General features: G+C 68.9%; 104 protein-coding genes (2 of these 104 running past the window's edge). 45 read left to right on the top strand and 59 right to left on the bottom strand.

Features of this window, described 5'->3' with window-relative positions:
- The 12 genes from CLV49_RS12500 to CLV49_RS12450 all read right to left on the bottom strand — a co-directional run.
- Positions 1-178, bottom strand: the beginning of a protein-coding gene (locus tag CLV49_RS12500; protein WP_106563829.1) for an Ig-like domain-containing protein. 3,731 nt of this gene lie to the left of the window's left edge; the window shows 178 of its 3,909 coding nt (coding positions 1-178); the start codon lies at positions 176-178; its stop codon lies beyond the left edge, outside the window.
- A 188-nt stretch (positions 179-366) separates the two neighbouring features.
- Positions 367-657 carry a hypothetical protein gene (locus CLV49_RS12495; RefSeq protein WP_106563828.1) on the bottom strand — a complete coding sequence of 97 codons (291 nt, stop codon included), beginning with the start codon at positions 655-657 and terminating at the stop codon, positions 367-369.
- A 78-nt stretch (positions 658-735) separates the two neighbouring features.
- On the bottom strand, positions 736-1,929 hold the full coding sequence (locus CLV49_RS12490; protein ID WP_127054278.1) for a hypothetical protein: 1,194 nt from the start codon (positions 1,927-1,929) through the stop codon (positions 736-738).
- 11 nt (positions 1,930-1,940) lie between these two features.
- On the bottom strand, positions 1,941-3,551 hold the full coding sequence (locus CLV49_RS12485) for an SEL1-like repeat protein (protein WP_127054280.1): 1,611 nt from the start codon (positions 3,549-3,551) through the stop codon (positions 1,941-1,943).
- Complete coding sequence (locus tag CLV49_RS12480; RefSeq protein WP_106563825.1) at positions 3,544-5,175, bottom strand: tetratricopeptide repeat protein; 1,632 nt, start codon at positions 5,173-5,175, stop codon at positions 3,544-3,546. The genes CLV49_RS12485 and CLV49_RS12480 overlap by 8 nt, the downstream gene beginning before the upstream one ends.
- A gap of 157 nt (positions 5,176-5,332) precedes the next feature.
- On the bottom strand, positions 5,333-5,782 hold the full coding sequence (locus CLV49_RS12475; RefSeq protein ID WP_106563824.1) for a hypothetical protein: 450 nt from the start codon (positions 5,780-5,782) through the stop codon (positions 5,333-5,335).
- Positions 5,779-6,327 (bottom strand): hypothetical protein, encoded by a 549-nt coding sequence (locus CLV49_RS12470; RefSeq protein WP_127054282.1) that lies wholly within the window; start codon positions 6,325-6,327, stop codon positions 5,779-5,781. Before CLV49_RS12470 ends, CLV49_RS12475 begins: the two co-directional genes overlap by 4 nt.
- A 267-nt stretch (positions 6,328-6,594) precedes the next feature.
- Complete coding sequence (locus CLV49_RS12465; protein ID WP_106563822.1) at positions 6,595-7,017, bottom strand: hypothetical protein; 423 nt, start codon at positions 7,015-7,017, stop codon at positions 6,595-6,597.
- A 2-nt stretch (positions 7,018-7,019) separates the two neighbouring features.
- Positions 7,020-8,063, bottom strand: coding sequence for an RHS repeat-associated core domain-containing protein (locus tag CLV49_RS12460; RefSeq protein WP_127054284.1), 1,044 nt, complete (start codon positions 8,061-8,063; stop codon positions 7,020-7,022).
- A 54-nt stretch (positions 8,064-8,117) separates the two neighbouring features.
- A complete protein-coding gene (locus tag CLV49_RS12455) occupies positions 8,118-8,624 on the bottom strand; it encodes a hypothetical protein (protein WP_127054286.1) in 507 nt (168 codons plus the stop codon).
- On the bottom strand, positions 8,621-9,052 hold the full coding sequence (locus CLV49_RS18195; RefSeq protein WP_127054288.1) for a hypothetical protein: 432 nt from the start codon (positions 9,050-9,052) through the stop codon (positions 8,621-8,623). Before CLV49_RS18195 ends, CLV49_RS12455 begins: the two co-directional genes overlap by 4 nt.
- Before the next feature lie 45 nt (positions 9,053-9,097).
- Entirely contained in the window at positions 9,098-9,571 is a 474-nt protein-coding gene (locus tag CLV49_RS12450; protein WP_106563819.1) for an RHS repeat-associated core domain-containing protein, read from the bottom strand.
- Positions 9,572-9,723: 152 nt separating this feature from the next.
- Here CLV49_RS12450 and CLV49_RS12440 point away from each other — a divergent pair, with 152 nt between their 5' ends.
- Positions 9,724-10,269, top strand: a complete 546-nt coding sequence (locus CLV49_RS12440) for a DEAD/DEAH box helicase family protein (protein ID WP_106563817.1) — start codon at positions 9,724-9,726, stop codon at positions 10,267-10,269.
- 11 nt (positions 10,270-10,280) lie between these two features.
- Here the strand turns inward: CLV49_RS12440 and CLV49_RS12435 are convergent, their stop codons facing one another.
- The 7 genes from CLV49_RS12435 to CLV49_RS12405 form a co-directional block, all read right to left on the bottom strand.
- Complete coding sequence (locus CLV49_RS12435) at positions 10,281-10,559, bottom strand: TraR/DksA family transcriptional regulator (protein ID WP_244906354.1); 279 nt, start codon at positions 10,557-10,559, stop codon at positions 10,281-10,283.
- A gap of 77 nt (positions 10,560-10,636) precedes the next feature.
- Positions 10,637-12,070, bottom strand: a complete 1,434-nt coding sequence (locus CLV49_RS12430) for an amidase (RefSeq protein ID WP_106563815.1) — start codon at positions 12,068-12,070, stop codon at positions 10,637-10,639.
- A gap of 68 nt (positions 12,071-12,138) precedes the next feature.
- Positions 12,139-12,717 carry a GNAT family N-acetyltransferase gene (locus CLV49_RS12425; protein ID WP_106563814.1) on the bottom strand — a complete coding sequence of 193 codons (579 nt, stop codon included), beginning with the start codon at positions 12,715-12,717 and terminating at the stop codon, positions 12,139-12,141.
- A 9-nt stretch (positions 12,718-12,726) separates the two neighbouring features.
- Entirely contained in the window at positions 12,727-13,425 is a 699-nt protein-coding gene (locus CLV49_RS12420) for a uracil-DNA glycosylase (protein ID WP_208019783.1), read from the bottom strand.
- Positions 13,422-14,138, bottom strand: coding sequence for a Type 1 glutamine amidotransferase-like domain-containing protein (locus CLV49_RS12415; RefSeq protein ID WP_106563812.1), 717 nt, complete (start codon positions 14,136-14,138; stop codon positions 13,422-13,424). The genes CLV49_RS12420 and CLV49_RS12415 overlap by 4 nt, the downstream gene beginning before the upstream one ends.
- Positions 14,135-14,713: a phosphoribosyltransferase gene (locus CLV49_RS12410; protein ID WP_106563811.1), complete on the bottom strand. Its 579-nt coding sequence runs from the start codon at positions 14,711-14,713 to the stop codon at positions 14,135-14,137. Before CLV49_RS12410 ends, CLV49_RS12415 begins: the two co-directional genes overlap by 4 nt.
- Positions 14,710-15,486, bottom strand: a complete 777-nt coding sequence (locus CLV49_RS12405) for an SDR family oxidoreductase (RefSeq protein WP_106563810.1) — start codon at positions 15,484-15,486, stop codon at positions 14,710-14,712. Before CLV49_RS12405 ends, CLV49_RS12410 begins: the two co-directional genes overlap by 4 nt.
- A gap of 203 nt (positions 15,487-15,689) precedes the next feature.
- Here CLV49_RS12405 and CLV49_RS12400 point away from each other — a divergent pair, with 203 nt between their 5' ends.
- The 5 genes from CLV49_RS12400 (at position 15,690) to CLV49_RS12380 (ending at position 21,598) form a co-directional block, all read left to right on the top strand.
- A complete protein-coding gene (locus CLV49_RS12400) occupies positions 15,690-17,015 on the top strand; it encodes a bifunctional o-acetylhomoserine/o-acetylserine sulfhydrylase (RefSeq protein ID WP_106563809.1) in 1,326 nt (441 codons plus the stop codon).
- 145 nt (positions 17,016-17,160) lie between these two features.
- A complete protein-coding gene (gene metX, locus CLV49_RS12395) occupies positions 17,161-18,366 on the top strand; it encodes a homoserine O-acetyltransferase MetX (protein WP_106563808.1) in 1,206 nt (401 codons plus the stop codon).
- Between the two features lie 102 nt (positions 18,367-18,468).
- Entirely contained in the window at positions 18,469-19,695 is a 1,227-nt protein-coding gene (locus CLV49_RS12390; RefSeq protein WP_106563807.1) for a sensor histidine kinase, read from the top strand.
- Positions 19,692-20,915, top strand: coding sequence for a hypothetical protein (locus tag CLV49_RS12385; RefSeq protein ID WP_106563806.1), 1,224 nt, complete (start codon positions 19,692-19,694; stop codon positions 20,913-20,915). The genes CLV49_RS12390 and CLV49_RS12385 overlap by 4 nt, the downstream gene beginning before the upstream one ends.
- 35 nt (positions 20,916-20,950) lie before the next feature.
- Positions 20,951-21,598: a response regulator gene (locus tag CLV49_RS12380; RefSeq protein ID WP_106563805.1), complete on the top strand. Its 648-nt coding sequence runs from the start codon at positions 20,951-20,953 to the stop codon at positions 21,596-21,598.
- Here CLV49_RS12380 and CLV49_RS12375 read toward each other — a convergent pair.
- From CLV49_RS12375 to CLV49_RS12365, 3 genes are all read right to left on the bottom strand, one after another.
- The gene (locus CLV49_RS12375) at positions 21,588-22,829 is read right to left on the bottom strand and encodes an MFS transporter (RefSeq protein WP_106563804.1); all 1,242 of its coding nucleotides are present in this window, start codon (positions 22,827-22,829) and stop codon (positions 21,588-21,590) included. The genes CLV49_RS12380 and CLV49_RS12375 overlap by 11 nt on opposite strands.
- Positions 22,830-22,896: 67 nt before the next feature.
- The gene (locus CLV49_RS12370; RefSeq protein ID WP_106563803.1) at positions 22,897-23,202 is read right to left on the bottom strand and encodes a thiamine-binding protein; all 306 of its coding nucleotides are present in this window, start codon (positions 23,200-23,202) and stop codon (positions 22,897-22,899) included.
- A 25-nt stretch (positions 23,203-23,227) separates the two neighbouring features.
- Positions 23,228-24,469, bottom strand: coding sequence for a glycosyltransferase 87 family protein (locus CLV49_RS12365; RefSeq protein WP_127054290.1), 1,242 nt, complete (start codon positions 24,467-24,469; stop codon positions 23,228-23,230).
- Between the two features lie 156 nt (positions 24,470-24,625).
- On the opposite strand from CLV49_RS12365, the gene CLV49_RS12360 reads away from it, so the two are divergent.
- From CLV49_RS12360 to CLV49_RS12350, 3 genes are read left to right on the top strand one after another with little or no spacing between them, the layout of a single operon-like run.
- Positions 24,626-25,465, top strand: coding sequence for an ABC transporter substrate-binding protein (locus CLV49_RS12360; RefSeq protein WP_106563801.1), 840 nt, complete (start codon positions 24,626-24,628; stop codon positions 25,463-25,465).
- A gap of 37 nt (positions 25,466-25,502) precedes the next feature.
- Complete coding sequence (locus tag CLV49_RS12355) at positions 25,503-26,393, top strand: amino acid ABC transporter permease (protein WP_424978741.1); 891 nt, start codon at positions 25,503-25,505, stop codon at positions 26,391-26,393.
- Positions 26,390-27,163: an amino acid ABC transporter ATP-binding protein gene (locus CLV49_RS12350; protein ID WP_106563800.1), complete on the top strand. Its 774-nt coding sequence runs from the start codon at positions 26,390-26,392 to the stop codon at positions 27,161-27,163. The genes CLV49_RS12355 and CLV49_RS12350 overlap by 4 nt, the downstream gene beginning before the upstream one ends.
- Before the next feature lie 54 nt (positions 27,164-27,217).
- Here CLV49_RS12350 and CLV49_RS12345 read toward each other — a convergent pair whose 3' ends face one another.
- The 4 genes from CLV49_RS12345 to CLV49_RS12330 all read right to left on the bottom strand — a co-directional run bounded on the left by CLV49_RS12345 (position 27,218) and on the right by CLV49_RS12330 (position 31,031).
- Positions 27,218-28,723 carry a ferredoxin--NADP reductase gene (locus CLV49_RS12345; RefSeq protein WP_243696588.1) on the bottom strand — a complete coding sequence of 502 codons (1,506 nt, stop codon included), beginning with the start codon at positions 28,721-28,723 and terminating at the stop codon, positions 27,218-27,220.
- The gene (locus tag CLV49_RS12340) at positions 28,720-29,622 is read right to left on the bottom strand and encodes an FAD:protein FMN transferase (RefSeq protein ID WP_243696589.1); all 903 of its coding nucleotides are present in this window, start codon (positions 29,620-29,622) and stop codon (positions 28,720-28,722) included. The genes CLV49_RS12345 and CLV49_RS12340 overlap by 4 nt, the downstream gene beginning before the upstream one ends.
- Positions 29,609-30,079: a hypothetical protein gene (locus tag CLV49_RS12335; protein ID WP_106565080.1), complete on the bottom strand. Its 471-nt coding sequence runs from the start codon at positions 30,077-30,079 to the stop codon at positions 29,609-29,611. The genes CLV49_RS12340 and CLV49_RS12335 overlap by 14 nt, the downstream gene beginning before the upstream one ends.
- A gap of 118 nt (positions 30,080-30,197) precedes the next feature.
- Positions 30,198-31,031 (bottom strand): ADP-dependent NAD(P)H-hydrate dehydratase, encoded by an 834-nt coding sequence (locus CLV49_RS12330; RefSeq protein WP_106563799.1) that lies wholly within the window; start codon positions 31,029-31,031, stop codon positions 30,198-30,200.
- A gap of 82 nt (positions 31,032-31,113) precedes the next feature.
- Here CLV49_RS12330 and CLV49_RS12325 point away from each other — a divergent pair, with 82 nt between their 5' ends.
- Positions 31,114-32,184 (top strand): NADH:flavin oxidoreductase/NADH oxidase, encoded by a 1,071-nt coding sequence (locus CLV49_RS12325; protein ID WP_106563798.1) that lies wholly within the window; start codon positions 31,114-31,116, stop codon positions 32,182-32,184.
- A gap of 60 nt (positions 32,185-32,244) precedes the next feature.
- Here CLV49_RS12325 and CLV49_RS12320 read toward each other — a convergent pair whose 3' ends face one another.
- The 3 genes from CLV49_RS12320 to guaB1 form a co-directional block, all read right to left on the bottom strand.
- On the bottom strand, positions 32,245-33,294 hold the full coding sequence (locus CLV49_RS12320; RefSeq protein WP_106563797.1) for a hemolysin family protein: 1,050 nt from the start codon (positions 33,292-33,294) through the stop codon (positions 32,245-32,247).
- Positions 33,287-34,600: a hemolysin family protein gene (locus tag CLV49_RS12315; protein WP_106563796.1), complete on the bottom strand. Its 1,314-nt coding sequence runs from the start codon at positions 34,598-34,600 to the stop codon at positions 33,287-33,289. Before CLV49_RS12315 ends, CLV49_RS12320 begins: the two co-directional genes overlap by 8 nt.
- 264 nt (positions 34,601-34,864) lie before the next feature.
- A complete protein-coding gene (gene guaB1 / locus CLV49_RS12310) occupies positions 34,865-36,307 on the bottom strand; it encodes a GMP reductase (RefSeq protein ID WP_106563795.1) in 1,443 nt (480 codons plus the stop codon).
- A gap of 134 nt (positions 36,308-36,441) precedes the next feature.
- Between guaB1 and CLV49_RS12305 the strand changes: the two genes are divergently transcribed.
- Entirely contained in the window at positions 36,442-40,188 is a 3,747-nt protein-coding gene (locus tag CLV49_RS12305) for a multifunctional oxoglutarate decarboxylase/oxoglutarate dehydrogenase thiamine pyrophosphate-binding subunit/dihydrolipoyllysine-residue succinyltransferase subunit (protein ID WP_208019784.1), read from the top strand.
- A gap of 169 nt (positions 40,189-40,357) precedes the next feature.
- On the opposite strand, the gene CLV49_RS12300 is transcribed toward CLV49_RS12305, so the two are convergent.
- Positions 40,358-40,624 carry a zf-HC2 domain-containing protein gene (locus CLV49_RS12300; RefSeq protein WP_106563793.1) on the bottom strand — a complete coding sequence of 89 codons (267 nt, stop codon included), beginning with the start codon at positions 40,622-40,624 and terminating at the stop codon, positions 40,358-40,360.
- Entirely contained in the window at positions 40,621-41,340 is a 720-nt protein-coding gene (locus CLV49_RS12295) for a sigma-70 family RNA polymerase sigma factor (protein ID WP_424978743.1), read from the bottom strand. The genes CLV49_RS12300 and CLV49_RS12295 overlap by 4 nt, the downstream gene beginning before the upstream one ends.
- Positions 41,341-41,495: 155 nt before the next feature.
- On the opposite strand from CLV49_RS12295, the gene aroA reads away from it, so the two are divergent.
- From aroA to bcp, 3 genes are read left to right on the top strand one after another with little or no spacing between them, the layout of a single operon-like run.
- Positions 41,496-42,857 carry a 3-phosphoshikimate 1-carboxyvinyltransferase gene (gene aroA / locus CLV49_RS12290; RefSeq protein WP_106563792.1) on the top strand — a complete coding sequence of 454 codons (1,362 nt, stop codon included), beginning with the start codon at positions 41,496-41,498 and terminating at the stop codon, positions 42,855-42,857.
- Positions 42,854-43,921 (top strand): ribosome small subunit-dependent GTPase A, encoded by a 1,068-nt coding sequence (gene rsgA, locus CLV49_RS12285; RefSeq protein ID WP_106563791.1) that lies wholly within the window; start codon positions 42,854-42,856, stop codon positions 43,919-43,921. Before aroA ends, rsgA begins: the two co-directional genes overlap by 4 nt.
- Positions 43,918-44,394, top strand: coding sequence for a thioredoxin-dependent thiol peroxidase (gene bcp / locus CLV49_RS12280; protein WP_106563790.1), 477 nt, complete (start codon positions 43,918-43,920; stop codon positions 44,392-44,394). The genes rsgA and bcp overlap by 4 nt, the downstream gene beginning before the upstream one ends.
- A 36-nt stretch (positions 44,395-44,430) precedes the next feature.
- Here bcp and CLV49_RS12275 read toward each other — a convergent pair whose 3' ends face one another.
- Positions 44,431-44,868: a hypothetical protein gene (locus CLV49_RS12275; RefSeq protein ID WP_127054292.1), complete on the bottom strand. Its 438-nt coding sequence runs from the start codon at positions 44,866-44,868 to the stop codon at positions 44,431-44,433.
- Positions 44,869-45,310: 442 nt separating this feature from the next.
- On the opposite strand from CLV49_RS12275, the gene CLV49_RS12270 reads away from it, so the two are divergent.
- The gene (locus CLV49_RS12270) at positions 45,311-45,559 is read left to right on the top strand and encodes a WhiB family transcriptional regulator (RefSeq protein ID WP_090711166.1); all 249 of its coding nucleotides are present in this window, start codon (positions 45,311-45,313) and stop codon (positions 45,557-45,559) included.
- A gap of 245 nt (positions 45,560-45,804) precedes the next feature.
- Here the strand turns inward: CLV49_RS12270 and CLV49_RS12265 are convergent, their stop codons facing one another.
- Genes CLV49_RS12265 through CLV49_RS12255 form a run of 3 tightly spaced genes read right to left on the bottom strand, consistent with a single transcriptional unit; the run spans position 45,805 to position 49,205 of the window.
- On the bottom strand, positions 45,805-47,298 hold the full coding sequence (locus tag CLV49_RS12265; RefSeq protein WP_106563788.1) for a sensor histidine kinase: 1,494 nt from the start codon (positions 47,296-47,298) through the stop codon (positions 45,805-45,807).
- A 9-nt stretch (positions 47,299-47,307) separates the two neighbouring features.
- Positions 47,308-48,570, bottom strand: coding sequence for a CpaE/TadZ family protein (locus CLV49_RS12260; protein ID WP_106563787.1), 1,263 nt, complete (start codon positions 48,568-48,570; stop codon positions 47,308-47,310).
- Positions 48,570-49,205, bottom strand: coding sequence for a hypothetical protein (locus CLV49_RS12255; protein WP_106563786.1), 636 nt, complete (start codon positions 49,203-49,205; stop codon positions 48,570-48,572). The genes CLV49_RS12260 and CLV49_RS12255 overlap by 1 nt, the downstream gene beginning before the upstream one ends.
- Before the next feature lie 124 nt (positions 49,206-49,329).
- On the opposite strand from CLV49_RS12255, the gene CLV49_RS12250 reads away from it, so the two are divergent.
- Positions 49,330-49,620, top strand: a complete 291-nt coding sequence (locus tag CLV49_RS12250; RefSeq protein WP_106563785.1) for a helix-turn-helix domain-containing protein — start codon at positions 49,330-49,332, stop codon at positions 49,618-49,620.
- Positions 49,621-49,674: 54 nt separating this feature from the next.
- Here CLV49_RS12250 and CLV49_RS12245 read toward each other — a convergent pair whose 3' ends face one another.
- Entirely contained in the window at positions 49,675-50,271 is a 597-nt protein-coding gene (locus CLV49_RS12245) for a hypothetical protein (protein WP_106563784.1), read from the bottom strand.
- Between the two features lie 580 nt (positions 50,272-50,851).
- Between CLV49_RS12245 and CLV49_RS12240 the strand changes: the two genes are divergently transcribed.
- Positions 50,852-51,334 carry an Rv3235 family protein gene (locus CLV49_RS12240; protein WP_243696590.1) on the top strand — a complete coding sequence of 161 codons (483 nt, stop codon included), beginning with the start codon at positions 50,852-50,854 and terminating at the stop codon, positions 51,332-51,334.
- Positions 51,335-51,534: 200 nt separating this feature from the next.
- Here the strand turns inward: CLV49_RS12240 and secA are convergent, their stop codons facing one another.
- Together secA and CLV49_RS12230 are read right to left on the bottom strand one after the other, a co-directional pair.
- Positions 51,535-54,408, bottom strand: coding sequence for a preprotein translocase subunit SecA (gene secA / locus CLV49_RS12235; RefSeq protein WP_106565077.1), 2,874 nt, complete (start codon positions 54,406-54,408; stop codon positions 51,535-51,537).
- A 155-nt stretch (positions 54,409-54,563) separates the two neighbouring features.
- The gene (locus CLV49_RS12230) at positions 54,564-56,093 is read right to left on the bottom strand and encodes an amino acid permease (protein ID WP_106563783.1); all 1,530 of its coding nucleotides are present in this window, start codon (positions 56,091-56,093) and stop codon (positions 54,564-54,566) included.
- A gap of 191 nt (positions 56,094-56,284) precedes the next feature.
- On the opposite strand from CLV49_RS12230, the gene CLV49_RS12225 reads away from it, so the two are divergent.
- From CLV49_RS12225 to CLV49_RS12200, 6 genes are all read left to right on the top strand, one after another.
- Positions 56,285-57,649: a glutamine synthetase family protein gene (locus CLV49_RS12225; RefSeq protein ID WP_106563782.1), complete on the top strand. Its 1,365-nt coding sequence runs from the start codon at positions 56,285-56,287 to the stop codon at positions 57,647-57,649.
- Entirely contained in the window at positions 57,630-58,373 is a 744-nt protein-coding gene (locus CLV49_RS12220; RefSeq protein ID WP_106563781.1) for a gamma-glutamyl-gamma-aminobutyrate hydrolase family protein, read from the top strand. Before CLV49_RS12225 ends, CLV49_RS12220 begins: the two co-directional genes overlap by 20 nt.
- Positions 58,370-59,797 (top strand): aldehyde dehydrogenase family protein, encoded by a 1,428-nt coding sequence (locus tag CLV49_RS12215; RefSeq protein ID WP_106563780.1) that lies wholly within the window; start codon positions 58,370-58,372, stop codon positions 59,795-59,797. Before CLV49_RS12220 ends, CLV49_RS12215 begins: the two co-directional genes overlap by 4 nt.
- On the top strand, positions 59,794-60,582 hold the full coding sequence (locus tag CLV49_RS12210; RefSeq protein ID WP_106563779.1) for a 3-oxoacyl-ACP reductase: 789 nt from the start codon (positions 59,794-59,796) through the stop codon (positions 60,580-60,582). The genes CLV49_RS12215 and CLV49_RS12210 overlap by 4 nt, the downstream gene beginning before the upstream one ends.
- On the top strand, positions 60,579-61,331 hold the full coding sequence (locus CLV49_RS12205; RefSeq protein ID WP_243696591.1) for a FadR/GntR family transcriptional regulator: 753 nt from the start codon (positions 60,579-60,581) through the stop codon (positions 61,329-61,331). Before CLV49_RS12210 ends, CLV49_RS12205 begins: the two co-directional genes overlap by 4 nt.
- 114 nt (positions 61,332-61,445) lie before the next feature.
- Complete coding sequence (locus CLV49_RS12200) at positions 61,446-62,036, top strand: PadR family transcriptional regulator (protein WP_106563778.1); 591 nt, start codon at positions 61,446-61,448, stop codon at positions 62,034-62,036.
- Positions 62,037-62,108: 72 nt separating this feature from the next.
- On the opposite strand, the gene hpf is transcribed toward CLV49_RS12200, so the two are convergent.
- The 5 genes from hpf to mtrA form a co-directional block, all read right to left on the bottom strand.
- Positions 62,109-62,774, bottom strand: a complete 666-nt coding sequence (gene hpf / locus CLV49_RS12195) for a ribosome hibernation-promoting factor, HPF/YfiA family (RefSeq protein WP_106563777.1) — start codon at positions 62,772-62,774, stop codon at positions 62,109-62,111.
- A 92-nt stretch (positions 62,775-62,866) separates the two neighbouring features.
- Entirely contained in the window at positions 62,867-63,607 is a 741-nt protein-coding gene (locus tag CLV49_RS12190) for a ComF family protein (protein WP_106563776.1), read from the bottom strand.
- A gap of 123 nt (positions 63,608-63,730) precedes the next feature.
- Positions 63,731-65,407: an LpqB family beta-propeller domain-containing protein gene (locus CLV49_RS12185; RefSeq protein ID WP_106563775.1), complete on the bottom strand. Its 1,677-nt coding sequence runs from the start codon at positions 65,405-65,407 to the stop codon at positions 63,731-63,733.
- On the bottom strand, positions 65,404-67,056 hold the full coding sequence (gene mtrB, locus CLV49_RS12180) for an MtrAB system histidine kinase MtrB (protein WP_424978363.1): 1,653 nt from the start codon (positions 67,054-67,056) through the stop codon (positions 65,404-65,406). Before mtrB ends, CLV49_RS12185 begins: the two co-directional genes overlap by 4 nt.
- Positions 67,057-67,060: 4 nt before the next feature.
- Complete coding sequence (mtrA, locus tag CLV49_RS12175; protein ID WP_106563774.1) at positions 67,061-67,747, bottom strand: MtrAB system response regulator MtrA; 687 nt, start codon at positions 67,745-67,747, stop codon at positions 67,061-67,063.
- Positions 67,748-67,925: 178 nt separating this feature from the next.
- On the opposite strand from mtrA, the gene CLV49_RS12165 reads away from it, so the two are divergent.
- From CLV49_RS12165 to CLV49_RS12140, 6 genes are all read left to right on the top strand, one after another.
- Entirely contained in the window at positions 67,926-69,371 is a 1,446-nt protein-coding gene (locus tag CLV49_RS12165) for a glycerophosphoryl diester phosphodiesterase membrane domain-containing protein (protein WP_158261972.1), read from the top strand.
- Between the two features lie 4 nt (positions 69,372-69,375).
- Entirely contained in the window at positions 69,376-70,032 is a 657-nt protein-coding gene (locus CLV49_RS12160; protein ID WP_106563771.1) for a DUF4129 domain-containing protein, read from the top strand.
- Complete coding sequence (locus tag CLV49_RS12155; protein WP_158261971.1) at positions 70,029-71,234, top strand: DUF4350 domain-containing protein; 1,206 nt, start codon at positions 70,029-70,031, stop codon at positions 71,232-71,234. Before CLV49_RS12160 ends, CLV49_RS12155 begins: the two co-directional genes overlap by 4 nt.
- A complete protein-coding gene (locus CLV49_RS12150; RefSeq protein ID WP_106563769.1) occupies positions 71,231-72,241 on the top strand; it encodes an AAA family ATPase in 1,011 nt (336 codons plus the stop codon). The genes CLV49_RS12155 and CLV49_RS12150 overlap by 4 nt, the downstream gene beginning before the upstream one ends.
- A complete protein-coding gene (locus CLV49_RS12145; protein ID WP_106563768.1) occupies positions 72,242-73,549 on the top strand; it encodes a DUF58 domain-containing protein in 1,308 nt (435 codons plus the stop codon). It abuts the gene before it with no gap.
- Positions 73,550-73,627: 78 nt separating this feature from the next.
- Positions 73,628-74,413 carry an MIP/aquaporin family protein gene (locus CLV49_RS12140; RefSeq protein ID WP_106563767.1) on the top strand — a complete coding sequence of 262 codons (786 nt, stop codon included), beginning with the start codon at positions 73,628-73,630 and terminating at the stop codon, positions 74,411-74,413.
- Positions 74,414-74,427: 14 nt separating this feature from the next.
- Here the strand turns inward: CLV49_RS12140 and CLV49_RS12135 are convergent, their stop codons facing one another.
- Positions 74,428-75,681 carry an MFS transporter gene (locus tag CLV49_RS12135; RefSeq protein ID WP_106563766.1) on the bottom strand — a complete coding sequence of 418 codons (1,254 nt, stop codon included), beginning with the start codon at positions 75,679-75,681 and terminating at the stop codon, positions 74,428-74,430.
- 69 nt (positions 75,682-75,750) lie between these two features.
- On the opposite strand from CLV49_RS12135, the gene CLV49_RS12130 reads away from it, so the two are divergent.
- Positions 75,751-76,290 carry a helix-turn-helix domain-containing protein gene (locus CLV49_RS12130; protein WP_106563765.1) on the top strand — a complete coding sequence of 180 codons (540 nt, stop codon included), beginning with the start codon at positions 75,751-75,753 and terminating at the stop codon, positions 76,288-76,290.
- A 21-nt stretch (positions 76,291-76,311) separates the two neighbouring features.
- On the opposite strand, the gene CLV49_RS12125 is transcribed toward CLV49_RS12130, so the two are convergent.
- Positions 76,312-77,307 (bottom strand): stage II sporulation protein M, encoded by a 996-nt coding sequence (locus CLV49_RS12125; RefSeq protein ID WP_106563764.1) that lies wholly within the window; start codon positions 77,305-77,307, stop codon positions 76,312-76,314.
- 18 nt (positions 77,308-77,325) lie between these two features.
- Here CLV49_RS12125 and CLV49_RS12120 point away from each other — a divergent pair, with 18 nt between their 5' ends.
- Positions 77,326-78,165 (top strand): RDD family protein, encoded by an 840-nt coding sequence (locus CLV49_RS12120; RefSeq protein ID WP_106563763.1) that lies wholly within the window; start codon positions 77,326-77,328, stop codon positions 78,163-78,165.
- A gap of 81 nt (positions 78,166-78,246) precedes the next feature.
- On the opposite strand, the gene ahcY is transcribed toward CLV49_RS12120, so the two are convergent.
- The 3 genes from ahcY to CLV49_RS12105 all read right to left on the bottom strand — a co-directional run bounded on the left by ahcY (position 78,247) and on the right by CLV49_RS12105 (position 81,459).
- Positions 78,247-79,734: an adenosylhomocysteinase gene (gene ahcY, locus CLV49_RS12115; RefSeq protein ID WP_106563762.1), complete on the bottom strand. Its 1,488-nt coding sequence runs from the start codon at positions 79,732-79,734 to the stop codon at positions 78,247-78,249.
- 76 nt (positions 79,735-79,810) lie between these two features.
- Positions 79,811-81,241, bottom strand: a complete 1,431-nt coding sequence (locus tag CLV49_RS12110; protein ID WP_106565074.1) for a phosphomannomutase/phosphoglucomutase — start codon at positions 81,239-81,241, stop codon at positions 79,811-79,813.
- A gap of 5 nt (positions 81,242-81,246) precedes the next feature.
- Entirely contained in the window at positions 81,247-81,459 is a 213-nt protein-coding gene (locus CLV49_RS12105) for a DUF3499 family protein (protein ID WP_106563761.1), read from the bottom strand.
- Positions 81,460-81,547: 88 nt separating this feature from the next.
- On the opposite strand from CLV49_RS12105, the gene CLV49_RS12100 reads away from it, so the two are divergent.
- On the top strand, positions 81,548-81,997 hold the full coding sequence (locus CLV49_RS12100; RefSeq protein ID WP_106563760.1) for a metallopeptidase family protein: 450 nt from the start codon (positions 81,548-81,550) through the stop codon (positions 81,995-81,997).
- 15 nt (positions 81,998-82,012) lie between these two features.
- Here the strand turns inward: CLV49_RS12100 and CLV49_RS12095 are convergent, their stop codons facing one another.
- From CLV49_RS12095 to CLV49_RS18625, 4 genes are all read right to left on the bottom strand, one after another.
- Entirely contained in the window at positions 82,013-83,422 is a 1,410-nt protein-coding gene (locus CLV49_RS12095) for a DUF5719 family protein (RefSeq protein ID WP_127054294.1), read from the bottom strand.
- Positions 83,419-86,607, bottom strand: coding sequence for a glycosyltransferase family 2 protein (locus CLV49_RS12090; protein ID WP_106563758.1), 3,189 nt, complete (start codon positions 86,605-86,607; stop codon positions 83,419-83,421). The genes CLV49_RS12095 and CLV49_RS12090 overlap by 4 nt, the downstream gene beginning before the upstream one ends.
- Positions 86,608-86,692: 85 nt before the next feature.
- Positions 86,693-87,016: a WhiB family transcriptional regulator gene (locus CLV49_RS12085; RefSeq protein ID WP_106563757.1), complete on the bottom strand. Its 324-nt coding sequence runs from the start codon at positions 87,014-87,016 to the stop codon at positions 86,693-86,695.
- A gap of 488 nt (positions 87,017-87,504) precedes the next feature.
- A complete protein-coding gene (locus CLV49_RS18625; RefSeq protein ID WP_279432395.1) occupies positions 87,505-87,639 on the bottom strand; it encodes a hypothetical protein in 135 nt (44 codons plus the stop codon).
- 91 nt (positions 87,640-87,730) lie between these two features.
- On the opposite strand from CLV49_RS18625, the gene CLV49_RS12080 reads away from it, so the two are divergent.
- Positions 87,731-88,705, top strand: a complete 975-nt coding sequence (locus CLV49_RS12080; RefSeq protein WP_106563756.1) for a GlxA family transcriptional regulator — start codon at positions 87,731-87,733, stop codon at positions 88,703-88,705.
- 18 nt (positions 88,706-88,723) lie between these two features.
- Here CLV49_RS12080 and manA read toward each other — a convergent pair whose 3' ends face one another.
- Positions 88,724-89,929 (bottom strand): mannose-6-phosphate isomerase, class I, encoded by a 1,206-nt coding sequence (manA, locus tag CLV49_RS12075; protein ID WP_106563755.1) that lies wholly within the window; start codon positions 89,927-89,929, stop codon positions 88,724-88,726.
- A 166-nt stretch (positions 89,930-90,095) separates the two neighbouring features.
- On the opposite strand from manA, the gene CLV49_RS12070 reads away from it, so the two are divergent.
- From CLV49_RS12070 to CLV49_RS12055, 4 genes are all read left to right on the top strand, one after another.
- Positions 90,096-91,274 carry an acyl-CoA dehydrogenase family protein gene (locus CLV49_RS12070; RefSeq protein WP_106563754.1) on the top strand — a complete coding sequence of 393 codons (1,179 nt, stop codon included), beginning with the start codon at positions 90,096-90,098 and terminating at the stop codon, positions 91,272-91,274.
- Positions 91,275-91,332: 58 nt separating this feature from the next.
- On the top strand, positions 91,333-92,667 hold the full coding sequence (locus CLV49_RS12065) for an O-antigen ligase family protein (RefSeq protein ID WP_106563753.1): 1,335 nt from the start codon (positions 91,333-91,335) through the stop codon (positions 92,665-92,667).
- Entirely contained in the window at positions 92,664-93,935 is a 1,272-nt protein-coding gene (locus tag CLV49_RS12060; RefSeq protein ID WP_243696592.1) for an O-antigen ligase family protein, read from the top strand. Before CLV49_RS12065 ends, CLV49_RS12060 begins: the two co-directional genes overlap by 4 nt.
- Before the next feature lie 92 nt (positions 93,936-94,027).
- Positions 94,028-96,004, top strand: a complete 1,977-nt coding sequence (locus tag CLV49_RS12055) for a cell wall-binding repeat-containing protein (protein WP_158261970.1) — start codon at positions 94,028-94,030, stop codon at positions 96,002-96,004.
- Between the two features lie 73 nt (positions 96,005-96,077).
- On the opposite strand, the gene CLV49_RS12050 is transcribed toward CLV49_RS12055, so the two are convergent.
- The 3 genes from CLV49_RS12050 to CLV49_RS12040 are packed head-to-tail and all read right to left on the bottom strand — an operon-like array spanning position 96,078 to position 100,928.
- Positions 96,078-97,376 (bottom strand): UDP-glucose dehydrogenase family protein, encoded by a 1,299-nt coding sequence (locus CLV49_RS12050; RefSeq protein WP_106563751.1) that lies wholly within the window; start codon positions 97,374-97,376, stop codon positions 96,078-96,080.
- A 44-nt stretch (positions 97,377-97,420) separates the two neighbouring features.
- Positions 97,421-98,407: a glycosyltransferase family 2 protein gene (locus tag CLV49_RS12045; protein ID WP_106563750.1), complete on the bottom strand. Its 987-nt coding sequence runs from the start codon at positions 98,405-98,407 to the stop codon at positions 97,421-97,423.
- 7 nt (positions 98,408-98,414) lie between these two features.
- The gene (locus tag CLV49_RS12040) at positions 98,415-100,928 is read right to left on the bottom strand and encodes a glycosyltransferase (RefSeq protein WP_243696593.1); all 2,514 of its coding nucleotides are present in this window, start codon (positions 100,926-100,928) and stop codon (positions 98,415-98,417) included.
- A gap of 134 nt (positions 100,929-101,062) precedes the next feature.
- Between CLV49_RS12040 and CLV49_RS12035 the strand changes: the two genes are divergently transcribed.
- The 3 genes from CLV49_RS12035 to CLV49_RS12025 are packed head-to-tail and all read left to right on the top strand — an operon-like array spanning position 101,063 to position 104,218.
- On the top strand, positions 101,063-101,362 hold the full coding sequence (locus CLV49_RS12035; RefSeq protein WP_106563749.1) for a hypothetical protein: 300 nt from the start codon (positions 101,063-101,065) through the stop codon (positions 101,360-101,362).
- Positions 101,363-101,391: 29 nt separating this feature from the next.
- Positions 101,392-102,210 (top strand): rhamnan synthesis F family protein, encoded by an 819-nt coding sequence (locus CLV49_RS12030; RefSeq protein ID WP_158261969.1) that lies wholly within the window; start codon positions 101,392-101,394, stop codon positions 102,208-102,210.
- Positions 102,203-104,218 carry a glycoside hydrolase family 99-like domain-containing protein gene (locus CLV49_RS12025; RefSeq protein WP_106563747.1) on the top strand — a complete coding sequence of 672 codons (2,016 nt, stop codon included), beginning with the start codon at positions 102,203-102,205 and terminating at the stop codon, positions 104,216-104,218. The genes CLV49_RS12030 and CLV49_RS12025 overlap by 8 nt, the downstream gene beginning before the upstream one ends.
- A 55-nt stretch (positions 104,219-104,273) precedes the next feature.
- Here the strand turns inward: CLV49_RS12025 and CLV49_RS12020 are convergent, their stop codons facing one another.
- Positions 104,274-106,550: a hypothetical protein gene (locus CLV49_RS12020; protein ID WP_208019786.1), complete on the bottom strand. Its 2,277-nt coding sequence runs from the start codon at positions 106,548-106,550 to the stop codon at positions 104,274-104,276.
- A gap of 249 nt (positions 106,551-106,799) precedes the next feature.
- On the opposite strand from CLV49_RS12020, the gene CLV49_RS12015 reads away from it, so the two are divergent.
- From CLV49_RS12015 to CLV49_RS12000, 4 genes are all read left to right on the top strand, one after another.
- Positions 106,800-107,957 carry a glycosyltransferase family 2 protein gene (locus tag CLV49_RS12015; protein ID WP_243696594.1) on the top strand — a complete coding sequence of 386 codons (1,158 nt, stop codon included), beginning with the start codon at positions 106,800-106,802 and terminating at the stop codon, positions 107,955-107,957.
- A gap of 68 nt (positions 107,958-108,025) precedes the next feature.
- Complete coding sequence (locus tag CLV49_RS12010) at positions 108,026-108,928, top strand: ABC transporter permease (RefSeq protein WP_106563746.1); 903 nt, start codon at positions 108,026-108,028, stop codon at positions 108,926-108,928.
- A gap of 52 nt (positions 108,929-108,980) precedes the next feature.
- On the top strand, positions 108,981-110,192 hold the full coding sequence (locus tag CLV49_RS12005; protein ID WP_106563745.1) for an ABC transporter ATP-binding protein: 1,212 nt from the start codon (positions 108,981-108,983) through the stop codon (positions 110,190-110,192).
- A gap of 2 nt (positions 110,193-110,194) precedes the next feature.
- The gene (locus tag CLV49_RS12000; protein WP_208019787.1) at positions 110,195-111,073 is read left to right on the top strand and encodes a glycosyltransferase family 2 protein; all 879 of its coding nucleotides are present in this window, start codon (positions 110,195-110,197) and stop codon (positions 111,071-111,073) included.
- Between the two features lie 72 nt (positions 111,074-111,145).
- Here CLV49_RS12000 and CLV49_RS11995 read toward each other — a convergent pair whose 3' ends face one another.
- Positions 111,146-112,714, bottom strand: a complete 1,569-nt coding sequence (locus CLV49_RS11995; protein ID WP_158261968.1) for a hypothetical protein — start codon at positions 112,712-112,714, stop codon at positions 111,146-111,148.
- A gap of 118 nt (positions 112,715-112,832) precedes the next feature.
- On the opposite strand from CLV49_RS11995, the gene CLV49_RS11990 reads away from it, so the two are divergent.
- Entirely contained in the window at positions 112,833-114,332 is a 1,500-nt protein-coding gene (locus CLV49_RS11990; RefSeq protein WP_158261967.1) for a DUF2142 domain-containing protein, read from the top strand.
- A 31-nt stretch (positions 114,333-114,363) separates the two neighbouring features.
- Here the strand turns inward: CLV49_RS11990 and CLV49_RS11985 are convergent, their stop codons facing one another.
- A protein-coding gene (locus CLV49_RS11985; protein ID WP_106563742.1) for a lysylphosphatidylglycerol synthase domain-containing protein crosses the window boundary here: on the bottom strand, positions 114,364-115,343 show its 3' portion. 19 nt of this gene lie beyond the right edge of the window; the window shows 980 of its 999 coding nt (coding positions 20-999); its start codon lies off the right edge, out of view; it ends in the stop codon at positions 114,364-114,366.

Genomic DNA, 115,343 nt, shown 5'->3' with positions numbered 1-115,343 from the left:
AGCCGTCGAAGGTGTCTCCGGCATACCAGGGGTTCGGGGTGATGGTGGTTCCCGCGTCGGCGGGAGCCGCCGTGGCCGGGAGCGCTGTGAGGGATGTGGCCGCCAGGGCGCCGGCTGCGAGGGCAGTCGCGGCAGCGCCGGCGACGAGTCGTCGAGTCGTCGTTGTTCGCATCGTCATCGATGCAGTCCTTTCAACGGTGAATGGAACGGCATGCCTCATCGGCGAGACATGCTCATGTTTGCGCAAACATCATCAGCCAGATGTTTACGCAAACATCGAGTTCAAGGGTAGTCGACGAACGCAGGAGGGGACAAGGGCCGACAACGACCGTTACGGCGCGGCGGCGCGCCGTGGCGCGAGAGCCCCTACGCCTCGGGGTCGATCTGCTCGATGAGCGGGGAGGACGACACCTCGTGGAGGTCGGCGAAGACCGCGCTCACGATCGTGCGAGCATCCGCGTCCCTTTCCGCACCCTCACCGGGGAGAACGGTGCTCAACCACTCGGTGAGCTCGAGCTGGGACACCGCTGCCTGCACCCGATCGGCGAGCTCTCCCGCGACGTCCGCATAGGCCTCGGCCGGGCGCCCGGACCCGCCGGGGTCGACGGCGTGGATGGTCTCGGCGGCGATGTCGGCGAGCGCGTCGCGGTCGATCATGGGGCTCCCTCAAAGTGTCGGTGTCGTTCGAGACTGCCAGACACCGTCCGTCCGGGTGCGGGGTTGACCGGCTCGGCGTCAGGCTAAGAGTGCGGACCCGCGGCCGCCGGGGGGAATGTGTTCGGCAGCGAGGGCAGCTATCTCCGCCGACAGGTCAGCCTCCAGGTGCTGGCGGAGCCACGCGTGCCGTCGCAATCGAAAGAGCCGGTCGCTTCGGTGGATGGTCTCGGTGAATGCGGTCGAGTCGCCCCAGGCCCTATCCATGGACCCCGCAAAATACGTGTCGAAGCTCGGCGACTCCCACGCGAGCAGGAGGGCGTGGAAAGTGACCGCGATCCAGAAGCGCTCGCAGTTCCCCCGCAACGCGGGCGCGATGTCCCATTCATCGAGCCAGCGTTCGACATCGAGCGCCTCCTCCGACAGCGCGAACGCGATCCTCTCCTCGACCGGCGTCAATGAGATCCCGTTCTCGTAGCGCCACAGCGACCCGGACACGGCTGTCGCGGCGGGAAGCAACCCGAGCCGCCGTCCGTACGCCATCACATCCATCGTGAACGCGGGAAGGAGCGCGTCCGGAATGTCGACGTGGAGGAGGTACAGTCCTCCGAGCTCGTCACGGATCCGCTGTCCCAGCCGCCCGAGGTCGACGCGTGGCGCCGTGATGAGGGGGAATGCGCGGAGCAGTTCAGAGGTGATGTCATCGATCACGTCGACGAGATCGTGATCGATCTCGAGTTCGCGATACGACGTCTCGCTCGTCACGACCGTAATGATGCCCCCGTTCACGACCGTGACGACCACGGGGCGGTGGTGGCGGTCGAGAGGGAACACCTCGAGTTGCTCGACCGAGCCGCGCGGGTCTGTCGGTGTGAGGCGGCGAACCTCGAAACGCTCCACTCGATCCGGGCGTGCGCGGACGGTCCATGATCCGAGCTCCCCCAGGTGACCGAGACCGAGGGGGACGGAGTCTCTGTCGGTCGCCGCTGCCGCGATCACCGCCGGCCGCCGCCGATACAGCTCGACGGCCGCTCCGGCCGCTCGCGCGGTCTCCTCCGGATGATCCAGGCCCCAGTCCTGACGGAATTCACGCACGATCTCTCGCTCGATCGCCTCAAGATCCTCCCCGTCGGCCGCTCTTCGAGCAGCGGCGTCCGCGATCTCGTGATACTCGTTCCACGTGAACTCGGCGTCGAAGGCGACGCCGACGGGATCGAGACGCCAGAACGTGTCACGCAGGAGCGCCTGCACGTCCTCGATCCGTGGGGGTGGCACGTCTGGGGTCGTCACCGCTTCCCCCGCATCCGCGCCGCTTGCAGGGCCGCGTCGAGGCGGTCCTCGTCGCAGAAGGCCGCCCACGCCGCCTCCGCCACGGCGACGGCAGCCTCGCGTCCGCGGAAGATCAGGTGGATCGCCTCCGCCTCAGAGTCCCGCTCGATCCCACGCGACCACAGCCCCTCCAGCTTCGCGATCGAGACGACGAGCTTCTCCATCTGGTAGCCGCTGGAGGCGAGGATCCGATCGGCGAACGGCTCGGCGATCCCCTCCCAGCCGGCGGAGCTCGTCGACAGATCGAACCGACCGTCTTCCTCCTCGCCGTACTCCGACAAGATGAACGGGCCAATGACCAGCTCCTGGTCGCTCTCCCCCCGGAGGCGACTCTGAACGGTCCCGACCACGGCGGCATCGTCGAGGTTACGGCAGCGATACATCTCCAGTTCTCGAAGCTTCGGGAGGTCGGCGAGCACCGCCGTGCTGACTATCCCGTTGCACCACAACATCTCGATCTTCGTCAGGTTGGGGAAGCGCCGCAGCACATCGAGGTCGAGGTCGCGTGCTTTGAAGAGGGTCAGCGACTCCAGCAGATGCGGGTGGGCGACCCGTTCGAGCACCGCACCCGCGTGCTTCGCCGTCATGGACAGCGTCCGAATCGGCGCCTCGATCGTGGGAAGCAGCGACGCCCGCGGCAGATCGAGTCCAAGCCATTCGAGTTGCGGATGCCGGCAGACCGAGAGGAAGTTGACGCCCGTCACCGACGCGTGGCGGAGCGCCGGGAGCGTGCTGAGGTCAACGGGTTCGTCGCCCTTGATCTGGAGATTGAGATCCACGAGCGAACCTGCGTCGAGCAATGCGGAGAGGCCGGTGACGCGTGCACCGTCGGCGATCCTGAGGTTCCTGAGATCTGGGATGGCTGCGGACAGCGAGAATAGGTCGAGCTCGTTCTTCGTCACCAGGAGTTGGATCTGAAGGTCGGACAGAGCCGCGCGAGCCAACTGGCCAGCCGTTGGAAACGGCCTGTCGTCACTCACGAGGAAATGAGGTTCGAACGCCGGGTCAGGATCGGGGCTGGCGACGATCCACGGAACGAGGTCCGCCGGATAGCACTCCTCGACCCAGCGATACGGACCGTCCTCAGATTCTTCCTCCCACTCCGCCATGCCGCGGGACGCGAGGTCGGCACGCGCGAGAGAACTTCCCGCCTCCCCTGCCCGGCGGAGCCACTCGACCGCCTCGGCTTGTCCGTCCTGCTCCTCCGCCACGAGGTACGCGAGGTTGTACGCGCCTGACGCGTCACCACGCTCGAACGCCGCGCGGTAGGCCGTCTTGGCTCCCTCGAGATCGCCGACATCGAACTGCAACAGAATGCCGAGCCGGAATGGCACACGGTCGTTCACATCGACGTGAGCCTCGAGGAGCTCTCTCGCACGATCAATCTCGCCGCGTCGTCGGAGCACGGACGCGGCGAGGACGACAGCCAGGTCGACGTGCCCGATAGCGAGGGAGGCGAGTTCGAGGACCTCGTCGTCTGTACGGTTCTCCATGTCTACGGCGAACCGCGCGCGGCGATAAGCCTCTTCTGGCGATAGAGACCCTCCCCGCTCCTCGGATTCAGTCATCGGCGGGCTGCTCTCCAGCTCGTTCCAGTCGTGCCACGAATCCAGCGACGAAAGCGACGTCCTCGACATCGCGGCAGTCGTCCACATGGAGGGAGTCGAGCCGTGGGATCCGTTCGAGCATTCGCGTGTTCGTCACGCCCGTACACGCCCTCAGCTCGACGTCCCGCAGCGACGGGAAGCGCAGCAGTGACGCGCAATCCAGACCGACAGCCCCGATGACCACGAGTTGGACCAACGATTCCGGCTGGACGATCGACGCGATCGCCTCACCCGCCGCATTCCCGCTCACCCCGAAGAACTCGATTGGCGCCTGGACGTCGGGCGCTGGCTGCCCGTCGAGCAGCGTCATCGACAGAGCCCGAACGGCAGGGTTGCCCGCGGCCGAGAAGGCGTTCCGTCCCCGCACGGACGCATCGACCAGTCGGGGAAGCACGCTCAGGTCCACCGGCTCGTTCGGCTCGGAGCCGTCCATCTCCAGCTCTTCGAGCGACCGCGCGTCGGAGAGCACGCTCCACCCGCGGATTCCCGCCGCGTCCGCGATCGTCAGGTCGCGGATCGCCGTGATCGCCGTTCCCAGCGCAGCGAGGTCGAATCCTCGCGCGTGCGGTTCGATCACGATCGGCCAACCGAGGCGTGCGGCGTGAGCGATCTGCCCCGGCGCCGGCGTGGAAACGATGTCGTTGATGCGGAAGATCGTCGGGTAGTCGCCCGGGAGCGCGGCGCCCTGGAGGTGCGGAAGGAGGTCGCCTCGGTAGAGGGCGCGCATCCAGGCCGGATCCCCGGCCTCGTCGTGGTCCGCCCAACCCTCGTCACCCCGGCTCGTGAGGTCGGCGCGGGCCGCCGCGTCCCCACCACGGGCGGCCTTCCGCATCCACTCGAGTGCCTCTTCCGGGTGGTCGAGGTCTTCCAGCATGACCGCGAGGTTGAACGCGGAGTTGGCGTCGCCTCCCTTGTACCCCGCTTCATAGGCCGCGCGAGCTCCCTCGACGTCGTCGAACTCGTCGCGCAGCAGGTTGCCGAGAGGGAGGGCCACCAGGTCGTTGTCGGGGTGCGCCTCTTCGAGGATCCGCCTCGCCGCATCGATGTCGCCTCGTCGCCGATACAACCACCCGAGGACGACGACGGCCTCCTTCGCGGCGGTCATCCCCGCCTCGAGGAGCGCGATCACGTCGTCGCCGACCTGGTCGTCCACCTCGAAGGCATGCTCGCCGAGGCGGTAGGCGGCGCGCTCCCACCAGTGAGCCTTCGCGTCCAGCGCCAGCCGGAACCACCGTTCGGCCGATGGCCAGTCGCCGAGGTACACGTAGAGCTCGCCGATGTTCGCCGCACAGTCCTGACCGAGCGCCTGGGCGCGCTCGAGCACGACGACGGCGTCCGCATCATGCTCGATGCTCCACAGGACGCAGCCGATGGCGCTGAGCGCCTCACCCCTGTCATCCGCGTCGGCCCAGTCGTGCCAATACTCCGCGCTGTCCTCGCCGCCGGTCGCCGCGGCGAGCGACTCCGCATCGTCGTCGTCGAAGGTCTCGGCGCCGGGAAGATCCGCGAGCGCGTCCCATTCCCCCGCCTCGAACAGCGCTATCGCACGCTCGATGCGTGCCGGATGCTCGCTCGTGTTCGTCATGTCGCGATACCCGTCCGTGTGGCCCCGATCGACGGGCGTTCGTCCAGCGCGCCCGCCACCACGGACGCGATCTTCTGCGGATCACACTATCGGCGGGCGCGAATTCGGAGAACGTCCCCGTGTGAGGGAGGCTCGGCGCCGCAACTCAACGCAGACGTCACGACAGCGTCGCCTCCACAAACGGTCGGAACTCTCCCACGATCCGGCCTTCACTCGTTGACAGCACCGCCCGTCGTTCTGCGTCCGATCTGAAGATATGAAGTTGGTTGAGGGAGACGGGCAGGAATCGAGAGGTGCGTACACGTGCAGCCCCGAAACGCGCAAGATCACAAACCAACGCGACCGCCCACTCGCCACGATCGATTTCCTCATCGAGATCTTCTGATTTCTCGTCGACCGTCGACTCATCGGTGATGTGAACCTCCCCAGCTGCGACGTGGGCGCAGAGAAACGAATCTTGCCCTGTCACCGGTGACACAGAGACGTAGTCGCGTCCGTCCACGTCTTGCCGGACATCGAGAGCCACGTCATCACCAAGGTGGCTGCGGATCCCGTAGACGATGGCGCGCACGAGCATCGTGTCCTGTTGGTCGAGCTCCGAGGTCACAGTGTCTCTCGCTTCTCAGCGAGCAGCGCGTCGAGGCGATCCAGTCTGCCGAGCGTCCGGCCATCCGATTCGGTTCGCGCTGGCTCCCACGCACGGAGGGCGACGTACTCCGGCAGATCTCCCCATGCGAAGGCGATGAGATCCAGTTCGCCCCAGGGGTCGGACAGTCGAGGCCAAATCGATCTCAAGGCCGCCGCCGTCGCGAACATCCAAACCTCTCGTGCCCGCGGGCTCGGCACGTCGCCCGGCGCTGACTCCGCGAGAAGCGGACCGATCCGATCGAATTCATCGGAAAGCAAAAGCGCGATCGTCTCCTCCGGCTTCGAGAGACAACCAGAGTCGTAACGAGCGAGGAAGTTCGCGACGAGATCCTCAGCGGTGATGAGTCCCCGTTCGAAGCCAGCGCGGAGGACATCGGGATATCCCACCGCTCGCGGCGCATGTTCACGAAGTGTGGCGAGGTCGATCTTCACAACGAGCGATGGGTAATCGTCCATCAGCGTTTCCTCCTCGATCCGGCGGTTGCTCTCCAGGCCCTCAAACATTTGCTCGGATAGGCTCCGCTACCCGCCCTAAAGAGCGTTCTGTTCTACCTCGGGTGAAACGGTGCTACTTAGAGAAGTAGCGACCCCAGACTAGATCCGCGAGGTCGCGCGATCTGAGGTAGCGCAGGCCCCAGTCACGCTCACGCTGGTCGAACTCAGAAGCCTTCACTACTTCCTCCTGCCCGACGCCGTGTCCAAGTGCCGCGGAAACTGCCCGCTCGGCCTTCCCAATCCGTCGTCGCGCCACACGCATGCCTGCACCCTCACCTAGGAGGGTCGCAACGACCGGACCATCCATCTGAGCTTCGTCCGGACATGACGCCACCACGACTCGGCTGCCTCGTCAAAGACGCTTTCCAGAAAGTACACGCCGTCCTGCTGCCAACGCGCTGGCAGCTCCGACACGGCCTCTTTGATGGACGCTGGCGAGTATTCGACCCGCTGATCGAGGAACTCGAGGTACTCATCGGGGACCCATTTCGCTTCCCAATTCGCCTCATCCTCGGAGTACGCCAGTTCCTTATTCACCTGGTCATCAATCTCTACGAACAAGCGCTCGATCTGGTCCCGGCACTTCTCGAGAGAATCCGCGTCGAGACGGCGGGCCCGGAGGATCATCTTCCGCCCCTCCGCGACCATCCAGGGGTCGAAGGCAGCACTGTGCGTCCGTCCATCCTCAGTAATCCACATGATTAGACCGCCCTCCGTCCGTTCGCCGACATGCTCCTCCAGTAGTAGTGGTGTGGCTTCTGTGCCCGACCGTTAGGAATCTGGTCGACATGTACGTGGTCCCCCGCGGCACATGGGCCGCGATAGCAACGCGTATTCGGCCTCTTATTTGCATAGTCTCTCGCATTCCGGATCGCTTCCGCCTTGGTGTTGAACCACCTTCCGGTCTTTCCGTTGCCGACCTGGCCGCGTGGAACGGTTGTCCCCTTCAAGCTCGCGGCCTTCGCCTTCGCCTTCTTGCTCCGCTCCATGACATCGGCGGCGCGAGCCTTATTTACCTCTTGAGTGATGAGGATTGCGGCACCGACGACAACAACGGCGGCCAAGATCACCCAACCCACGGGGTTCCAGGCGTTTGCCCCTCCCTCGACAGCGAATCCTCCAAGAAGAGCGAACGCGAACTCGCCTGTCAGATCGACCTGGTTGATCGGGTCCTGCGGATACACATACGCGTTCTCCACCCCACCCTCGACCGGATCGACCTCGAGGAACCGCCCCAGCGCGGGCACGTACTGTCGTGCCCCCATCTCGATCGTCGCCACGGACCCCTGGTGCTCATACAGCTTCTGATGCTGCCCCAACCACCCGTAATCCGCATCCGCACCCGACACGTTCTCCGGCACCGCATCATCCGCCACTGCCGTTCCGACGGTTCCGGTGGCGGGATCGACAGGCTGGCCGAACGGGTCATACACCGCCCGGCCCCCCTGACGGACACCCTCCCCGTCCGTCGTCACCACAACGTCACCGTGCAGATTCGGGAACGACCACGTCTCCGACCCATCCGGACGGAACGACGCCAACACCCCACCCGGCAGGCTCAGGGTCTGCTCGGTGATGTTGTTGTCCGCGTCGAGCGTGAGGTCCGGGCTGTCCCCGGCTCCGCCGAAGCCGAACAGCGTCACCACGTCCGGCGTATTCGCCTTACTGACTTTGGGTTCCACGATCCGATCCGACGCATCCCGCGTGTACCGGATCGTCGTCCCATCCGTCAGACGCGTCTCCACGTGACGATCCGCCACGTCATACACCAACGTCTGATCCGCCAGCGCCGTGGGATCTCAGAAGTCCTGGACGCGCTCGATGGGCTTATCAAGATGTTTTCCCAACCATTGGGTGACTTCGTCGCATCGATGATTGGTCATGATGGTCACGGGCCACAGCTTTTCTCTGCCCGACGTCAGCCGGACACCAATCATCTTTGTTCGAGTGCTGAGGAGGTTGGCTCCACCGCCCCCGTTCGTGAAGAGGCCCGCATAGGACTGATAGGTGATTGCGGCGATCGCATTGCGCGGATATCTGCGCGTGTAGTACCAGGAGACGATCTTGAGCTGATTCGCGTCGATCACCACACCACAGAACAGGCTCCGCACCATGAACGCGAGCCCCAGCGCCACGCTCAGATAGAACCAAAAGGAAAGGTCGTTGACGGAGTCACTTTCCCAGACTCGCGTGCCGATAACGTTCGCCCCGATCCAGATCGGACCCAGCACGAACGCCGATAGACGAGCTCCAGTCCCCGTGCCGGATACCCGCATGCGACGGGGATGAGGGCGATTCCTTCTCATGTGAACCTCATCCTGCCACCCCCGCCTCCGCCCCGCCGAACAGGTGTGCTCTTCTTCTTGTCGTCATATATGGCATTGGGGAGCATGCCGAACAGGTTGCCAGCGGTGACCGCAGACTGGGCTGTAATCCGCCGTGTTCGATTGGTCTTGACACGTAGCCCCGACATCGGAACAGTTCTGCTGATCTTCATGTCAGCCGCTGAAGCCTTGAGCATGGGCTTCAGGGCGGCCTTGACTCCCGCAGTCAACGCAATACCACCGATCATTCCCACACCCGCAAGGATCGCCTCCTCGGTCCTCCCTTGGACCGCATATGCGATGGCATTCACCGCCCCGCAAGCCATTCCGACAGCGCCGGGGACGAATCCACAAGCAAAGGAGAGCATCTTGCCCGCCGGTGATTCAGTCACCCACTTGGCGGCTGACATCCACCATTCCTCGGTCCCACTCGTGTCCGCCTTGTTGATCGGGTCCTACGGATACACATAGCTGTTCTCCACCCCGCCCTCGACCGGGTCGACCTCCAAGAAGCGCCCGAGCGCGGGCACGTACTGACGCGCCCCCATCTCGATCGTCGCGACCGACCCTTGGTGCTCATACAGCTTCTGGTGCTGCCCCAACCACCCATAGTCCGCGTCCGCACCCGGCACGGTGTCCGGCACCGCATCATCCGCTGTTGTCGTGCCCACAGTCCCGGTCACTGGGTCCACGGGCTGGCCGAACGGGTCATACACCGCCCGCGCACCCTGACGAACACCCTCCCCATCCGTCGTCACCACCACATCCCTAGGGAGATTCGGGAACGACCACGTCTCCGTGCCATCCGGACGGAACGACGCCAACACCCCACCCGGCAGCGACATCGTCTGCTCCACGACGTTGCTGTCCGCGTCCAACGTCAGGTCCGGGCTATCCCCGGCCCCGGCGAACCCGAACCGCGTCACCACATCCGGCGTATTCGCCTTCTACACCCGACGCTCCACGATCCGATCAGACGCATCCCGCACATACCGGATCGTCGTCCCATCCGTCAGACGCGTCTCCACATGACGATCCGCCACGTCATACGCTGGCACGAGGGAGCGGTATCGTCGACGCCGTGCGAATCGTCGTGTCCGGGACCCACGCTAGCGGCAAGAGCACGCTCATCTCGGATTTCGTCCTCCGCCACCCGGAGTTCACGGCACTGCCCGACCCGTTCGAACTCGTCGACGAAGACGACGCACTGGGCGCACGGATCTTCGCGTCACAGCTACGCATCGCAGCGGTCCGACTCACCGACGAACCGGGCCGTACACACGTCATCGCGGAACGAGGGCCACTCGATTTCCTGGCCTACCTCATCGCACTGGCAGACCTGGATGGCACCGAGCTCGACGAACAGTTCCGCGAGCGCGCGATGGCCCACACGGCAGAGGCACTCCGCACCGTAGATCTGCTCGTCGTCCTCCCGTTGACGGCCCGCGACCCGATCCACGTCGGAGCCGACGAACACCCGGGGCTGCGCGCCGCCATGAACGACGTGCTGCTCGAACTCGTCGACGACTCGGACCTCATCGACGACACCCTGACGGTGGCCGAGCTCACCGGAACTCCCCTCGAGCGGGTCATGAAGCTTGAGACACTCATCGACCTCACGGTGTAGATCGGATCACTTCAGCGCCGAGCCTCCACAATTCTCGCGCAGTCGATGCACAGCTCGGCCGTCGGCCGCGCCGCGAGCCGCTCGGCCCCGATGGGGCGACCACAGCGCACACACACGCCATACGTACCGTCGGCCACGCGGGCGAGGGCGCGGTCCACCTCCGCGAGCTCGTCCGCGAGCCCGGCGCGGAGGCCCTCGGCCTGCGACCACTGAGCGGACAGCGTCTCGCCCTCCGGGTCGTGCTCGTCGTCGTCGGAGCCGCCGGCTCGGATCGTGCGGATGTCGCTCAACCGGGACTCCGCAACGCCCGCCTCGCGGAGAAGCTGTTCCCGTCGAGTGATGAGCAAGTCGGCCGGATCGACGTCGTTCATGAGAGCGGCGGGCGGCGGTGCTGCCAGCGGATCCGACGCTCCAGCTGGGCGCCGATCGACAGGAGCACGTCCTCGCGACCGGGGCGGCCGATGAGCTGCACACCCATCGGCAACCCCTCCTCGGTCTGGTGCACGGGCAGGGTGATGGCGGGAAGCCCCGCGACGTTCACGAACGACGTGAACGGCGAGTACTGCACCTGCTGGGCGAAGTTCCGATCCGGGTCGGCGATATCGTGCCAGCCGATGCGCCGCGGTGTGAGCGCGAGCGTCGGGGTGATGACGGCGTCGAAGCGATCGAACTGGGCGATCACGCGCCGCTCGAACGCGGCGAGCGTCGAGAGCGTGTTCGCGAGGGTGCGGGCGGAGACGGCACGCCCGCGCACCACGAGCTCCTGGGTCACCGGTTCGAGCAGCCCAATCGTGTCGGCGTCCACGGGCAGCGTCGCGGCGGACACCTGCCAGATCGTCCGGAACGCGTCCGGGTAGACACCGCCGTGGTCGAGGGTGGTCTCCTCGATGCCGTGGCCGATCGCGGTGAGGTGCTCAACGGCGAGCGCCACGGCGTCCTGCGCCTCAGGCGACACGGTGATCTCGGTGTCGTCGTCCCACGGGCTGTTCGCGAGCACGCCGAGCGTGAAGCGACCCTCTCCGCGCGTGGCGACGCCGAGGTAGTCGCCGTCGTCGAACTCGGGCGCCCCCACACTGAACGGGTGCGGGATGCGGCCGTTGCGACGATCGAGCATCGCGTCGAAGAGCAGCGCGGCGTCCTGCACGGTACGCGCGATGGGTCCCTTCACGGACAGGCCCGCAAGGGAGTCGAGGGCGGACCCCGACGGCACACGCCCGCGCGACGGCTTCAGTCCGACAAGACCGCATGCCGCTGCGGGAATACGGATCGAACCACCGCCGTCGCTTGCGGGAGCGAATGGGAGGATCCGGGCGGCGACGGCCGCCGCCGCTCCCCCGCTCGACCCGCCGGCGCCAAGCGTCGGGTCCCAGGGGTTCCGAGCGGGCGCGCGCCCGAACGGTTCCGTGTAGCCGTAGAGACCGAACTCGGGGGTCGCCGTCTTCCCGATGCTGATCGCGCCGGCCGCGTCGAGGACGTCCACGATCGCGTCGCTGCGGTCGGAGACGGTGCCGGGGAAGGCGCGTGAGCCCCACGCGATGGGGGTGCCGGCGCGAGCCGTGAGGTCCTTGTCGGCGAGCGGGAGGCCCCAGAGCCGGTCGGTCTTCGGCTGGTGGTCCTGAACGTGCCGCGCGCGGGCGCGGGCCACGTCGGGCGCGAGGTGGGCGAAGGCTCCGAGGTCGGGATCGAGGCGCTCGGCGCGGGCGATCACCACGTCGGTGAGTTCGACGGGTGAGATGTCGCCGCGTTGCAGACGCACCCAGAGCTCGAGCGCGGACAGCCGTTCCCAGTCGACGTCGGTCATGCGCTCAGCCTACGTCCGGCAGCGGGGTGCTCACCGTCCGATGAGCGCGAGGATCGGGTGAGACGGCGCTACTTCAGCGAGAGCTGGAGCATGACGGTGCCGAGCCAGCGATCGAACTTGAAGCCCACGCGGCCCATCCGGCCGATCTCCTTGAAGCCGAACTGCGCATGCAGCGCGAGAGACGCCTCTGCACCCTTGTCGCTGATCACCGCGAGGATCTCCTTGAGACCCGCCTTCTTCGACCGCTCGATGAGCGCCCCGAGGAGCGCACGCCCGAGCCCCTTGCCCGTGGCCGCGGCGCCCAGGTAGATGCTGTTCTCCACGGTGAAGCGGTACGCCCGCTTCTCCTTCCACGGCTGCACGAGCGCGTAGCCGAGCACGTGGCCGTTCGGCGACACTGCCACGATGAACGGCATGCCCTGCTTCTGCAGGTGCGCGAACTTCGACTTCCACTTCGCGAGGCTCCAGCGGTCCTCGTCGAAGGTGACCGAGCTGTTCGTCACGTAGTAGTTGTAGATCTCGCGGATGTCGGGCAGATCGGTCAGCTCGACGTCGCGGATGGTGTACTCGAAGGGCGCCTCAGGCGCGGGCTTCTTCCGCAGATGGGTGGGCAGCTTCCGCGGTTGCAGGTATTCCTCTTCCAGCACGGGATCAGCCTAACCGCCGAGGGACCAGTCGACAGGGGTGGCGCCCGCGGCGACGAGGTGGTCGTTGACCCGCGAGAACGGCTTGGACCCGAAGAACCCGCGCGACGCGGAGAGCGGGCTCGGGTGCGCCGACGCGATGATCGGGGTGTCGCCGAGCAGCGGAGTGAGGCTCTGCGCGTCCTTCCCCCACAGGATCGCGACGAGCGGAGTGCCCCGGCCCACGAGAGTGCGGATCGCGTGGTCCGTCACCGCCTCCCATCCCTTGCCGCGGTGCGACGCCGGCTCCCCTGGTCGCACGGAGAGCACGCGGTTGAGCAGCATCACACCGTTCTCCGCCCATGGCGTGAGATCACCGGTCGGCGCCGGGGCGATGCCGAGGTCGTCCTGGAGCTCCTTGTAAATGTTGCTCAGGCTGCGTGGCAGCGGGCGGACGTGCGCGTCGACGGCGAAGGAGAGGCCGATCGGATGCCCCGGCGTGGGATACGGGTCCTGACCCACGATGAGCACGCGCACCGCATCGAGCGGGTACGAGAACGCCCGCAGGACGTTCTCCCCGGCCGGAAGCGTCTGGTGGCCCTGAGCGTGCTCGGCGCGGAGGAAGTCGCCCATCTCGGAGATGCGATCGGCGACGGGCTCGAGAGCCTCTGCCCACCCGGGATCGACGAGGCCGGCGGACGCGAGTTCCGCCAGGGACCGTCCGCCGCTCACGACGCCGCGACCGTCGAGACCCGCACGCCGGCGTCGTCCGTGGTGACCTGCCACACGCTGCCGGTCCCCGCGACGCTGAGACCGTTCTCGGACACGACGAGCGCCGTGTTCTCGTCGATCGCGACACCGCCCGAGACGAGCCCGGCCTCGGTCGCGGCCACGAGCCGACCGAGCGTGCCCCACTGGGCCGCGTGCACGTCGACGGCGATGTCGATGAGGCCGATGCCCGGCTGCACGGTGACCTCGTCGAGGTCCTCGGCGGTCTCCTCGGGAGCCACGGCGACGCCGCCGATCCTCCACCCGCCGACCACGGCCTGCTCGGCCGCGAGTGCCGCACCCGCCGAGAACCCGAGGTAGGGCATCCCGTCGGCGACGAGCCGCCGGATCTCCACCACGAGGGGGTCGAGCGCCGTCGCGTACGCGGGCGTGAGTCCGCCGCCCACGTACAGGGCGTCGAGATCCGCGAGATCGGAGAGCGCGAACGCCCCGCCCTCGACCCGGAGGCGCGAGACGACCTCGCACGCGCCGGCGAGCGTGAGCTCCGCCTCGACGCGTGCCGCGTACTCGACGCCCGAGTCCTCGGTCACGAGGAAGACGCCGATGCGCGGGAGCGTGCCCACCTCGGCGCGGTCAGCGGCCTCGGCCACGAAGGCCGAGAGGATGCTCGTGTCGTGCGCGAACCTCTGTCCGCCGCCCACCAGATGGATGCTCATGCCTTCGTCCCCTCGTTGCTCGCCACGGCGTCGTCGCCGCGGTCGTCAGTCCGTGTGTCATCGGCGCGCGTGTCGTCGCCGTCGTCATCGAGCCCGTCCGCGCCCACGGGAGGCAGCGCCGACCAGGGGAACGTGATCCACTTGTCCGTCTTGCGCCAGTCGTAGTGCGGCTCGTGCACGGTGCGCGGCTTCGTGTACAGCGTCACGCTGCGCACCTCCGCTCCGTATCCCGTGAGCAGATCGACGACGAGGGCGAGGGTGCGGCCGGAGTCGGAGACGTCGTCGGCGAGGAGCACCCGCTTGCCGGCGAGCGCCGGGGCGTCGAGCATCGGCGGCAGCAGGATCGGCTCGGGCAACGTCTCGTGCACGTCCGTGTAGAACTCGACGTTGATCGAGCCGCACATCTTGGTGCCGAGCGCGTAGGAGATGGCGCCGGCGAGCGGGAGGCCGCCGCGCGCGATCGCCACCACGAGGTCGGGGTCGAATCCGCTGCGTCGCACCGTGCGGGCGAGCTCACGGGAGGCTCGACCGAATTCGTCCCAGGTGAGGACCTCGCGGTCCGCCGGCGCGCTCACACCTTGGCCTTCAACTCGCCGCGCGCCACCTTGTGGGGAGCGGCCTGCGCCACGGGCTTCACGGTGATGGAGTCGAGGTCCACGTGGGGAGGCAACTCGGACGCGTGCACGATCACCTCGGCGATGTCCTCGGCCACGAGCGGCGCCGGCACGTTGTCATACACCGCGTCTGCGCGGTCCTTGTCCCCGCCGAAGCGGTTGAGAGAGAACTCCTCGGTGCGCACCATGCCGGGAGCCACCTCGATCACGCGGATGGGCTCGCCGCTGAGCTCGAGGCGCAGCACCTCGAGCACGGCGCGCTGGGCGAACTTCGTGGCGTTGTATCCGCCGCCGCCCTCGTAGGCGCGGTGTGCGGCGATCGATGTGACTCCCACGATCGACGCGGTCCCGCCCTCCGTCGTGGATGCGCGCAGGGACGGGAGCAGGGCGGCGATCATGCGCTGCGTCCCGATCACGTTGACGTCGAACATGCGACGCCAGTCGTCGGGGGACGAGGTCTCCACGGAGTCGAGGCCGATCGCGCCGCCGGCGTTGCAGACGAGCACGCTCGCGCCCCCGAGGGACTCGACGGCTTCGCGCACGCGCTCGACGTCCTCGGCCACCGTCACGTCGGCCACGACCGTGTCGGCGCCGGTCTCCGCGGCGAGTTCAGCGAGCCGGTCGGCGCGGCGTGCGACGCCGAGCACCTCCCAGCCGTGCTGCCGGAACAGGGCGGCCGTGGCCCTCCCGATCCCCGAACTCGCTCCCGTGACCACCGCGCGTCTCACCGTCATGACTCCAGCGTATTGCCCGGGAGCGCACTCCCCCGTCGGCCCGGCCGGGTCCTCCCCACCCGGACGGACGGGCGCGCGCGGCACGGATGCGGTTACGTCGTGTTGCGGTCGCCGTTGTCGCATCGGGCAGCCCTGCCTACTCTCGTCGTACGCCGTCCGGCGACCAGACCACCCAGCACGTTCACACTTCGAGGGAGAACCCCATGAGCGACGCCACGCCGAACTGGCAGTTCGAGACCAAGCAGATCCACTCGGGTGCTCAGCCCGACCCCGTGACCAACGCCCGCGCGACGCCGATCTACCAGACCACGAGCTACGTCTTCAACGATGCAGACCACGCGAAGAACCTGTTCGCTCTCGCGGAGTTCGGCAACATCTACACGCGCATCCAGAACCCCACGCAGGACGTCGTCGAGCAGCGGCTCGCCGCGCTCGAGGGGGGCACCGGCGCCCTCCTCTTCGCGTCGGGTCAGGCCGCGGAGACGGCCGCGATCCTCAACATCGCGCAGGCCGGCGACCACATCGTGTCGAGCTCGTCGATCTACGGCGGCACGTACAACCTCTTCAAGTACACGCTCGCGAAGCTCGGCATCGAGACCACCTTCGTGGAGAACCAGGACGACGCCGACGAGTGGGCGCGCGCTGTCCGCCCCAACACGAAGCTCTTCTTCGGCGAGACCGTGGGCAACCCGAAGATCAACATCCTCGACATCCGCCTCGTCGCCGATGTCGCGCACGAGGCCGGTGTGCCGCTCATCGTCGACAACACGATCGCGACCCCGTACCTCATCCGTCCGTTCGAGCACGGCGCGGACATCATCGTCCACTCCGCCACGAAGTTCCTCGGCGGACACGGCACCGTCATCGGCGGCGCGATCGTGGACGGCGGCTCGTTCGAGTGGTCGAAGAACGTGGATAAGTTCCCCGGACTCACCGAGCCGGACCCCTCGTACCACGGCGCGAGCTACACGACGGCTGTCGGCGACGGTCTCGCCTACATCATCAAGGCGCGCGTTCAGGTGCTGCGCGACCTCGGTGCGGCCATCTCGCCGAACAGCGCGTGGCTGCTCATCCAGGGCATCGAGACGCTCAGCCTGCGCATCGAGCGCCACGTGCAGAACGCCCAGGAAATCGCCGAGTGGCTCGACGGCCACCCGGACGTCGCCTCGGTCAACTACTCGGGACTCCCGTCGAGCCCCTGGTACGCGGCGGCCAACCGCTACGCCCCGAAGGGTGTCGGCGCGGTGCTCTCGTTCGAGCTCAAGGGCGGAGTGGACGCCGGCCGCACCCTCGTCAACAGCCTCACGCTGTTCTCGCACCTCGCGAACATCGGCGACGTCCGCTCGCTCGTCATCCACCCGGCCTCAACGACGCACTCGCAGCTCACCCCGGAACAGCAGCTGACCGCCGGCGTCACGCCGGGCCTCGTCCGACTCTCCGTGGGTCTCGAGAACATCGACGACCTGAAGGCCGACCTGGACCAGGCGTTCGCCGCCGCTCGTGCGGTCGTGGAGGCAGCCCGCGTCTGACGCGCTGCCGCGTCACCCGCCTTCCGTGAGGTGTCGCCTGCGGTCGCTCGACCTGCCCGTCGAGCAACCCGGGTGACACCTCACGCGCATCACGGGGGCGTGTAACACAGGCGAGAGGTGTCGGTTCTTCGGGGAGGATGGGGACATGGACTGGCAGACACCCGAGGACACCGTCCCGTCGCGCATCGTGACGGACGCCGAGGTGCGCAGCCTCCTCGGACGTCCGCCGGCCACCGGCGCATGGCGCGACGGCGATCCCGTGGCGAACCGCCGCTTCGCGGACCTCGGGCCGCTCGACCTCGAGTTCGGCGGGCACCTCCCGCACGTGCGCCTCGCCTACGAGACATGGGGCGAGCTCTCCCCGTCCCGCGACAACGCCGTGCTCATCACCCACGCGCTCACGGGCGACTCCCATGCACGCGGCGACGCGGGTCCGGGACAGCCGACGGCCGGGTGGTGGGACCAGATCGTCGGTCCTGGACTCGCGGTCGACACCGATCGGTGGTTCGTCGTGGTCCCCAACATGCTCGGCGGCTGCCAGGGGTCGACGGGACCGGCCTCGTTCGCACCGGACGGCCGCGAGTGGGGCGCGCGCTTCCCCTCCGTCAGCGTGCGTGATCAGGTGACGGCGCAGGCCCTCCTCGCCGACTCGTTCGGCGTCGACCGCTGGGCAGCCGTCATCGGCGGTTCCATGGGCGGGATGCACGCCCTCGAATGGGCCGTCGGTCTGCCGGAACGGCTCGATCGCGTGGCGATCCTCGCCTCGCCTCCCGTGACCACGGCCGACCAGATCGCGCTCAACTCGGTGCAGCTCGAAGCCATCCGGATGGACCCGGCCTGGCACGGCGGCAGCTACTACGACGCGGCCGACGGCGGCGGACCCCACCGCGGTCTCGCCCTCGCCCGCCGCATGGCGCTCCTCCAGTACCGCAGCTCCACCGAGCTCAACGACCGCTTCGGTCGACGCTGGCAGTCGGACATCGACCCCCTCGCGGATTCCGGGCGCTTCGCGATCTCGTCATACCTCGACTTCCACGGCAACAAGTTCACGCGCCGCTTCGATGCGAACAGCTACATCACGCTCGTCGATGCGATGAACTCGCACGACATCGGGCGGGGACGCGGCTCCGTCGAGGAGGCCCTCTCCCGGGTCACAGCCCGCACGCTCGTGGTCGGCATCGACTCCGACCGCCTTTTCCCCCTCGACGGGCAGCGGCGGATCGCCGCGGGAATCACCACGAACATCGACGGGGACGACGCTGCCGTGATCGTCTCCGACTTCGGTCATGACGGCTTCCTCATCGAGTTCGACGCCGTCTCGGACCACCTCGCGCGCATCTTCGCGAGCTGACTCCTCCGGCAGGTACCGCTGTCGCGTGTCGCGCCGGTCCGAGTCGCGCGCTCGCGGCCTATGCTGGTGCGCACGACGCGGGGCACGACAGAAGGGGCCGGCATGAGCGTGTGGCGCGGCACCGAGGCTTCCGATCCCATCCGTCGACAGTTCGAATCGATCGACCGCTTCTCGATCCAGCAGAGTCGGCTCGCGTACCGGATGGCCCGGAGCTTCGGCTTCACGGGCGTGTCCGGAGCCGCTATCGCCCTCGCCATCCCCGGAGCGGTGGACGGATCGGCGATCGTCTGGTGCTACGCGACGATCGTTCTCCTGGCCGCCACCCACATCGTGCTCGCGCGGTATCCTCACGGCCTGTCGATCGTGGGCGTGTACGCGGCCGGCATCCTGTGCCTCGCCACGGTGGGGATCGCCGCGGGACCCGAACCGGAGCCGTCGGCGGCCGCCGCCCTCGTCATGATCGCCGGGTGGGGCATCGGCTGCATCGGCACGGTCCTGTCCTCCACCTGGGCTCAGGTCATCCTGCTCGTGTACGGCATCGCGACCACCGTCACGATCGCGACGCTCCTCGAGGCGGACATCGGCGACGAAGCCGCACTGTCCGCTCCCGTCCTCGTGATCCTCGGGTGGGCGGTGACGACGATCTTCGGCCTGTGGCTCACGCGAGCGAACCCCCGCGTCATGCGACGCATCTCGAGCATCGGCTACACGTACCTGATCGAGCGGAGGGCGAGCGAGGCAGAGGCCCAGCGCCACCGCGACGCGCGCCTCCTCCACGACACCGCGCTCGCCACCCTGACGCTCCTCGCCCACGCGGGTCGCGGGGTGGATGCGGCCGCGATGCGCGAGCAGGCCGCCTCCGACCGCGACCTGCTGCGGCGGCTGCGCGAGGGCGAGAGTCCCACACCGCGCTCGTCCGGCGCCTACACGCTCACGCACACGGCCGAGCTCCAGCTCAACGGCACCTTGGAGACCGTGAAGGCGCGCTTCGCGGGTTCCGGGCTCGACGTGGCCTGGCATGGTTCCGGCCAGCTCGGTCTCGAGCAGGCGCGGCTCGAGGCCTTCATCCTCGCGCTCACCGAGTGCATCGAGAACGTGCGACGGCACGCGGGCGTCGATGAGGCCCACGTCACTCTGAGCGACGACGGCATGGTCGTGCGGGGCGTTGTCACGGACGCCGGCGCCGGATTCGACCCCGCGACGATCGGTCGGTCGAGCCTCGGCTTCCAGCAGTCGGTGATCGCTCGCACCGAGGACATCGGCGGCACGGTGCGCGTCTTCTCCTCCCCCGGCGCCGGCACCACCGTGGTCCTCGAGGTGCCGAAGTGAGCGCCCCGTCCGGCGGCATCGATCCGTCCCTGGGTCTCGAGTGGCAGACGGACCGCGTCCGCCGTGCCGGGCTGCGCGAGACGTCGCTCCTCACCCTCAACACCTCGCAGCTCGGCGTGGGTCTCGGCCTCGCTGGAGGCCTCCTCTTCCTCCACGCGTTCTGGCGCTTCCTCGACCACCTGAACGAATTCCCCCGCCTGCCGCTCAACCTCGCCTCGTGGGCGATCCTCTTCGTGACCGTCGCCCTCGTCACGGTGGCGCTCCGTGCCGCCGGCTTCATCTTCTCGACGCGGCTGTTCTGGGGGATGGTGTTGAGCCTGACGGCAGCAGCCGTGCTCGACTTCGCCGCGATCTGGCAGCACGTGACCGATGGCCTCTACCCCACCTCGGCCATCGCGGTGGGCGCTGTCCTGCTCGGCGCGTCGTCGCTGCGGCCTGCGCGCGAGATCGTGATCGCGTCGGCCATCCTGGGGGGCGGTCTCACGCTCGGAGTGCTCGTACCGGGGCCCGCCGAGGAGCAATTGGGCCCACTTCTGCTCTTCCTCGTCCTCGCGATGGTGCCCCCGGTCATCGCCGCGTCGATCCTCGGGTCGTACCGCCGCCACATCCTGCTCGCCCTCGACCGCGTGCTCACGCAGAGCGCGATCTCCGCACCCGTCGTCCTCACGGCCGGCGTCCTCGGCAGCGCGGAACTCGCCGAGCTCGACCACGAGGTGGAGGAGCTCTTCGACGACGTCGCGACAGGGCGCGAGCCCCTTCCCCTCAGCCCCGAGCGCGCCGACCAGGCGAGTGCGCTCGCGACGGAATTGCGACGCCACCTCGTCGCCGGCCACCACAACACGTGGCTGTCCCACGCGGTCAGCGAGTCGGAGTTCCTGAGCGACCACGTGACGATCGACGATGCGAAGGGCCTCTCGGCGCGGCTCGACCAGCTCCAGCGGGACGGGCTGTTGTCGGGACTCTGGATGCTCATGTCGAGCGCCGCACGCATGCAGGCGACCGCGCGGGTGAGCCTCATCGAGCGCAAGGAGCAGCCTCGATCGGACGTGCGTCGCATCCTCATCGCGATCGATGTGGACGGCATCAGCCGCTCGCGCGTCGAGGCGATCACGTGGGCGTCGCTGCGCCGCGTCGGCCGGTACACCGACACGACGACACCGCTCGGCCTGCGGGTCGACATCGAGACGGAGGTCCCGCCTCCCTCGGATCAGCAGCGGTGAACACTAGAATTCTGTCAAGAGTTCAGGGAGAACGAATGAGCATTCGCACGGACAACATCCGTCTGGCCATCGTCGACGACCACAAGATGCTGCTGGGTGCACTCACCGAGTGGATCCGTGGTGCGGCGGACGACATCAGCATGGTCGCTGCTGTCGCCACGTGGCCGGAGCTGCTCACGCACCCCGAGTTCCCGGTCGACGTCGTGCTCCTCGACCTCGACCTCAAGGACAACATCCCCGTCGTCCTCAAGATCTCCACCCTCAAGACCACGGGCGTGAAGACGGTGCTCATGAGCACATACTCCGACCCGAAGTTCGTGCGCGAGGCGCTCGCGGCCGGCGCCCACGGCTACCTCGTGAAGAGCGAGGACGCGTCCATGATCGTCCAGGCCATCCGCGCCGCACACCGCGGACAGATGTTCGTGTCGGACGAGCTCGACGTCGCCCTCAACTCGGAGCCGAACGAGGCGCCCAAGCTCAGCGCGCAGGAGCGTCGGGTGATGGCGCTCTATGCGGCCGGCGAGCCCGTGAAGTCGGTGGCCTACGAGCTCAGCATCTCCGAGGAGACCGCGAAGTCCTACCTCAAGCGCATCCGCGAGAAGTACCGCTCGAGCGGCTTCGACGTGGGCACGAAGGTGGCGCTGCGCAAGCGCGCCATCCTCGACGGCATCATCATCGAGTAGGTCGAGGACCGAGGATCCCGCGGCGTTCGAGCACATAGCCGAGCGCCGCGATCGCGATGCCCACCACCGTCAGTCCCATGCCCACGACGGCCGGTGAGGCGTAGCCGAGCTTCGCCGCGATCGCGACACCGCCGAAGTAGGCGCCGAGGGCGTTGCCCACGTTGAGTGCCGAGTGGATGAGCCCGGCGGCGATGGTCTGACTGTCCCCGGCCACGTCCATGAGCCGCGTCTGGATGGTCGGCCCGAGCCCCTGCGTCGCGAACCCGACGGCGAAGGTGAAGAGGAAGAGCGTGACGGGCCACTGCGCCGTGAGCGCGAAGCCGAAGAGCGACAGCAGCATGAGGAACGCGAAGCCGAAGAGACTCTTCATGACGCTCCAGTCGGCCACCCGTCCGCCCACCAGGTTGCCGATGGTCATCCCGAGTCCGACGGTCGCGAGCACCCACGGCACCGCGCCCTCCGGCAGCCCCGCGAGCTCCGTCGTGATGGGCGAGAGGTATGTGTACACCGCGAAGAGGCCGCCCAGGATGATGCATCCGGTGAGCAGCGCGAACCACACCCGACCGTTGCGGAACACGGTCAGTTCCCGCCGCATGGTCTGCTCCGGCGAGCCGTCCATCCGGGGCACGGCGAACCAGATCGCCACCGTCGAGACGGCGAAGATCGCCGCGACGAGCACGAAGGCGACACGCCAGCCGAAGGCCTGGCCGATGAGCGTGGCGAGAGGCACGCCGATCACGTTCGCCACCGTGAGCCCGGCCATCGCGAAGGCCACGCCCTGCGCCCGCCGCCCCGGCCCCATGAGTTTCGCGGCGACGAGGGCGGCGAGTCCGAAGTAGGCGCCATGCGGGATGCCGGCGAGGAAACGGAACACGAGGATGAGTTCGAACGTGGGCGCGAGGGCGGCCGCGAGGTTCATGAGAGTGAAGGCGACGGCGAGGATCACGAGCACCCGATCGCGACGGAACCGCGCGACCAGGGAGTTGATCGTCGGTGCCCCGACCACGACGCCGAGTGCGTAGGCGGTGATCACGAGTCCGGCCTGCGCGTTCGCCTGCTCAGGGTCGGCCGTCGAGAGCGCAGGGAACAGATCGGTGGCGATCTGCGGCAGCAGCCCCATGGCAGCAAACTCGGTGGTGCCGATGCCGAACCCGCCGACGGCGAGCGCGAGCAGGGCAAGACGAACGCGGGCCGAGGACAACGTCGTCGGCCCGCTGGTGACGGGGAGCATGCGCCCAGTCTAGATCCGCGGACCGCCGCTCATCGAATCGATTCGAGAATGCGGAGCCTACGACGTCTCAGCTCTCGTCGATCGCCTTCTCCAAGCGGTCGAGCTTGCCCGTGAGCTCACCGGTGTAGCCGGGACGGATGTCGGCCTTGAGCACGAGGGAGACGCGCGAGCCGAACGCGCCGACGGCCTCGGTGGCACGCTTCACGACGTCGAACACCTCGTCCCACTCCCCCTCGATCGTCGTGAACATCGCGTCGGTGCGGTTCGGCAGGCCTGACTCGCGGACGACCTTCACGGCCGCGGCAACGGCGTCGTGCACGGAGTCGGTTCCGTCCGGGCCGCCCGACGGGGCGACGGAGAATGCGACGAGCATGGTGGGTCCTTTCGACAGATGCGGATCAGGAAGGGAGCGGCAGAGCGTCGGCCTCGCTCGTCGAGCGGTCGCGCCGCGCGGCCTGAACGTCGCGGCGCGCACGCAGGAGCTCCACGATGCACCAGCCGAGGAGGACGAGGTAGCCCGCGTTGCGGATGGTCAGCACGGCCACCATGGGTGGCCAGGCGTTGAGGAGCAGCCAGTACAGATACGGGTAGACGATGTGGGTGAGAGCGGCGAGGCCGAGCGCGAGCGCGGCGGGGACCGTGAATCTCCGCCCCTGCCACGCGATGCCGAGCACGACGGGGGCGATGAGCCACGTGAGGTACTGAGGCGAGCCCACCTTGTTGACGGCGATCAGCACGAGGATGAGCGCGAGCGACAGTGAGGGCAGCACCCGGATCACCGGCGCCCCGCCGCGGACCGCGAAGACGCCGAGAAGGGCGACGGCCGCGAATGCCACCACGAGCAGCGGCGTCATGAGGGCGATCGCCACGTCTACGTTCGCGCCGGCGACCTGGTAGGTCAGGATCGCGGGGTCGTAGTAGAGGAACGCACCCTCGACGCCGGCCGCCGCCTGCCACACGTAGATGAGACTGACCGGCGCCTCGATCTGCAAGCCACGGCCCGATTGCTCCGTGAGGAAGCTGAAGACGTGACCGACGCCGCCGAGGGCGAAGCCCACGAACACGACCGCGACCGACAGCACCGCTCCGGCGAACACGATCCGCCACCGCGTGGACAGCGCGACGACCGCCGCCGCGATCATGGCAGCCGGCCACACCTTCATCCATGTTGCGGTGGCGAGAAGGAGGGATGCCGCCATCGGTCGGCGCATCACGATGAGAACGGCGACCACCGCGAGGGGCACGGTCACCGAGTCGATGCGCCCGAGCGAGATCGGGCCGAGGAGCGCGATGTACCCGACCCACCACCAGGCGGCTGCGCGACGACGGCGGCTCGACCCGTCACCGATCAGGATCGCGAACGCCACCGCGTCGAGCACGGTCATGAGGACGAGCCACGTGACGCCGTAGTTCGCCTCTCCGGCGACGAGGGCGAGCTGCATCGGGAGGTGCGCCAGGAGCGGGTAGACCCAGTCGACGTCGATCCCCGCGATGGAGGCGCCGCTCGCGACCTGCATGGACCATGGACGGTAGACGAGCGTCACATCGCCGAGGGGCAGACCGGGAGCGTAGAGGCAGAGCCACGAGAGTCCGGCGTGGACCAACAGGAACACGGCCCACAGCAGTCCTCGAACCCTCACGGCTTCATCCTAGGCGGCGGGCCTGTCCGCCATCCGATACCCCTCCGCCACGCCTGTGCAGAGAGCACATGTCACAGTTCGACCCCGACGTACCCATGCGCCCACCTCATCTGGGAAACTTGAGCTCCCCCACCTTCTCACCCGATGGAGAACGCCATGATCCGTGCCCGCCGGAGCACCATCCCCCTCGCCGTCGCCACCGTCGGCATCCTCCTCCTCTCGGGCTGCGCCGGTGGATCGGACGAGGCGCCGGCCGAGGAGAGCCCGTACATCACCGAGGGCAAGCTCACCGTCGCCACGGGCGAGCCCGCGTACTACCCGTGGGTCATCGACGACGCGCCCGAGTCGGGCGAGGGGTTCGAGGCCGCCGTCGCCTATGCGGTCGCCGAAGAGCTCGGCTTCGACACGGACGACGTCGTGTGGGTGCGCAGTTCGTTCGAGGCCTCGATCGCACCCGGTCCGAAGGACTTCGACATCAACCTCCAGCAGTTCTCCATCACGGACGAGCGCAAGCAGGCCGTCGACTTCTCGTCCCCGTACTACGAGACCACTCAGACGGTCATCACGACGGGCGATTCGGCTGCGGCCGACGCGTCGAGCATCGCGGACCTGCAGGGCCTCATCGTCGGCGCTCAGACCGGCACGACGAGCTTCACGGCGGCGGAGGACATCATCGCGCCCACGAACGGGGTGAGCGCCTTCAACACCAACGAAGACGCGAAGGCCGCCCTCGAGTCCGGCCAGATCGACGCCCTCGTCGTCGACCTCCCCACGGCGTTCTACATGACGGGCGCCGAGCTCGACGACGGCGTCATCGTCGGGCAGCTGCCCCGCACGGCCGGAGAGGGTGACTCCTTCGGCATCGTCCTCCCGAAGGACAGCGAGCTCACCGCGGACGTCTCGGACGCGGTCGACGCGCTGCGCGAGGACGGAACGCTCGAGGACCTCGCCGCCGAGTGGCTGGGCGGCGACGACACCGCGCCCGTGCTCGACTGACCGGCCGCGTGCGTATGTGCTCACCCGGCGAGCGGCCGTGACGCCGCCCCCACCCCTGCCACCGCCTGCGCCTGCGCCTGCGCCCGAGTGGAGTCCGAGCGACCTCGAGCTCGAGCGCCGGGCATTCCGGGCCAGGGCGTCTCGTCGTTCGGTCCTTCTCGCCCTGCTCTCCACGGTGGTGTTCGCGGCACTCGTCGCGGCATTCGTCATCGGCACGCCGGGGTGGCGCAGCGTCCAGCAGACGTTCTTCGACCCCGAGGTGCTCGTCTCCGCCTGGCCTCGGGTGATCGAGGGTCTCTGGCTGAACATCCGCGTGCTCGTGGTCGCGAGCATCGGCGTCGCGGTCGTCGGAACGCTTCTGGCGTCCGTCCGCACCCTGCGCGGCCCGCTGTTCTTCCCGCTGCGCTTCCTCGCCGCCGCATACACCGACGTGTTCCGCGGCATGCCGCTGCTCATCGTGCTGTACCTCGTGGGCTTCGGCATCCCGGGACTCGACCTGTTCCCCCGCATGCCCATGGAGTTCTGGGGAACGGTCGCGCTCGTCCTCACCTACTCGGCCTATGTGTCCGAGGTGCTGCGCGCCGGCATCGAGGCCGTGCACCCCTCGCAGCGCCTCGCGGCCCGCGGCCTCGGGCTCGGCTACGTCGCGTCGCTGCGCCTCGTGATCCTGCCGCAGGCCCTCCGCAAGGTCACGCCGGCCCTCATGAACGACTTCGTCTCGATGCAGAAGGACGTCGGCCTCATCTCGGTCCTCGGAGCCGTCGACGCCGTGCGTGCCGCGCAGATCGAGACCTCCGCGAGCTACAACTTCACCCCTTACGTGCTGGCCGGCCTCCTCTTCGTCGCCCTCGCCTTCCCCACCATCCGCCTCACGGACTGGGTCACGGCGCGGCAGCGACGCCGCGAGCAGCAGGGAAGCGTCGTATGAGCGCGCTGGGCACCCCCGCCGAGGCGGACGAGCAGCGCGTTCTCCGGCTCGAGGGCGTCCGCAAATCCTTCGGTGACCGACCAGTGCTCTCGGGCATCGACCTCACGGTCGACGCCCACGAGGTCATCGCGCTCATCGGCGCGTCCGGTTCCGGCAAGTCCACGCTCCTGCGAACCATCAATCTCCTCGAGCAGGTCGACGACGGCCGCATCCTGCTCACGGGAACGGACATCACCGATCCGCGCGTCGATGCAGACGCCGTGCGCGCGCGCATCGGCATCGTCTTCCAGCACTACAACCTGTTCCCTCACTTGAGCGTGCTCGACAACGTCACGCTCGCCCTCCGCCACGTGCACCGCACGAAGAAGGCCGACGCCGACCGGCGAGGTCTCGACCTCCTCGCGCAAGTGGGCCTCGCGGACTTCGCCCGCTCCTACCCCGACCGCCTCTCGGGCGGTCAGCAGCAACGCGCCGCGATCGTGCGGGCCCTCGCGAGCGATCCGGAGGTGCTGCTGCTCGACGAGATCACGTCGGCTCTCGACCCGGAACTCGTCGGCGAAGTGCTCGAACTCGTCCGCGAGCTCGGAGCGTCGGGCACCACCATCCTCATGGCCACCCACGAGATGGCCTTCGCGCGCGACGTCGCCACCCACGTGGTGTTCCTCGACGCGGGGGTCATCCGCGAGCAGGGCACGCCCGAGCAGATCTTCGGCTCACCGCGGGACCCCCGCACGCGCGCGTTCCTCGACAGAGTCACGCGCGAGAGCTGACGGATCGACGCCGACGCGCGGGCCGCGCACCCACGGGCCGCGCGCGACGATCGATCAGTACCCGGAGAATACGTCGGTGCGAACACGGCGGGCCGCACCGCGCAGGCGACTGCGGAGGTCGGCGACGAGCGCCGGAGGGCCGGACACGAACACGTCCCGCTCGGCGAGGTCCGGAACGGCCGCATGCACGATGTCCGCATCGACCCGCTCGGGACCGATCCACGTCCATCCCTGCGGGAGGGAACCGGGCTCGGCCCTGCTGGACACCAGCACCCTGACCCCCGCCCCCTGGAGCTCGTCGGCGTACACGATCTCGCTCGGGTCCGACACCGCGTAGACGAGCACGATGTCGCGATCGTCGCCGCGCGCCCTCGACTCACGGAGATGACTGACGAAGGGTGTCACACCGATGCCGGCAGCCACGAGGGCGAGCTTCCGGGACGGATCGGCGGGCAGCGTGAAGTCGCCCGCGACGAGCGTGGCGCGCACGCCGTCACCCGGTGCGAGCGCGAGGAGCGTGCGCTTCGCCGAGCTCAGCGGTTCCGGCACTCGGAACGCCACGCGCACCTCTCGACCGTCGCTCGGAGCCGACACGATGCTGAAGGTGCGACGGAAACCCTTGCGGTCGCCCTTCGCGTGGGGCACATGCAGCTCGAGGTACTGACCGGCCCGGAAGCGCAGGGGGGCGGCGGCATCGAAGACGATCTCGTGCACGTCCCCCGCCAACCGGCGCGAGTCCCTCACGGTCAGTGCCACACCGCGGCGCTGCCCCACGAGGAACGCGAGCACGTTGCCCACCAGCAGCGCGAGCTCCGGTGACGAGTAGACGGGACCGACGTGGTACGGCAGGGCGAAGAGTGCGCCCGTGATCACGGCGATGACGAGCTGCTGCCAGCGCAGCGGTGCCATCGTGAGCGGCTCCGTGAGCATGAAGACAGCGAAGAACACCGCGGCGGTCGAGAGGAACGGCGTCGTGAGCGCCGAGCCCGCATCCATCCCGTTCGAGATGAGCATCGGAACCATCACAGCGGCGACCGCCACCACGAACAGAACGGCCATCACGAGCTTCCGGAGCCGCCACACGAGGAGGAAACCGACGACGAGGACGGCCCAGAAGAGCGACTCGCTGCCGACCCACCAGTAACTCACGCCGACGCCGGTGAGCGTGGCGACAAAGGCTCCGATCGCGGCCGGGTTGAGGATGTGGCGCCCACGCACGGCTAGGACGTACTTCGACACCGCGCCCACCGCCGCCGCGATCGCGACCGCCGCGAGGTCGCCGGGCACGAGCCCCGGCTTCATGATGAAGAACAGGAGCAGGCCGGTGATGATCGCCGACTCGTCGTGCGGCTTCACTCGGAACAACGGGGCGACCGCTCGGTTGACGAGCCACGAGACGGCCACCGCGATCCCGCCCGTCGCGAGCAGTTCGAGCGGAGTGAAGAAGAGGATCCCGACCGCGGACAGGACGAACGACACGGCCGCGAGGACGACGAGCAGCAGCAGGACGAGCCGATACATCGGCACGCGTCCCAGCAGGGTGTCGAGCGACTTCCTCACGAGAACAGCTCCCCGGAGAAGTCACGATGACGCTCGCTGCGGCCGTCGCTGAACATCCGCACGCCGATGGCTCCCGTGGCGGCGTAGACCTCCGCGGGCGAGGAGAAGAAGAGGGCAGTGGCCGCACCGTCGGCGACCATGGCGGTGGGGGCGAGCGCCCACGTCGCGACGACGTTCTCGACGGGCCGTCCGGTGAGGCCGTCGATCATGTGATGGAGGCCGTCCCCCCAGACCCGGCGGTTGGTCGCGGAAGCGCACAACGCACCGTCCGAGACCTCGACGACGCCGATCGCGCGACGCGGGTCGAACGGATGCTCGAGCGCCACGCGCTCGCTGCGCGCGCCGGCGACGCGGAGATCACCGGACGCGTCGACCGTCACGTCGATGAGGTCGTGCGCTCCGAGCATGTCGACGACGAGGTCGACGAGCAGCCCCTTTCCGGCCGCTCCGACGTCGATGAGCGTCGCGTCGGTCGTGCGGAGGACGTCGCCGTCGACCGAGGCGAGTCCCTCCCACTCGGTGACACGGCCGACCGGTGTCGTGGCGTCCACCGCAGGCGTCGACGGGCCGTAGCCGAGCCGTGCGATCGCACCGCCGACGAAGGGCGACACCCGACCACCGGTCAGGTCGTAGAGCCGCCGGTAGAGCGCGAACAGACGTTTGCCCTCGGGCGGGAGCGCCCATTCACCCGGTCCGGCCGCGATCTCCGCCACGAGGGAGTCGTCGCGGAACCGCGACCAGTCGCGGTCGAACCGGTCGATCCGGTCGAGCACATGTCTCCGCGCCTGCTCCGAGAGGGCGCCGTCCACGTCGATCTGCCACGATGTGCCGATCGCGTCGAAACGCATCGTGTCGGTCTCGAGCAGCGCGGTCGGGTGGGGCGAATCAGCTCGCGGCATCGGACTTGATCGTCTCGATCGCGGCGTTGAAGCCTTCGCTCGTGAGGGATGAGCCGGCGACCTTCGACACCGCGAGGTCGTCGATGTCCTTGCCCACGACCTCGTCCTGGATGTTGTCGATGAACTCGCCCTGGTAGCGCTGGGTGTTCGGGCTTCCGCCGCTCCCCTCGACCTCGAGCGAGGTGACGATGTCACCCTCGAGCATCACGGTCACCGTGACGGACTCCTGACCGCCCGGCGTCGTGTAGTCGCCCTCGGCGGTGTACTCGCCGTCGGTGTAGCTGGCGGCGCTGCTGGAGCCCGAGTCGCTCGAGCTCCCCGAGTCCTGCGTGGCGCTCGAGTCGGTCGTGGCCTCTTCGGTCGCGTCTGAGGCGTCCGAGCTGCAGGCGGCCAACCCGCCGATGACGGCGATCCCCGCGAGGGCTGCTCCCGTGTTCCGTCGTGTCCGTGCGCGCATGATGGCTCCTGTCGTCGATGTGCGGTGCGTCACAGTCGACGCTAGGCATCATCGGTAGCGAAGTCCTATCCCAGCGCTGTGAAGAAGCTGTGAGCCATCCGTCGAGTCTCCACGAACGTCAGCCGAGCAGATCGGCCATCACGCGCGGAACGGCTTCCGCCACGTCGAGCGCTGCGATCGGTCCGCCACCCGACGCACGCTCGGCGGCGAGCGCGTGCACGAGCGAGGCCGTCGCCGCCACCCGGGCGAGGGCGTCGTGCGAGTCGATGCGAGGGGCGGCGGCCGCGACGAGGGAGCCAAGGACGCCCGCGAGGACATCGCCCGTCCCGGCGGTGGAGAGCCACGGCGTCGCCTCCGGGAGCCGGATCAGGGATCCGTCCGGCGCGGCCACGATCGTCCGGGAACCCTTGAGGAGCACGACGGCGCCGGCGGCCTCGGCGGCTCGGCGGGCCCACCGTTCGCGGTCGCTGGCGATCTCCTCACGCCCGACGTCCTCCCCCACCGATTCCAGGAGGCGCTGAAGCTCGCCTGCGTGCGGAGTCAGGACAGCGAGCCCCTCGAGGCCGTCGGCGGCGACTCCGAGCGCCCCGGCGTCCACGACGACGGGGACGCCGTCGTCGAGGGCGTGGCGGAAATCGCTGACGCGGCCCTCGCCCGGTTCCTGGGCGTCGATCCCCGAACCGATGAGCCACGCCTGCACGCGTCCGACTCCGCACACCACCTCGGGACGCCGTTGCAGGACGAGGCTCGCGACCGCGTCGGGGCCGACGTATCGCACCATGCCGGCGCCCGCCCGCACGGCCGCTTCGACACCCAGCACGGCCGCACCGGGGTAGCGCTCCGATCCGGTGGCGACGCCGAGGACGCCTCGCGAGTACTTGTCGTCGTCGGCGGTCGCCCTGTGGAGCCAGTGGACTGCACCGTCCGTTGTCCACCTCGCATCGTCACTCATGCGTTCACGATAAGTTGAAAAGCCGCCCGCGAGCACCCCTTGAGGTCGCTCGCGCGCACTCGCCCCACCATCAGAGGACCGCATGCCCGCCATCTTCGAGCCCCTTACGCTCCGTTCGCTCACCATTCGCAACCGCCTGTGGGTCGCACCGATGTGCCAGTACTCCGTCGAGGATCGTGACGGCGTGCCCACCGATTGGCATCTCGTGCACCTCGGTCAGTTCGCCGCGGGTGGAGCCGGACTCGTCGTCACGGAGGCGACCGCCGTGAGCCCGGCCGGACGGATCTCGCCGCAGGACACGGGCATCTGGAACGACGAGCAGGCCGCCGTCTGGGCGCGGATCGTGCGCTTCCTCCACTCTCAGGGCGCGGCGGCGGGTGTCCAGCTCGCGCATGCAGGCCGGAAGGCCTCGACGTTCCGACCCTGGAGCGAGGAGCGAGGCACCGTACCGGCGGAGGACGGCGGATGGGAGCCCGTGGCTCCGTCGGCCACCCCGTTCCCGGGCTACGCGACGCCGCGGGCCCTCGACACCGAGGAGATCGCCGGGATCGTCGCCGACTTCGCCGCGGCCGCGCGTCGTGCCGTGGAGGCGGGGTTCGACGTCCTCGAGATCCACGCTGCACACGGCTACCTGCTCCACGAGTTCCTCTCGCCACTCTCCAACGAGCGCACGGACGGATACGGCGGAAGCCTCGAGAACCGGGCACGGCTGCTCCTCGAGGTCGTACGCGCGGTCCGCGCCGCAGCCGGCGACGCCGTCGTCTTCGTCCGCTTCTCCGCCACCGACTGGACGGACGGCGGATGGAACGAGGACGACACCGCGACGGTCGCCGGTTGGGCTGCGGCGGCGGGGGCCAACCTCTTCGACGTCTCCACGGGCGGCAACGTGCCCGCGACGATCCCCACCGAGCCCGCCTATCAGGTGCGTTTCGCGACGCTCGTGCGCGACACCGTCGACGCCCCCGTGTGCGCCGTCGGCCTCATCACCGACCCGGAGGAGGCCGAGGAGATCGTCCGCTTCGGCCGGGCCGACGCGATCATGATGGGTCGCGAGCTGCTGCGCGATCCGCACCTGCCGCTCCGTGCGGCTTCCGTTCTCGGCGCCACGATCGATTACACGCCGCCGCAGTACCTCCGGGCGCCCTTCGCCTGATCACCGACGCGCGTCGTTCGCCGCATCCGCCCGAAGGCGGTGCGGCGAACGACGGGATCCTCAGCGTCGCTGGGTCGCGTCCTGGACCTCGCCCACGAGCACCTCGATGATGTCCTCGAGGAAGAGCACGCCGGTGGTCTGCCCCTCGCGGTCGAACGCGCGGGCCAAGTGGGCGCCGGACCGACGCATGATCGTGAGCGCGTCCTCGAGGTCCGTCTCCTCGAAGATCGAGACCAACTGACGGATGCGCTTCGGCGGCACCGGCTGGTCCTCGTCACCAGGCTCCGCCGTGGCCTCGAACCGCAGCACGTCCTTGAGGTGCAGGTACCCCATCGGCTGACCCTGGTCGTCGACGATCACGTAGCGCGAGAACCCGTTCTTCGCGACGGCCCGTTCGAGCTCCGCCGCTGTCACGGTCTCCGGAAGCGTCACGATCCCGTCGAGCGGGAGGGCGACGTCCCCGACCTTCTTGCTCGTGAACTCGAACGCCGCGACGAGGGCTCCCGACGAGTCGTCCAGCACGCCCTCGCGGGTGGATTGCGAGACGATCGTCGCCACCTCCTCGAGCGTGTACGACGACGTGGCCTCGTCCTTCGGCTCCACGTGGAACAGTCGCAGGACGGCGTTCGCCGTGGCGTTGAGCGTCCAGATGATCGGCTTGAAGATCGTCGCCACCATCACGAGCGGCGGCGCCAGGATGAGCACGGCCTTGTCGGGGATCGAGAAGGACAGGTTCTTCGGCACCATCTCGCCGAACACGACGTGCAGGTATGAGACGAGCAGGAGCGCGATGATGAACGCGACCGTGCCGATGACCTCCTCGGACCATCCCGTGAGGGCGAGTGGATACTCGAGCAGGTGGTGGATCGCCGGTTCCGACACGTTCAGGATGAGGAGCGAGCACACGGTGATGCCGAGCTGGCTCGTCGCGAGCATGAGCGTCGCGTGCTCCATCGCCCAGAGCGCCGTCTTGGCGCTGCGCTTGCCCTGGTCGGCGAGCGGCTCGATCTGGGAGCGTCGGGCCGAGATCACGGCGAACTCCGCTCCGACGAAGAAGGCGTTCGCGATGAGGAGCACCACGAGCCACGCGATTCCGGCCCAGTCACTCATCGTCGTCCCCCTGCTCCGGGCTGGCCGTGAAGCGCACCCGATCGATACGACGTCCGTCGAGTCGCTCGACGCGGAGCGTGCCCGCCTCGATCCCGACTTCGTCGCCCGCAGCCGGCAGTCGGCCGAGTTCGCTCATGATGAAGCCTCCGACGGTCTCGAAAGGCCCCTCGTCCGGCACCTTGACGCCTGTGCGCTCGAGGAGCTCGTCGGGGCGCAGGCTTCCGGGGAAGACGGTGCTGTCCCGGCCGCGGACCACTCCGGCGCGGGAACGGTCGTGCTCATCGGACACCTCGCCGACGATCTCTTCCACGAGGTCCTCGAGCGTCGCCACCCCGGCGGTGCCGCCGTATTCGTCGACGACGACCGCCATCTGGTAGCCGCGGCCGCGCAGCTCGACGAGGAGCGTGTCGAGGTGCATCGTCTCAGGCACGCGGAGGATGTCGAACTGGAGCGCGGAGACGGGCACGTCGGAGCGCCTGTCCCGCGGCACGGCGACGGCCTGCTTCACGTGGACGAGGCCGACGATGTCGTCGATGTCCTCGTCCATCACCGGGAAGCGCGAGTAGCCCGTGCTGCGCGCGAGCTCGACGACGAGCGAGGCGGGGTCCGTGCGGCGCACGGTCTCGAGTCGCGGTCTCGGCGTCATCACGTCGGACGCGGTGTGCGAGGAGAACTGGAGGGTGCGGTTGAGGAGCGTCGCGGTGTCCTGCTCGAGCGTGCCGGCTCCGGCGGAGCGACGCACGAGGCTCGAGAGCTCCTCGGCCGTCCGCGCGCCCGACAGCTCCTCCTTGGGCTCAATGCCGATGGATCGGAGGATGCTGTTCGCGCTGCCGTTGAGCACGACGATCGCCGGCTTGAAGACCGTCGTGAAGAGGGTCTGGAACGGGATGACGAGCTTCGCCGTGTGCAGCGGCAGCGCGAGGGCGAAGTTCTTGGGCACGAGTTCGCCGATGATCATCGACAGGAGGGTCGCGATCAGCACGGCCAGAACGGTCGCGATGGGGCCGGCCACCGCGTCGGGGATACCGATCGACGCGAACGGGTCGGCGAGCAGCGACGACAGCGCCGGCTCCATCGTGTAACCCGTGAGGAGCGTCGTGAGGGTGATGCCCAGCTGCGCGCTCGAGAGGTGCGTCGATGTGATCTTGAGGGCGGCGATCGTCATCCCGAGCCGGGATTCGCCGCGATCGCGTCGCGCCTCGAGATCGGATCGATCGAGGTTGACGAGCGCGAACTCGCTCGCCACGAAGAAGCCGGTCCCGACCGTCAGGACCAGCCCGACGCCGAGCATGATCCACTCATACATGAGATGCCTCCGTCACACGGAGGCAGGGACTGTGGTCCTCCTGGGAGGACTCGGACTCGCCGTCGTCCGTTGCGACCGCTGCGGAGCGGGAACGGGAGTCGACGGAATGCGCAGAAGGGGGTTCGTCCATTGTCCCCCCACTATATCGGCCCATCCCCCGCCGTTCCTGAGCAGTCACCGCTCCCGTCATCGTTCCCCTCGGCACGCCTCTGGGCGGCGCCGGGGCGGACGCCGCGGCCGGGGTGAGGCGGCAAGGGGCTCGCATCACCAGGAGACGGGGAGCGCCTTGCCCTCCTCGTAGCCGGCGGCCGACTGGAGACCGACGAGGGCGCGGTCGTGGAACTCCGGGATCGAGCGCGCCCCCGCGTAGGTGAAGGACGAGCGCACGCCCGACGTGATCATGTCGAGCAGATCCTCCACGGACGGCCGCAGCGGATCGAGGTAGATCTTGGAGGAGCTGATGCCCTCGGCGAAGAGCGTCTTGCGGGCGAGCTCGTACGGGTCGAGTCGGCCGAAGCGCTCGAGCACCGCCTTCGTGGAGGCCATCCCCCAGCTCTCCTTGTAGAGACGTCCAGACGGGTCGGCGTGGATCGTGCCGGGCGCCTCGATCGTGCCGGCGAACCAGGACCCGATCATCACGGACGACGCCCCCGCGGCGAGCGCGAGAGCCACGTCACGGGGGTACCGCACGCCGCCGTCGGCCCACACCGCTGCGCCGTGCGCCTTCGCGGCCTCGGCGGTCTCGAGCACGGCGGAGAACTGCGGTCGACCGACCGCGGTCATCATCCGCGTCGTGCACATCGCGCCGGGGCCGACACCCACCTTCAGGATGTTGGCACCCGCCTCCACGAGGTCGGCCACGCCGTCGGACGTCACGATGTTGCCGGCGACGATCGGGATGCCGAGACCGAGCGCTGACACCACGCGAATCGCGGCGATCATCGACTCCTGGTGCCCGTGCGCTGTGTCGATCACGAGGACGTCGACACCGGCGGCGGCGAGAGCCTTGGCCTTCGCGGCGACGTCACCGTTGACGCCGATGGCGGCGGCGACCGACAACCGGCCGGACGCGTCGAGGGCCGGCGCGTAGAGGGTGGAGCGCAACGCGCTCGTCCGGCTGAGCGTCCCGACCAGGTGCCCGTGCTGGACGACGGGGGCGAACTCGAGGTCGGCCTGGACCATGAGGTCGAAGGCCGCGCGCGCCGAGGTGACGTCGTCGGCGTCGATCGACGCGACGCCGCCGTGGATGAGGTCGCCGAGCCGGGCGTCCGGGAGCGCTCGTCCCAACCGTTCGGCATCGAGACACCCCGCGAGCTCACCGTCGGAACCGACGACGACGATCCCGTGTCCGCCCGGAACCGCCGGCACGCTCAACAGCGCGTCGGCCACGGTCGTGTCGGGCGAGAACGAGACGGGAGAGTCGAACGCCACCGATTGCGCCTTCACCCAGCGGATGGCCGCGTCGAGGTCCTGCAGGGGCATGTCCTGGGGCAGCACGCCGAGACCGCCGCGGCGCGCGAGCGTCGCAGCGAGTCGCGGTCCCGTGACCGAGTTCATGTTGGCCGACACGATCGGGATGGTCTGGCTCGTGCCGTCCTGCGGGGCGAGCGAGACGTCGAGTCGACTCGACACGCCGGACCGGGACGGGACGAGGAAGACGTCGGAGTAGGTCAGATCGTGCTGGGGTTCGTCGCCGTAGAACTGCATGCGACCACGCTAGCCGCCCTCGGGGTGACGTGGAGAGGGGCAGCAGGGTTTAGGCTTGTTTTCCGGAGTGTGCGACGCCATCGAGCCCTCGGTGGCGGTCCGAAATGGCGAGTGACGAAAGTGGTGGTCCGACCGTGTCAGGCCCAGTGACCGGAGCAGGAACCGACGAGAATTCCGCAGCGGAGTTCGGTGCGAACGAGTGGCTCGTCGACGAGCTCTACTCGCAGTACACAGTCGATAAGAACTCGGTGGACTCGTCGTGGTGGCCCACGCTCGAGGCCTACCACCAGCACAAGACGGGCGGTACCGCTCCGCGGTCCCCCGAGCCGACGGCGAGCGCGGCGGCCCCGTCCTCGGCCGCCCCGTCGCCGGCGCCCGCGCAGAGCGAGCAGAAGGCATCGACACCGGCGTCGAGCGCGAGTGCGGCAGAGGCTCCCCCGGCGAACGACTCCGGTCGACCGGTCGCTCGCACCACGAGCCAGCAGCCGAAGGCCGCTCCCATTCCGGCTGACGCCCCCGCACCGACGCCGCAGTCGTCGTCCGAGGAGCCGGAGGACGTCATCTCGCCCCTGCGCGGCATGGCCAAGTCGCTCGCCACGAACATGGACGCGAGCCTCACCGTTCCCACCGCGACGAGTGTTCGCACGGTCCCGGCGAAGCTCATGATCGACAACCGCATCGTGATCAACAATCACCTGAAGCGGTCTCGCGGCGGCAAGGTCAGCTTCACCCACCTCATCGGGTGGGCGCTCATCCAGGCGCTCAAGGAGTTCCCGAGCCAGAACGTCTTCTACGACGAGGTCGACGGCAAGCCGAGCGTCGTCGCCCCCGCCCATGTGGGCCTCGGCATCGCGATCGACATCCCGAAGCCCGACGGATCCCGCGCGCTCCTCGTCCCTGCGATCAAGCGCGCCGACACCCTCTCGTTCACGGACTACCTCGCCGCGTACGAGGACCTCGTGCGTCGCGCCCGCGGCAACAAGCTCACAGCCGACGACTTCAAGGGTGCGTCGATCTCGCTCACGAACCCCGGCGGCATCGGCACCGTCCACTCGGTGCCGCGTCTGATGAAGGGCCAGGGGTGCATCATCGGCGCCGGCGCCCTCGACTACCCGGCTGAGTTCCAGGGCGCGTCGGAGCACACGCTCGTCGAGCTCGGCATCGGCAAGACGATCACACTCACGTCCACGTACGACCACCGCGTCATCCAGGGCGCGGGCTCCGGAGAGTACCTCAAGAAGGTCCACGAGCTCCTCATCGGGCAGCGCGGCTTCTACGAGGGCATCTTCGCGGCTCTCCGCATCCCCTACGAGCCGATCCAGTGGGCCACCGACATCAGCGTCGACCTCGCCGACATGATCAACAAGACCGCGCGCGTGCACGAGCTCATCAACGCATTCCGCGTGCGCGGTCACCTCATGGCCGACATCGACCCGCTCGAGTACGTGCAGCGCACGCACCCCGACCTGGACATCGCGAGCCACGGACTCACCTTCTGGGACCTCGACCGCGAGTTCGTCACGGGAGAGTTCGGCGACGCGCGTCAGTCGAAGCTCCGCGACATCCTCGGCGTGCTCCGTGACTCGTACTGCCGCACCATCGGCCTCGAGTACATGCACATCCAGGACCCGGCCCAGCGCAAGTGGATCCAGGGCAAGGTCGAGCGGACGTACGCGAAGCCGACCCACGACGAGCAGCTCCGCATCCTCGGCAAGCTCAACGAGGCCGAGGCCTTCGAGACCTTCCTGCAGACGAAGTACGTCGGTCAGAAGCGCTTCAGCCTCGAGGGCGGCGAGTCGACGATCGCGTGCCTCGACGCGATCCTCCAAGGTGCCGCCGCCGCAGGCCTCGACGGGGCAGCGATCGGCATGGCCCACCGCGGCCGTCTGAACGTTCTCACGAACATCGCCGGCAAGACCTACGGCCAGATCTTCCAGGAGTTCGAGGGCACCCAGGACAAGAAGTCCCAGGGTTCCGGTGACGTCAAGTACCACCTCGGCACCGAGGGCACCTTCCGCGCGGCCGACGGCACGGAACTGCCGGTCTACCTCGCGGCGAACCCGTCGCACCTCGAGGCCGTCGACGGCGTGCTCGAGGGCATCGTCCGCGCCAAGCAGGATCGCAAGCCGATCGGCACCTTCTCGACGCTCCCGATCCTCGTCCACGGCGACGCGGCGATGGCCGGCCAGGGCATAGTCCTCGAGACCATGCAGCTCTCGCAGACGCGCGGCTACAAGACCGGCGGCACCATCCACATCGTGGTCAACAACCAGGTCGGATTCACCACGCCGCAGATGGACGGCCGGAGCTCGATCTACGCCACGGACGTCGCGAAGACCGTCCAGGCTCCCATCTGGCACGTGAACGGCGACGACCCCGAGGCGGTCGTGCGCGTCTCGGAGCTCGCGTTCCAGTTCCGCCAGGAGTTCAAGAAGGACGTCGTCATCGACCTCGTCTGCTACCGCCGCCGCGGGCACAACGAGGGCGACGACCCCTCGATGACCCAGCCGCTCATGTACAGCCTCATCGAGCACAAGCGCTCGGTCCGCAAGCTCTACACGGAGGCGCTCGTCGGACGCGGCGACATCAGCGAGGAGGAGTACGAGGCCGCTCACCGCGACTTCCAGGACCGCCTCGAGCGCGCTTTCATGGAGACGCACGCCGCGCAGACCGCGTCGACGCCGATCATCTCGCCGACGGTGGACGACGAAGGCTACTCCGGTGAGCCCGAGTCGACCGCGGTCTCTTCGGCGGTCATCGAGCTCGTCGGCAACGCGTTCGACAACAAGCCCGAGGGCTTCACGGTCCACCCGAAGCTCGACCAGCTGCTCCAGAAGCGCAAGGAGATGAGCCGGAGGGGCGGCATCGACTGGGCGTTCGGAGAGTTGCTCGCCCTCGGTTCCCTCCTCGTCGAGGGCACCCCCGTGCGCATGAGCGGTCAGGACTCGCGCCGCGGCACGTTCGTGCAGCGTCACGCCGTCTTGCACGACCGGGTCAACGGGCAGGAGTGGCTCCCGCTGCTCAATCTGCACGAGAACCAGGCGCGCTTCTGGATCTACGATTCGATCCTGTCCGAGTACGCCGTCATGGGCTTCGAGTACGGCTATTCGGTGGAACGTCCCGATGCTCTCGTTCTCTGGGAGGCCCAGTTCGGCGACTTCGTCAACGGCGCCCAGACGATCGTCGACGAGTTCATCTCGAGCGCCGAGCAGAAGTGGGGACAGCGATCGAGCGTCGTGCTGCTGCTGCCCCACGGCTTCGAGGGCCAGGGTCCTGACCACTCATCCGCTCGCATCGAGCGCTTCCTACAGCTCTGTGCCGAGAACAACATGACCGTGGCGCGCCCGTCGACCCCGGCGTCGTACTTCCACCTGCTCCGCCGTCAGGCGTACGCGCTGCCGCGTCGGCCGCTCGTGGTGTTCACCCCGAAGGCCATGCTGCGCCTGCGCGGGGCGACGAGCGACGTCGCGGACTTCACCTCTGGACGCTTCCAGCCGGTGCTGGACGATCCCCGAGCCGTCGACAAGAACGCGGTCACCCGTGTGCTGCTGCACTCGGGCAAGATCCACTGGGATCTGCGCGCAGAACTCGAGAAGAACCCGGACGACTCCGTCGCCCTCGTGCGCCTCGAGCAGTACTACCCGTTCCCCGGCGACGACCTCGGCGCCGTGCTCGAGGAGTACCCGAACGCCGAGTTCGTGTGGGTGCAGGACGAGCCCGAGAACCAGGGCGCCTGGCCGTTCATCGCGCACGAGTTCGCGGCGACCGGCCGCGACATCGTCGGCGTCACCCGGGCGGCGTCCGCGTCACCGGCGACCGGATCGGCGAAGCGTCACGCGGCCGAGCAGAGCGACCTCATCCGCCGCGCGCTCACGCACTAGTCGCCGCGCACACGAGAATCCCCCGCCGCTCCCGGTCGACCGGGTGCGGCGGGGGATTCTTCTGTCTCGAACCACAACGCCTCGGGTCTCAGCATCCGACGGTCTGACGCCAAGGCGCCGGATACCAGGGTGCCGGATATCAGGGTGCCGGATACCAGAGCCCCGGATATCAGAGAGCCGGAGCGGACTTCGCCTCGTGGCCCGCTTTGATGTCGCGGAGACGGGCGAGGACGTGGTCCTTGAGGTCGGCCGGTGCCGTCTCCTTGCACGCACGCTGCACGGCTTCCGTGAGGGTCACGGACAGCGCGGCCTCGCTCCGGCAAGACTCGCAGTGCTCGAGATGGGCGCGGATGTCCGCAGCCTCGGTCCGACAGACCTCGTTCCGGAGGAACTCCTCGAGGTCCCTTTTCGCCTTGTCGCAGCCACAGTCGCTCATCGTGCGCTCCTCACGCGTGTCGTTTCGATCCCGCGCTCCCGCGCGTAATCGGCCAACAGATCCCGCAGCAGCCGACGGCCGCGGTGCAGCCGGCTCATCACGGTTCCGATGGGGGTCTTCATGATGTCGGCGATCTCCTGGTACGCGAAGCCCTCCACGTCCGCCAGGTACACCGCGAGTCGGAAGTCTTCGGGGATCGCCTGCAGCGCGTCCTTGACGGCGCTGTCCGGCATGCGGTCGATCGCCTCCGCCTCGGCCGAGCGGCTCGATGTGGCCGTGGTCGACTCCGCGCCGCCGAGCTGCCAGTCCTCGAGATCGTCGATCGTGCCCTGGTAGGGCTCGCGCTGCTTCTTCCGATACTGGTTGATGTACGTGTTCGTGAGAATCCGGTAGAGCCACGCCTTCAGGTTCGTGCCCTGCTGGAACTGTCCGAAGGCAGCGTACGCCTTCACGAAGGTCTCCTGCACGAGGTCCTGCGCGTCCGACGGGTTCTTCGTCATCCGCATGGCCGCACCGTAGAGCTGGTCGATGAACGGGAGAGCCTGTTCTTCGAAGAGCGGACGCGGATCGTCGGTCGCACCCACCGTGGTCGCGTCGGGGGCGCCCTCGATGTCGGCCAGGGCCACGGCCCGGACATCGGTCATCTCGTCGGAGACCTCCGGAGCGGCAGCGCCGGCAGCCGGACCGGGAACGGGGGCGTCATCGATCGGTATCATCGCCGCCCAGTCTAGTTCGAGCGGCTGCGAGCGTTCGGGGAGAGTCAGTGCCCGCGCACGCGAGATCACGCGGTCGAGCGAGGGTCGTTCGAGCACGTTCTGCATCACAGGCCCTCCTCTCGTCGCGACCGATTGGCCGATACCCTAGGACAACGATGTTCGAAGCCAAATATTCCGCGCCAGAGGTCGATCTGTTCGGCATGCGCGAGACGCCAGCCACCGATGACGACTGGGCTGCTCCCTTCGCGGGCGGTCCAGTGACCGCCCGGCTGACCCTCCCCGGGTCGAAATCGATCACGAATCGCGAGCTCGTCCTCTCTGCGCTGGCCGACGCTCCGTCCCGTCTGCGCGCTCCGCTCCACTCGCAGGACAGCGGCAACATGGTCGAGGCGCTCCGGTCCCTCGGCACGTCGATCGAGCCCGCTCCTGGGAGCGGAGACTACGGTGACGACTGGGTGGTGACGCCGGCGGAGGAACTCACCGGCTCGACCACGATCGAGTGCGGTCTCGCGGGCACCGTCATGCGGTTCGTGCCCCCCGTCGCCGCTCTCGCCCTCGGACCCACCGTCTTCGACGCCGACGATGCGGCCCGCGGACGCCCGATGGGCGGTCTCATCGCCGGACTCACGGCGCTCGGGGTCGACGTCGACGCGAACAGCGCTGACTCCCTCCCCTTCACGGTCCACGGCACCGGCTCGGTCGGTGGCGGCTCCCTCGAGATCGATGCCTCGCAATCGAGCCAGTTCGTCTCCGGTCTCCTGCTCTCCGCCCCTCGCTTCGACGACGGCATCGAATTGCGTCACCGGGGAGAGCGTCTCCCGAGCGTCCCCCACATCGAGATGACGATCGACGCGCTGAGGCAGCGCGGTGTGGACGCATCCTCAGACGGCGTCGGCGCTTGGAGCGTCGCACCCGGTCCGATCTCTGGACGCGACGTGCGGATCGAGTCCGACCTGTCGAACGCCGCGCCGTTCCTCGCCGCCGCCGTGGCGACGGGTGGCCGCGTCACGATCGACGGCTGGCCGGACGAGACGACGCAGGTGGGTGCGGATCTCGTTCACCTCCTCCCCCTGTTCGGCGCACAGGTCGAGGTCGGCGACGGCCGCATCACCGTCACCGGCCCGAGCGAGATCTCGGGCGTCGATCTCGATCTGACCACCGGGGGCGAGCTCGCGCCCGCACTCGCGGCTCTCGCGGCGCTCGCGATCACGCCGTCGACGCTCCGGGGCATCGGACACATCCGTCACCACGAGACCGACCGTCTCGCCGCACTGGTCACCGAGATCAACCGGCTCGGCGGGGAGGCCGAGGAGCTGCCGGACGGCCTCCGCATCACTCCGCGTCCCCTCACCGCCGGGCGCTGGATGAGCTACCACGACCACCGGATGGCGACCGCCGGCGCCATCATCGGCCTGGTCGTCGAGGGCGTCCGCATCGAGAACATCGCAACGACAGGCAAGACCCTGCCGGAGTTCCCGTCGCTCTGGCGGCGCATGGTGGAGGCGCACGGCGCGTGAGCTGGTGGGAGACGCCCGAGACCACGAGCGACGACGAGTACGACGAGTACGACGAGGCCTCGTTCCGTGCCCGTCCGAACCCCAAGGGCTCGCGTCCGCGCACGAAGCAGCGCCCCGAGCACAAGGATGCGCAGACCGCGCGTGTCCTCTCGGTGGACCGCGGCCGCTATCTCGTGCTCCTCGACGAGGACACCCCGGAGGAGCGTGAGCTCACCGCAACCCGCGCTTCCCAGTTGCGACGGAAGGCCGTCGTGACGGGCGACCACGTCGATCTGGTGGGCGACACGTCCGGTGATCCCGGCACGCTCGCTCGCATCGTCCGTGTCGGCGAACGTTCGACGCTCCTCCGACGCAGCGCCGACGACACCGACCAGGTCGAGCGCGTCATCGTCGCGAACGCCGACCAGATGGTCGTCGTCGTGGCCGCCGCCAATCCCGAGCCGCGGGCGCGACTCGTGGACCGCTACCTCGTCGCCGCGCTCGACGCGAAGATCCGGCCGATCCTCTGCATCACCAAGACGGACCTCGCCGACCCCACGGAGTTCCTGGAGAACTTCGCGGGCCTCGATCTGGACGTCGTCACGTCGGGGTCGGGCAGCATCCCCGTCGACGAGATCGTCGAACGGCTCATCGGCCACTCCTCGGTGTTCGTGGGGCACTCCGGCGTGGGGAAGTCGACACTCGTCAACGCCATCGTGCCGGACGCGCAGCGCGCCATCGGACGCGTGAACGAGGTGACGGGGCGTGGACGCCACACCTCGTCGTCGACGGAGTCCTACCGCGTGCGGACCGCGAACGGGAGCGGCTGGGTCATCGACACCCCCGGCGTGCGCTCGTTCGGGCTCGGCCACGTCGACCCGGCCAACATCCTGGGCGCGTACACCGACCTCGCCGAGATCGCCGAGCGGTGCCCGCGTGGGTGCACCCACCTCCCGGACGCGCCCGACTGCGCCATCGCCGAGGCGGTCGCCGACGGCGAGCTCGGCGAGGGCGGAGCGGCTCGTCTCGACTCGTTCCATCGCCTCCTGCAGAGCGTCGCCTCCTCACCTAAGCTCGGAGAGTGACCACTTCTCAGCGCCTCGAAGCGGGCCAGCCCGCTCCCACGTTCTCCCTCCCGAACCAGGACGGCAAGACCGTCTCCCTCTCCGATCTGGCGGGTCGCCGCGTCATCCTGTTCTTCTACCCGGAGGCGATGACTCCCGGGTGCACCACCCAGGCCTGCGACTTCCGTGACAACGAGGCGTCGCTTCTCGCCGCCGGATTCACCGTCATCGGGATCTCGCGAGACGCCCCGTCGAAGCAGACGGCGTTCCGCGAACGCGACTCCCTTCCCTTCGATCTCCTGTCGGACGAGGACAAGGCCGTGCACCTCGCATACGGCGCGTGGGGAGAGAAGAACAGCTACGGGAAGACGGTCACGGGCGTGCTGCGCTCGACGTTCGTCATCGCGCCGGACGGCACCCTGGAGCAGGCCCTCTACAACGTGAAGGCGACCGGCCACGTCGCGATGCTGCGCAAGAAGCTCGGTCTCGACTAGACCGCGCTCAGAGCGAGGTCCGCGCTCAAAGCGAGGTCAGGGCTCGGGGTCTGGCCGCTTCGTGTGGAGCATGACCGAGCGGGTGCACATGAGCACGAGCACGAGGATCGACGGGGCGGCGATCGCCGCCCCGATGAGCGGTTGCGCGAACGAGCCCTGAATCGCACCGAGCGCGACAGCGAGCTGGACGAGCTGCCAGAAGACGGCTCCGCCCCGCGCCCACGGCGCCCCACGACGAAGTGACACGGCGATCCAGGAAACCCACGCGGCCGCCACGGCCGTGAGGACGATGAGGGCGATCGCGCTCGCGAGCGAGGACGGCGTGAGCGTGACGACGTCGACGAGCAGCACGACCACAGCGATGCCGAGGGCGAGAGCCTCCATCGCGACGAGGACGACGGCGAGCCACACGGCTCTCGATGGCCGCGCGCCCGGTCCAACGGAGGTGCCCGCCCCCTCGTCCGGTCGGTCCATCGAGGCAGCGTTCACAGGCCAATCCCATACAGAGCTATTGATTCGGTACTACCAGTATGCGACCATATTGGAGGCCGAAACGACGCTCTCAGGGTTGCGAGCACGTCCGTACGATGGACCTCCCCTGGAGACCGCGAACCCCTGTTGGAACTCTCGGTGCGGATCGAATCGGGTGCATCTCAGCACTCGTCTGATCCGCATCTGTGATGTTCCGTGCTGGAGTGACCAACCGCCACAACCTCATCAGCCGAGCGCGACGCTCGACGAATGAGTCCGATAGGCGGAACTCGAGAGGCTGAGCCCGACGCACCAGGAGGACGTGCCCGACACGATGGACCGATAGCGCATGCTCGACGCCCCGCGTCGAGCGTCGAGGTTCCGGCCACGAGACCCTACTGCGACCCCCGTGGTCGATTCCCCCCGCAATTGAAGGAGTACCCGCATGGACTGGCGCGACAAAGCCGCTTGCCTGACCGCTGACCCGGAGCTGTTCTTCCCCGTCGGCAACACGGGACCGGCCGTCGACCAGATCGACAAGGCGAAGGCGGTCTGCGGCCGTTGCACCGTCACGGAGATCTGCCTTCAGTACGCGCTCGAGACCGGGCAGGACTCCGGCGTCTGGGGCGGACTCTCCGAGGACGAGCGCCGCGCTCTCAAGCGCCGCGCCGCGCGCGCACGCCGCGCGTCCTGACGCTCAGGGCAACCGAACACCCTCAGGACTGCCGAACACCCTCAGGACCGCCGAACACCCTCAGGACTGCCGAACACCGTCGAGGCCGCGCACACCCGGGCCATTCAGCACTCGGCGTCGTCGGGAACTCAGGATCGTCGGGAACTCAGGATCGTCGGGAACTCAGGATCGTCGGGAACTGGATCGTCGAGAACTCAGGATCGACGGGAACTCAGAATCGTCGACAACCCGGCGTCACCTGGATGTCAACGACTCCGCATCCACCGGAACGGCATCTCGATCGTCACCTCTGTGCCGTTGCCCACCACGGTATGCCAATCGATCGTCCCGCCGAGTTCTCCTTGGATGAGAGTGCGCACGATCTGAGTACCGAGGCCGGATCCGACCTTCCCTTCGGGGAGGCCTGCTCCGTTGTCACGGACCACGACCGTGAGCCTCTCATCGCTTCGCTGCGCCTCGATCTCGACGCTGCCCTCGAGGCCGTTCAGGCCGTGCTCCACGGCGTTCGTCACGAGTTCGGTGAGGGCGAGGGCCAGCGGGGTCGCATACTCGCTCGGCAGCACGCCGAACGTTCCCGTCTTGCGGGGATGCGCCGTCGTGTTGTGCGCTGAGGCCACCTCGGCCACGAGCATGAGCACGCGATCGAACACCTCGTCGAAGTTCACGTCCTGGCTGAGCCCCTCCGACAGCGTGTCGTGGACGACGGCGATCGCGGCCACGCGACGCATGGCCTGCCCGAGCGCGTTGCGGGCCTCCTCCGTGTGGGAGCGGCGGGACTGGATGCGCAGGAGCGACGCCACCGTCTGCAGGTTGTTCTTCACCCGGTGATGGATCTCACGGATGGTGGCGTCCTTCGTCAGCAGCTCCCTCTCCTGATGGCGCTGCTCCGACACGTCGCGGCACAGCACGATCGCACCGGTGCGTGCGCCCTGGCGACGCAGCGGGATGGCGCGCAGAGTGACCGTGACGCCACGTGCCTCGATGTCCGTGCGCCACGGCGCACGGCCGGTCACGACGAGGGGCAGAGACTCGTCGGTGAGATCCTCTGACGGCAGGATGCGAGTGGTCACCTCCGCGAGCGATTCGCCCTCGAGCTCCTCGATGAACCCCATCCGGTTGAAGGCCGAGAGCGCGTTCGGGCTCGCGAAGGTCGTCACGCCTTCGACGTCGAGACGGATGAGCCCGTCGGAGGCGCGCGGTGCGCCTCGACGCGGACCCGCCGGAGCCGAGAGGTCGGGGAAGTCTCCGGCAGCGATCATCGTGAACAGCTCGCTCGCGGTGTCGTTGAACGTCAGCTCCTGACGGCTCGGCGTCCGCGCCTCGCCGAGGTTCGTGTGACGCGTGAGCACGGCGATGGGCGCTTCGGTCGTCTCCGGGTGCGACGAGCGCAGGCGGCGCAGCACGGGGACGGCTCGCACGCGCGTCGGCGTCTCCTCGTACCAATCGGGCGCCGACGAGTCCACGATGACCCCGGTCTCGAAGGCCTCCGTGACCTGACTGCGCCACTGCTGCTTGATGCGCTGACCCACGAAGTCGCGGTAGAACAGGGTCGCTGCGCTCGAGGGCCGGTAATGCGCGACCGCCACGAAGCTGCCGTCGTTCGTGGGGACCCAGAGGACGATGTCGGCGAACGCGAGGTCGGCGAGCAACTGGGCGTCCTGGATGAGCATGTGGAGCCAGTCGACGTCCTCGTCTCCTGAGCGGCCTTGGGCGAGTACCAATTCACTGAGCGTCGACACGGGACCAGTCTAGGCCGGGCGTTCCCGCCTCGATCCCGCCCGGCGGAAGCCTGCGGAGAGCGAGGCGTCGTCCCGCCTCGCGGACCGTCGGCTCTCCGATCGCGAGGTGGTCTGCGGCAGGATGTGCGCCTTCACATAGCGTCGGATCTCCGCGACAGCGGGTGATCGGGGAGACACCTCTCCCATCGGCCGGGCCTCCAACACGGCGGCGTCGGCGGTGCGAGCATCGTTCGGGACGAGCACCGCATCCTCGATGCCCCCGAATCGTCGGAGCGTCGTCACCAGCTGGTGGCCGGCACCGACGCCGATCGTCGACGAACGGACCCTGTTCATGACGGTGTCGACACGGGTGTCACCCACGATCTCGCGCAGCTCCGAGTAGGCGCGGATGAAGCGTGTGACCCCGACGGGATCGGCAGCCCCCACGGCGACGATCCGGTCGGCGGAACGCAGCGATGCGACGGTCGCGGCGTTGCGACGCGGGGCGAAGAGATCGCTCGACAGCTCTTCGTCGTCTTCGAGCGAGAATCCCGAGTCGATCACGACATGATCGGCCCATGATCTGCAGAGATCGAGGGTCCGAGACACCCGATCCGCGCTCAGTTCCGGCCATCGGGAGGACCGCGAGATCCCCGTGAGGACCGCCAACCGACCGGCGTCGACCGGGTGATCGCGGGCGACACGCTCCAACTCGTCCGTCGTGAGGGCGTCCTGTCCCACCAGTCGACACGCAGCAGCGAGGCCGGGTGCCTCGTCGAGCATCCCCAGAGAGGCGGCGACGGAGGAGCCCACCGTGTCCGCATCGACGAGGGCGACGGTCGCACCGCTCCTGGCGAGCTCGTGCGCGATCGTGATGGCCACCGTGGTCCGTCCCGGCGCGCCGCTCGGCCCCCACACGGCCACCACTCCGCCGGAGTGAGTCACTGCGCGTGCGGTGGCCGTCGCGCCGATGACGAGTTCGTCGAGGTCGTCGATCGGCGCATCGACGGAGACGACGTCGTATACGCCGAGTGACACGGACAGCCGGCGAGACGGTTCGCCGTCGAGCAGGGCGACCAGCCGCACGCCGCCGTCGTCGCACGCGGCGAGAACCGCCCTCGTCAGGTGTTCCGGATCGGCGGAAACAACGAGGACGTCGGGCGACAGCGAGCCGAGGACGGCCGGAACGTCGTCTCCCGTGGAGAAGCGTGCGACGAGGTCGTGTCCGCGCTCGACGAGCGCGCCGATGACCGCATCCTCGAGAGCTCGATCGACGGCGAACGCGATCCTCATCAGTCGGCCGCCGTGACCGGGACGAGGGCGAGGGTGTCACCCGACGCCGTCGCCGCGAGAACCACGGCGACGGCACCCTCGGGAAGGGCGAGCTCGACGGAGACGTCCCCGCTTCCGGAGACGAGCCCCTCGTCCTCGACGATGCGGGAGACCGTCGCGCCCGTGACGAGGACCGACGGCGGCTCCCGATCGCGCCCATCGGACGCGTCCGACCCGCCCGACGACCACACATCGACCTCACGGCCCGCCGCGACGCCCGCAGGGAGCTGCCCGGCCACGGTCACCACGACCTGGGCGGAGGAGACGTCCTGCGGTGCACCGATGGCGTCCTCCGGGACGAGCTCACCGGCGAAGACCGTCCTGGTCGCGACAGCGCCGTCGGCGACAGCGCCCGTCTCGACGTAGAGCTTCTGCGCGTCGCCGAGTGAGACGTGCAGGACCGAGAGGTCGGCCACCTCGATCGTGTCCCCCGCGACGATCGTCGACGACGCCGCGTAGACGGCGACCGATCGATCTGACGACGACACCACCGCCCAGACGCCGCCGATGGAAGCGAGCACCAGAGCGGCGCCGATCACGAGCCGGACATCGACCGCCCGGAATACGGGTCGTCGTCTCGTCGCCAGAACACCCATCGCGTCATTCCCCCATCCGGCACGTACCCCGCGCCGGGAGCCATCGTGCCAAGCCGCACCCAGGAGCCCCGAATGTTATCCACAGCACCGGCTGGCGCCGTCCGCTGGCTCCATAATCAATTGCATGGACGCGGTATCCCCAGACTCGATCGGACGGTTTCTCACGATCGACGACGCCTCGGAGGTCCTCAACATCTCCTCGGCTGAGGTACTCGACCTCGTCCGGTCGTCCGAACTCCCGGCCATCCGCGTCGGGAGTCCCCGTCGATGGCGAATCGAACGTGTCGTCCTCGAGGACTTCATCGCCGGCAAGTACGAGGAGACCCGCCGAATGGGACTGTGGCGGGAGATCGCCGGCGCAAGCGTCGCCGACCTCTCGGACGTGTGGGGAGTGGCGGCGACGCCGCGCCGCTGAACCGTCCAGCCGACGCCCCCGCGGAGCCTGCACCACCGCGCAGCCCGCACCACTTCAGAGCATGACGCGGTGGACTGCCGTGAACGGGATGATCAGCACGTGCGTCACGTTGCGCTGCCGACGGGCGAGATCCCGCTCGTGGACGGCGAGATCGAGGTGATCGCGACCGACGCGATCGATCGTGCCCGAACGGACTCCGCCGAGCGTGTGCACCTCGACGGTGGTTCGTCGCCTGCAGAGATCGCGGAGGACGAAGGCCAACCCGATGCGCTCGGAGACACGAGGGGCGCCGCCCGTCGAGGGGAGCGCCGCGAGGCTGCGAGGGACGTCAGCAGCCGGCATGCTGATCGCCGAGATCGATGCCGTCGGAACGATGCATCCACGTCCCCGCGAATCGGCCGTCATCGTCTCGCCGGAGAGCCAGTCACGGCCGAAGGTGGTGGGCCGGAGGACGACTCGGTCACCAGCCGACAGCTCGAGGGTGAGCGGGACCGCCGATCGTGACCCCGCAGCGTGCGCCTCGAGCCGTTCGCGGAGCAGAAGCCGACCGACCCTGGTGCGCTCGGCATCGGCCCACGCGTCGCGTTCCTCCGCGTCGCGCTCGGATGCCATCTGGCTCTCGAGATCGTCGAACAGATCATCCCAACGCATTCCACCTCCGTCCGACGGGGCCACAGTATCGACGTGCGCCACAGTATCGACGTGCGCCGCATCGGGGCCGTGGTTCTCCCCATCCCGTTCGAGGGCGCGGTATCCGGCGCGGGAGAACACCCCCCGATACGGGGAGAGGGGGGACCATTGTCGCTCTCGGGGGTCGTGGGTATTCTCTCCACAGGCCACAGCCGAGTTCCGCAGGGGGAACTCGGAATGCACTATCGTAGCCTCAACAAATACCCCCGTTCGGGGGACACATGCTGATGCAGACGCGCGCCGATTTGGGGGGCGAGGCGCTGCCACCGAAGTCGCGGTCAACCGCGATTTTCGGCCCCGTCCGCATACATCATGCGGGCGAGGACCCGTCTCTTCACATCGTTCAACGCTCGATCTTCGACCACTCTCCGGTGAAGCGCCTCTCGGTCCTCCACCGACGAATCTCCCGGCGCAGGCTGCCGTCGCCTCGGTGATGGCTAGGCGACACGGGCTCGCTCTCGGCGATCCCGTCGGTCGACCATGTCTCGGCGCCGATCAGGGGGTACCGATGGTCGAGCGCGCCCGAAAATCGGATCCCTGTATGCCTACTGCCTCTTCAGCGAGCGCCCGCACGCGTGGCGCCTCCGACGTCCGGTCGACACACGACACCGTCGCCCGCGCCCGCCGGGGCGAGCCGTTCGACATCGACAGATTCTTCGGGCGCCAAGCCACGTCGACGGCCGACCTTCCCGACCCCGCTCCGCTGCTCGAGAACCTCGCGCGCTGCGTCGTCGAGGTGCTCGGCGGCGCTCGCGAGCTCGAGCAGCTGGCTCGATGGGTGAGCGAAGACGTCTACCGCGGGATCCTGCGTCGATCGGTCTTGGCCAAGCGCGCACGCATCCTCTCCGGCGCCACCGTCGCGCGTCCTGTACTCCGCATCGGGAGCGTGATCGTCACGAGCCCCCGGGACGGTGTCGTGGAGGGGGTCGTCATCGCCCACGCCCGTCGACGCGCCCGCGCCGTCGCGATCCGCCTGGAGGGTGTGGACCGCCGCTGGCGCGCTGTCGCCATCCACGTGCTCTGAGTCCACACGAGCGCTGAGTCAACACGTGCTCTGAGTCAACACGACCGCTGAACTCACACGAACGCTGAGTTCGCACGACCGCTGAACTCACAAGCGCTGAGCCGCACCGTGCGATGACCGCCCGCCGACGGGGTCGGAGCGGGTCCCCCAGAAACGACGATGCGGCGGTCCTCACCGGACCGCCGCATCGTCGTTTCGTCCTACTTCCCCTTGCGGTCGTTCGCTCGACGCTGGGCACGGTTGGCGCCGGGCGCGCTCCCCGCTCCGTCGGACGACTGGCCGAACGCTCCACGAGAGGCTGGCTGCGTCTTCTGAGCACCCGAGCCGGACGGGCGCTTCTGGGGAGCCCTACCGCCGGACGGAGCCTGAGCGGGTTCCGCCGCGGCCGCCGGACCAGCCGCAGCCTTCGCGGCCGCCTGACGCGCGCGATTCGTGGCGCTCTTCTCGATCTGACCGCGCTGGTTGCGCACCTCGACGTCGCCGTCCTCGCCCGCGGCGGAGTAGCTGAGCTTCTCCTCCTCGCCCTCCGGCCGGGCGAGCCCCTTCGCCGAGATCGACGCGCTGACCTCGTCAGCGCTCTTCACCTCGACCTCGAGGTTGAACAGGTAGCCGACGGACTCTTCGCGGATCTGCCCCATCATCTGCTGGAACATCGCATAGCCCTCACGCTGGTACTCGACGAGGGGGTCGCGCTGAGCCATCGCGCGCAGCCCGATGCCGTCCTTGAGGTAGTCCATCTCGTACAGGTGGTCGCGCCAGCGGCGATCGATGACCTGCAGCACGACACGACGCTCGAGCTCGCGCATCGCTGGCGAGCCGAGCTGCTCCTCGCGGCGCTCGTATGCGAGCTTCGCATCGGAGAGGATCTCGCGACGGAGGAAGTCGCGGTTGAGGCGACCGCGGGTCGACGACTCCTGGACGACCTCGTCGATCGTGAGCCCGATGGGGTACAGCGTCTTGAGCTCGACCCACAGGGCGTCGAGGTCCCAGTCGTCGCTCGAGCCCTCGGCGAGGTGCTGATCGAGCACCTCGTCGATGACGCCCTCCAAGAACTTCTGCGTGCGCTCGTGGAGGTCGTCACCCTCGAGGATGTGTCGGCGGTCGGCATAGATCGCCTCACGCTGGCGGTTGAGGACGTCGTCGTACTTCAGGACGTTCTTCCGGATCTCCGCGTTACGCGACTCGACCTGGCCCTGAGCCGACCGGATGGCGCGGCTCACGACCTTCGACTCGATGGCGACGTCGTCGGGGACCCCACGGCTCATGATGCTTTCGGCGGCGCCCGAGTTGAACAGGCGCATGAGGTCGTCGGTGAGGGAGAGGTAGAAGCGGCTCTCCCCCGGGTCGCCCTGTCGGCCGGAACGACCGCGCAGCTGGTTGTCGATGCGGCGCGACTCGTGGCGCTCCGTGCCGAGGACGTAGAGCCCGCCGGCCTCGCGGACCTTCTCGGCCTCTTCCTCGACCTCGGCCTTGACACGATCGAAGACCTCGTCCCATGCGGCCTCGTACTCGTCGGGCGTCTCGGACGGCGAGAGGCCCTTCTGGCTCATCTCCTGGACGGCGAGGAACTCGGCGTTTCCACCGAGCATGATGTCGGTTCCACGACCGGCCATGTTCGTGGCGACGGTCACTCCGCCGAGGCGGCCGGCCTGAGCCACGATGGCCGCCTCACGCGCGTGGTTCTTCGCGTTGAGGACCTCGTGGCGGATGCCCTTCTTGGCGAGCAACCGGGACAGGTACTCGCTCTTCTCGACGCTCGTCGTTCCGACGAGGACCGGCTGACCGTTCTCGTGACGCTCGACGATGTCCTCGACGACCTGCGCGAACTTCGACTCCTCGTTCTTGTAGACGAGGTCCGACTGGTCCTTGCGCTGCATGGGCTTGTTCGTCGGGATGGGCACGACACCGAGCTTGTACGTCGACATGAACTCGGCCGCCTCGGTCTCAGCGGTACCCGTCATGCCCGAGAGCTTGTCGTAGAGGCGGAAGTAGTTCTGGAGCGTCACGGTGGCGAGGGTCTGGTTCTCCGCCTTGACGGTGACGCCCTCCTTGGCCTCGATGGCCTGGTGCACACCCTCGTTGTAGCGGCGGCCCACGAGGATGCGGCCGGTGTGCTCGTCGACGATCATGACCTCGCCGTTCATGACGACGTAGTCCTTGTCGCGCTTGAACAGGGCCTTGGCCTTGATCGCGTTGTTGAGGAACGAGATGAGCGGCGTGTTCGCCGACTCGTACAGGTTGTCGATGCCGAGGTGGTCCTCGATCTTCTCGATGCCCGCCTCGAGCACTCCGACGGTGCGCTTCTTCTCGTCCACCTCGTAGTCGACGCCCTCGACGAGACGCACGGCGATCTTCGCGAACTCGGTGAACCACCGGTTCGCCTCGCCCGACGCCGGGCCCGAGATGATGAGCGGCGTCCGCGCCTCGTCGATGAGGATCGAGTCGACCTCGTCCACGATCGCGAAGAAGTGGCCGCGCTGGACCATGTCCTTCGACTGCCACGCCATGTTGTCTCGGAGGTAGTCGAAGCCGAACTCGTTGTTCGTGCCGTAGGTGATGTCGGCCGCGTACTGCTCGCGGCGCTGCGGCGGCGTCTGGCCGGAGACGATGACCCCCGTCGTCATGCCGAGCGCTCGGAACACACGACCCATGAGCTCGGACTGATACGACGCGAGGAAGTCGTTGACCGTGACGATGTGCACGCCCTTGCCGGCGATGGCGTTGAGGTAGGCGGGCAGCGTCGCGACGAGGGTCTTGCCCTCACCGGTGCGCATCTCGGCGATGTTGCCGAGATGCAGGGCCGCCCCGCCCATGATCTGCACGTCGAACGGGCGCATGCCGAGCGTGCGCTTCGCGGCCTCCCGAACGGCGGCGAAGGCCTCTGGCAGGAGATCGTCGAGGGACTCGCCCTTCTCGTAGCGCTCCCTGAGCTGCTCGGTCTCACCACGCAGCTCCTCGTCGCTGAGACCCGTGAAGTCGTCCTCGAGCGAGTTGACGGTCTTCGAGATGCTCTGCAGTCGGCGCAGGATGCGGCCTTCGCCGACCCTGAGGACCTTCTCTAGTACTGAGGCCACGGTTGAACTCCACTCGTGCGTCGTCGACATCGACCGCGATCATCGGGCCGGTGCGTGTTTGCGGGCAGGGCGAAGCCTGCACCGTCCCATGCTAGTCCGGCCTTCCCGCTGCACGCTGAAAGTCAGCGGTGCCCTGTGGCCCGCCCACCCGCCCGTCAGCGCCGCCCGAGGATCTCGTCCTCCACGGACCCGCCGTAGCCGTCCGTCTCGGGGTCGCCGTGGAGACCCCCGCTCATCGCGTATTCCTCTTCGGGAGAGAGGACGAGGTTCCGGCGGCCGAAGACGGCGAAGAGCACGAGCGCGATCACGTACACGATGATCGCGGCCACGATCGCCGGGGTGTACGCCGGGTTGAGGTTCTCGCCCATCCAGATGACGAAGGCGAGGACGCCGGCGATGATCGCGCCAGGGATGCCGAACACGCTGCGGAACGGCCGGCGAGCGTTCGGGAACTTCCGACGCAGGATGACGTACGACACCATCTGGAGCATGTAGGCGATCACGGCACCCCACACGGCGATGTTGAGGACGATGCTTCCCGCCGTCGCTCCGCCGTACTCGGCGATGAAGAGGGAGAAGAAGCCGACGACGGCTCCCGCGGCGAGCGCGACGTACGGCGTCTGTCGCCGACCCGTCAGGGAGAGGAACTTGGGGTAGTAACCGGCGCGGGACAGGGAGTACACGTTGCGTCCGTACGCGAACATGATGCCCTGCAGCGAGGCGAGCAGTCCGATGAGGGCGAACGCGGAGAGGACCGCGGCGAGGTCGTCGGGGATGACGGAACGGAACCCGTCGAGCAGCGGCTCGAGGGAGCCGGCCGTGGCCTCGGCGCCGACGACGCCGGGATTCAGGAGCAGCACGGTGCCGCCCGTGACGATGAGGGTCGCGAAGCCCCACAGGCTCGCCCGCGGGATGTCCTTCTCGGGGTCGTGCGCCTCCTCGGCGACGAGCGGCAGCTCCTCGATGCCGAGGAAGAACCACATCGCGAACGGCATCGCGGCGATGACCGCCCAGAACCCGAAGGGCAGGAACGCGGATCCACCCTCCTGGACCGGCTGGTCGAAGAGCTTCGCGACGTCGAACGCGCCGGACGTGACCGAGAGGACCGCGAAGACGGCGAGGATGCCGAGCGAGATGATGGCCACGATGATCGCGAAGCGGAACGATGTGTTGGCCCCGATCGAGTTGAGGCCCACGAACAGGACGTAGAGGATGAGCCACCAGACCCACATCATGCTCTGCTCCTGCAGGCTCACGCCCACGAGCGTGTCGAGGATCTGGTCGGCGTACTGCGCGGAGAAGTAGGTGACGACGGCCGTCGTCATGACGTACTCGATCGTCTCGGCGAAGCCCGTGACGAAACCGCCCCACGGACCCATCGCCGCCCGAGCGAACGAGTAGGCGCCACCTGTGTGCGGCATGGCTGCGGCCATCTCCGCGATGCTGTTGATCATCAGGAGGAACATGACGATCACGAGACCGAAGGCGAGCACGAGACCGCCCCAGCCGGCTACCGCGAGTCCCCCGTTCCAGCCCGAGAAGTCTCCGGAGATCACCGCGGCGATCCCGATTCCCCAGATCCCCCAGAAGCCGGCCGTGCGCTTGAGGCGGCGCTTCTCGAAGTATCCGTCTTCCGCGTGACTGTAGGTGACTCCTGAGACGCTCAGCTTGTCTGCTGCGGCCATCGGCTTCTCTTCCTTCGTGTCGTTGACGTGGGGCTCGTCGGGACCGTGGCCCGATTGCAGCAGAGACTATTCCCATATTGGTCGGCTCAGCCAACCTTTGGATGTAAACAGCATGTAAAACTCCGAGCCTCGGCGCGGGATGTCATGTGTTCTAATGGTCGAGATCAGTCCATTACGCGGCGGGAGCAGCCATGGCATCAACCGGAAACCTCACCCTCGAACGCCTCGGCGAGTTGACCGGGACGGGTCAGATCGACACGGTCATCGTGGCGTTCACCGACATGCAGGGCCGACTCGTCGGCAAGCGCGTCTCCGCCCGACTCTTCATGGAGGAGGTCGCCGCGCACGGGGCCGAGTGCTGCAACTACCTCCTCGCCGTCGACGTCGAGATGAACACCGTCGCGGGCTACTCGATGTCGAGCTGGGAGACGGGATACGGCGACATGGCGATGATCCCCGACCTCGACACCCTCCGTCTCACCCCGTGGCTGCGCGGCACCGCGCTCGTGACCGCCGACCTCCACTGGCTCGACGAGAGGGCCGTCGAGCAGTCGCCCCGGCGCATCCTGCAGCGCCAGATCGAGAGGCTCGCCGAACGGGGACTCGCACCGTTCGTGGGCACGGAACTCGAGTTCATCGTGTTCGACGACGGCTACCGCGAGGCCTGGAAGCGGGGCTACCGCGACCTCACCCCCGCCACCGACTACAACATCGACTACGCGCTCCAGGCGTCCACACGCATGGAGCCCCTCCTGCGCGACATCCGCGTGAGCATGGACGGCGCCGGCATGTACTGCGAGGGCGTCAAGGGAGAGTGCAATCTCGGCCAGCAGGAGATCGCCTTCCGCTACACCGATGCCCTCGGCACGTGCGACAACCACTCCGTCTACAAGAACGGGGCGAAGGAGATCGCGGAGGCACACGGGAAGAGCCTCACCTTCATGGCCAAGTTCAACGAGCGGGAGGGGAACAGCTGCCACATCCACCTGTCGCTCCGCGGGACCGACGGGTCGTTCGTCTTCGCCGACGACGCGGAGCCCGACGGCATGTCCCGACTCTTCCGGCACTTCGTCGCCGGTCAGCTCGCGACCCTCCGCGAGCTGACGCTCTTCCTCGCGCCCAACATCAACTCGTACAAGCGCTACGCGGACGGCAGCTTCGCTCCGACCGCTGTGGCCTGGGGCTTCGACAACCGCACGTGCTCCGTTCGCGTCGTCGGTCACGGACCGTCCATGCGGATGGAGAACCGCGTGCCGGGCGGCGACGTGAACCCGTACCTGGCCGTCGCCGCACTCATCGCCGGCGGGCTGCACGGGATCGACCAGGAGCTCGAGCTCGGCGACCCGCTCGCGGGCAACGCGTACGAGAGCGACGCCGAGCGCGTGCCGTCGACCCTTCGCGAGGCGGCCGAGCTCTTCGCGGCGTCCGACGTGGCGAAGGAGGCGTTCGGCGAGGAGGTCGTCGCCCACTACCTGAACGCCGCGGCGGTCGAGCAACGCGCGTTCGACTCCGCCGTCACCGACTGGGAGCGGGTCCGTGGTTTCGAACGACTCTGAATCACGCCGTCCCGTCATCGGGGTCACGACGTACCTCGAGCAGGCGTCGTGCGGCGTGTGGGACACGCCGGCGTCCTTCCTCCCGAACGCCTACATCGAGTCGGTCACGCGAGCCGGCGGCACCGTCGTGCTCCTGCCACCGCAGCCGGTCGACCCCGCGAGTCTCGCGCGCGTGATCGACGGCCTCGACGGGCTCGTCCTCACGGGAGGCAAGGACGTGGATCCCGCTCGGTACGGTCAGTCGGCGCACGCCCTCACCGACGAGCCACGACGTGACCGCGACGCATGGGAGTTCGCGCTCCTCGAGCATGCGCTCGAGGTCGACCTGCCCGTCCTCGGGATCTGCCGGGGCGCACAGGTGCTGAACGTCCTGCGCGGCGGCTCCCTCCACCAGCACCTCCCCGACGTCGTCGGGCACGAGCGCTATCAGCTCGGCGGCGGCATCTTCTCGACCGTCGAGGCGGAGGTCGCCCCCGCGACACGACTGGCGGCGATCCTCGGCGGCTCCGTCACCGCCACGGTGTACCACCACCAGGCGATCGATGAGCTCGGCGCCGGACTCGTGAGGTCCGCGGTCACCTCCGACGGTGTGATCGAGGCGATCGAGGCGCCCGACTCGCGCTTCGTCGTCGCGGTGCAGTGGCACCCCGAGGAGGACCTCGCCGACCCCCGCTTGTTCGCCGCGCTCGTGACCGCGGCATCCACCGAAGGAGCACCAGCATGACGACCGCCCTCGTGAACCCCGCGACGGGACGGACGTTCGCCGACGTCCCCTCGACGTCGATCGAGGAGACCGACGAGGCCGTGGCCCGGGCTCTCGTCGCCCAGCGGGAGTGGGCGCGCCGCGCGCCCGCGGATCGGGCAGCGGCCCTGCGCTCGTTCGCGGGCGCCGTCGACGCCGCTATCGAGGAACTGGCCGGCCTCGAGGCGACCAACTCCGGTCACCCCATCGGTCAGGCGCGCTGGGAGGCCGGCCACGTGCGCGACGTCCTCCAGTACTACGCCGCGGCCCCCGAACGGCTCGCGGGCGCACAGATCCCCGTCGCCGGAGGCCTCGACATCACGTTCCACGATCCCGTGGGCGTCGTCGGCGTCATCACCCCCTGGAACTTCCCGATGACGATCGCCTCCTGGGCGTTCGCCCCCGCGCTCGCCGCAGGCAACGCCGTGGTGCTGAAACCCGCGGAATGGACGCCTCTCACGTCGCTGCGGCTTGCGGCGATCGCGCTCGAGGCCGGGCTCCCCGAGCACCTCTTCCAGGTGCTCCCGGGGCTCGGACCCGTCGTCGGCGAGCGCCTCGTGACGCACCCGGATGTTCGCAAGGTCGTGTTCACGGGATCGACCGCGACGGGGAAGCGGGTCATGGCGCTCGCGGCCGAGCAGGTGAAGCAGGTGACGCTCGAACTCGGAGGCAAGAGCGCGAACATCGTCTTCGCGGACTCCGACCTCGAGCGCGCCGCACGCACGGCACCGTCCGGCGTGTTCGAGAACGCGGGTCAGGACTGCTGCGCGCGCAGCCGGATCCTCGTGGAGCGCTCCGTCCTCGATCGCTTCCTCGAGCTTCTCGAGCCCGCCGTCGCAGCCGTGGCGGTCGGAGACCCGCTCGACGAGAGCACCGAGATGGGACCGCTCGTCTCGCGGCAGCACCTCTCAAAGGTCGAGGGCTTCGTGCCGGCGGGCGCACCCGTGGCGTTCCGCGGTTCCGCCCCATCGGGCGACGGCTTCTGGTTCCCTCCGACGGTCCTTCTCCCCTCGCGGACCGACCGCGCGTTCCGCGAGGAGATCTTCGGCCCCGTCGTCTCCGTCGTCCCGTTCGACGACGAGGCCGACGCGATCGGGCTCGCGAACGACTCGCCGTACGGACTCTCGGGTTCGATCTGGACACGGGACCTCTCGCGCGCCGTCCGCGTCTCGCGCGCGGTGGAGTCGGGCAACCTCTCGGTCAACTCGCACTCGTCCGTCCGCTACTCGACTCCGTTCGGCGGATTCAAGCACTCCGGTGTCGGGCGCGAGCTCGGCCCGGACGCGCCTCTCGCGTTCACCGAGACGAAGAACGTCTTCTTCGCGATCGACGACGCCCCGCCATCGACCCCATCACCATCGACAACCGCACCATCAGCATCCGCACCATCCGAGGAGACGACATGACCATCGACCGCATCGACCTGACCGCACGACTCGGTGGTCGCATCGCCGTCGTCACGGGAGGCGGGAGCGGCATCGGGCTCGCGACGGCCAGACGCTTCGCCGCCGAGGGCGCGACCGTCGTGATCGCGGATCTCGACGAGGCCGCCGGAGCCGCGGCGGCCGAGGAGGTGGGCGGTTCCTTCGTCGCCACGAACGTCGCGGACCAGGAGTCGGTCGACGCGCTCTTCGACGGGACGGCCGAGACGCACGGTCGTGTGGACATCGCGTTCAACAACGCCGGCATCTCGCCGGCAGACGACGACTCGATCGAGACCACCGAGCTGCCGGCGTGGCAGCGCGTTCAGGATGTGAACCTCACCTCCGTCTACCTCTGTTCGCGTGCCGCCCTCCGCCACATGGTGCGCCAGCGATCCGGCTCGATCATCAACACGGCGTCGTTCGTCGCGCTCCTCGGATCCGCGACGTCGCAGATCTCGTACACGGCGTCGAAGGGCGGTGTCCTGGCCCTCACTCGCGAGCTCGGAGTGCAGTTCGCGCGCCAGGGGATCCGCGTGAACGCCCTCTGCCCAGGGCCCGTCAACACTCCGCTGCTGCAGGAGCTCTTCGCGTCCGACCCGGAACGCGCTGCCCGACGTCTCGTCCACGTGCCCATGGGCCGGTTCGCCGAGGCCGAGGAGCTCGCGGCCGCCGTCGCTTTCCTCGCGAGCGACGACGCGTCCTTCATCACCGCCTCGACCTTCTCCGTGGACGGCGGGATCGGCAGCGCGTACGTGACGCCGCTGTGACGGACCCCGTCGACGTTTCCCCCGCCGACGGGGTGACGGCGGAGGATGCCGTCCTCCGCCCGGTCCGGGAGCAGAACGCCTTCGAGGAGACAGTGAGCCGGCTCCTGCAGACGATCCGGCTCGGTCTCGTCGCTCCCGGCGAGGCGCTCCCGTCCGAGCGGGACCTCGCCACCCGTCTCGCCGTGAGCCGCGACACGGTGCGCGCAGCGATCACCTCGCTCGCGGAGGCCGGCTACCTCGTCTCCCGGCGGGGTCGCTACGGCGGGACGTTCGTGAGCGAGAGCCTGCCCGAACCGGCCGGAGCACCGTCCGAGGAGCCCGGCGTGCGGCCGTCGAGCGCCGAGATCGAGGACGCCCTCGTGTTCCGTTCCATCCTGGAGGTGGGCGCGGCGCGGGCAGCGGCCGCGCGCACACTCACCGCTGCAGAGCGTGAGCTCCTCTGGTCGAGCCTCCGGGAATCTCGATCCGCGACGGGGGACGACTACCGGCGACTCGACTCGCGCCTCCACCTCGTGATCGGCGAGCTCACGGGATCCCCCTCGCTCCTCCCCGCCCTCGCGGACAACCGGATGCGCGTCAATCGGCTCCTCGACGGCATCCCTCTCCTCGACCGCAACATCCGTCACTCGAACGAGCAGCACGAGACGATCACCATCGCGATCCTCACGGGCGACGTCGAGGGCGCCGGCGCCGCGATGGCCGAGCACCTCGACGGGTCGGCAGCCCTCCTCCGCGGATTCCTGAGCTGACGGCGGCACGCGTGGACGGCGCGCGACGGGTCTCCCGCGAGCACCTACCGGGTATGCATATGATCCGTATGTCCCCACCCGCAGGCTCCGTCCGAGCCCGATCCCCGGAGATCAATGACCGTCCGCCAGAGCCTCCTCGCCATCCTCGCCGTGGGGCCCTGCTACGGCTACCAGCTCCGCGCGGAGTTCGATCGGCGCACCGGCTCGACGTGGCCCCTCAACGTCGGACAGATCTACACGACGCTCGAGCGTCTCGAGCGCGATGGACTCGTCCGGCGGGGCGAGACGGATGCAGAGGGGCATCTCTACTGGGAGATCACGATCGATGGACGGTCCGCCGTCACCGACTGGTTCACGGAACCCGTCCGACCGACGACGGGCACCCGGGACGAACTCGCCGTGAAGGTCGCGATCGCATCGACGCTGCCCGGCGTGGACGCCGCAGCGGTCGTGGCCGCGCAGCGCTCGGCGACGACCGCCCGTCTCGACGAGCTCGAGCGCTCGGTGTTCGGCGGCGAGGGCGGGAGCGCGGAGGAGGTGGCGTGGGGCCTCCTTCGCGACGGACTCGTCATGGACGCGGAGACGGAGATGCGCTGGCTCGACCGGTGCGCCGAGGTCCTGGGCGCCTCGCGACCGTCTCCATTCCCCCTGTCGACCACGAAACCTCGCCGGGGACGCCCGGCCAAAGCCGCAACGACCCCCTGAGGCCCTCCGGACACGCCGGTGGCGTGCATCCCCGTGGGATGCACGCCACCGTTCAGAGCGTCGCCGAGCGGGTCAGCCGCGAGCGGCCGCCTTGGCCGACTCGTCGACGAGCTCGATCACGCCGTAGTCCCATCCCTTGCGTCGGTAGACGACGCTCGGCTGATCGGTCCGCGCGTCGATGAACAGGAAGAAGTCGTGACCGACGAGCTCCATGCGATCCACCGCCTCGTCCACCGTCATCCACTCGGCGGGGAACTCCTTCTCGCGGATCACGACGGGGCTGTAGTTCTCCTCATCGGTCTCGTCCTCGGAGCCGACGACGTCGAGGGAGCCGGTCTGCACGCGCTCGAGAACGTCGACGGACGCGGCCTGCAGCCCCGCGTTCGCGAAGCCCTGCTCGCTCGCCGCTCGGAGCGGCGTCCTGCCCTTCCCTCGATGGACCTTCTTCCGATCCTTCGATCGCCTGACCCGTTCGAGGATCTTGGCGATGGCGAGGTCGAAGGCGACGTACTTGTCCGAGCCGGAGGCCTCCGCTCGGACGAGCGGGCCGGGGCCGACGAGAGTGAGCTCGACCCTGTCCTCGCCGGGCTTGCCGCTCTTGTCGTGATGACGGCTGACCTTGACGTCGAATGCGAGTGCGCGATCCGCGAGGTTCCCGAGCTTGTCGGACTTCTCCTCGACGTAGTCGCGGAAGCGATCCGTGATCCCCAGCCCCAGACCGACGATGTTGGTTTCCACAGCGACCTCCCCGTTCTCGGCGTGCCGCCTGACGATTCGGGCGGTTCTTCCACGCCGTGGTCACTCGACCCTAGCGCCGCTGCCTGTGCTTGTCACGGCGACTCTGACGGACCTCCCAGCAAGTCGCGCTCGCGCCGGCGCGAGCGCCTGCCCGAAGGCGTCCGCGCGAGCACGGCCGCTCCCACCACCGTCCCGCCGACGGCGTCGATCGCGCGTGCCGCCTCGCGAACGGTCGCCCCGCTGGTGAGGACGTCGTCGACGATGAGGACCCGTCGGCCGTCGAGCAGCGGATCGGCGACCATCGCCGCCCGGAGGTTCTCACCCCGTTCCCTGCGCCCCAGCCGGAGTTGGTCGAGCGGCTGCCGCGCGAAGCGCAGGCGCGCGTCGAGCGGTACCCCCGCTCTCCGCGCGAGGAGCGCGACCGGGCGATAGCCCCTCCGCCGCATCGAGGCCCGACGGCTCGGGATCGGCACGACGAGGACTCGATCGTCGACGGTCGTCCCGTGCGTCGCGAGGGCGCCCACCGCATCGTCGATGCTCCGGCCGAACGGTTCGGCGAGGACGCGGGCCAACCCCGTCCGACCATCGTTCTTGAACGCCACCACGACACGAGCCACCTCGTCGGAGTAGTCGAGGGCGAAACGCACGGGAAGGCCGTCGATGTGCTCGAGACGCACGCTCCCCACGCAACGGTCGCGGCACTCGGCGCACAGGGGTGTGTCCTCCCGCCCGCAGCCCGCACATGCGACGGGGACGACCACGGCCCCGGCAGCGACCAGCGCCTCTCGGGCGAGGCGAGCGAGCCGCGCCGCGGCGGTCACGGGTGACGTCATGCGAACGAGTGTGCGCGTGAGCCGGATGCGAACACTCTTCCTGCGAACGATCCGGTGGTGATCGGGGGCTCAGCGGAGCTGTGGACGACGGACCCGACGATCGCCCGAGCGAGCGAGCCGGCGTCAGCCGAGAGAGGCGAGCTGCGTCGCGAGCACCTGGATCCCGGTCGCACGCGTCTGCCACCCCGATCCGCTGCGGACGCGGACCTCGCCGGAGTCGAGCAACGCACGCACCTGCTGCGCCGTGTTCGCCCCGACGATCATGGTCGCGCCGTCGAGGGAGGGCGCCGGTGTGGCGGTGGAACCGATCGTCTGCACCTCGATCTCGCCCGTCCCGTCATCGGCCTGCGTCAGCGTCGCCACGGAGCGGTCGTCGACCCAGGTGAGGGCACGCGGTTCATTGCTCGTCTCGTCCAGCTCGTGGAGGTCGCCGATGGCCGTGGGAGCCCCTCCGGGTTCGGCGCGCACCACGGCGCCGACGACGAGACGCGTCGACGAACCACTCGTGATGAGGGCGGCGACGCGAGTGCCGTCCCGCGACACCTGGAGCGACGCGATGCTCGACGCCTCCGGCCACGGCGTCGTGACCTCCGTCAGGCTGCCGTCCCGCTGGAAGGCGATCACGGCGCCGGGGTCGTCCGCCGGGACGCTCCACGTGAAGCCGAAGGGGTCGACGCTCGGAACGATGAGATCTGCACGTGAGTCGACGCGCAGCGGCTCGCCTTGGCCCGTGGCGATGTAGAGGCCGTCACCCGTGAGCGCTGCAGCGAAGGCCGCACCGACGCCGACGGACACCGCGGACGGCGACAGCTCCTCGACGTCGTCCGAGACGCCGTCGATGCGTTCGACGCCGTCGCTCGTCAGGTATCCGAACCCCTCCTCGGAGAGAACGAGTGCTCTCGCGTCCACACGGGGGGACGGCACCGTGAGCGTGTCGATCGACACGACGGCCCCGGCGGCCGAGATGCTGTCGGGACCCAGCGTGCCGATCCCGGCGAGACTCGCGCTCAACTGCGCCTTCATGCGCGACTGGCCGAGAGCGTTCTCGCCGACGAAACCACCCGAGAAGTCCATCCGTACGATATCGCCGTCCACGACGACCGATTGGGCGGACAGCGACGTGCCGTCCGGGAACGCCGTGCGCACACCCTGGCTGAGCCACGACGACGGCCCGTCGAGGAGCGCCTTGACGACGGTCGTCGCCGTGGATGCGCGGGTGGGGAACCAACGGATGTCGGGCACGAGGTAGGTCCACGTGGGGTCGAAGAACATGAGCGCGTGCGCCCCGAAGACGGTCATGAAGGTGTCGGAGTCGAGGACGATCCCGTCGGGCGCCGAGCTGATCCGCCACTCGCCGTCGACCTCTTCGAAGCGGTAGTCGAGCTGCACGGGGTTGTCCGACGGGTTCCGCTCGTACAGTCCGCGCTCGTCGACCTGAGCCTCGGGGTAGACGCTCAACCGCTGGGTCGTGTCGCCGTTCGACTGGAAGCGACGCTCCGACGCCGTGTCGACGAGAACGCTCTTGTCGGGCTGCCACGACTCCGAGATGCCGGGCGCGAGATACTCGCGCGCGACCGCGTAGTTGTTCTGCGAGCCCGTCGCCGCCGCGATGAAGCCCCTGAGCACCTGCTCCGGCGTCGATCCGGCCTGCGGCCCGCTCGGGATGAACGTGATGTCGAGGTCGTCGTCCGTCGTGATCGGCTTGCCCGCCTGCACGTCGCTGCTCCGCGGGATGCCGACGCACCCGGCGCAGACGACGAGCACCAGGACGGCCAGAACGGCGGAGAGCACGCGCTTCACGAGGATCCATCCTGTCGTCCGGAGACGGCGTCGTCCGGCACGGTCACCGGAGGCTCGGTATCGGTGGGGGGCAGCGACAGGGGGGACGTGCCGAGCGGCCCGCCAGGCACGCGCGGCAACGTCAGCCGGAAGAGACTCCCGAGGCCCGGACGCGACCACACGTCGAGGGACCCCCCGTGCAGCCGGGTGTCGCTCATCGCGATGGAGAGTCCGAGTCCCGTACCCCCGATGGTGCGTCGGCGCGACGGGTCCGCCCGCCAGAACCGGTCGAAGACGCGCTCGGTGTACTCCTCCTTCATCCCGAGCCCGTAGTCGCGGACTCCGAGCGCCACGGCCCCCTCGGAGCTGTCGACCGAGACGACGACGGGACGGCCCTCGCCGTGCTCGATCGCGTTGCCCACGAGATTCCTCACGATGCGGCGGATCCGGCGCGGATCGACGTCGACCTCGGTATAGCCGCCCGGCGCGACGAGCAGAAGCTCCGAACCGTGCTGTCTGGCGAGGTCCCGCATCTCCTCGACGGACTCCTCGGCGAGCCTCGCGATGCTCGTCGGCTCCGTCTCGAGCTCGGCCGATCCGGCGTCGTACCGGCTGATCTCGAGAAGGTCAGCCAGGAGCAGTTCGAAGCGCTCGACCTGCGTGTGGAGCAGCTCGGCCGTCCGTGCCGTGGCGGGGGCGAAGTCGTCCCTCTGGTCGTACAGCACGTCGCCCGCGAGACGGATGGTCGTCAGCGGCGTGCGCAGCTCATGGGAGACGTCGGACACGAAACGCTGCTGGACGAGCGAGAGTTCCGCGAGCTCGCGGATACGCGATTGGAGGGTGTCGGCCATCTCGTTGAACGATCGGGCGAGCGTCGCGATCTCGTCGTCGCCGGTCCGGTCGATACGCACCTCGAGTTCACCGGCCGCGAGCCTCTCACTGGTCTCCGCCGCCTCGCGGATCGGGCGCACGACGATGCGCACGACCACCCACGCGACGGCGCCCACGAGGGCGAGCAGCGCGAGCCCCGCCACGAAGAGGGTGCGCTGCACGAACTGCAGCGTCTCCTCCTGGTCGCTCAGGTCGTACCCCATGTAGAGCTCGTAGTCGCCGGCACCGGGAACCGTCACGCGCTGTCCCACGACGATTCCCGGAGACCCCGTGGCCGAACCGGAGAAGCCGACGGACTGCCACCACTGACCTTCGGCATTCTCGGAGACCGCTTCCCGCAGCTCGGGCGAGATGACGGCGGCGTCGAGACCGGGACTCTCGAAGTCCTGCGGTGCGGCCGGATCGAAGTCCTGGCCGGGCACTCGGTAGACCGTGATCATCCGGGACGACGAGACGGTGGCGATGTCGTTGCGCGCCGAACCCATGACGCTGTCGAGATTGACGGCGTCCCCCGTCTCGGCGGCGTCGAAGGTGCGCTGCGCAGCGAGCTGCGCTCTCGCCGAGTCGACGAGCACCTGATCCAGTCGCGACTGGAAGAGGTCGTTGCCGATGCTCACGGACATGTACGCCCCCGCGACGAAGACGGCGAGACCCGTGAGACCGATCGTGACGACGACGGTCTTGAACTGGAGGGAACGCCGCCACGATGCCGCGATCGCTCGAGGGAGCGAACGCACCGACCGCGCCAAGGCGGACGGATCGAAACCGGCGTCGGACACGGGTCTAGGCGGAGTCTGTGCTGCCCGCGCGGTAGCCGACGCCCCGCACGGTCATGACGATGCGCGGGTTGTCCGGGTCGACCTCGACCTTGGCGCGGAGCCGCTGGACGTGCACGTTCACGAGGCGGGTGTCGGCCTTGTAGTGGTATCCCCAGACCTGCTCGAGCAGCATCTCGCGCGTGAAGACCTGCTGGGGCTTCGACGCGAGGGTCACCAGGAGATCGAACTCCAGCGGAGTGAGGGGGATGCGCGCCGATCCACGGGTGACCTCGTGCGCGGCGACGTCGAGGGTGAGGTCGCCGATGCGGACGACATCGCTCGAGTCGTCGGAGGCCGGGCGCAGTCGCGTACGGATGCGTGCGACGAGTTCCTTCGGGTTGAACGGCTTGACGATGTAGTCGTCCGCGCCGGACTCGAGCCCGCCGACGATGTCGGTCGTGTCCGACTTCGCCGTGAGCATGATGATCGGGACGCCCGACTCCTGTCGGATCAGCGTGCAGACCTCGATGCCGTCGAGGCCCGGGAGCATGAGGTCGAGGAGGACCAGGTCGGGCTTCTCCCGTTGGAAGACCTCGACCGCGAGCGAGCCGTCACCGCAGAAGACCGTGTCGAAGCCCTCGGTGCGCAGGACGATACCGATCATCTCGGCGAGAGCCGTGTCGTCGTCGACGACCAGGATTCGTGCGCTCATGGGCCCCGTTCTCGTGTCTCGCGCGGGCCGCGATGCCCGATCGCACCCGCGATGTTCTCTTCAGAGTAGTCGAGCCGATCCGCGGGAGTCGGCATCACGCGCGTCGCGGCCATGTGCGCGTCGCCACCGTGTGAAAGCATGGAGGGACAATCGGACGGTGTCGGGAAGGGTCTGCCACATGGGTGACGACGCACGCGAGCCGGAGTACCCGGCGCCCACCTCGGCGAGGAATCGCCACGAGACGGACGCGCCGGTCGCCGACTCGGAGAGGTCGACTCCCCCGCAGGCCGGCCCACCGGCGATGCCGTGGGCGGCGCCGGCGGCACCGCAGCCCGCCGGGTCCCCGTGGGGCGACACGGCCGGCCAGCAGGGCGGCTACGGCCAGCAGCCCGCATACGGCCAGCAGGGTGGCTACGGCCAGCAGCCCGCATACGGCCAGCAGGCCCCATACGTCCACCCGTCCGCTTACGGCCAGTACCCGCCGGCGTCCCCCGCCGGATACGGCGTTCCCCCCGGCCAGCCCGCGTGGTCGACCGGAGCTCCCGCGGGAGCTCCGACGGGCTGGGCTCCGCCGCCGAAGCCCGGGCTCATCCCGCTGCGCCCCCTCGGCTTCGGGACCCTCCTCGGCGCGCCGTTCCAGGCCATGCGGCGCAACCCGAAGGCCACCTTCGGCAGCGCCCTGCTCGTCCAGGGAATCACGATCGTCGTGTCGGTGCTCGTGATCGGCGGGGTCACGTGGTTCGCCGTGTCGCGCATCACCTCGGCGGCGCCGGACGACCGGGATGCCATCACGGCCGGCTCGGTCCTCGCCATCATCCTCGCCGCGCTCATCCCGATCGCGATCTCGCTCATCGGCAGCGTCATGGTCCAGGGCGTCGTGGTCGCGGAGGTCGCGCGGGCGACACTCGGCGAGAAACTCCGGCTCGGGCAGGTCTGGCGTGCGGCCGCACCCAGGCTCTGGGCCCTCGTCGGCTGGACCCTCCTCGCTTCGCTCGCGGCGCTCATCGCCGTCGGGCTCGTCGCCGCCGTGGTCTGGCTCGTGATCGCGGTGAGCACCGACCTCATCGCCCTCGGCATCGGAATCGGCGTCATCGGCGCACTCGGACTCATCGTGCTCTACGCGTGGCTGGGCACCAAGCTCGCGATCGTCCCGAGCATCATCGTCCTCGAGAGGGCCCCAGTGTCGCGCGCCGTCGCGCGTTCGTGGCGGCTCACCCGCGGCTACTTCTGGCGCACCTTCGGCGTGCTCGCGCTCATCTCGATCATCCTGAGCGTCGCCTCGCAGGTCGTGACCACGCCGATCAGCCTCATCATGGGGATCGGCGGATCGCTCATCGACCCGACGGGAAGCGTCGAGGGCGCCGCCCTCACGACGTTCGTCGTCACCTACATCCTCCTCATCCTCGTGTCACTCGTCGTGACGGCGGTGACATCGGTCGTCACGGCCGCCGCCGTCTCGCTCGTCTACATCGATCTGCGGATGCGCACGGAGGGTCTCGACCTCGAGCTCGTGCGTTTCGTCGAGGCGCGGCAAGCCGGCGACACGAGCGTCCCCGATCCGTTCCCGTTGACGCCGCGCGAGCGTCGAGGCGCCGCGGACACGACCGTCCCCACCGGTTCCTAGTCGCGTGCACCGTCTCCCCGTACCGGCCGACATCCCGGTCGACCCCTCGGCGCCGGACGCGCGCGAACTGCTGCTGCGCGAGCTGTCCGGGCCGGAGTACACCGCCGCACAGCCCACGCTGCTCGATCGCATCGGACAGGCCATCTCTGAATGGTTCCAGTCCCTCACCCTCCCCTCGGGAGACGGTCTCGGCGGCCTGATCCCCGTCGTGCTCCTCGTCCTCCTGGTGATCGGGATCGTCGCGGCGTTCATCGTGTGGGGCGTACCGCGACTCAACCGGCGAAGCAGGGCGGCCGATTCCCTCTTCGGCGCCGACGAGCGCCGAACAGCGGCGCAGCTGCGGAAGGACGCTGCCGACGCCGCCGCACGGGGAGACGCCACCGCTGCCGTGCTCGACGCGTTCAGGGCTCTCGCGCGCGGCCTGCAGGAGCGCACCGTCGTCGCCGTCCTGCCCGGAACGACGGCGCACGATTTCGCCTCTCAGGGCGCCGTGGCCTTCCCGGATCTCGCTGCGGACTTCGGCCGGACGGCCGATGGCTTCGACGCGACGCGGTATGCGAGCGTGCCCGGCACGATGGAGCTCTACCGGTCGATCTCCGAGCTGGATGCGGCCGTCGCGCGGCGATCAGCCGTGCTCACCGAGGCGGTCGAGACGCCGTGACGGACACTCGCGAAGCGCCACCCTCCGTCGACGGCGACGTCCTGACCCCCAGCATCCGGACGCGCGCGAAGCGCTCCGTGTTCTGGGTCGTCCTCACGGGCTTCGGCCTGCTCGTCGTGGCCGCGGTGTACCTGCTCAGGGGGTCGAGCGACGCCGGGGCGCCACCCCTGGACCCGACGAGTCCCACCCCGGAGGGGTCCAAGGCCGTCGTCGAGGTCCTGAGATCGGAGGGGGTCGACGTGGTCACCGCGGACAGTGCGGCCGACGCGCTCACGTCGCTCGAGGACGGCTCCGGATCCACGCTCGTCGTCGTCGACAACGAGTACCTCGACGCCTCGCGACTCGCCTCCCTCGTGGCCGAGGCCGGGACGGTCGTCCTGATCGATCCCACGTTCGCGACGCTCCGGGCGGTCTCCTCCGACGTCCGGAGCGGGGGCGCCGCCGGTGGCGAGGCCGTCGACGCCGCGTGCGACGAGCCGACGGCCGAGCGGGCCGGACGCGCGACCGTCGAGAACACCTACCGCATCGACGGGGACGTCGCGGGGTGCTTCCCCGTCGGCGACGGTCGCTACGGGGTCGTGACCGTGCCGGGGGACACTCCGATCACGATCGTGGGATCGACGTCGGTCTTCGAGAACGGCACCATCACGGAGAGCGGGAACGCCGCCCTCGCCCTCGGCCTGCTCGGCACGTCCGACTCGCTCGTCTGGTACCTGCCGAGCCTCGCCGACGTCGAAGCGGACGCACCGCCGACCATCGGCGAGCTCACGCCCGGCTGGGTGGTACCGACGATGGTCCTCCTGCTCGCGGCGACGATCGCGGCCGGATTCTGGAGGGGACGGCGATTCGGTCCCCTCGTGGTCGAACCGCTGCCCGTCACGGTGCGCGCGGGCGAGACGATGGAGGGCCGGGCGCGGCTGTACCAGCGATCGTCTGCGCGACTCCGGGCCGTCGATGCCCTGCGCATCGGCACCATCGACCGCATCGCCTCGCGACTCGACCTCTCACGCCACGCTGACGCCGGAGTGGTCGCGGCGGCCGCAGCGGCGCTCACCGGTCGTGACCTCCGGGACGTCCGCGCGATCCTCGTCGACGCGATCCCCCGCGGCGATGCGGACCTCGTCGCACTGTCCGACGCCCTCAGCCTGCTCGAGACCCAGATCCACACCCTCACCGACCCCACCGGGAGACAGACACGATGAGCGACCAGTACCCCTCAGCACCCGAGCACCACGCGGCGCCCCCGCGACCCGACGATTCGGCGGCGCTCCGCGAGTCGCTCTCCCGCGTGCGGTCAGAGGTCGGGAAGGCCGTCGTGGGCCAGGACGCCGCCGTGACGGGTCTCATCATCGCCCTCCTCGCGCGGGGTCACGTGCTCCTCGAGGGTGTGCCCGGCGTGGCGAAGACCCTCCTCGTGCGCACCCTGAGCCACGCGCTCCAGCTCGACACGAAGCGCGTCCAGTTCACCCCAGACCTCATGCCGGGCGACGTGACCGGCTCGCTCGTCTACGACGGCAAGCGCGGGGAGTTCGAGTTCCGCGAGGGTCCCGTCTTCACGAACATCCTGCTTGCCGACGAGATCAACCGGACACCTCCGAAGACCCAGTCATCGCTGCTCGAGGCGATGGAGGAGCGGCAGGTCTCCGTCGACGGCGTCACGCGACCGCTGCCCGATCCGTTCCTCGTGGCGGCGACGCAGAACCCGATCGAGTACGAGGGCACCTACACGCTCCCGGAGGCTCAGCTCGACCGCTTCCTCCTCAAACTCGTGCTGGACCTCCCGGAACGCGACACCGAGGTCGAGGTGCTACGCCGGCACGCCGCCGGCTTCAACCCGCGCGACCTCACCGGAGCCGGCGTGGCACCGGTGCTCTCGAGCGAGCAACTGCACGCCGCCCAGGCCGCCGCCGCCCGCACCGCCGTCGGCGCCGATGTTCTCGCGTACATCGTCGACCTCGCGCGGGCCACCCGGCGGAGCCCGTCCGTCCGAATGGGCGTGAGCCCGCGAGCGACCACGGCCCTCCTCGCCTCGGCGAAGGCCTGGGCGTGGCTGAGCGGCCACCCCTCGATCACACCGGACCACGTCCAGGCGATGGTCATCCCCGTCTGGAGGCACCGCCTGCAGCTCCGGCCGGAGGCCGAGCTCGAGGGCGTCGCGACGGACGCCATCCTGCGGTCGATCCTCCAACAGGTCCAGGTGCCGATCTAGATGGCCGTCACGGGCTGGTTCGTCGCCCTCCTCGCCGTCGGGATCGTCCCCGTCGTCGCGGTGGGCGCCGATCCCGCGCGCTCCTTCGCCGTCCTCCTGTGGTGGATCGTGGGCAGTCTCGCGCTTCTCGCGATCGACGTCGTGCTCGCCGGGTCTCCTCGAAGCCTCATCCTCTCGCGCTTCCTGCCCGACCGGGTCCGGCTCGGCGAGGAGGCCACGAGCGAGATCCTCGTCACGAACCGTGGTCGGCGGACGGTGCGCGCGCTCGTGCGCGACGGGTGGCAGCCGACGACCGGCGCTCCCCTCGCCCGAGAGAGGGTGAGCGTCCCTCCCGGCGAGCGCCGACGCATCGTGCAGACCCTCCGACCGTTCCGACGCGGAGAGAGGCGCACCGAACACATCACGGTTCGATCGTTCGGCCCGTTGCGCCTCGGCGCTCGTCAGGCGACGATCGTCTCGCGCGGACGTCTTCGGGTCCTCCCGCCGTTCAACGCGCGGAAGCACCTGCCGAGCCGCCTCGCCCGGCTGCGCGAGCTCGACGGCGCGACGAGCGTCATGGTGCGCGGCCAGGGGACGGAGTTCGACTCGCTGCGGGACTACGTGCGTGGCGACGACGTCCGTTCGATCGACTGGAGGGCTACGGCCAGGCGCTCTGATCTCGTGGTGCGCACGTGGCGCCCGGAACGCGATCGCCGCGTGGTCATCGTCGTCGACACTGCTCGGACCTCGGCGGCTCGGATCGCGGACGAGGTGCGACTCGACACGGCGTTCGAGTGCTCCCTCCTGCTCTCCGCGCTCGCGACTCGCGCGGACGACCGCGTCGACTTCCTCGCCGTCGATCGACGGATCAGGGGACGCATCACCGGATCGACGGGCGCAGACCTCCTCGCGAAGCTCGTCGACGCGATGGCCGACATCGACCCGGAGATCATCGAGATGGACTGGGACGCCGTCCCGTCCCACGTCAGGCAGATCACGAGCCACCACGCCTTCGTCGTCCTCATCACGTCGATCGAGACGCCGGGCGCCTCGGCCGGCCTGCTCTCCGTCCTCCCCCAGCTCACGCGCAACCACACCGTCGCGGTGGTCTCGGTGACGGATCCGGCGGTCGCGGAGGCGCGGAACGAGCGCGGCGATCGTGAATCCGTCTACCGCGCGGCGGCGGCGGAACGCGCAGCGCTCGACGCCTCGCGGGTCGCTGCGGCTGTCCGTCGTCTCGGCGCCGACGTCGTCTCGGGAGCGCCCGGGGATCTCCCACCGGCCCTCGCCGATCACTACCTCGCCCTCAAGGCCACCGGGCGTCTGTAGGGGTTCGCCACCGTCCGTGCTCGTCCGACACGGCGCGTGCCGGACGCCGTCCGGCATCCCCCTCGCTACTGTCGGAGCATGACCGACGAACGCGAGCAGCCCGGTTTCCTCCCCTCCGTCGCGGCCGAAGCGTTCGGCACCTTCGTGGTGGTCGCCGTCATCGTGGGGGCGACGGTCCTCGCCGGCACGGTCGTCGGATCCCTCGGCATCGCTCTCGCCACGGGGTTCGCAATCGCCGGGGTGTACGCCACGATCGCTCATGTCTCCGGCGCCCACCTCAACCCGGCAGTGACCGTCGGCCTCGCGATCTCCGGTCGATTCCCCTGGCGCGACGTGCCGACTCACGTCGCAGCCCAGCTGATCGGCGCGACCCTCGGAGCGGCCCTCGTCCTGGGGATCACGGCCGACGGTGTGTCCGCGACGCTCGCGACCGCGCAGCGCGAGGGCTTCGCTGCAGGAGGTTATGGCGCCGAGCTCTCCCCCGACGGATTCGGCCTCCTCGCCGTCGCCCTCGTGGAGGCCGTCTTCACCGCCGTGATCGTGGCGCTGTACATCGCGCGCGGCCCGGCCGATGCGGTGGACGGTGGACATCGAGCCGCCGCCGGTCTCACGATCGGACTCGCCGTCGCCGCCCTCACGATCGTCGCGGCCCCGGTGTCGAACGCGTCGTTCAACCCCGCCAGGGCGCTCGCGACGGCCCTCTTCGCCGGACCCGACCGCATCGCACAGGTGTGGGCGTTCATCCTGTTCCCGCTCCTCGGAGCGGTCGTCGCCGGCACCGTCGCACGCGTCGCGAGCCGCCGAGCGGGCGACACGTCCGACGGGTCCGGGGGCGGAGACGACCTCCACACGCTCGACGACTGACGCCGCGGCGACGCTCAGGCGTCGGGCAGTCTCCGCATTCCGAGGAGCGGCGAGAACAGCACGGGGAGAGCGGCGAGGAGCGCGCCCACGGATCCGATCCACAGCGTCGGGACCACGCCGAGTACCGTTCCGAGGACACCAGACAGCAGAGAACCGATCGGCATGACACCCCAGACGAGGAATCGGATGGACGCGTTCATGCGGCCGAGCAGGCGCGGCGGGCAGACGCGCTGTCGGAACGTCACCTGGGTGATGTTGTAGACGAGCACCGTGAAGGCGAGCCCGAACTCCGCCGCCACGAGTATCGGCACGGCGAAGCCCGGCACGAGCGTGGCGGCGGGGATCATGAGGAGGAAGAGGCCGCCGGCGAGACACGAGACGGGGATGGTCGTCCCCTCCCCCAGTCTCGACGCGACCCACGGGGCGACGAGCGCGCCGAGGAGCCCGCCGCCGGCCCCGACCGAGAAGACGACACCCATGACGGCGGGCGAGAGGCTCAGCTCACGCAGCACGAGGATCGGCAGCATGGTCGTCGCAATCGTCGCGAAGAAGTTGTTGATGCTCGTGGCCGCGGTGATGCGCGATAGGAGCGGATGCCGCAGGACGTAGGACAGTCCCTCCTGGATCTCGCGGTGGAGCGGCCGACGCTCGGCGCGGTCCGGGAGCGTCTCCTCGTCATGGATGCGGGAGAGGAACAGGAACGATGCGAAGTAGGTGAGTGCCGTCGCGGCGAGCACGAAGGGCGCCGCGAGGATCGTGAGGAGAGCACCTCCGGCGGCCGGGCCGCCGATGCGTGCGATCTGCGCCGACGACTCGAGCTTGCCGTTCGCATCGCCGATCGAGGCCGACGGCACAAGGACGGGGACGAAGCTCTGGTACGCGACGTCGAAGAACACCGTCGCCGTGCCGAGGACAGCCCCCACGACGTAGAGGTGCCAGAACTCGAGCGTCCCCGTGATCCAGAGGATCGGAACGACGGCCAGGACCGCCGCGCGCACGAGGTCCGCCGTGAGCATGATGTGTCGCTTCCTCAGGCGATCGATCCACGCTCCGGCCGGCAGCCCGATCAGCAGGAAAGCGGCGGTGTCGACGGCACCCAGTACGCCCACCTGGAAGGGCGTCGCCTGGAGGAGCGACACGGCGAGCACGGGGATCGCGACGTGCGCGAGCTGGGCGCCGAACTGGCTGAGGCTCTCCCCGGCCCAGAGCGTCAAGAACCCGCGATGGCGCCACAGCGGCGAGCGAGATCGGGGGTCCGTCGTGGTCATACGGTCATCGTGGAGCATGCGATTGATATTTGTCAATCACTGCGAGGAGCGGCGGGCTACGCTGGCCCTATGACTCCGCCGTTCGTCGAGCCGCCCGCCGACGAGTCCGAGGCCGACGTCGAGGCCCGGGCCAGAGCGCTCAGCTCCCCTCTCCGTATGCGGATCCTTCGGATCTGTCTGCACGAATCGAGGACGAACAAGGACATCGCGGCGATCCTCGATCTCAATCCGGGCACCGTCCTCCACCACGTGCGCACCCTCGTCCGAACGGGCCTCCTCCGCGCCGAGGAGCCCCGGTCGGGCCGACGCGGCGCCCGCGAGGTGCCGTATCGCGCGACCGGACTGTCCTTCTTCTCTCGAACGCCGCACGCCTCGTCACTTCTCGTCGAGACCTTCCTCCAGGAGATCGCCGGAATAGATCCAGACGACCTCGACGCCTGGAGACTCGGCGTGAAGCTCTCGCCGGAAGCCCTCTCGGAATTCCGCGACCGGTTCCGCAACCTGGTGGTCGAGTACGCCGCACTCGATCCCGACCCGGACGGAGTGCCGCTGTCGCTCTTCATCGCGATGCACCCGGAGCGGCAGCCGCCGATCGCCTCCGATGACTGAGCCACCGTCGAGAAGGCTCCCTCAACCCGCCACGAGACTCGATGCGCCGCGCTCGAACTCCTCGAGGTCGCCCGTCTCGCCCGACCGGGCCGCTCGCCCACCGATCACGAGCATGTAGAAGAGGAATGCACCGAGCGCCAGGGCACCGATCGCGATCTTGACAGCCGGATGCCACGGGGCCGGCGTCACGAAGCCCTCGATGATGCCGGACACGAACAGCGCGATGATCAGTCCGATCACGACGGTGAAGAGCGCCCGTGCCTCCTGGGCGAGCGACCGTCCACGCGGAAGGCGTCCGGGCGCGACCCACGACCAGAAGATGCGCAGGCCCGCCGCCCCGGCGACGAAGACGCTCGTGAGCTCGAGGAGGCCGTGGGGAAGGATGTAGAGGAAGAACGTGTCGCCCTCGTCGTACGCGAACATGACACCCGCCGTGAGCCCGATGCCCTGCGCGTTGCCGGCGATGACGTACGGGACCCAGACTCCGGTGATCCCGAAGGCGATGCACTGGGCGGCGATCCAGGCGTTGTTGGTCCACACCCGTCCGGCGAAGGACGTCGCCGGGTTCTCCGAGTAGTAGGCGACGAAGCCCTGCTCGGCGGTCTGCCGCAGGGTCGCCTCGTCGCCGAGGGCGGCGAGCGCCTGCGGGTTCGTCGCGATCCATGTCGCGTACAACGACGCGACGATCGTGAAGGCGACGAAGACCGCGAGGGTGACCCAGCGCAGCCGGTAGAGCGCCGCCGGCAACTGGAGCGCGAAGAAGCGCGGGATCTGCGACGCGACGTTGCGCCCGGCCGACGTGAAGCGGAGCCGCGCGCGCGACAGCGAGACGCTCAATCGGTCTCCCGTGACCGTCGATCCCGCCGTCGTCTTGATCGCCGAGAGCTGCGTCGCACCGGACTGGTATCGGTCGATCAGCTCGTCGGCCTCCGCGCCGGACAGCGACCCCCGGCGGCCGAGCTCGTCCAGGCGGTCCCAATCGGCACGATGTGCGGCAGCGTAAGCGTCGATGTCCATCCGATTACGATGATATCCATGACCTCGAGCGCGCAGTCGACAACCGATCCGCGCGAACTCGTCACCGGCGAGGCCGTCGCGCTCGATGTGCGTGCCGCGAGCTTCGTCCTGCGGGCCGCGGGCGCCGCCATCGACCTCGTCGTGCACGTGGGGTTCGCGCTCCTCCTCGGCTACCTGCTCTTCCTGGCGGCGGAATTCGTCGACATCGACGAGGCGGCGTTCCAGGCCGCCGTCATCTCGATCATCGTGGTGTCGTTCATCGTCGTACCGACGGCGGTCGAGCTGGCGATGCGAGGTCGATCGCTCGGCAAGCTCGCGATCGGCGCCCGAGTGGTGCGCCTCGACGGTGGAGCGATCGGCTTCCGGCACGCGTTCATCCGATCGCTCGTCGGATTCTTCGAGATCTACATGACGATCGGAGGGGTCGCCGCGCTCGTCGGCCTGCTGAGCGATCGGTCGCAGCGACTAGGCGATCTCCTCGCGGGCACCTACGCGCAGCATGAGCGTGTGCCGCGTGTCATCACACCGGTGTACGGGGTACCGCCGGAGCTGCAGGGATGGGCGACGACCGCCGACGTGGCCCGCTTACCCGACCGACTCGCGCGGCGCATCGCCCAGTACCTGCAGCAGGTGGCGCGGCTCTCACCCGCCGCACGCGAGCGGCTGGGTCGCGAACTGGCGGCCGAGGCCGCCCCCTACGTCTCGCCCCTGCCCAACGTCGCCCCCGACACGTTCCTCTTCGCTGTCGCGGCGATGCGACGGGAGCGCGAGTTCAGGAAGCTCACCCTCGAGCGCGAGCGTCTCGACCTGCTGCGCCCCACCCTCGACGGCACGCCCCACCACTTCCCCGACCGCTGAGACGAACCGACGTGCGGACCTCGGCGGTCTCCTCGCGGGAGGAGACGACCGACGTCCGCACGTCGCGGGTGCTGAAGTGGATCAGTAGCGGTAGTGGTCCACCTTGAAGGGGCCGTCGACCGGCACGCCGATGTAGGCGGCCTGCTCGGGCGAGAGCTCCGTGAGCTCGACGCCGAGAGCGTCGAGGTGGAGTCGCGCGACCTTCTCGTCGAGGTGCTTCGGCAGCACGTAGACGCCGACGGGGTACTCCTCGATCCGCGTGTAGAGCTCGAGCTGCGCGAGCACCTGGTTCGTGAACGAGTTGCTCATGACGAAGGACGGGTGACCCGTCGCGTTTCCGAGGTTCATGAGGCGTCCCTCTGACAGGACGAGGATGGACCGGCCGGTCGGCAGGCGCCACTCGTGCACCTGCGGCTTGATCTCGACACGCTCTGCGCCGGGAATGCGGGAGAGCCCGTCCATGTCGATCTCGTTGTCGAAGTGCCCGACGTTGGCGACGATCGCGAGGTGCTTCATTGCGAGCATGTGCTCGGTCGTGATGACGGACTTGTTGCCCGTGCCCGAGACGAAGATGTCGACGTCGCCCACGACCGACTCGATGCGTGCGACCTGGTAGCCGTCCATGGCCGCCTGGAGCGCGCAGATCGGGTCGACCTCGGTCACGATGACGCGCGCGCCCTGGCCGCGGAGCGCCTCGGCCGCGCCCTTTCCGACGTCTCCGTATCCGGCGACGAGCGCGACCTTGCCGCCGATGAGGACGTCCGTTGCGCGGTTCAGGCCGTCCGGAAGCGAGTGGCGGATGCCGTACTTGTTGTCGAACTTCGACTTCGTCACCGAATCGTTCACGTTGATGCCGGGGAAGAGCAACTCACCGTCGCGGAAGAGCTCGTACAGACGGTGCACGCCCGTCGTGGTCTCCTCCGTGACGCCGAGCAGGTCGCGAGAGATGCGCGTCCACCGGTCGGGGCTGTCCGCGAGCGAGGCGCGCAGCACCCCGAGGATGACCCGATACTCCTCGGGGTCGTCATCCGTCGCGTCGGGGACGACACCGGCGGCCTCGAACTCGACGCCCTTGTGCACGAGCAGGGTGGCGTCTCCGCCGTCGTCGAGGATGAGGTTCGGACCCGTCCACTCGGCATCCTCTTCCGCGGCCTCCGCCGACCAGTCGAAGATACGGCCTGTGGCCCACCAGTATTCGTCGAGGGTCTCGCCCTTCCAGGCGAAGACCGGCACACCGGCCGGCGCGTCCGGCGTTCCCGTGGGGCCGACGGCGATGGCGGCGGCCGCCTCGTCCTGCGTCGAGAAGATGTTGCAGCTGGCCCACCGCACGCGCGCGCCGAGAGCCACGAGCGTCTCGATGAGAACGGCGGTCTGCACGGTCATGTGCAGCGATCCCGCGATGCGCGCGCCGGCGAGGGGCTGACTGGGACCGAACTCGTCGCGAAGGGCCATGAGCCCGGGCATCTCGTTCTCGGCGAGACGGATCTGGTGGCGGCCCGCCTCCGCGAGCGAGAGGTCGGCGACGGAGAAGGGCATGGAGCCGGTCGCGACCGGAGAGGTGATCGTCATTGCTCCATTGTCGCACCCGTAACCGAGAGGCCGCCCCGTGTGACAGCCGCCCTGCGTCGGCCCTCCGCCGAACCGATCAGGCGCGGATGAGAGAGAGGACCTCGTCGCGGATCGCTTCCATCTGTGCGCGCGAGGACGCTTCGGCATTGAGACGCAGGAGCGGCTCGGTGTTCGACGGACGCACGCTGAACCACCAGAAGTCGTCGTCGAGCCCGGCGTGGCCGGTGACCGTGAGGCCATCGAGCTCGTCGAACTCCGCGCGACCGGCGAACGCCTCGACGATACGGGCGAACGCCGCCGGCACGTCCTCCACCGTCGAATTGATCTCGCCGGACGCGAAGTAGGGCGAGTACGCGGAGGCGAACTCGGACAGCGGCGCCCCCTGCGCACCGAACTCCGCGAGGACGTGCATCGCGGCGAGCATGCCGTTGTCGGCGCTCCAGAAGTCGCGGAAGTAGTAGTGCGCCGAGTGTTCGCCCCCGAAGACGGCGCCCGTACGTCGCATCTCGTCCTTGATGAGCGAGTGGCCGACCTTCGTGCGGACCGCCGTCGCGCCCGCCGCCTCGATGGTCTCCTGCACGATGCGCGAGGTGATGAGGTTGTGCAACACGGTGATGTCCGCCTGGGGGTCGTCGCGGCGAGCCCGCGCGATCTCGCGGACGGCGACGATCGCCGCGATGGCCGACGGCGTGACCGCCTCTCCGCGCTCGTCGACGACGAAGCAGCGATCGGCGTCGCCGTCGAAGGCGAGGCCCAGGTCTGCCCCGTGTTCGACGACGGCCTTCTGCAGGTCGACGAGGTTCTTCGGCTCGAGCGGGTTGGCCTCGTGATTCGGGAACGTCCCGTCGAGCTCGAAGTAGAGGGGGATGATCGTGAGCGGCAGCGACGGAAGCCCTGCTGCGGTCTCGAGGACCGCTGGAACGGTGAGCCCACCCATGCCGTTGCCGGCGTCCACCACGATCGTGAGCGGCCGGATGGCGTCGAGCGGTACGAGCGTGCGGAGGTACGTCGCGTAGTCCGCCAGCACGTCACGCGTCTCGACGGACCCCGTGGCCGACGCCGTGGGGATGCCCGACGCCAGGTACTCGGCGGCGCGGTCGCGGATGGCCGCGAGCCCTGTGGCCTTCGACATGGCCTCTGCGCCCGCGCGCGAGAACTTGATGCCGTTGTAACGCGCCGGATTGTGGCTCGCCGTGAACATGGCGGCCGGTGCTCCGAGGCTGCCCGACGCGAAATAGCTCTCGTCCGTCGAGCACAGTCCGATCGAGATCACGTCGGCCCCCCGCGCGGTGGCGCCGCGCGAGAACGCCTCGGCGAACCCCGGTGACGAGTCGCGCATGTCATGCCCGACGACGACCGACGAGCCGGCCCCGTCGACCTCGTCGACGAAGGCCGCCGCGAGAGCCTCGACGATCTCCTCCGTGAGCCCCTCGCCCACGACCCCGCGCACGTCGTACGCTCCGACGACCGACGCGAGACGGGCGTTCTGTGCTGAATCCGATGCCATGAGGATCACCCTACTTCGCCGAGGACGGCGTGGCGGATGACCTGCCAGCCGTTGGGGACCGACAGTCGCTCCGAGTGGATCGAGCAGAGGTCGTACGTGTGCGGGTCGCGCGTGAGACCGAGGGGCCCGAGCACGGCCATCTGGTCGCCGTAGTCGTAGCTGAGGGTGGACACGGCCTCGCGTGTGCACCCGACCTTCGAGCAGATTCTGTCGTCCATCGCCGTCAGTCTACGGACAGCCCCCGACAGCGGGGCCGCACCGCGCCGACCCCGGCCGCTCGTCGCCGCCGGCGCATAGGATTGCGACATGAGGCGCAAGCACGAACGGTCCCCGATCGGCGATCCGGGACGCCGCGCCGTCCGGCGAGACCGCCACGGCAGGGCCGGGCGCAGCTCTGTCGTCCGCCCCCCGCTCCCGGCGCTCCGGACCCGCATCGACCTCTTCGATCAGACCGTCGCCTCGACAGCCGATTTCTTGAGGGGATCCTGGCCGGACGAGCTCGCCGGCGTGCGCTACGAGGTGCAGGCCATGCCGCCGAAGCTCGACTCCGGTGACGGCGTCGACCGGTGGCACACGGACGCGTCGACGCGTCGCATCACCCTCTTCCGCCTCCCCATCCAACGCCTCAGTCACCTGCACCGCGACGACGAGATGCACCAGCGGATGATGATCGAGAGCTGCGTCTTCCGAGCGACTGCCGAGTTCCTCGGGAAGGATCCGTGGGACCTCGGCCCCGAACGGTTCCGCTTCCTCTGAAGCCGCGTGGGCTCGTCAGCGCATCCGGACGACGACGGGATCCGATGCGGCGCTCGGCGCCGTCAGCGGGTATGACGAGATGCCGACGTCGCCGAGCAGCGTGACGGCCGCGTGCAAGCCGTCGGTCCCTGACAGCTCGTAGACGACGTCGCCGTCGACGTCTCGCTGGATCGAGCCTCCGGCCGGCACGTCGACGGTGGTCTCGGCGCCGGAGGAGACGAGAGAGACCGTCCTGTCCTCGTCCGTCGGGTTGGCGATGCGCATGGTCGCCTGGGCTCCCGGAGGAACGGCGACCGTCGCCGTCGCGGCGAGTGGCGTCGTCGCGGCGAACCAGGCGAAGTCGTCCTTGTCGTCCCGCGATGAGGCGCTGTGGCCCGCAGAGGTGACCGGCTGGTCCGATGTCACGAGGAGGGTGTACTCGCCGGGTGCAAGGTCGTCGAGGGGCACATCGGTGACCGTCCCCGCCGCGGTGGTGACCGTTCGGGGCTCCGAGAGGGTCCCGTCGCTCGCCCGGGCGACCACGGTGACCTGTGCGTCGAAGCCGCCCGGCGCGAGGACCCGCACGCCCGGGACACGGAAGTCGTAGCCGTCGGCACGGTCGACGGGGCGAGAGGACGGCACGATGAAACCGGGGATGATCTGGCTGTCGGCCGGTGACGCCGACGGACCGACGACGTCCACGCCCTCCGGGGTGATCGAACGGACCGCTGACTGCTGCAGGGCGGCGGCGACCGGAGCGCCGACGCTCGTGACGTGGACGACGGGGATGAGCAGGTTGGGGGCGATGCCGGCGAGCGAGATGATGCGTTGCGATCCCGCGGCCACGACGATGCCGGAGGCTCCCGACGCGTCGACGGCGCCGCTCTCGCCGAACACCTCGAGCGAGACGCTCGCATCCACGGTGGACGGGTTCGCGAGGGTGAGGACGGTGGTCTGGCCGACATCCGTGGATCCGCCGACGAGCCACGACTCCGCCGCCGTCTCCGTGCACGACGACGCCGAGAATCCCGAGAGCCGTTCGAGCTCGACGCTCTGCGATTGAGCCCCCGCGAGGACGGAGTCACCGTCGCTCGGCTCGGCGGAGAGGACGGTAGGGCCCTCACGACCGGCGGAGTCGTCGGGCGCGGCGAGTGTCGACGACGTTGCGGCGCCGTCCACCCCATCGCCCGCCACGACCACCGGCGAGCCGACCGATGTCGCGGCGGTCGCGGCTGCCGCGTCCTGCCCGAGCTCGATGAGCGAGCCGGTACAGACCCGCGACTGGTCGGCCGCGACCGGCTCGACCGTCACACTCGCTGGAGCGCCGCCGATGTCCGGCAGATCGAGGCGCCCGGCGAAGACGATCGTCGCGACCGCGGCCGCGACCCCGACGAGCCCGACCGTGGTGCGAACGGCCCGTGTCACTGTGAGTCGCGTGGAGCTCAACGCGCCCCTCCTGTTCGTGGTGCGGAGGCATCGCGGCCGTCGTCCGGGCCGGCCTCCCCGTCGGGTGCGTCGATCGGGTCGGCCGACACACCGCTCTCGAGTTCGTCGATGCTCGGCCCGTCGCTGTCGCCGGAAGAGTCGCCGGACACCGAATCGCCGACGGCATCCGCGTCGGCGCCGTCGGCACCGGCACCGTCGGCGCTCACGGCGTCGTCTGCCCAATCGGGGTCCGACTGGCCGTCGGCTGGCTCGACCAGATCGGGGAGGGTCTCGATGGCGGCCGCATCGTCCTCGTCCGGTGCCGCACGCCTCCTGGAGGCCGGTCGGATCCCCACCGTGCGAGAACGACGTCGCGCGGCCTCACGCGAGGCCGCCGTCGGCACCGCGATGAGGAGCGCGATCAGGAACACCACGATCCACGAGACGGGAACGATGGTGGACCACAACGGATCGACGCCCTCGCGCTGCGGGCGTTCGACGTCCGCGACGTTCCGCCACAGCTCGCCGGCGTCGGTCGGCCCGACGTACTCGACCGCGGGATTGGCGGTGAGCGCGGCGGCCGCATCGGCTGCCAGTTCGTCCGGCCCGCGACGAGCGTCGGTGTCCGGTTCGCCGCTGCCGGCCTCGTCCGCGAGCTCCGCGACCTCGAACGGCTCCGTCGACAGGAGCACGAAGTCGATGCCGAGGGCGGCGAGCTCCGGCGCCGCGTCGAGCCCACTGCGGGACACGAGGTTCCCGGCGAGCTCGGCGACGCGCGCATCGGTCTGCGCCGTGGGATCGGATGTGCGGCTCACCGTCGACTGGTCGTCGAGGAGGTCGCCGCGGCCCGCCAGGTATCGGACGGCGATCGATCCGTCCGCGAGCGGGGTGATGCGGAGAGTCGCGATGTCCGGGTCCTCGGTCGCGGCCGCGTCGACGTACGCCGGTAGGGTCCGGCCGGACCCGGCGACCACGACCGACGTGTCGAACGGCTTCGCGGCGGCGAGGGGTGCGACCATGACCGCGAGGCCGACGACGGCCACCAGGGCTGGCACGACGCCGCGGCGACCCAACCCGTCCAGACCGGAGAGCGCCGCCCCCGAGAGCCCCAACCAGTAGAGGCTCAACGCACTCCCCTGCCAGACCGAGATCGGCACGCCGTCGAGCGTCGCGATGGTCAGGCTGCCGGCGGCCACAGCCGTTCCGGCCCCGAGCAGGGCGACGGCGAGGAGGACGAGGGTGCGCCGCTGCCCGCGCACGAACAGACCGGCGAGGGCGAGCAGGGCCATCGGCACGAGGAGGACGGGCAGGACGACGGCGAGCACGTTGCCCGACACACCCCAGGCCGTCGCGAGAGCGGACCACGTCGAATCGCGGTCGATGGGGAAGCCGGAGAGGATCGAGGCCGGCCCGACGGCCGACGTCGCGACACCGGCTCCCGGATCGGCGAGCAGCGCCGTCCACCTCGACGAGACGACCCCCTGCTGCCAGATGAGCGGCGCGAAGAGCACGAGGGTCGGCACCGGGACGAGGAGCACACGCAGCACGCCGCGGCCGGCCGAGACGAGCGCGAACAGCCAGAGGATCGCGAGCGGCACCGCGAGCACGGGCGAACATGCCGCGACGACAGCCAGGAGGATCGACGACGCGGCAGCCGACGCCCAGGATCGCGCGGCGGACGTTCCGGCGAGGAACAACCACGGCAGCACCAGGTGGACGATGACGGCGGCGGGCCGACCGTCGGCGAGTGCCGCGAGGAACGTCGGGGACAAGGTCCAGAGCACGGCTCCGACGAGGCGGAACCCGCTGCGCTCCGTGAGTCGTGTGGCCGCGAGCCAGCCTCCGAGAGTGGCGAGGGGGAACGCGAGGAGCCAGAGCAGGACGAGAGAGAACGACGGATCCCAGAACGTCAGCGTGCCGAGAACCGCGACCACGACGGTGAAGGGGTCGGACGCGCCGACGAAGCCCGTCCCGACGTCTCGCCAGCCCCAGCCCACGTTCGCCCAGAGCTCGGAGACGGACCGCGACATCGGCAGGAGACCCCCGCCGTCGAGGACCGTCGCCGGGACGAGCGGGAGGAGGAGGACGAGGCCGACGACGGCGGACCCGAGCACGAGCCACGCGCCCCCTCCGCCGAAGAACCGCAGATCCGTCCGCTCGACGAAAGCCTGGTCGTCGCCCTCGACCTCACGCTCGAGCTCCCGACGGCGACGCAGCTCCCGCCACGGCATCCGCAGCCCGGAGATCGTCGACCATCCGACCCTCCGCGAGCGGGAGAGGTTCGAGCGGGCCGCGAAGACGCGCGTGTCGGCGAACGCCGCCTTGAACGCGGCGCGGAACTCCGAGCCAACGAGCCCGGGGCGTTTGAGCACGAGGAGCGCGATCGACCGGAGGACGGCGAGCGGCAGGATCGAGAGCCAGTGGAGCGGGAGCAGGGCCGCCGGCGCGTACACGAGTCGTCGGTGGAGTTCCGCCGAACGCGCGAGTCGCGCCCGCCGCTGCGTCGTGCCCCACCGCCGGCCGCGCGGCGCGCCGGCTACGCCGTCACCGGCGGAGCCCACGACGGCCTCGGGTACGAGCGTCACGCGGCTTCCCGCCAATCGCACGCGGACCCCGAAGTCGAGGCCGTCGTCGACCGGCCCGAGAGCCGCGTCGAAGCCGCCGAGGTCCTCGAAGACCTTCGCACGCACGAGCATGCCGATCGGAGAGACGGCCAGCACGTCCGTCTCCCCGTCGTGCTGGCCCTGGTCGAGTTCGTCCGTGACGAGTTCCACCGTCCGGCCGAGCGTCGTCATCGTCTCACCGAGCGAGCGGATGCGCCGGGGATCGTCGGCGTCGACGACCTTCGGGCCGGCGACGGCCACGGACGGGGCCACCTCGACACCGGCGAGGAGCTCGGCGAGAGCCGTCGGCTCCGGGGCCGTGTCCTGCGCGAGGAACCACAGGTACTCGTCGTCGCCGACCGGCTCGTCGACTACACGGAGCCCTGCGGCGATGGCCCGCCCGAAGGAGAGGTTCTCAGTCGTCGTGACGACCTGGTCGACCCGTCCGTCGTCGAAGGCACGCAGGATCTCGTCCTTGGCGTCGACCGCGACGCCGATCACACGATCCGGCGTTCGGGTCTGTGCCTCGACCGCAGCGAGGGTGCGGCGCAGACGGTCAGCGCTCGAGTGCGCCACGACGAGGACGGTTACGCGGGTCTCCATAGCGCGATCAGCCTAAGCCGGGCGGCAGCGAGCCCCGGTGTCATCGGCGGGCGTGGTCGAATTCGTCGACCGCCCCGACGGAGCCTCAGCCCGCGCGCTTCTTCAGCTTGCGGCGTTCCCGCTCGGACAGACCGCCCCAGATGCCGAAGCGCTCGTCGTTCTGGAGGGCGTAGTCGAGGCACTGGCCGCGGACCTCGCACGATCCGCAGATCCGCTTGGCGTCCCGCGTGGAGCCGCCCTTCTCCGGGAAGAAGGCTTCGGGATCGGTCTGGGCGCAGAGCGAATCGGACTGCCATGCGAGCGGATTGTCATCCTCGGGAGCAGCACGCCGGACGCCGGGGATTCCGAGCTGGACGGGGTCGACGAACCAGTTGTCCGGGACTCCTGAGTATTCGTTCGGAATGCCCATACCGTCTCCCCACCTACGTCGCACTCGGCCTTGCGACGCTTCACGCGCCGTCCCCTAATTACACCCGTGTAGTTCCCGTGGGTCAAGTCGTGGATCGTAAACCCTCGACCCCCAATCGAGGGTTGCGACACGGCGAGTCGTATGCATATCGACGCAAACCCTCGACACCCCACTCAAACGCACATCGAGGGCCACGACACGGCGAGTCGTATGCATATCGACGCAAACCCTCGACACCCCACTCAAACGCACATCGAGGGCCACGACACGGCGAGTCGTATGCATATCGACGCAAACCCTCGACACCCCACTCAAACGCACATCGAGGGCCACGACACGGCGAGTCGTATGCATATCGACGCAAACCCTCGACACCCTACTCAAACGCGTATCGAGGACTGCCATACGGCAAGTCGTCCGCCGATCGACGCGAATCCTCGACACCCCACTCAAACGCACATCGAGGGCCACCCGCTCGCACAACGGCATCAGCGATCGGGCCGATCGCGTCCGTCCCGCTCGAGGGTCGGGCGGCGACGGTACCCGTCGCGAGCGACGTCGACGAGGGTCCAGACGATGCCGGAGAGGAAGAGGAGGGCGGCGAAGACGAGAAAGAGGGTCATGGCAGTAAATCTAGGAATTGCGGGATCCTGCCACGAGTGGCAGTATCGACAGAAATCAGTCAAATCCTGCCACGCGTTCCCAGGAGGTCCCGTGCTCCGCACGATCGCCGTCATCGCCATCCCCGACATGGCACCGTTCGAGTTCGGGGTCCTCGCCGAGGTCTTCGGCATCGACCGGAGCGAGCACGGCGGGCCCACCTTCGACTTCCACGTCGTCACGGCGGACCCCGGCGTCGTGCCGATGAAGAACAACCTCGGCCTTGTCGTGTCAGAGGGACTCGAGTACGCGGCGGACGCCGACCTCGTGGCCGTCCCGGCATTCGGGTCGGCGCAGACCGACATCGACCCGCGCATCGTCGAGACCCTCAGGGCTGCGGAGCGGCGCGGCGCATGGGTGCTGAGCGTCTGCAGCGGGGCGTTCGCGCTCGGCGCCGCCGGGCTCCTCGACGGGCGTCGCTCGACGACGCACTGGATGCACGCCGAGTCTCTCGCCCGCGCGTTCCCTGGAACCGACGTCGACCCCGACGTGCTCTTCGTCGAGGACGACCGCGTCATCACGGGCGCGGGGACCGCCGCCGGCATCGACGCCTGTCTCCACCTCGTCCGGACGGAACTCGGGGCTGCCGCCGCGAACGTCATCGCGCGCCGCATGGTCGTTCCGCCGCAACGGGACGGCGGTCAAGCGCAGTTCATTCAGGCTCCGCCGGAGCACGAGCGCGTCTCGTCCCTCGCCGCGGTGACCTCGTGGATGGTCGAGAATCTCGCGGAGGACCAGCCGGTCTCCGTCCTCGCGCGCCGCGCCCTCATGTCCGAGCGGACCTTCGCTCGCCGGTTCCGCGCCGAGCTCGGCGCGACACCGGCGGCATGGCTCACACGTCAGCGACTCATCCGGGCTCAACACCTGCTCGAGCAGACCGACCTCGGCCTCGAGCGGATCGCCGAGGAGAGCGGGTTCGGCAGCGCTTCCGTGATGCGGCACCACTTCGTGCGTACCCTCAAGACGACCCCGAATGCCTACAGGCGCGCATTCTCCTGCGTCGACGACGACTCGCTGCTCACCGTCTGAACCCCGGCCGGGCGGGAGTCAGCGGTCGAGGTAAGTCGTCGCGATGAACAGCTCGCCGGATCCGGAGACCCGGATCGGCTGGCCCTCGGGGACGATGTACGTCGCGTCGCCCGTCGCCAGGTCGATGCGCGTCGAGGCCTCGAGGGTCGCTGCACCCGACGTGACGATCGCGATCGCCGGCCCGGGCAGGACGATGGGAGTCGAGGACGCCGCCGACGGGTCGACGCGGAGCAGTTCGAAGTCGGGTACGTCGGGACGGAAGACCTCCACACCCGCTCCCCCGTCGATGGGCCGCAGGATCGGGACGGGGAGCGGCTCGAAGTCGAGCACGTCGAGGAGCTCGTCTACGTCGACGTGCTTCGGGGTGAGCCCTCCTCGAAGGACGTTGTCGCTCGACGCCATGAGCTCGACGCCGAACCCGTGGAGATACGCGTGGATGTTGCCGGCCGGCAGCCACAGCGCCTCCCCCTTCGTCAGGGTCACCCGGTTGAGCAGGAACGCGACGGCGACGCCAGGGTCTCCCGGGTAGGAGTCGGAGAGCTCGGTGATCGTGCGCAGGACCGGTGCGGCGTCCCGCGCCGCGCCGGTCGCGAGAGCCGAGCGGCAGGCGTCGACGAGCGCCTCGACCACGCCGTCGAGCCGCCCACGGAGCAGAGCGTCGACGGTCGTGCGGAGCACGTCGGCGTCAGGGCTGGTCGCGTCTCCGAGGGACGCGGCGAGCGCCGCGAGCGGTGCACTCCCGTCGTCGACGGAGGAGAGCAGCGCGCGCGTCTCGCCGACCGCACGGAATCCGCACAGGGCCGAGTACTCCTCACTCAGGGCCACGACGAGCTCGGGCTTGTGGAACGCATCCTTGTAGTTCCGGTGAGCCGCCTCGAGCGGCACGCCCTCGGCGTTCTCCCGCGCGAAGCCCGCACCCGCCTGCTCGAGCGACGGGTGCGCCTGGAGCGACAGCGGCTCGGCGGCCGCGAGGAGCTTGAGCAGGAACGGGAGACGCGGGCCGGCGAGACCCGCGTCGGCCGGGTTCGAGTCGATCCACTCGGCGAGATCGCGAGCGCCGCCCGCCGCCGCGGGGTCGAGGATCCGCGCGGGCGAGCCGGGATGCGCGCCGAGCCACAACTCCGCCTCGGGCGCGCCGGAGGGTTCCACGCCTCGCAGTTCCGCGATGTCGCTCCGCGACCCCCAGGCGTAGTCGCGGGGCACGTTGTCGATAGGCAGGAACATCCGACGCTCTTCTCTGGGGGCGATCTACAAAGACGACCGAGGCGGAGACCCACCCGGCTGGTGCGAATCTACCAAGCGTTCCGTCTGCTCAGGGAGCGGTCGTAGGCTCGACGCGGCGACGGCGCTCCGCCGTCGACACGACGATCGCAGTACGGAGACCAGCGCCATGTCATTCGAGCCCCTCGCGAGCGACTTCCTCGGATTCGAGACCCTCCTGTCCGACAGGGAGAAGGAGTCGATCACCGAGATCCGCGCCTTCCTCGAGGAGCACGTCCGGCCGATCGCCGACGACTACTGGGAGCGCGGTGAGTTCCCCCACCAGATCGTCGAGCCGCTCATGGCGACCGACGTCGGCCGATTCGCCTGGGCCGAGACGACGCCGTTCGAGAACTCCGCCGTGTTCCGGGGTCTCGCCTCGATGGAGCTCTCACGCGTGGACGCCTCGGTGTCGACCTTCGTCGGCGTGCAGGAGGGCCTCACGATGGGGTCGATCGCGGTCTGCGGCTCCGAGGAGCAGCGGGCGGAGTGGCTGCCACGGCTCGCGAGCGGAGAGATCATCGGCGCCTTCGGGCTCACCGAGCCACTCTCGGGGAGCGACAGCGCTCAGGGTCTCCGGACGACGGCGCGACGCGACGGCGACTCCTGGGTGCTCGACGGCGCGAAGCGCTGGATCGGCAACGCCACCTTCTCCGACATCACGATCATCTGGGCGAAGGACGTCGAGGACTCCCAGGTCAAGGGATTCATCGTCCCGACGAGCACTCCCGGGTACTCGGCGACGCCCATCCAGCGGAAGATCAGCCTGCGTGCCGTCCAGAACGCCGACATCGTCCTCGACGGCGTCGTCGTGCCCGAGTCCCACCGACTCCAGAACGCAAATTCGTTCCGCGACACGGCGAAGGTGCTGCGGCTCACGCGCACGGGCGTCGCCTGGTCGAGTGTCGGCGTCTCCATCGGCGCATACGAGGCGGCTCTCGCCTACGCGAAGGAGCGGGTCCAGTTCGGCAAGCCGATCGCGTCTCACCAGCTCATCCAGGACCTGCTGTCGAAGTGCCTCGGCAACATCACCGCGTCGATGGCGATGTGCGTGCGCGTCTCCCAGATGCACGACGAAGGAACCCAGCGCGACGAGCATTCGTCGCTCGCGAAGGCGTACTGCACGGCCCGCATGAGGGAGACGGTGGCCTGGGCTCGAGAGGCGATGGGCGGGAACGGCATCGTGCTCGACTACGGCGCCGCTCGCTTCTTCGCCGACGCCGAGGCCCTCTATTCCTACGAGGGCACCCGCGAGATGAACGCGCTCATCGTCGGCCGGGCGATCACGGGGTCGGCGGCCTTCGTCTGAGGCGCTCGAGCAGCATCCCGGCGGCGGCGGGCGAGCGGCCCGCGTTACCCTTGACCCCATGAGCGCGCAGACCGTCTCGCCCCCGCGCGAGCAGAGCAGCCACGCCGCCGTCACCTCGTCGGTCGCGACGCTCGGTCTCGTCGTCGCCTTCGGTGGCGACGGGTGGCGCAATCTCCTGGGATGGCCCGCGTACATCGTCCTCGTCATCCTCGTCGGGGCCGCGTGCGGGGTCGTCCTCGTCCGCGCCCGGCCGCGGTTGCGGTGGACCACGACCCCGAAGACACTCGTCGCCTTCCTGGGCCTCGCCCTCCTCTCGCTGTCGTGGTCCGCGTACATCGGAGCCACCGCGGCTACCCTCGTGGGCACGCTGCTCACGACGATCGTGGGCTGCACCCTCGCCCTCGCCCTCGACTGGCCGGCGGTCGTGCGCGCGCTCGGCCGGTCGCTGCGGTTCATCATCGGTCTCTCGCTCGCGTTCGAACTCGTGGTGGCGCTCATCGTCCGCCACCCCGTCCCCCGCTGGTGGGACCCCGTCGGGGAGGACACCGCCCTCCTCAACCTGTGGTCGCGGAACGTCCTGCTCGAGGGCGACCGCATCCAGGGGTGGGTCGGGAACGCAAATCTGCTGGCGATCATCGCCCTCCTCGGGATCGTCGTCTTCGCCGTAGAACTTGCCGAGCGGAGCGTCTCACGTCGATCGGGCTCCATCTGGCTGGCCCTCGCTGCGGTCACGTTCGGACTGACGCGCTCGAGCACCATGGTGATCGCGGCCGCGGCATGCGTCGTCGTCCTGTGCGCTGTCCTTCTCGCCCGCCGCGCCGGACCGGCCGGCCGACTCGGCGTGTACGGGGCCGGCGCCGTCGTCGGCATCGCGATAGTGGTCGTCGCCGTGTTCTTCCGCGACACAGCCCTCGCGCTCTTCGGGAAGAGTTCGGACCTCACCGGCCGCCTCGACATCTGGGCAGACGTCTCCGAGATGGCCGCTCGTCGGCCCTGGTTCGGATGGGGGTACTCGAGCCCGTGGCTGCCCGGCGCCGTCCCCTTCGACGAGCCCGTCATCCGCAACGGCGTCGAACAGCTCCAGGCGCACAACGCCTGGCTCGACGTGTGGATGCAGCTCGGCGTCGTCGGGGTCGTGCTCTTCGCCGGCCTCGTCGTGTCCGTCCTGTGGAGGTCGTGGTTCCTCGCCGTCGATCGACCTCGGGTGGGGCTCATCGACGACCGCCCCTACTCCGTCGCGTCCATGCTCCCCCTCCTCGTCGCCGTCGTCCTCGTCGTGCAATCGCTCATGGAGAGCCGCATCCTGGTCGAGTCCGGCTGGGTGCTCCTCGTCGCCCTCGCCGTCAAGACGAAAACCGATCCCGTCATCGATCGCGTAGACGGAGCCGCGTGAGCGGGCGGCCCATCTCCCGGGAGTCCCTGCGATCGTCGCTCGGATCGGCCGCCGTCGCCCAGGCGTTCGCCATGACCGCGATCGCGTCGGCTCTCTCAGGTCACCTCATCCGATCCCTGATCGGATGGCCCGGCTACGTCGCGATCCTGGTGGGTCTCGTCGTCCTCGCCGGGGCGATCCTCGTCGCACGGCGCGAACTCATCGAGTGGCGCGGACTGCTCCCCCTCACGGTGCTCGGCTTCATCGCCTGGTGCGGAGCATCGGTGTTCTGGAGCGGCGCGCAATGGATGTCCCTCGCCGGATGGCTCTTCCAGGCGGCCATCGCGGTCCTCGGCATCGCCATCGCCCTGTGCCGCGACCTCATCCAGATCGTCCGCGCGGCCGGCGGCGTGTTCCGCGTGCTCCTCGCCGTGTCGATCGGTCTCGAGATCCTCAGCGGGATCCTGCTCGATACGCCGTTCACGTTCCTCGGAATAGCCGGCAACATGGCGCAGGGCGGGCCCATCCAGGGCATCTTCGGCACGCGCAACCTGCTGGGCTTCGTGGCCGTACTGGCGCTCGTGACGCACGTCATCGAACTCCGCACCCGGTCTGTCCAGCGCGGCATGGGCGTCTTCTCGATCGCTCTCGCGGCCACGTGTCTGCTCTTCGCCGGGTCACCGGTCACCCTCGTCGTCGCCCTCGTGATCCTCGGCGCGACAGCAGCCCTCTTCGCCGTGCGTCGCACCCCCGCGGAGCGCCGCCCCGTCCTGCAGTACGCCCTCCTCGGGCTCGTCACCGTGACGATGATCGCGACCTACGCCGGGCGGAGTCGGGTGATCGACGTGCTCAACGCGGGCGGCGAGTTCCAGGTGCGGTACCGCCTGTGGTTGTCGACGTGGCGTGCGATCGACGCGAACCCGATCGAGGGCTGGGGCTGGTTCGGCATCTGGCGCGGCTCGGTGCCGCCGTTCGCCGGGATCAACTGGTCCGTCGGCCGCGAGCACGCCTCGGCGCTCAACGCCTACCTCGATGTGATCCTCCAGGTCGGCACCGTCGGCTTCGTGCTCTTCGCCGCGCTGTGCGCGTTCGCCGTCATCCGGTCGTGGCTCCTCGCTTCGAACCGACGCACCGTGACCTACGCCTGGCCGGCGCTCGTCGTCGTGACGATCCTCACGACGGGTGCGGCCGAGAGCTTCCCGCTCGTCGAAGGCGGGTGGCTGCTGCTCGTCATCTGCGCCGTGAAGGCGTCGGAGAGCCACAGCTGGCGCGCGCGGCTCCCCGGTTGAGCCGGCGCCACACGTCAACCGGATGCAATCCGGCTCCGGCCGTGTCTATCCTGGGTCGAAGGCTTCACACCATCGAGGGGACCCCCGAACTCGTGCAACGACGCAACACGATCGAGCCATCGTCCATCCGATCGCGCCGGACGAGGGCTCTCGCCCTCTCGGTCGTGACCCTCCTGATCGGCAGCGTCCTCACGACGGTGACCGGCCTCGGGGCCGACCCGGCCGCGGCCGCTCCCACCGTGGAACGGGTGGGCGGAACGACGCGCTACGCGACGTCGGTCGAGGTGTCGAAGAAGGGATTCCCCCAAGGGGCCGACGTGGTCTACGTCGCATCCGGTGAGAACTTCCCCGACGCCCTGTCGGCCGGGCCGGCCGCCGCCCTGGCCGGCGGGCCGGTGCTCCTCACCCAGCAGAAGGCCATCCCGGACGTCGTACGAGCGGAGATCCAGCGGCTCGACCCGAGCCGGATCGTGGTCGTCGGCGGAACCGCCTCGGTCTCGGATACGGCGGCCGCGACCCTCTCCGGCCTCGCCGAGACCGTGACGCGGTCGGCGGGAGGGAACAGATTCGAGTCGTCGCGCACCGTCGTGACCGACTCCTTCGAATCGGCCTCGTCCGCGTACCTCACGACAGGCTCGGCCTACCCCGACGCGCTCGCGGCGTCGGCGGCGGCCTCGGCTCAGAGCGCCCCGGTGATCCTCGTCAGGGGAGCCGACGCCGACATCGACGCCGACACGGCAGCCCTTCTGACCGAGCTCGGCGTCACGGACCTCAAGCTCATCGGCGGTCCGGCGAGCATCTCGGCGAAGATGGAGACTGCGCTCAAGGCTGACGGCTTCACGACCACGAGGCTGTCCGGCGCGAACCGCTATGCCACAGCCATCGCCATCGCCTCCTCGGCCTTCCCCGACCCCGACCGCGTCTACATCGCGAGTGGTACGCAGTTCCCTGATGGCCTCTCGGCCGCGTCCGTGGCCGGGCGATCCGGGAGCCCGCTCTACCTCTCCCAATCGGAATGCCTCACGGACATCGTCGCGGCGGACATCACCAAGAAGGCCCCGAGCGGGGTGACCGTGCTCGGTGGGACCACAGCGCTCAGCGCCGACGTGGCGAAGCTCACGAACTGCACGACATGGAGGGCCGCTCAGAAGTCCGCGTCGGAGAAGTCGCTCCAGAGCAAACTCACCTCGAAGCTCGCGACGTTCCAGGGCTGGTACTCGGTGTCGGTCCGGAAGCTCGACGGGTTGGGCGAGCAGGTGAACCAGGGCGGCTCCAAGCAGAAGGAGCCCGCGAGCGCGATCAAGGTCTTCGCCGCCTATGCCGCCCTCAAGCGCGTCGACAACGGTCAGTTCTCGATGTCCTCGCGCCTCGACTCCGGAGTGACCATCCGCGACTGCATGCGCGCGATGATCCACGTCTCGGACAATTACTGCCACACCGATCTGATCCGTCGGATCGGTGCGTCGAACATGAACACCCAGTTCGCGAACGAGGGTTACTCCGGCACGCACTACACCGCCGGGTCGTACTCCTCGAAGGCGAGCACGGCGAACGACCTCACCCTCCTGATGTCCCGGCTCGAGGCCGGCACGCTCTTGAGCGCATCGAGCACGGCCCACCTCAAGTCGCTCCTGAGCTCTCAGGTGTGGCGGACGCGGATCGCGGCCGGCCTTCCGCCGGGAGTCGCGTCGTACACGAAGGTGGGCGAGCTCTGGCGCTCGACCGGCATGATCCAGACCGATGCCGGTGTCGTGTCGTCGCCGAAGGGGAAGTACGCGATCGCCGTCCTCGGCGACAACAACGCGTCGAAGGCGGAGATCGGCGCCATCTCACGGCTCGTCTACGAACACTGGAACGGTGCGTTCGGCACCTCGGCGACCTATCCGAAGCAGCAGCTCGTGACGAACACCGTCGTCAATCTCCGCAGTTCACCCGGCGGTGGGAGCGCGATCCAGATCGGCAAGGGAGCGCTCGTCGAAGTCACGGCGAGTTCGCGCACCTGGTACTACGTCATCGTGGGCGGTCGCACGGGATACATCGAGATGAACGGGCTCTCGAACCGGTACTGACGCACGAACGTCTCCCCGCGAGGGGCTGACCGGCCCACCCGGGCGGGTCCGCCCCTCGCGGAGAAGCCGGGGCTCAGGACCGGCCGAGTCCCCGATAGGTCCAGCCGGCCGCTCGCCAGCGGGCGGCGTCGAGGGTGTTGCGCCCATCGATCACGATCCGTCCGGCCGTCGCCTCTGCGACGACGGTCGGGTCGAGCTCGCGGTACTCGGACCACTCCGTCAGCAGGATCACGATGTCGGCACCGGCGAGCGCCTCGGTCGTCGTGCCGAAGCCGACCTCCGGGTGACGGCGGCGGGCGTTCGCGACGGCCTCCGGGTCGGTCGCCACGACGGCGGCCCCCGCCTCGTGCAGCCGCACGGTGATGTCGAGCGCCGGCGAGTCACGGATGTCATCGCTGTTGGGCTTGAAGGCGAGCCCGAGAACGGCGATCCGCTTCCCCGTGACGTCCCCGCCGAGGAGTTCGGTGGCGAGATCGACGACCCGGTCGCGGCGGCGCAGGTTGATCTTGTCGACCTCCGTCAGGAAGCGGACGGAATCGCCCACCCCGAGCTCGGTCGCGCGAGCCTGGAACGCGCGGATGTCCTTCGGCAGGCAGCCCCCGCCGAAGCCGACACCGGCGTTGAGGAAGCGGCGACCGATACGGGCATCGTGGCCGATCGCGTCGGCGAGACTCGTGACGTCGGCCCCGGATACCTCGGCCACTTCGGCCATCGCGTTGATGAACGAGATCTTGGTCGCCAGGAAGGCGTTGGCCGCAACCTTGACGAGCTCGGCCGTCGCGTAGTCGGTCACGATGAGGGGGATGCCGCCGGCGAGCGGGGTCGCGTACACCTCGTCGAGAGCCGCCTTGGCGACGTCGTCGCCCGGGGCGACGCCGTAGACCAGCCGGTCCGGCGTGAGCGTGTCCTGGATCGCGAAGCCCTCCCGGAGGAACTCGGGGTTCCACGCGAGCACGGCTCCGGTCGCGGACACCTTCTCCGCGAGGCGAGCGGCCGTCCCCACGGGGACGGTCGACTTCCCGACCACGACATCGCCGGGGGTCAGGTGCGGGAGGAGGGCGTCGATGGCCGCATCGACGAAGCGGAGATCCGCGCTCAACCCGTCGGCGCTCTGCGGAGTGCCCACCGCCACGAAGTGGACGGTGGCGTCGGCCGCCGCGGCGATGTCCGACGAGAAGGTGAGCCTCCCCGTGGCGATCTCCTGCGAGAGCAGCTCGGGGAGACCGGGTTCGAAGAAGGGGGCCGCACCTCTCCCGAGTGCTTCGATCTTGCTTTCGTCGACGTCGATTCCTACGACCGAGTGTCCGAGGGACGACATCGCTGCCGCGTGAACCGCCCCGAGATACCCGCATCCGATCACTGAGAGTCTCATATCGGCTCAGAGCCTAGCAGCCGGACACGGCCGGTTCCGGGACGTCATGTTTCCGGTTGAAGAAGATCTCTCAGCACGTCGGCGTCGCCGCGAGAGGCGAATCTCCGGTACTGGCCGGTGAGCGCGAGCGCGGCGATCGTCCCCACCCGCCGGAGACGTCTCGGCGACATGTCCGCGCGCAGGGATTCGAAGACGGCCTTCTCCTCCGCGGCCCTGACGACGTCGGTCGGGGCGACGATGGACCCGTCGGCGAGCCTGTCGGCCAAGGCGCGTCCGCGGGCGGCGAGGGCATGATTGCGGCCGCCGCGCGGCTCCAACACCCTGGAGATCTTCTGACGAAGACCGGGGGTGCGCATGCCGATCTGATTGCGGCCGTGCTGCCGGTACCGGACGACGACGCTCTCGTCCATCGCGATGGACCCCGTGATGGCTGCCACCATCGCGAGCCACTCGTCGTGGACCCATTCGTGAGGGAACGGGACGGAACGATCGACGAGTCGGCGGCGGACGGCCGTGGCCGCTCCCGTCGCGAGGTTGCGACGCAGGAACACGGGCACGGCGTCGCCTGAGGCGAGCTGGGCCCGCTCGTGCGCGGAGATCTCGAGCGCCTCGAAGAGGCGCAAGCCGATGGGTGCTCCCCCGGCGTCGATGAGGTCGGCATCGGCGAAGAGCAGGTCGAGTGTGTCGTCGGCGGCGAAACGGCGGCGGGTAGCGGCGATCCGGTCGGATGTCCACACGTCGTCCTGGTCGCTCAGCACGATGACGTCGCCCGTCGTCGCCACCATGGCGCGCTCGAAGTTGGCCGTCACTCCCCCCGGACCGGGGTCGCGCACGACGGTGACGGGGAACGGAGCGCGCTCGACGAAGCGGTCGACGATCTCGAGCGTTCCATCGGTCGAGCCGTCGTCGGCGATCACCATCTCGTCGGGCGGCGACGACTGAGCGAGGATGCTCTCGAGCTGAGGTTCGAGGAAGTCGACGCCGTCGAACGTGCACAGGGCGACGGAGACGCGGAGCGGCTCCGACGTCATCGGGTGGTCACCGGCGGCCGAGACGGCTGCGGACCTTCCGCAGGAGCACCGTGGGTCCTCCCGTCCGCATGTAGTGGACGACGAGCCCGACGTCGTGGACGAAACCGTGCTTCTTGACGCGACGCGGCCGGCCGGAACGCGGGGGCGCCGCCTTGACGGAACCGCTCGCGAGGAGGTCGGCGGCGTGCTGCGGGTCGTCCATGAACCTCACGAGGGGGCCGAGCACCGATTCCCACCGGTACGACTCGCGGACACGCGCGACGTTCGCCTTCGCCGCGTCACGGAACTCCTCGTCGAAAAGCACCTTCTCGAGCGCATCGGCGAGAGCGCCGACGTCCCCGGACGGGACGACGATGCCGAGTCCCTCCTTCTCGACGAGCTCCGCGAAGTGATCGCCCTCCGTGAGAACGATCGGAAGCCCGGCCCAGAGGTAGTCGAGGATCCGCGTGCGGAAGGAGAATGTCGTCTCGACGTGGGTGTGGTGGGTGCTCACGCCGGCATCGGCCTCCGTGAGGTAGTTCTGGCGGTCCGCGTAGTCGACCCATGAGTCGTTGAAGAACACGGACCGGTCGAGCACGCCCAGTTCCGCGGCGAGCGTCCGCGTCTCGGTGACGATCGCCATCTCCGGTACGCCCGGGTGGGGGTGCTTCGTGCCCTGGAAGAAGAGTCGAACGCTCTTCTTGCGTCCCGTGAGCTGGGCGATCGCGCGGACGAGCGTCGTCGGGTCGAACCAGTTGTAGAGCCCACCGCTCCACAGCACGACCTTGTCCGTTGCGCGGATCCCGGGGACGACGCCCTTGAGGACCTTCCTCACGTGCTCCGGAGGGGTGCTCGAGAGGCCGAAGGGCACCGTGTCGATGAGGTCACGGAGATCGGAGTCGGCCGAGTAGTTGGCGGGATTCACCCGACCGAGGGCGGCGAGCTGACCGAGGTAGAAGTGACGCTGGCGTTCCGAGGCGCACAGGAGGAAGTCGGCGCGCGCGAGCTGATCGTTCAGCACGTCCGTCGCATCGACGACCTGGCGGTCCCACTGCGCCCTCGGCTGCTGGCGAGCCTGCTCGAGCTGCTCGAGGTGCATGGGGTCGTAGACGTCGGCGACGATGATCTTCTTGCTCGAGCGGATCGCGTCGAAGAGCGCCATCGCGAGACCCTGGAAGACGATGACGTCCGCCCACTGCTCGAGCGCCTTCATCGCCCGGTTGTTGCCCGGAGCGACGTGCTGGATGTCGAAGGGCCCGCTCACGTTGCCGACGCCGGCGAGGCTCACGAGGGTGACGTCGTGCGACTCGGCGAGGGTCTCGGCCATGTGCCACGCCCGGATGGCCGGTCCGGCCATCTTCTCGCCGACCGGATCGCCCGTGATGATGAGCACGCGCGTGAGGACCGGGACGTCGAGCACGGGGAAGGCGGCCACGACCTTGTCGTAGCCCTCGAGGTAGTGCTCGTTCTGGAAGGACGGAGCATCCGTCTCGCCGAAGAGGGACCAGAGCCGGTCGTCGGAGACGACGCGCGTCGACTGGACGTGCTCCCGCGCGGCGACGAGGGCGTCGAGGTTCTCGACGAACTGGTCGATAGCGAACAGTCCGGCGACGGTCTGCTTCGAGACGGAGACCTCGCTTCGCGAGTCGTCGTCGCCCTTGCGGATGTCGAAGGCCGTCGAGTCGAGACCGCCCTTGGCGACGGACCGGCGGACGGAGAGGGAGAGGGTGGCGGGCAGGGCGTCGTGCAGGGCGTCATCGCCGAGGTTCTTGTAGAGCGTGAACAGGGCGTTGCGTTCGAGCAGGTAGGTCTCCTTGTAGGCGCCGAGCTTGTTCATCGAGGCGTGGTGCTTGTGGAACGCGAGGGACGCCGGCTCGTACACGAAACGCCAGCCGAGGAGGTTGAGGCGCCACCCGAAGTCGACGTCCTCGAAGAACATGAAGAACCGCTCGTCGAAACCGTCGAGCTGCTCGTAGGCCGTCCGCCGGACGAACATCGCCGAGCCGGTGCCGAACAGGACGTCCGTCGGCCGGTCGCTCTCCTTCGGGACCTTCTGCGCCGTGAGCGGCTTGTAGCCCATGCCGAACCACGTCATCGCCGAACCGATGTAATCGACGTTCTCGCCCTCCCAGTCGAGCACGCGACTCGCGATCGCCCCGACGCGCGGGCTCGAGGTGAAGCGCGCGACAGCGGCGCGGATCCACGCGGGATCCGGCTTCGCGTCGTTGTTGAGGAACGCGAGGTACTCCCCCGTCGACCGCGCGACGCCGAGATTGCAGCCACCGGCGAAGCCCAGGTTGTCCCCGGACTCGACCAGCACGACGCCGGCGTCGGCCGCCGCGATGCGCTCGGCGCTGTCGTCGCCCGATGCGTTCTCCACGACGACGATCTCGAGGAGCTCGCTCGGCCAGTCCGTCGCGCGGAGCTGGCGGATCGCCTCGATGGTGTCGTCCGTGCCCTTGTAATTGACGAGGACGACGGAGACGACGCCCGCCCTGACCGAGCTGTCCATGGTCGACTCCTTCTCTCTCGTCGTGCGCACGACATCCCACTCTACGGTGGGCAGACCACCCGTACCCGGCAACCTCTCCGGACGCCACGTCGTATCCTGGGGTGTCGGAGCGGCCGCCACGGCCACCGGCACGACGACGAGATCGACGGCACGGGGAGACACAAGTGACATCGAGTGAGCCGACACGAGGCGACCGGACGACAGCGGACCACCGTCCGGAGGAGTCCATCCCGCCCGTACCCGGTGACGTCACGAGCGTCCGAGCCCAGAACACCGAGCTGCGCGTGCGGCTCGCCGACGCCACCGCCGAGATCGTCGCTCTCGACGACAGACTCCGCGCGGCGAAGCGGGAACTCGACGACTACCGACAGCAGCTGCGGCTCATGAGGGGGTCGCGCTCGTGGCGTGTCACCCGCCCCTTGCGCATCCTGAAGAAGCGCGTCCCGGAGACCCCGGCTCGATGAGGTCGCCATGGCGTCAGCCGGATGGCCGTGTGCTCCTCGAGTCCCTCCCGCAGACGCGCATCGTCCGCCGCCCGGCTCCCGGCACGGACTCCCGGCGCTTCGCGATCGTCGCGAGCTTCGGCAGACGCGAGACCCCGGCCGTCGGGCTCATCGCGCTCACGGACGAGCTCGTCCGCACCGGCTTCCGCGTCGTCATCGTGCGATCGTCCGCAGACAACGCCCCGTGGGCCGACCTCTCGGCTCTCGACCCGGCCGTCGGATATGTGCAACGCCCGAACATCGGCTATGACTTCGGCTCCTGGGCGGCCGGCATGGCGACCTTCCCCGAGGACCTTCGCCGGGATCAGGTCCTGCTCGTGAACGACTCGATCGCCGGACCGTTCGCCCCGCTCGACGATCTCCTCGACGACTTCGCCACGACGACGGCCGATGTCTGGGCGGCGACGAGCACCCTCCAGTTCGGTCCGCACCTGCAGAGCTTCATGGTGGGATATCGACGGGGGGTGCTCCGCGAGGCACCCCTCCGGGACTTCTGGAGAGGACTCGAGCCCCAGGCGAGCAAGCACCGGATCGTCGAGGCGCACGAGATCGGGCTCAGCCAGGTGTTCCAGTCCGAGGGGTACTCTGCGACGGCGGCCATCCCGTCGGAGGTCGTCGTCCGCGACGGCGACAATCCGACCATCGCCGGATGGCGGAAGCTCCTCGATGCCGGGTTCCCCTTCGTGAAGAGGGAACTGCTCGTGAAGAAGCGGTTCGCCGACGAGCGCCAGGACGTCGTCGACCACGTCCGCGCTCTGTACGGCGTCGACCCCATGGACTGGATCGAACAGGAAGTCGTGAATGAATAGGATCGTCCGCGCTGCAGCGCGCCGCGCAGTAGCCGTCGTCCGCGGGCCGGTGCCTCAGCCGCCCGCCCGCGAGCCCGAGGACTTCCCTGCCGGGTTCCGCAACTGGGTGTCCCGGCGGAGCGACAAGCTCCGCTACACGTCGCGCGCCGGCTGGGCCCCGACAGAGCGGACGGCGGACAGCCCGCGCATCGCGGTCGTCATGCACGTGTACTACACGGACCTCGTGGACGAGATCCTCGAGTCTCTCGCGACGATCCCCGTGCCCTTCGACATCGTCGCCACGAACGCATCGGGAGAGCCGCTCGTGCTCGACACGAGCGCACTCCCCCTCGCCCGGTCCGTCCGGGTGCTCGAGGTCGAGAACCGCGGTCGTGACATCCTCCCCCTCGTCCTCGTAGCGAACGCCGGCCTCCTCGACGGCTACGACGTCGTCTGCAAGGTGCACACGAAGAAGAGCCCGTGGCGCGAGGAGCACGACGTGCTCTCCGGCAGCGGAGCCGCGTGGCGGGCCGCGTTCGTCACCGGTCTCTTCGGCTCGCGCGGCAACGTCGAGCGGATCCTCTCCGCCTTCGCGAACGATCGGACGCTCGGTTCGGTCACCACCACCGGCAACATCGTCGGAGCCGAGCACTGGGGCGGCGACCGCCACATCGTCGACGCGCTCCTCCGCCGCCTCGAGCTGCGCAGCAGCGACGACCTCCGCTTCAACGCCGGATCGATCTACTGGATCTCCGGCTTCATCCTCCGGGGTCTCCGCACCCTCGACCTCAGCGAGGAGGACTTCGAGGAGGAGGCCGGACAGATCGACGGGACGACGGCCCACGCCGTCGAACGCGTCATCGGCATCCTCACGGAGGAGGCAGGCCTCCGTCTCCGCACGGTCGACGATCTGCCTCCGCTCGACGAGGAGTCGTGGCGCCGCTTCGAGCCGGACGCGTCGCGCTCATCCCGCGCGCGGGTCGTCCCGTTCTACCTTCCCCAGTTCCACGCCTTCCCGGAGAACGACCGATGGTGGGGGGCGGGATTCACGGAGTGGTCGAACGTGACCGCTGCGAAGCCCATGTTCCACGGGCACCGGCAGCCTCTCCTGCCCGGCGAGCTCGGCTTCTACGACCTGAGCCACGACGGCGTCCGTGACGCGCAGTTCGACCTCGCCCGTCGAGCCGGCATCGAGGGGTTCATGTACTACTACTACTGGTTCGCCGGCCGGAAGCTCATGGACGGACCGGTCGAGGCCCTCGCCGCCGGCGAGGGCGATCAACCGTTCTGCATCATGTGGGCGAACGAGAACTGGACGCGCCGCTGGGACGGGAGCACGACGAGCGTGCTCATCGGGCAGGACTACGACGCCGTGCCGGCCGAGCAGTTCATCCACGACGTCATGCACCTCCTCACGGATCCCCGGTACATCCGTGTCGACGGCCGGCCGGTCGTCGCGGTCTACCGCATCACCCAGATCCCGGGCTACCGGGAGGTCCTCGCCGCCTGGCGAGAGGCCGCCGTCGCCGCCGGCCTCCCCGGCCTCGAGCTGCTCACGGTGGACGTGGGCGCGAGCATGGAGGGCCTCGAATCCGACCTCCGCCAGGAGGGCCTCGACGGCTGCCTCGAGTTCCCGCCGCACAACAAGCCGTGGCGGGGTGTCCCGCGCGACGAACTCGAACTGGTCGACGGTTTCGCCGGTAACATCCTGCGCTACGACGCGATGGCCGAGGCCTGCGAACGATCGGTGCTCACGGAGCTCGAGGACGACCGCTACCCCGGTGTCCTCGTCGGCTTCGACAACACCGCACGGCGACAGCACCATCCCGATCTCTGGTACGGCTCGAATCCCCTCACCTTCCGACGGTGGCTCGCGACCACCGTGCTCGCGGTCGAGGACCGACCGTTCGACGAGCGGCTCGTCTTCGTGAACGCGTGGAACGAGTGGGCCGAGGGCGCCGTCCTCGAACCGACTCAGCGGTTCGGTCGTGCATACCTCGACGCCGTCGAGCACGTCCTGCACGCCTGATCAGCGCACCGTCCGTGAGGGGGCCGCTCGCCTGTCGGCGGCGGCCCCATCGACATCACGGAACCGTGACGGTCTTGCAGCCGTAGGACTTGGGGGTCGACGCTCCCGAGACGCACACGGTGTGAGTGCCCTTCGACGCCGGGAGCAGCGCCGAGAACCCGTGGTTGGGTCCGACCCCGAACATCCGGTCGATCCAGGACAGCGGCTGCGCGGCCTTGACGGCCGACCCCTTGCCGTCGAGGGTCACCCAGACGTACGAGGAGGCCGGAGCCGTGCTGCGGAGGAACGACCAGCCGCTGATCTGAATGCCTCCGGCCACGGCCGTGGCCGAGTCGAAGTGCCCCTGCTCGTTGTTGGAGGCCGTCACGGGCTGAGGAACGGTCACGGTCTTGCACCCCACGAGCTTGCCCGTCGAGGCACCCGAGACGCAGACGGTGTGCGGACCGGGCGAAGCCGTCAGCGAGATGTCGAACCCGTGGTTGTTGCCGAGTCCCGGGTGCATCCGGTCGAACCAGGACAGGGGCGACGCCGCCTTGTACGCCTTGCCCTTGCCGTCGACCGTGACCCAGACCCACGACGGATCCGCCGTGCGGAGGTTCGCCGACCACCCCGTGAGTCGGAAGCCGGTGGGCGTCGCGGTGAGCGAGTCGAACGCCGTGGCCTCATAGGTCGGGACCGTCACGGACTTGCACCCCAGGGAGTTGCCGAGCCCCGATGTCTTCACGCAGACGGTGTACGTCCCCTGGTCCGCGGGGATCGTCGTGTCGAAGCCGTGGTTGGGGCCGGCACCGGGATTCAGCTTGTCGAACCATCCGAGCGCCACGTTGGCCTTCGCCTGACGCCCGGCTCCGTTGACGGTGATCCAGACGTATGACGAGTTGGACGTGGACATGTCGAGGGCCCACCCGGTGACCCTGATCCCCTTGGCCGAGCCGGTCGCGGAGTCGAACGAGCCCTTCTCCGACCGGACCGTCGTGATGCTCTTGCACCCCTGAGCGCCTCCCGTGGACGTGACGCAGACGGTGTGCGCGCCGAGTGAGGTGGGCACGTAGACGTCGTATCCATGCGCGGATCCCAGACCGGGGTACTTCGTGTTGATCCACGGCAAGGAGACGTTCGCCGAGTGCGAGGTGGCCACGCCGTCCACCGTGACCTTGACGGTGTCGGGCGCGGTCGTCCGGAAGTCGACGGCCCACCCCGTGAGACGCACGCCTCCGGCCGCTTGTGTCAGCGAATCGAAGTGGCCTGCCCCCACCGGAACCGTGACGTCGCGGCACTCGATGAGCTTGCTCGAATCCGATGAGTTGTACGCGCACATCTCGTACGTACCCGGCGGCCTCTCGATCGTGATGTCGAACGACGGGTTCGCCGCGACGGCGCGACCGCTGCCGTCGATGTTGACCCAGACGTAGGCCGTTCCGCCGTTCGGGTTCTTGGCCGTACCGGTGACCCGGACGCCGTTGTAGACCCCCGTGGCGGAGCTCACGGTCGCATTGGGCGTCGCCGCCGAGGTGGGAGAGCCGAACCAGTCGGAGTAGAGCCGCCAGAAGTTGCGGTTCCCGTAGGCGCTGCAGGAGTCGCCGGTGCCGTAGAGGTTGCCGAGGGCCGCCCCGTTCGGCTGGTACGGCGTGTAGTAGTAGAGCGCCGCCGTCGCCTTGTTCTTGATCGTGATGGACTTCGATCCGCACGCGGCGTTCGGGTGGTAGCGCACGGGAGCGGACGACCCCACCGGGAACCAGGTGAAGTAGTTGCTCGTCCCTGGCGGGTTGCCGTAGCGCTTCAGCTGCCACGCGGCCTTGTACACCTGGTTGTAGAAGCCGTAGTACTCCGTGTTGCACGGCGCCGTGTCCGGGCAGGCGTATCCCATCGCGATGTTGTATCGGCTCGTCGTGGGGCGAGTGCTCGTGACGAGGGACTGCTCCTTCTCGAGCGTGACGATGAGCGCCTTCTGGCTGATGTTGCACGCCGCGCCGACCTTGGCGATGATCCGCGCAGCGGACTCGTTCGAGCCTCCAGCGTAGGCGGAGCACATCGCGTCCGCACCGCGGGAGTAGGTGGTCTGCTTGAAGCTCTTGAGGCACGTGTAACCGGAGGCGCACGTCGACACCTTCGAGTTGAGGAACGACTGCACTTGCGATTCCGAGAGCGCCGAACCGTTGTAGAAGTTCGCGTCCGAGATGATGTTGGCCGGATCGAAGTTCTTCGACTCGGCGGCCGAGGCCGAGGAGGTGGCGACGGTCTGTCCGACGACGAGGCCGGAGGCGACGAGAACGATTCCGATCAGCGCGGCGAGCGCGATCCGGAGCGGTCGTCGCGTAAGGATGGAGATCATGAACGCCCCTGATGCGTCGTCTGACGGAGGATGGAACGTCGCGCACGATCGCGACAGACCTTCCACAGTGTAACCAGCGGGGCTCCTGTGACCAGAGTGAATTGAGAAATCGGCCCCGATCTGGGGTATCGCGTGAGGATTCCTCAGATTTCGCGAAGCAGGGCGCGGGAGGGGATCGCGCGCCGTCGTCCTCGCTAGGGTGGATCCATCGTGCATCCGGACGCACGGTGACGAGACCCGAGAGATTCCATGAAGATCGTGATGACACTGATGGTCCGCGACGAGGCGGACATCATCGGCCCGATGATCGAGCATCACCTCGGTCAGGGCTTCGACACCATCATCGTCACCGACAACGGATCGATCGACGGTACGCGCGAGATCCTCGAGACGTTCGAGTCCGCCGGGCGGATCGAGCTCCACCACGACCCCGTGCACCGGAAGCAGCAGAGCACCACGGTGACGGGCATGGCGCGGCGCGCCTACACCGTGCACGGTGCCGACTGGGTCGTGAACGCCGATGCCGACGAGTTCTGGGTCGCCCGGCGCCGCGACGACTCCGACGCCGACCGGTCCGTCGCCGACGCGTTCGCGACCGTGCCGGACGGCGTCGAGACCTTCGTCGTGCCCGTCCACGACATGATCGGCGACCCTGCCGCACGCGGGTCCGGGCTGCAGCGACTCGTTTACCGCGATCACCGCCCCGTCGAACGCCTTCACGAGATCGGCCTGTTCGCGCACTCCTCGCCGGATACCGTCCACGTCGGCAGCGATGCCGTGAACGTGGTGCAGGGCAACCACTCGGTCGATCTCGCCGGTGGTGTCGCGCTCGAGGACTCGCCCGTAGAGGTCCTGCACTTCCCCTGGCGCTCGTGGGAGCAGTATCGACGCAAGGTGGAGAATGCGGGTCGCGCCTACGAGGCGAGCAATCTCACCCCCTCCCCCAACCATCACGGCATGAGGGACTACAGGCGACTTCTGGAGGGATCGCTCTTCGGCCTCTACATCGCCAGGCACCCGTCGGCCGCCGAACTCGAGGCGGGACTCGAACGGGGCGAGTTCGTGGAGGATCGCCGAATCGCGAGCTCGAGCGTCGGACCCGACGCGGACGAGCCGATCGACGCGAGCGTCGTCGACCTGCTGCGCCCCCTCGGAGAAGCCGTCGGACGAGCCGATCAGAAGAACCGCGACCTGATCGTCTCCGCGTCGACCTCGGCCCACGAGGTCAAGGTCCTCACCGAGAAGGCCGGACACCTCGAGCACCGGGTCGGCGAGCTCGAGGATCAGCTCCAAGCGGCACGTCGCGACCTCTCCGAATCGCGGGCCGAGACGGAGGCCATGCGGTCGCGCCGAATCGTCCGCGCCGTCGACCGCATCGCCGATCTCCGACGTCGCCCGACGCACTGACCGTCCGACGGTCGCCCAGGAACCCGCGGCTATACTTGTCGCGCCCTGCCCCGAGAGAAATGAACCGAATGACAGCCGAGGAACGCTTCTCCGCACTCAGCGCGATCCCGCTGAAACGAGTGGGGAACCGATCCCGTGGTCCCGGTGGTTTCATCGACACGATCCGTGAGATCGCCGCCCACCGCGAGATGCTCGCGCTCCTCGTCCGCCGCGATCTGAAGGCGCGATACAAGGACAGCGCACTCGGTCTGGTGTGGGCCCTCGTCAGGCCTCTCACGCAGCTCGCCATCTACTACATCGTCATCGGGAAGTTCCTCGGCGCCGAACGCGGAATCCCCGACTTCGCGATCTACGTCTTCACCGGTCTCACCGCCTACGGTCTCTTCAGCGAGATCGTGGCCGGCGGTACGTCGTCGATCGTCGGCAACGCCGGGCTCATCAAGAAGATCTACCTCCCGCGAGAGGTGTTCCCGCTCGCGAGCGTGGGGAGCGCGCTCTTCAACTTCTGCATCCAGCTGCTCATCCTGCTGGCGGCCACGATCGCGCTCGGGCACCCGCCGCTCACGGCCGAGCTGATCTACGCGCTGCCGTCGCTCGCCGTCCTCCTCATCTGGGGAACGGCCTTCGCCCTCCTCCTCTCGGCGGCCAATGTGTACCTCCGCGACATCCAGTACCTCGTCGAGGTCGTCCTGCTCCTGCTGCTGTGGGCGTCCCCCATCGTGTACTCCTGGGACATGGCGAAGAGCTTCCTCGGCGGGACCTTCCTCCTCGACGTCTATACGAACAACCCCGTGACTCTCGCGGTCCTCGGGTTCCAGCGCGCGTTCTGGACGAGCGGTCACGCCGATACGCCGTACCCCACGGAACTCCTGCTGCGGCTCGGGGTCGCCGCCCTCATCGGCCTCGTCTTCGTCGTCGTCTTCCAGCGGGTCTTCTCACGGCTCCAGGGCAACTTCGCCCAGGCCCTGTGATGGCCACGACCCCCGCGACCGCGTGCCGCATTCCGACCGAAGGGACGGCCCGATGACCGACACACCCGTCATCGTCAGCATCGACGACGTCTCGAAGCGATTCGTCGTCCGCAAGGACAACTCGTTGAAGGAACGCCTCGTCACGTTCGGGCGCGGCCGTCAGCACCGCGAGGACTTCTGGGCCCTCCGCGACGTCTCCGTCGACTTCCACGCAGGGACGACCGTCGGCCTCATCGGACACAACGGCTCGGGCAAGAGCACGCTGCTCAAGGTGATCGGCGGCATCATCGATGCGACGACCGGTTCCGTGAGCACGCGCGGCCGTCTCGCCGCGCTCCTCGAACTCGGCGCGGGGTTCCACCCCGACCTCACCGGCCGCGAGAACGTCTTCCTGAACGCCGCGATCCTCGGCCTGTCCCGTGAAGAGACCGAGGCGCGCTTCGACGACATCCACGAGTTCTCGGGTATCGGCGACTTCATCGACACCCAGGTCAAGTTCTACTCGTCCGGCATGTATGTGCGGCTCGCCTTCGCCGTCGCCGTGCACACCGACCCCGACCTGCTCCTCGTGGACGAGGTGCTCGCTGTCGGCGACGAGGCCTTCCAGCGGAAGTGCCTCGACAAGATCCGCTCCTTCCAGCAGGAGGGACGCACGATCATCCTGGTGACGCACAACCTCGGCCAGGTCACCGAGCTGTGCGACCGAGCCGTCCTGCTCCACCACGGGCGGGTGCTGTTCGACGGCGACCCGCGCGAGGCCGTCGCCGAGTTCCGCGACAAGCTCGAGGAACGCCGCGTCGAGGAGACCCACCACGGCGACACCGATGTGACGATCGACGACCTCTACGACGGTCGGGTCCTGTCCGTGGATGCTTATGCGGAGGGCAGAGAGGTCGGCGTCGACGTCGAGCAGGGCGACCGGCTCGTGATCGACACGACGCTCACGAGCCGCGACGGCGTCGAGGACTGGATCTGCGCCATCCAGATCGACAACGAGATGGGCCAGGTCGTCTACGGCACCACCAGCAAGCGCGTCGGAGAGCGCTTCTCGCCGCTCACCGGCGAACGCACCGTTCGGCTCGTGCTCGACGACGTCCGTTTCGGCACCGGCAAGTACTTCATCAACGCGTCGCTCATGGACATGGCCGGTCGGCACCTGCACGACTTCCCTCAGGCCACGTCGTTCAATGTCGCCTACACCCCCCTCGCCGTCGGCGTCACCTACGCCGAGCCGTCGTTCGCCGACCTCGGAAGTCCGCTCTGACGGTGTCCGCCATCACGGTCCTCACGGTCACGCACAACTCCTCGTCGATCCTCGAGGGGTTCCTGTCGTCCGTCGAGCGATCATCGACGTCGGACGTCGATGTCGTCATCGTGGACAGCGGCTCGACCGAGGCCGAGGCCGTCGCGACGGAGCGGATCGCGAGCTCGCACGACGCGGTCTTCCGTCGCATGGAACGCAACGCAGGGTACGGGGCCGGCATCAACGCCGCAGCACGCCTCGCGTCCGATGCGGAACTGCTCCTGATCTGCAATCCCGACGTGGAGCTCGGCGAAGGATCGCTCGACATCCTGGCGGACCGGCTGCGCTCCGACCGCACGATCGGTGCCGTCGGCCCGCGCATCCTCAACCTGGACGGAACGGTGTACCCGTCGGCCCGACGGCTCCCCTCGACGCGGCTCGGGATCGGACACGCGATCTTCGCGAACGTCTGGACCGACAACCCGTGGTCTCGCCGTTACCGTAACGCCGACGCCCTCGGCACCGGCGGCACCGACGTCGGCTGGCTGTCGGGTGCCTGTCTCCTGATGAGGGCGGAGGACTTCGTCTCCCTCGGCGGGTTCGACGAGGGCTTCTTCATGTACTTCGAGGACGTCGACCTCGGTCGCCGCATCGGCTTGCACGGACTCCGCAACGTCTACGTGCCCGACGCCGTCGTGCGACACATCGGCGGGCACTCGACGGAGGACGTCTCGGCGGTCATGCTCCAGGCCCACCATCGCAGCGCCTACCGCTACTTCGCGATCCGACACCCCGAGTGGTACCTCGCACCGGCGCGGCTCGTCGTGCGGGCCGGCCTCGGCGTGCGTTCCGCCTGGGCCTCGATGCGCTCGCGCCGGACGGACTCGCGCCGCTCCGGTTGAGGATGTCGCGGGACCAGATGTATCGGGTCTTGTTGGGACGGGTCCGGACACGACGGGCCCCGACGCGGCGGGTCAGCCGACGATGATGAGTCTGGCCAGTCGGGCGAGCACGTCGAACAGGACAGCTCCGGGGGAGCCGAAATTGATCCAGTCGGGCTCGGCGAAGGCGAAGAACGAAATCGCGAAGCCGCCCTGGGTGAACGCCGCGAGGACGCAGAGGGCGACCACGGCCTTCACAACCATGCTTCCCCTGGGATAGAAGCTCGCGATGACGCGACCGATCACGACGCCGGCGATCGCGATGAGGATCGGGATGAAGAGGGCGAAATATCGCGGCTGGGTCGCGATGGGCTCGCCGAATCGCGAGTACTCGGAGAAGTTGCGCACGAAGATGAAGACCGCGTAGACGATGCCGCTCACGATGATCGGTTGCCACGCACGACGCAGAATCAGCGCGACGAGCACGACGGCGGCGAGCACGAGCACGGTGTACGAGCCGATGAGGATGAACTGCTGGACGATCACCGGCCCCTGGGTGAACTCGCGGCCGGTGACCGTGGTCGCCCCGAAGAAGCTCAGCCGGATCACCATCTGCACGATCCAGACGTTGGAGAGGAATGCGATCGCACGCGGCACGGTCAGGGGATCGGCGTCGTGCGACGCCTCGAGCCGTTCGTTGCGCTCCCACACGGAGTAGGTCGAGCAGTACGCGTCCGAATGGATCTCGCCGCAGTCGGGGGCCGGGCTCCCGAAGAGGATGACGTTGCCGAGGTACCGCTCGGCGAAGACGGCGCCGACGAGGGCACCCGCCACGATCGAGGCCCACACGATGACGGAGCGGCGCCGCGGCCACTGGATGGAGCGCCAGACATCGCCGATGGACCGCCCCTCGCGCCAGACGAATCGTCGGAGGACGAGGAGGACGAGGGACACGGCGAAGATCGGAAGGAAGGTGAACTTCGTGAGGCATGCGAGCGCGCCGACCACGAGCACCGCCCACCATCGGCCGGCGACGATCCGATCAGCGGTGTAGGCGCGGACCACGAGCAGGAGGAACGCAGCGCCGAGAGGCTGCGCGAGGTTGTCGTAGTTCACGGTCGACGCGACAGCACTCGTGAGAGGCAGCGCCAGGAAGACCGCGATCGCCAGGTGCGAGACGAATCGGGAGACGCCGAGGTGGAGCAGCAGCGCACGCGTCCAGATCACCGACGAGGCGAAGAGCGCGACCGACAGCAGGCGGACGACGACGACCTGCGTGAAGAGGGAGAAACCGAGCCCGTCCACCGCACGCAGGGGGAAGCTCATGAGCCAGTGGTAGAGGAACGATCCGAAGCGGTCGAGGTCCCCGAAGCCCAGGTACGACGAGGCATTCTCGATGAAGGGCGAGACCTGGCCGGCGTAGATCTGGATGATCCCGACGTGGTAGTCCTCGTCGTACACCGTCGGATAGTTCTGCATCACCGCCATGAGTGACGCTCCGACGATGAAGACCACCACCACGGCGACGAGGAACCAGACGGACGAGACGGCCCGCACGATCCCGTCCGAGGCGGCTCCGACGACTCCGGAGACCCTGTCGAGGCTCGTGGCGCGACGGGGTGTCGACAGGGGATCGATGGTCTTCTGCATCCGACTCGGCACCGACCAACACTATCCGACGCGCGGACGGCCACCGGTGGGGCTCGGCGCCTCCCACGGACTGCCCGCTACGATGGCAGAGCCCGTTCCCCCTGCGGGTCCCGTCGATCCGGATCGGCAGATGCCCCCTCCTACGCCACAGCTCCGCACCGATGCCTCGTCTCGCGTCGGTCGCATCGTCGGCCACCCGGGTTTCTTCTGGATCACGGTCGCACTCTTCACGGCGAGCGGCTGGTGGATCGCCCTCTCGGTGAACCACGACCTCCTCTTCGACGAGGGCTACCACATGGCCATCGTCCGCATCTTCTCGGACCAGTGGTCTCCGTTCATCGTCCAGACCCCCGACCAGGCGTGGCTCGGCGACCTCAGCCGATTCGGCTCCTACCTCTACCACTACGTCATGGCGGTGCCGCTTCGACTGCTCCGGTGGAGTGGAGCTGACCTCGACACGCAATACGTCGTCCTCCGCGCGCTGACCGTCCTCCTCGTCTCGGCGTCGCTCTGGTGGTTCCGGCGCACGCTCCTGCTCTGCGGTATCGGCCGCGGGACGGCCCAGCTCGCGATCTTCCTGTTCGCAGCCCTCCCCCTCACATCCTTCGTCGCGGCGACCATCAACTACGACAACGCCCTCCTGCTCCTCGCGGCGGTCTTCTTCGCCCTGACGGCGCGCATCCTGACGATCGAGCGGGTATCGGGCATGCGGCTCCTCGGGCTCGTGGCGGTCGGGTGCCTCGCGTGCCTCGCGAAGTTCACGTTCCTGCCCGTGTTCCTGGTCTGCATCGTCGGGATCTGTGTGGTGCTCCTGCGCCGCAGACGCCTCTCCTCGGTGCGGGCGCTCACGACGGCGGAGCGACCGGATCGCCGCCGTCCGCTCGTGACCGTCGGAGTCGTCGCCCTCGCGATCGTGGCCGTCGGACTGTTCGCCGAGCGGTATCTCGTGAGCCTCATCGCCTTCAACTCCCCTCAGCCCGATTGCGATGCGATCCACTCCGAGGCCTTCTGCCGGAACTACGGACCGTGGGAACGCAACGCGCAACTCGACGATGCGTTCCCCGATCGCTCGGCCTCTCTCGTCGACTTCGCCTCCTACGCGTTGAGGGCGTGGGTACCGACACTCGTGAAGACGTTCTCGACCGTGGGCTGGGCCGGCGGCTACAGGGAGGCCGACACCGTGACCGCCACCGTCATCGCGACAGCGGCGGCAGCCGTCCTCCTCCTCTGCGCCGTGGCGATCCCCCGTGTGGTGCGCTCAGCGCCGCTCGCCGTGCTCGCTCTGGCCTTCGTCGTGCTCGTCGCCTCGCTCCTCGTGCGCAACTACGGGGAATACCTCCGCCTCGGCGTCGTCCTGGCGGTGAGCGGCCGCTACATCCTGCCCTTCATCCCGCTCGCGCTCGGCGTCGCCGGGGTGGGCGCCGGGTTCCTTCTCTCCCGCACCGGGCGATGGAGACCGCCTATCGAGGCCGTCGTGGCGGTCGTCGCGGTCCTCGGAGCGACCCAGGGAGGGTTCGCGATCGCGTTCCTCGCGGCGGCGCAGCCCGATTGGCTCTCGCCGGCCAGCCCGCTGGCGTCCATCACCCCAGCGCTTCAGGCCGTCGCACGGTTCCTCATGATCGGGATCTGACCGCCGCGGGACACCGTCGACGAAGCGGGACTCAGTCGAGCCGCTCGCGTCGGCGGGCACGGAGGGCGCCCGTGGCGTAAGGGAGGCCCAGGAGAGCGGCGAGCACCAGCTCCACGATGATCTGGAGGAAGCGTGTGATGAGGGCAATGGTGAGGGCTTCGGTCGTTCCGACGATCTGACCCAGCGTCACGACGAGGATGGCCTCGCGCGCGCCTGCTCCGGCCGGCAGGATCACGATGACGAGTCCGACGGCCCACGACAGCATGATCGCCCCGGCCGTGAACGGGATCTCCGCCGTCGTCGCGCCGAGCGGCTCCGCGAGCATCCACGCCTGGACACCGGCGAGCGACCAGGCGACCGCGACGGCGACGATCGCGACCACGAGCGCCCGCGGGTCGATGCGGTCGGGCATGCCCTCACCCGAGAATCGACGGAAGACCTTGTCGAGGAGGGAGTGCAGGAGCCGAGGGTGGAAGAGGCTCGCGAGCAGGACGACGCCGCAGACGGCCGCGGCGATCGACACGAGTCGGATCCACAGAGGAGACGGGCCTGCGAGCACGAGCAACGACAGTACGCTCGCGGTCGCCACGCTCACGAGGAGGACCAGGCCGTAGCTCGCGAGCATGATGCGACGCTGGATGCCGTGTCGCCGACCGAGATCCGCCTGGACGACCGCGGTCCAGACGCTGCCGGGCATGTACTTCGCCACCTGCGACGTCGTCGAGATGGCCATCGAGGCGAGGACGGGCATGCGGGGAGCGCCGAGCGCCGCGAGCACGGCGAGCCACGAGACGTAGTGACCGGCGATCGACGCGACGAGCACGAGCGAGCTGCCGACGATGAGACCGGGGCCCATGTCGACGAGTGCGGCCTCGACGCGCTCCCAGCTCGAGGCGATCGCGTAGATCGCGAACGCGACGATCGCCACGAGGAGGACGATCCGGATCGGTCCGGCGAAGCGTTTGAAGAATCCCGCGATGCCGCCCGCGACCCGGCGGAGAAGGCCGCGCT

It is taken from the genome of Labedella gwakjiensis, from assembly GCF_003014675.1.
GTDB lineage: Bacteria > Actinomycetota > Actinomycetes > Actinomycetales > Microbacteriaceae > Labedella > Labedella gwakjiensis.
Note: the sequence above shows the minus strand (reverse complement) of the source record. Positions and strands in the feature narration are given on the sequence as shown.

What these genes read in the sequence shown, in the direction of transcription:
- CLV49_RS12470 (WP_127054282.1), bottom strand. Translation starts at nt 6,327, where the DNA reads ATGTTTGAGGGCCTGGAGAGCAACCGCCGGATCGAGGAGGAAACGCTG.
- CLV49_RS12145 (WP_106563768.1), top strand. Translation starts at nt 72,242, where the DNA reads ATGGCCGTCACGGGCTGGTTCGTCGCCCTCCTCGCCGTCGGGATCGTC.
- CLV49_RS12215 (WP_106563780.1), top strand. Translation starts at nt 58,370, where the DNA reads ATGACGACCGCCCTCGTGAACCCCGCGACGGGACGGACGTTCGCCGAC.
- CLV49_RS12495 (WP_106563828.1), bottom strand. Translation starts at nt 657, where the DNA reads ATGATCGACCGCGACGCGCTCGCCGACATCGCCGCCGAGACCATCCAC.
- CLV49_RS12465 (WP_106563822.1), bottom strand. Translation starts at nt 7,017, where the DNA reads ATGTGGATTACTGAGGATGGACGGACGCACAGTGCTGCCTTCGACCCC.
- CLV49_RS12300 (WP_106563793.1), bottom strand. Translation starts at nt 40,624, where the DNA reads ATGAGCGACTGTGGCTGCGACAAGGCGAAAAGGGACCTCGAGGAGTTC.
- CLV49_RS18625 (WP_279432395.1), bottom strand. Translation starts at nt 87,639, where the DNA reads ATGACCCTCTTTCTCGTCTTCGCCGCCCTCCTCTTCCTCTCCGGCATC.
- CLV49_RS12295 (WP_424978743.1), bottom strand. Translation starts at nt 41,340, where the DNA reads ATGATACCGATCGATGACGCCCCCGTTCCCGGTCCGGCTGCCGGCGCT.
- CLV49_RS12045 (WP_106563750.1), bottom strand. Translation starts at nt 98,407, where the DNA reads ATGACGTCGGAGCCGCTCCGCGTCTCCGTCGCCCTGTGCACGTTCGAC.
- CLV49_RS12340 (WP_243696589.1), bottom strand. Translation starts at nt 29,622, where the DNA reads ATGCCGCGAGCTGATTCGCCCCACCCGACCGCGCTGCTCGAGACCGAC.
- CLV49_RS12165 (WP_158261972.1), top strand. Translation starts at nt 67,926, where the DNA reads ATGGGTGACGACGCACGCGAGCCGGAGTACCCGGCGCCCACCTCGGCG.
- CLV49_RS12210 (WP_106563779.1), top strand. Translation starts at nt 59,794, where the DNA reads ATGACCATCGACCGCATCGACCTGACCGCACGACTCGGTGGTCGCATC.
- manA (WP_106563755.1), bottom strand. Translation starts at nt 89,929, where the DNA reads ATGTTCCTGCCTATCGACAACGTGCCCCGCGACTACGCCTGGGGGTCG.
- CLV49_RS12085 (WP_106563757.1), bottom strand. Translation starts at nt 87,016, where the DNA reads ATGGGCATTCCGAACGAATACTCAGGAGTCCCGGACAACTGGTTCGTC.
- CLV49_RS12190 (WP_106563776.1), bottom strand. Translation starts at nt 63,607, where the DNA reads ATGACGTCACCCGTGACCGCCGCGGCGCGGCTCGCTCGCCTCGCCCGA.
- CLV49_RS12455 (WP_127054286.1), bottom strand. Translation starts at nt 8,624, where the DNA reads ATGAGAAGGAATCGCCCTCATCCCCGTCGCATGCGGGTATCCGGCACG.
- guaB1 (WP_106563795.1), bottom strand. Translation starts at nt 36,307, where the DNA reads ATGCAGTTCTACGGCGACGAACCCCAGCACGATCTGACCTACTCCGAC.
- CLV49_RS12225 (WP_106563782.1), top strand. Translation starts at nt 56,285, where the DNA reads ATGGCATCAACCGGAAACCTCACCCTCGAACGCCTCGGCGAGTTGACC.
- CLV49_RS12025 (WP_106563747.1), top strand. Translation starts at nt 102,203, where the DNA reads ATGAATAGGATCGTCCGCGCTGCAGCGCGCCGCGCAGTAGCCGTCGTC.
- CLV49_RS12360 (WP_106563801.1), top strand. Translation starts at nt 24,626, where the DNA reads ATGATCCGTGCCCGCCGGAGCACCATCCCCCTCGCCGTCGCCACCGTC.
- CLV49_RS12325 (WP_106563798.1), top strand. Translation starts at nt 31,114, where the DNA reads ATGCCCGCCATCTTCGAGCCCCTTACGCTCCGTTCGCTCACCATTCGC.
- CLV49_RS12405 (WP_106563810.1), bottom strand. Translation starts at nt 15,486, where the DNA reads ATGACGGTGAGACGCGCGGTGGTCACGGGAGCGAGTTCGGGGATCGGG.
- CLV49_RS12005 (WP_106563745.1), top strand. Translation starts at nt 108,981, where the DNA reads ATGACCGACACACCCGTCATCGTCAGCATCGACGACGTCTCGAAGCGA.
- CLV49_RS12250 (WP_106563785.1), top strand. Translation starts at nt 49,330, where the DNA reads ATGGACGCGGTATCCCCAGACTCGATCGGACGGTTTCTCACGATCGAC.
- CLV49_RS12010 (WP_106563746.1), top strand. Translation starts at nt 108,026, where the DNA reads ATGACAGCCGAGGAACGCTTCTCCGCACTCAGCGCGATCCCGCTGAAA.
- CLV49_RS12100 (WP_106563760.1), top strand. Translation starts at nt 81,548, where the DNA reads ATGAGGCGCAAGCACGAACGGTCCCCGATCGGCGATCCGGGACGCCGC.
- CLV49_RS12135 (WP_106563766.1), bottom strand. Translation starts at nt 75,681, where the DNA reads ATGACCACGACGGACCCCCGATCTCGCTCGCCGCTGTGGCGCCATCGC.
- CLV49_RS12315 (WP_106563796.1), bottom strand. Translation starts at nt 34,600, where the DNA reads ATGTATGAGTGGATCATGCTCGGCGTCGGGCTGGTCCTGACGGTCGGG.
- CLV49_RS12130 (WP_106563765.1), top strand. Translation starts at nt 75,751, where the DNA reads ATGACTCCGCCGTTCGTCGAGCCGCCCGCCGACGAGTCCGAGGCCGAC.
- CLV49_RS12400 (WP_106563809.1), top strand. Translation starts at nt 15,690, where the DNA reads ATGAGCGACGCCACGCCGAACTGGCAGTTCGAGACCAAGCAGATCCAC.
- CLV49_RS12320 (WP_106563797.1), bottom strand. Translation starts at nt 33,294, where the DNA reads ATGAGTGACTGGGCCGGAATCGCGTGGCTCGTGGTGCTCCTCATCGCG.
- CLV49_RS12260 (WP_106563787.1), bottom strand. Translation starts at nt 48,570, where the DNA reads ATGAGGATCGCGTTCGCCGTCGATCGAGCTCTCGAGGATGCGGTCATC.
- CLV49_RS12275 (WP_127054292.1), bottom strand. Translation starts at nt 44,868, where the DNA reads ATGGACCGACCGGACGAGGGGGCGGGCACCTCCGTTGGACCGGGCGCG.
- CLV49_RS12050 (WP_106563751.1), bottom strand. Translation starts at nt 97,376, where the DNA reads ATGAGACTCTCAGTGATCGGATGCGGGTATCTCGGGGCGGTTCACGCG.
- CLV49_RS12020 (WP_208019786.1), bottom strand. Translation starts at nt 106,550, where the DNA reads ATGATCTCCATCCTTACGCGACGACCGCTCCGGATCGCGCTCGCCGCG.
- CLV49_RS12380 (WP_106563805.1), top strand. Translation starts at nt 20,951, where the DNA reads ATGAGCATTCGCACGGACAACATCCGTCTGGCCATCGTCGACGACCAC.
- CLV49_RS12270 (WP_090711166.1), top strand. Translation starts at nt 45,311, where the DNA reads ATGGACTGGCGCGACAAAGCCGCTTGCCTGACCGCTGACCCGGAGCTG.
- CLV49_RS12375 (WP_106563804.1), bottom strand. Translation starts at nt 22,829, where the DNA reads ATGCTCCCCGTCACCAGCGGGCCGACGACGTTGTCCTCGGCCCGCGTT.
- CLV49_RS12245 (WP_106563784.1), bottom strand. Translation starts at nt 50,271, where the DNA reads ATGCGTTGGGATGATCTGTTCGACGATCTCGAGAGCCAGATGGCATCC.
- CLV49_RS12390 (WP_106563807.1), top strand. Translation starts at nt 18,469, where the DNA reads ATGAGCGTGTGGCGCGGCACCGAGGCTTCCGATCCCATCCGTCGACAG.
- CLV49_RS12015 (WP_243696594.1), top strand. Translation starts at nt 106,800, where the DNA reads ATGAAGATCGTGATGACACTGATGGTCCGCGACGAGGCGGACATCATC.
- CLV49_RS11990 (WP_158261967.1), top strand. Translation starts at nt 112,833, where the DNA reads ATGCCCCCTCCTACGCCACAGCTCCGCACCGATGCCTCGTCTCGCGTC.
- CLV49_RS12105 (WP_106563761.1), bottom strand. Translation starts at nt 81,459, where the DNA reads ATGGACGACAGAATCTGCTCGAAGGTCGGGTGCACACGCGAGGCCGTG.
- CLV49_RS12255 (WP_106563786.1), bottom strand. Translation starts at nt 49,205, where the DNA reads ATGGGTGTTCTGGCGACGAGACGACGACCCGTATTCCGGGCGGTCGAT.
- CLV49_RS12485 (WP_127054280.1), bottom strand. Translation starts at nt 3,551, where the DNA reads ATGACTGAATCCGAGGAGCGGGGAGGGTCTCTATCGCCAGAAGAGGCT.
- ahcY (WP_106563762.1), bottom strand. Translation starts at nt 79,734, where the DNA reads ATGACGATCACCTCTCCGGTCGCGACCGGCTCCATGCCCTTCTCCGTC.
- CLV49_RS12070 (WP_106563754.1), top strand. Translation starts at nt 90,096, where the DNA reads ATGTCATTCGAGCCCCTCGCGAGCGACTTCCTCGGATTCGAGACCCTC.
- CLV49_RS12370 (WP_106563803.1), bottom strand. Translation starts at nt 23,202, where the DNA reads ATGCTCGTCGCATTCTCCGTCGCCCCGTCGGGCGGCCCGGACGGAACC.
- CLV49_RS12200 (WP_106563778.1), top strand. Translation starts at nt 61,446, where the DNA reads ATGACCGTCCGCCAGAGCCTCCTCGCCATCCTCGCCGTGGGGCCCTGC.
- aroA (WP_106563792.1), top strand. Translation starts at nt 41,496, where the DNA reads ATGTTCGAAGCCAAATATTCCGCGCCAGAGGTCGATCTGTTCGGCATG.
- CLV49_RS12065 (WP_106563753.1), top strand. Translation starts at nt 91,333, where the DNA reads ATGAGCGCGCAGACCGTCTCGCCCCCGCGCGAGCAGAGCAGCCACGCC.
- CLV49_RS12140 (WP_106563767.1), top strand. Translation starts at nt 73,628, where the DNA reads ATGACCGACGAACGCGAGCAGCCCGGTTTCCTCCCCTCCGTCGCGGCC.
- CLV49_RS12330 (WP_106563799.1), bottom strand. Translation starts at nt 31,031, where the DNA reads ATGAGTGACGATGCGAGGTGGACAACGGACGGTGCAGTCCACTGGCTC.
- CLV49_RS12120 (WP_106563763.1), top strand. Translation starts at nt 77,326, where the DNA reads ATGACCTCGAGCGCGCAGTCGACAACCGATCCGCGCGAACTCGTCACC.
- CLV49_RS12110 (WP_106565074.1), bottom strand. Translation starts at nt 81,241, where the DNA reads ATGGCATCGGATTCAGCACAGAACGCCCGTCTCGCGTCGGTCGTCGGA.
- CLV49_RS12415 (WP_106563812.1), bottom strand. Translation starts at nt 14,138, where the DNA reads ATGAGCATCCATCTGGTGGGCGGCGGACAGAGGTTCGCGCACGACACG.
- CLV49_RS12090 (WP_106563758.1), bottom strand. Translation starts at nt 86,607, where the DNA reads ATGGAGACCCGCGTAACCGTCCTCGTCGTGGCGCACTCGAGCGCTGAC.
- CLV49_RS12230 (WP_106563783.1), bottom strand. Translation starts at nt 56,093, where the DNA reads ATGGCCGCAGCAGACAAGCTGAGCGTCTCAGGAGTCACCTACAGTCAC.
- CLV49_RS12430 (WP_106563815.1), bottom strand. Translation starts at nt 12,070, where the DNA reads ATGACCGACGTCGACTGGGAACGGCTGTCCGCGCTCGAGCTCTGGGTG.
- CLV49_RS12125 (WP_106563764.1), bottom strand. Translation starts at nt 77,307, where the DNA reads ATGGACATCGACGCTTACGCTGCCGCACATCGTGCCGATTGGGACCGC.
- mtrA (WP_106563774.1), bottom strand. Translation starts at nt 67,747, where the DNA reads ATGAGCGCACGAATCCTGGTCGTCGACGACGACACGGCTCTCGCCGAG.
- CLV49_RS18195 (WP_127054288.1), bottom strand. Translation starts at nt 9,052, where the DNA reads ATGTCAGCCGCCAAGTGGGTGACTGAATCACCGGCGGGCAAGATGCTC.
- metX (WP_106563808.1), top strand. Translation starts at nt 17,161, where the DNA reads ATGGACTGGCAGACACCCGAGGACACCGTCCCGTCGCGCATCGTGACG.
- CLV49_RS12350 (WP_106563800.1), top strand. Translation starts at nt 26,390, where the DNA reads ATGAGCGCGCTGGGCACCCCCGCCGAGGCGGACGAGCAGCGCGTTCTC.
- CLV49_RS12150 (WP_106563769.1), top strand. Translation starts at nt 71,231, where the DNA reads ATGAGCGACCAGTACCCCTCAGCACCCGAGCACCACGCGGCGCCCCCG.
- CLV49_RS12335 (WP_106565080.1), bottom strand. Translation starts at nt 30,079, where the DNA reads ATGCGCGCACGGACACGACGGAACACGGGAGCAGCCCTCGCGGGGATC.
- CLV49_RS12480 (WP_106563825.1), bottom strand. Translation starts at nt 5,175, where the DNA reads ATGACGAACACGAGCGAGCATCCGGCACGCATCGAGCGTGCGATAGCG.
- CLV49_RS12240 (WP_243696590.1), top strand. Translation starts at nt 50,852, where the DNA reads ATGCCTACTGCCTCTTCAGCGAGCGCCCGCACGCGTGGCGCCTCCGAC.